The sequence below is a fragment of the Mycolicibacterium neworleansense genome (assembly GCF_001245615.1).
Lineage (GTDB): Bacteria > Actinomycetota > Actinomycetes > Mycobacteriales > Mycobacteriaceae > Mycobacterium > Mycobacterium neworleansense.
In genome coordinates, this window is sequence record NZ_CWKH01000001.1 from 113,543 (window position 1) to 226,932 (window position 113,390).

Annotated in this window: 104 protein-coding genes and 2 tRNA genes (2 of these 106 running past the window's edge); 62 read left to right on the plus strand and 44 right to left on the minus strand. The window is 66.2% G+C overall.

Translation table 11 applies throughout. The features are described 5' to 3' along the window. On the minus strand, window positions 1–466 hold the start of the coding sequence (locus BN2156_RS00555) for a cytochrome P450 (protein ID WP_090509135.1). 749 nt of this gene lie to the left of the window's left edge; 466 of the gene's 1,215 nt are visible here — the first part of the coding sequence; its start codon is at window positions 464–466; the stop codon falls past the left edge of the window. 180 nt (window positions 467–646) lie between these two features. Between BN2156_RS00555 and BN2156_RS00560 the strand changes: the two genes are divergently transcribed. Further along, entirely contained in the window at window positions 647–1,003 is a 357-nt protein-coding gene (locus BN2156_RS00560; RefSeq protein WP_090509137.1) for a limonene-1,2-epoxide hydrolase family protein, read from the plus strand. On the opposite strand, the gene BN2156_RS00565 is transcribed toward BN2156_RS00560, so the two are convergent. The 4 genes from BN2156_RS00565 to BN2156_RS00580 are packed head-to-tail and all read right to left on the minus strand — an operon-like array spanning window position 960 to window position 4,980. Beyond that, window positions 960–1,961, minus strand: a complete 1,002-nt coding sequence (locus BN2156_RS00565; protein ID WP_090509139.1) for an NADPH:quinone oxidoreductase family protein — start codon at window positions 1,959–1,961, stop codon at window positions 960–962. The two genes, BN2156_RS00560 and BN2156_RS00565, sit on opposite strands and share 44 nt — an antisense overlap. Next, window positions 1,958–2,983 carry a phosphotransferase family protein gene (locus BN2156_RS00570; RefSeq protein WP_090509141.1) on the minus strand — a complete coding sequence of 342 codons (1,026 nt, stop codon included), beginning with the start codon at window positions 2,981–2,983 and terminating at the stop codon, window positions 1,958–1,960. The genes BN2156_RS00565 and BN2156_RS00570 overlap by 4 nt, the downstream gene beginning before the upstream one ends. Before the next feature lie 23 nt (window positions 2,984–3,006). Then, a complete protein-coding gene (locus BN2156_RS00575; protein WP_090509143.1) occupies window positions 3,007–4,308 on the minus strand; it encodes an acyl-CoA dehydrogenase family protein in 1,302 nt (433 codons plus the stop codon). A gap of 15 nt (window positions 4,309–4,323) precedes the next feature. Then, window positions 4,324–4,980, minus strand: coding sequence for a TetR/AcrR family transcriptional regulator (locus BN2156_RS00580; protein WP_090515284.1), 657 nt, complete (start codon window positions 4,978–4,980; stop codon window positions 4,324–4,326). A 349-nt stretch (window positions 4,981–5,329) separates the two neighbouring features. Here BN2156_RS00580 and BN2156_RS00585 point away from each other — a divergent pair, with 349 nt between their 5' ends. Genes BN2156_RS00585 through BN2156_RS00600 form a run of 4 tightly spaced genes read left to right on the plus strand, consistent with a single transcriptional unit; the run spans window position 5,330 to window position 8,050 of the window. Continuing rightward, a complete protein-coding gene (locus tag BN2156_RS00585; protein WP_090509145.1) occupies window positions 5,330–6,610 on the plus strand; it encodes a cytochrome P450 in 1,281 nt (426 codons plus the stop codon). Further along, window positions 6,610–6,804, plus strand: a complete 195-nt coding sequence (locus BN2156_RS00590) for a ferredoxin (protein WP_090509147.1) — start codon at window positions 6,610–6,612, stop codon at window positions 6,802–6,804. The genes BN2156_RS00585 and BN2156_RS00590 overlap by 1 nt, the downstream gene beginning before the upstream one ends. Window positions 6,805–6,821: 17 nt before the next feature. Beyond that, on the plus strand, window positions 6,822–7,118 hold the full coding sequence (locus BN2156_RS00595; RefSeq protein ID WP_090509149.1) for a DUF1330 domain-containing protein: 297 nt from the start codon (window positions 6,822–6,824) through the stop codon (window positions 7,116–7,118). Between the two features lie 14 nt (window positions 7,119–7,132). Then, complete coding sequence (locus BN2156_RS00600) at window positions 7,133–8,050, plus strand: LLM class F420-dependent oxidoreductase (protein ID WP_090509150.1); 918 nt, start codon at window positions 7,133–7,135, stop codon at window positions 8,048–8,050. Between the two features lie 23 nt (window positions 8,051–8,073). On the opposite strand, the gene BN2156_RS00605 is transcribed toward BN2156_RS00600, so the two are convergent. The 9 genes from BN2156_RS00605 to BN2156_RS00645 all read right to left on the minus strand — a co-directional run bounded on the left by BN2156_RS00605 (window position 8,074) and on the right by BN2156_RS00645 (window position 16,138). Continuing rightward, entirely contained in the window at window positions 8,074–8,841 is a 768-nt protein-coding gene (locus BN2156_RS00605) for an alpha/beta fold hydrolase (RefSeq protein ID WP_090509152.1), read from the minus strand. 7 nt (window positions 8,842–8,848) lie between these two features. Further along, window positions 8,849–9,049, minus strand: a complete 201-nt coding sequence (locus BN2156_RS00610; protein ID WP_090509154.1) for a ferredoxin — start codon at window positions 9,047–9,049, stop codon at window positions 8,849–8,851. Then, window positions 9,046–10,248, minus strand: a complete 1,203-nt coding sequence (locus tag BN2156_RS00615; RefSeq protein ID WP_090509156.1) for a cytochrome P450 — start codon at window positions 10,246–10,248, stop codon at window positions 9,046–9,048. The genes BN2156_RS00610 and BN2156_RS00615 overlap by 4 nt, the downstream gene beginning before the upstream one ends. A gap of 148 nt (window positions 10,249–10,396) precedes the next feature. Then, window positions 10,397–11,185 (minus strand): NAD(P)-dependent oxidoreductase, encoded by a 789-nt coding sequence (locus BN2156_RS00620; RefSeq protein ID WP_090509158.1) that lies wholly within the window; start codon window positions 11,183–11,185, stop codon window positions 10,397–10,399. Beyond that, entirely contained in the window at window positions 11,185–12,003 is an 819-nt protein-coding gene (locus BN2156_RS00625; RefSeq protein WP_090509160.1) for an NAD(P)-dependent oxidoreductase, read from the minus strand. The genes BN2156_RS00620 and BN2156_RS00625 overlap by 1 nt, the downstream gene beginning before the upstream one ends. Then, entirely contained in the window at window positions 12,003–12,884 is an 882-nt protein-coding gene (locus tag BN2156_RS00630; RefSeq protein WP_090509161.1) for an alpha/beta fold hydrolase, read from the minus strand. The genes BN2156_RS00625 and BN2156_RS00630 overlap by 1 nt, the downstream gene beginning before the upstream one ends. Window positions 12,885–12,886: 2 nt before the next feature. Further along, the gene (locus BN2156_RS00635) at window positions 12,887–14,542 is read right to left on the minus strand and encodes a thiolase C-terminal domain-containing protein (protein ID WP_090509163.1); all 1,656 of its coding nucleotides are present in this window, start codon (window positions 14,540–14,542) and stop codon (window positions 12,887–12,889) included. A gap of 94 nt (window positions 14,543–14,636) precedes the next feature. Continuing rightward, complete coding sequence (locus BN2156_RS00640) at window positions 14,637–14,858, minus strand: ferredoxin (protein ID WP_090509165.1); 222 nt, start codon at window positions 14,856–14,858, stop codon at window positions 14,637–14,639. Then, window positions 14,855–16,138, minus strand: coding sequence for an NADH-ubiquinone oxidoreductase-F iron-sulfur binding region domain-containing protein (locus BN2156_RS00645; RefSeq protein WP_210436557.1), 1,284 nt, complete (start codon window positions 16,136–16,138; stop codon window positions 14,855–14,857). Before BN2156_RS00645 ends, BN2156_RS00640 begins: the two co-directional genes overlap by 4 nt. 33 nt (window positions 16,139–16,171) lie before the next feature. Here BN2156_RS00645 and BN2156_RS00650 point away from each other — a divergent pair, with 33 nt between their 5' ends. Further along, the gene (locus BN2156_RS00650; RefSeq protein ID WP_162490699.1) at window positions 16,172–16,645 is read left to right on the plus strand and encodes a hypothetical protein; all 474 of its coding nucleotides are present in this window, start codon (window positions 16,172–16,174) and stop codon (window positions 16,643–16,645) included. A gap of 20 nt (window positions 16,646–16,665) precedes the next feature. Here BN2156_RS00650 and BN2156_RS00655 read toward each other — a convergent pair whose 3' ends face one another. From BN2156_RS00655 to BN2156_RS00670, 4 genes are read right to left on the minus strand one after another with little or no spacing between them, the layout of a single operon-like run. Beyond that, entirely contained in the window at window positions 16,666–17,595 is a 930-nt protein-coding gene (locus BN2156_RS00655) for an alpha/beta fold hydrolase (RefSeq protein WP_090509169.1), read from the minus strand. Next, window positions 17,592–17,984, minus strand: a complete 393-nt coding sequence (locus tag BN2156_RS00660; RefSeq protein WP_090509171.1) for a Rieske (2Fe-2S) protein — start codon at window positions 17,982–17,984, stop codon at window positions 17,592–17,594. The genes BN2156_RS00655 and BN2156_RS00660 overlap by 4 nt, the downstream gene beginning before the upstream one ends. Window position 17,985: 1 nt before the next feature. Next, window positions 17,986–19,128: an amidohydrolase family protein gene (locus BN2156_RS00665; protein WP_090509172.1), complete on the minus strand. Its 1,143-nt coding sequence runs from the start codon at window positions 19,126–19,128 to the stop codon at window positions 17,986–17,988. A gap of 18 nt (window positions 19,129–19,146) precedes the next feature. Beyond that, window positions 19,147–20,271, minus strand: coding sequence for an amidohydrolase family protein (locus BN2156_RS00670; RefSeq protein ID WP_162490700.1), 1,125 nt, complete (start codon window positions 20,269–20,271; stop codon window positions 19,147–19,149). Between the two features lie 277 nt (window positions 20,272–20,548). Here BN2156_RS00670 and BN2156_RS00675 point away from each other — a divergent pair, with 277 nt between their 5' ends. The 4 genes from BN2156_RS00675 to BN2156_RS00690 are packed head-to-tail and all read left to right on the plus strand — an operon-like array spanning window position 20,549 to window position 24,840. Continuing rightward, window positions 20,549–21,550: an acyl-CoA dehydrogenase family protein gene (locus BN2156_RS00675; protein ID WP_090509174.1), complete on the plus strand. Its 1,002-nt coding sequence runs from the start codon at window positions 20,549–20,551 to the stop codon at window positions 21,548–21,550. Continuing rightward, on the plus strand, window positions 21,551–22,726 hold the full coding sequence (locus BN2156_RS00680) for an acyl-CoA dehydrogenase family protein (RefSeq protein WP_090509176.1): 1,176 nt from the start codon (window positions 21,551–21,553) through the stop codon (window positions 22,724–22,726). 52 nt (window positions 22,727–22,778) lie between these two features. Then, window positions 22,779–23,741, plus strand: a complete 963-nt coding sequence (locus BN2156_RS00685; RefSeq protein WP_090509178.1) for an LLM class flavin-dependent oxidoreductase — start codon at window positions 22,779–22,781, stop codon at window positions 23,739–23,741. A 25-nt stretch (window positions 23,742–23,766) separates the two neighbouring features. Then, window positions 23,767–24,840, plus strand: coding sequence for an NAD(P)H-dependent amine dehydrogenase family protein (locus BN2156_RS00690; RefSeq protein ID WP_090509179.1), 1,074 nt, complete (start codon window positions 23,767–23,769; stop codon window positions 24,838–24,840). Here the strand turns inward: BN2156_RS00690 and BN2156_RS00695 are convergent. Continuing rightward, on the minus strand, window positions 24,837–26,156 hold the full coding sequence (locus BN2156_RS00695) for a TetR/AcrR family transcriptional regulator (RefSeq protein WP_090509180.1): 1,320 nt from the start codon (window positions 26,154–26,156) through the stop codon (window positions 24,837–24,839). The two genes, BN2156_RS00690 and BN2156_RS00695, sit on opposite strands and share 4 nt — an antisense overlap. Before the next feature lie 110 nt (window positions 26,157–26,266). After that, window positions 26,267–27,196: an SDR family NAD(P)-dependent oxidoreductase gene (locus tag BN2156_RS00700; RefSeq protein WP_090509182.1), complete on the minus strand. Its 930-nt coding sequence runs from the start codon at window positions 27,194–27,196 to the stop codon at window positions 26,267–26,269. 156 nt (window positions 27,197–27,352) lie between these two features. On the opposite strand from BN2156_RS00700, the gene BN2156_RS00705 reads away from it, so the two are divergent. The 10 genes from BN2156_RS00705 (at window position 27,353) to BN2156_RS00750 (ending at window position 39,036) form a co-directional block, all read left to right on the plus strand. Further along, the gene (locus BN2156_RS00705; protein ID WP_090509184.1) at window positions 27,353–28,996 is read left to right on the plus strand and encodes a nitric oxide reductase activation protein NorD; all 1,644 of its coding nucleotides are present in this window, start codon (window positions 27,353–27,355) and stop codon (window positions 28,994–28,996) included. Between the two features lie 156 nt (window positions 28,997–29,152). Continuing rightward, entirely contained in the window at window positions 29,153–30,001 is an 849-nt protein-coding gene (locus BN2156_RS00710; RefSeq protein WP_090515288.1) for a CbbQ/NirQ/NorQ/GpvN family protein, read from the plus strand. Between the two features lie 86 nt (window positions 30,002–30,087). Further along, the gene (locus BN2156_RS00715) at window positions 30,088–31,203 is read left to right on the plus strand and encodes an ABC transporter substrate-binding protein (RefSeq protein WP_090509186.1); all 1,116 of its coding nucleotides are present in this window, start codon (window positions 30,088–30,090) and stop codon (window positions 31,201–31,203) included. Window position 31,204: 1 nt separating this feature from the next. Continuing rightward, window positions 31,205–32,341 (plus strand): spirocyclase AveC family protein, encoded by a 1,137-nt coding sequence (locus BN2156_RS00720; protein ID WP_210436558.1) that lies wholly within the window; start codon window positions 31,205–31,207, stop codon window positions 32,339–32,341. Continuing rightward, window positions 32,334–33,221, plus strand: a complete 888-nt coding sequence (locus BN2156_RS00725; protein WP_090509190.1) for an SDR family oxidoreductase — start codon at window positions 32,334–32,336, stop codon at window positions 33,219–33,221. Before BN2156_RS00720 ends, BN2156_RS00725 begins: the two co-directional genes overlap by 8 nt. Further along, window positions 33,214–34,707: an aldehyde dehydrogenase family protein gene (locus BN2156_RS00730; RefSeq protein ID WP_090509192.1), complete on the plus strand. Its 1,494-nt coding sequence runs from the start codon at window positions 33,214–33,216 to the stop codon at window positions 34,705–34,707. The genes BN2156_RS00725 and BN2156_RS00730 overlap by 8 nt, the downstream gene beginning before the upstream one ends. A gap of 12 nt (window positions 34,708–34,719) precedes the next feature. Then, window positions 34,720–35,928, plus strand: a complete 1,209-nt coding sequence (locus tag BN2156_RS00735; RefSeq protein WP_090509194.1) for a cytochrome P450 — start codon at window positions 34,720–34,722, stop codon at window positions 35,926–35,928. 28 nt (window positions 35,929–35,956) lie between these two features. Continuing rightward, window positions 35,957–37,240, plus strand: a complete 1,284-nt coding sequence (locus tag BN2156_RS00740; protein WP_090509197.1) for a cytochrome P450 — start codon at window positions 35,957–35,959, stop codon at window positions 37,238–37,240. 8 nt (window positions 37,241–37,248) lie between these two features. Continuing rightward, window positions 37,249–38,127, plus strand: a complete 879-nt coding sequence (locus BN2156_RS00745) for a mycofactocin-coupled SDR family oxidoreductase (protein WP_090509199.1) — start codon at window positions 37,249–37,251, stop codon at window positions 38,125–38,127. 129 nt (window positions 38,128–38,256) lie between these two features. Then, entirely contained in the window at window positions 38,257–39,036 is a 780-nt protein-coding gene (locus BN2156_RS00750; RefSeq protein ID WP_090509201.1) for a spirocyclase AveC family protein, read from the plus strand. Between the two features lie 89 nt (window positions 39,037–39,125). Here the strand turns inward: BN2156_RS00750 and BN2156_RS00755 are convergent, their stop codons facing one another. The 5 genes from BN2156_RS00755 to BN2156_RS00775 form a co-directional block, all read right to left on the minus strand. Continuing rightward, a complete protein-coding gene (locus tag BN2156_RS00755) occupies window positions 39,126–39,464 on the minus strand; it encodes a hemophore-related protein (protein WP_162490701.1) in 339 nt (112 codons plus the stop codon). A 116-nt stretch (window positions 39,465–39,580) separates the two neighbouring features. Continuing rightward, window positions 39,581–40,942, minus strand: coding sequence for a cytochrome P450 (locus tag BN2156_RS00760; protein WP_090509204.1), 1,362 nt, complete (start codon window positions 40,940–40,942; stop codon window positions 39,581–39,583). Between the two features lie 31 nt (window positions 40,943–40,973). Continuing rightward, on the minus strand, window positions 40,974–41,168 hold the full coding sequence (locus tag BN2156_RS00765) for a ferredoxin (protein WP_003880083.1): 195 nt from the start codon (window positions 41,166–41,168) through the stop codon (window positions 40,974–40,976). 34 nt (window positions 41,169–41,202) lie between these two features. Further along, window positions 41,203–42,075: a mycofactocin-coupled SDR family oxidoreductase gene (locus BN2156_RS00770; protein ID WP_090509206.1), complete on the minus strand. Its 873-nt coding sequence runs from the start codon at window positions 42,073–42,075 to the stop codon at window positions 41,203–41,205. A 48-nt stretch (window positions 42,076–42,123) separates the two neighbouring features. Next, window positions 42,124–42,825, minus strand: a complete 702-nt coding sequence (locus BN2156_RS00775) for an SDR family NAD(P)-dependent oxidoreductase (protein ID WP_090509208.1) — start codon at window positions 42,823–42,825, stop codon at window positions 42,124–42,126. A gap of 266 nt (window positions 42,826–43,091) precedes the next feature. On the opposite strand from BN2156_RS00775, the gene BN2156_RS00780 reads away from it, so the two are divergent. The 10 genes from BN2156_RS00780 to BN2156_RS00825 all read left to right on the plus strand — a co-directional run bounded on the left by BN2156_RS00780 (window position 43,092) and on the right by BN2156_RS00825 (window position 55,951). After that, window positions 43,092–44,567 (plus strand): aldehyde dehydrogenase family protein, encoded by a 1,476-nt coding sequence (locus tag BN2156_RS00780; protein WP_090515289.1) that lies wholly within the window; start codon window positions 43,092–43,094, stop codon window positions 44,565–44,567. Further along, a complete protein-coding gene (locus BN2156_RS00785; protein ID WP_090509210.1) occupies window positions 44,564–45,772 on the plus strand; it encodes a CaiB/BaiF CoA transferase family protein in 1,209 nt (402 codons plus the stop codon). Before BN2156_RS00780 ends, BN2156_RS00785 begins: the two co-directional genes overlap by 4 nt. A gap of 552 nt (window positions 45,773–46,324) precedes the next feature. Beyond that, entirely contained in the window at window positions 46,325–47,119 is a 795-nt protein-coding gene (locus BN2156_RS00790; RefSeq protein ID WP_090515291.1) for an MlaE family ABC transporter permease, read from the plus strand. A 13-nt stretch (window positions 47,120–47,132) separates the two neighbouring features. Beyond that, entirely contained in the window at window positions 47,133–47,990 is an 858-nt protein-coding gene (locus BN2156_RS00795) for an MlaE family ABC transporter permease (RefSeq protein ID WP_003880077.1), read from the plus strand. A gap of 9 nt (window positions 47,991–47,999) precedes the next feature. Further along, the gene (locus tag BN2156_RS00800; RefSeq protein WP_090509212.1) at window positions 48,000–49,277 is read left to right on the plus strand and encodes an MCE family protein; all 1,278 of its coding nucleotides are present in this window, start codon (window positions 48,000–48,002) and stop codon (window positions 49,275–49,277) included. Continuing rightward, window positions 49,274–50,299: an MCE family protein gene (locus BN2156_RS00805; RefSeq protein ID WP_090509214.1), complete on the plus strand. Its 1,026-nt coding sequence runs from the start codon at window positions 49,274–49,276 to the stop codon at window positions 50,297–50,299. The genes BN2156_RS00800 and BN2156_RS00805 overlap by 4 nt, the downstream gene beginning before the upstream one ends. Further along, window positions 50,299–51,381 carry an MCE family protein gene (locus BN2156_RS00810; RefSeq protein WP_090509216.1) on the plus strand — a complete coding sequence of 361 codons (1,083 nt, stop codon included), beginning with the start codon at window positions 50,299–50,301 and terminating at the stop codon, window positions 51,379–51,381. The genes BN2156_RS00805 and BN2156_RS00810 overlap by 1 nt, the downstream gene beginning before the upstream one ends. Next, entirely contained in the window at window positions 51,381–52,841 is a 1,461-nt protein-coding gene (locus tag BN2156_RS00815; RefSeq protein WP_090509218.1) for an MCE family protein, read from the plus strand. The genes BN2156_RS00810 and BN2156_RS00815 overlap by 1 nt, the downstream gene beginning before the upstream one ends. Beyond that, a complete protein-coding gene (locus BN2156_RS00820) occupies window positions 52,838–54,208 on the plus strand; it encodes an MCE family protein (protein WP_090509220.1) in 1,371 nt (456 codons plus the stop codon). The genes BN2156_RS00815 and BN2156_RS00820 overlap by 4 nt, the downstream gene beginning before the upstream one ends. Then, a complete protein-coding gene (locus tag BN2156_RS00825; RefSeq protein ID WP_090509222.1) occupies window positions 54,209–55,951 on the plus strand; it encodes an MCE family protein in 1,743 nt (580 codons plus the stop codon). A gap of 103 nt (window positions 55,952–56,054) precedes the next feature. Here the strand turns inward: BN2156_RS00825 and BN2156_RS00830 are convergent, their stop codons facing one another. Next, the gene (locus BN2156_RS00830) at window positions 56,055–56,564 is read right to left on the minus strand and encodes an Rv2253/PknI dimerization domain-containing protein (RefSeq protein WP_090509224.1); all 510 of its coding nucleotides are present in this window, start codon (window positions 56,562–56,564) and stop codon (window positions 56,055–56,057) included. 215 nt (window positions 56,565–56,779) lie between these two features. Between BN2156_RS00830 and BN2156_RS00835 the strand changes: the two genes are divergently transcribed. After that, window positions 56,780–57,151 (plus strand): hypothetical protein, encoded by a 372-nt coding sequence (locus BN2156_RS00835; RefSeq protein ID WP_038566970.1) that lies wholly within the window; start codon window positions 56,780–56,782, stop codon window positions 57,149–57,151. Window positions 57,152–57,230: 79 nt separating this feature from the next. Here the strand turns inward: BN2156_RS00835 and BN2156_RS00840 are convergent, their stop codons facing one another. From BN2156_RS00840 to BN2156_RS00850, 3 genes are all read right to left on the minus strand, one after another. Then, window positions 57,231–57,677, minus strand: a complete 447-nt coding sequence (locus BN2156_RS00840) for an Rv2576c family protein (RefSeq protein ID WP_090509227.1) — start codon at window positions 57,675–57,677, stop codon at window positions 57,231–57,233. A 3-nt stretch (window positions 57,678–57,680) separates the two neighbouring features. Next, the gene (locus BN2156_RS00845) at window positions 57,681–58,154 is read right to left on the minus strand and encodes a hypothetical protein (protein WP_090509228.1); all 474 of its coding nucleotides are present in this window, start codon (window positions 58,152–58,154) and stop codon (window positions 57,681–57,683) included. A gap of 171 nt (window positions 58,155–58,325) precedes the next feature. Next, window positions 58,326–59,609: a cytochrome P450 gene (locus BN2156_RS00850; RefSeq protein ID WP_090509230.1), complete on the minus strand. Its 1,284-nt coding sequence runs from the start codon at window positions 59,607–59,609 to the stop codon at window positions 58,326–58,328. A 188-nt stretch (window positions 59,610–59,797) separates the two neighbouring features. Here BN2156_RS00850 and BN2156_RS00855 point away from each other — a divergent pair, with 188 nt between their 5' ends. Continuing rightward, on the plus strand, window positions 59,798–60,403 hold the full coding sequence (locus BN2156_RS00855; protein ID WP_090509231.1) for a TetR/AcrR family transcriptional regulator: 606 nt from the start codon (window positions 59,798–59,800) through the stop codon (window positions 60,401–60,403). A gap of 101 nt (window positions 60,404–60,504) precedes the next feature. On the opposite strand, the gene BN2156_RS00860 is transcribed toward BN2156_RS00855, so the two are convergent. Both BN2156_RS00860 and BN2156_RS00865 read right to left on the minus strand, forming a co-directional pair. Next, the gene (locus BN2156_RS00860) at window positions 60,505–61,650 is read right to left on the minus strand and encodes a thiolase family protein (RefSeq protein ID WP_090509232.1); all 1,146 of its coding nucleotides are present in this window, start codon (window positions 61,648–61,650) and stop codon (window positions 60,505–60,507) included. A gap of 13 nt (window positions 61,651–61,663) precedes the next feature. Next, window positions 61,664–62,107, minus strand: coding sequence for a Zn-ribbon domain-containing OB-fold protein (locus tag BN2156_RS00865; RefSeq protein ID WP_162490806.1), 444 nt, complete (start codon window positions 62,105–62,107; stop codon window positions 61,664–61,666). A gap of 233 nt (window positions 62,108–62,340) precedes the next feature. On the opposite strand from BN2156_RS00865, the gene BN2156_RS00875 reads away from it, so the two are divergent. Continuing rightward, a complete protein-coding gene (locus tag BN2156_RS00875) occupies window positions 62,341–62,730 on the plus strand; it encodes a hypothetical protein (protein ID WP_407661581.1) in 390 nt (129 codons plus the stop codon). Between the two features lie 15 nt (window positions 62,731–62,745). On the opposite strand, the gene BN2156_RS00880 is transcribed toward BN2156_RS00875, so the two are convergent. Further along, a complete protein-coding gene (locus tag BN2156_RS00880) occupies window positions 62,746–63,462 on the minus strand; it encodes an enoyl-CoA hydratase/isomerase family protein (RefSeq protein WP_090509238.1) in 717 nt (238 codons plus the stop codon). Between the two features lie 58 nt (window positions 63,463–63,520). On the opposite strand from BN2156_RS00880, the gene BN2156_RS00885 reads away from it, so the two are divergent. From BN2156_RS00885 to BN2156_RS00905, 5 genes are all read left to right on the plus strand, one after another. Next, a complete protein-coding gene (locus BN2156_RS00885; protein WP_090509240.1) occupies window positions 63,521–65,062 on the plus strand; it encodes an AMP-binding protein in 1,542 nt (513 codons plus the stop codon). A gap of 79 nt (window positions 65,063–65,141) precedes the next feature. Next, window positions 65,142–66,332 carry an amidohydrolase family protein gene (locus tag BN2156_RS00890; RefSeq protein WP_090509241.1) on the plus strand — a complete coding sequence of 397 codons (1,191 nt, stop codon included), beginning with the start codon at window positions 65,142–65,144 and terminating at the stop codon, window positions 66,330–66,332. 3 nt (window positions 66,333–66,335) lie between these two features. Then, entirely contained in the window at window positions 66,336–67,814 is a 1,479-nt protein-coding gene (locus BN2156_RS00895; protein ID WP_090509243.1) for a FadD3 family acyl-CoA ligase, read from the plus strand. A gap of 143 nt (window positions 67,815–67,957) precedes the next feature. Next, window positions 67,958–68,785, plus strand: a complete 828-nt coding sequence (locus tag BN2156_RS00900; protein ID WP_090509246.1) for an Rv1363c family protein — start codon at window positions 67,958–67,960, stop codon at window positions 68,783–68,785. Window positions 68,786–68,799: 14 nt separating this feature from the next. Next, entirely contained in the window at window positions 68,800–69,486 is a 687-nt protein-coding gene (locus tag BN2156_RS00905) for a twin-arginine translocation pathway signal (RefSeq protein ID WP_090515295.1), read from the plus strand. 135 nt (window positions 69,487–69,621) lie between these two features. On the opposite strand, the gene BN2156_RS00915 is transcribed toward BN2156_RS00905, so the two are convergent. After that, window positions 69,622–70,206 carry an AfsR/SARP family transcriptional regulator gene (locus tag BN2156_RS00915; RefSeq protein ID WP_090509250.1) on the minus strand — a complete coding sequence of 195 codons (585 nt, stop codon included), beginning with the start codon at window positions 70,204–70,206 and terminating at the stop codon, window positions 69,622–69,624. 203 nt (window positions 70,207–70,409) lie between these two features. Between BN2156_RS00915 and BN2156_RS00920 the strand changes: the two genes are divergently transcribed. Continuing rightward, a complete protein-coding gene (locus BN2156_RS00920; protein WP_090509251.1) occupies window positions 70,410–71,630 on the plus strand; it encodes a low temperature requirement protein A in 1,221 nt (406 codons plus the stop codon). On the opposite strand, the gene BN2156_RS00925 is transcribed toward BN2156_RS00920, so the two are convergent. Then, a complete protein-coding gene (locus BN2156_RS00925; RefSeq protein ID WP_162490702.1) occupies window positions 71,615–72,883 on the minus strand; it encodes an MFS transporter in 1,269 nt (422 codons plus the stop codon). The genes BN2156_RS00920 and BN2156_RS00925 overlap by 16 nt on opposite strands. A 319-nt stretch (window positions 72,884–73,202) precedes the next feature. On the opposite strand from BN2156_RS00925, the gene BN2156_RS00930 reads away from it, so the two are divergent. From BN2156_RS00930 to BN2156_RS00950, 5 genes are all read left to right on the plus strand, one after another. Beyond that, window positions 73,203–73,817, plus strand: coding sequence for a MerR family transcriptional regulator (locus BN2156_RS00930; protein ID WP_090509255.1), 615 nt, complete (start codon window positions 73,203–73,205; stop codon window positions 73,815–73,817). A gap of 596 nt (window positions 73,818–74,413) precedes the next feature. Then, entirely contained in the window at window positions 74,414–83,677 is a 9,264-nt protein-coding gene (locus BN2156_RS00935) for a type I polyketide synthase (protein WP_090509259.1), read from the plus strand. Window positions 83,678–83,712: 35 nt separating this feature from the next. Then, complete coding sequence (gene acpS, locus BN2156_RS00940; RefSeq protein WP_090432005.1) at window positions 83,713–84,105, plus strand: holo-ACP synthase AcpS; 393 nt, start codon at window positions 83,713–83,715, stop codon at window positions 84,103–84,105. Window positions 84,106–84,208: 103 nt separating this feature from the next. Beyond that, window positions 84,209–85,546 (plus strand): dipeptidase, encoded by a 1,338-nt coding sequence (locus tag BN2156_RS00945; RefSeq protein ID WP_090509261.1) that lies wholly within the window; start codon window positions 84,209–84,211, stop codon window positions 85,544–85,546. Beyond that, complete coding sequence (locus tag BN2156_RS00950; protein WP_090509263.1) at window positions 85,543–86,526, plus strand: calcium/sodium antiporter; 984 nt, start codon at window positions 85,543–85,545, stop codon at window positions 86,524–86,526. The genes BN2156_RS00945 and BN2156_RS00950 overlap by 4 nt, the downstream gene beginning before the upstream one ends. Window positions 86,527–86,536: 10 nt before the next feature. On the opposite strand, the gene bcp is transcribed toward BN2156_RS00950, so the two are convergent. Beyond that, window positions 86,537–87,010: a thioredoxin-dependent thiol peroxidase gene (bcp, locus tag BN2156_RS00955; RefSeq protein ID WP_090515297.1), complete on the minus strand. Its 474-nt coding sequence runs from the start codon at window positions 87,008–87,010 to the stop codon at window positions 86,537–86,539. A 105-nt stretch (window positions 87,011–87,115) separates the two neighbouring features. On the opposite strand from bcp, the gene BN2156_RS00960 reads away from it, so the two are divergent. Both BN2156_RS00960 and BN2156_RS00970 read left to right on the plus strand, forming a co-directional pair. Continuing rightward, window positions 87,116–87,343, plus strand: coding sequence for a DUF3618 domain-containing protein (locus tag BN2156_RS00960; RefSeq protein ID WP_090509265.1), 228 nt, complete (start codon window positions 87,116–87,118; stop codon window positions 87,341–87,343). Window positions 87,344–88,359: 1,016 nt separating this feature from the next. After that, window positions 88,360–88,542 (plus strand): hypothetical protein, encoded by a 183-nt coding sequence (locus BN2156_RS00970; protein ID WP_162490691.1) that lies wholly within the window; start codon window positions 88,360–88,362, stop codon window positions 88,540–88,542. 65 nt (window positions 88,543–88,607) lie between these two features. Here the strand turns inward: BN2156_RS00970 and BN2156_RS00975 are convergent. After that, window positions 88,608–88,683 (minus strand) — tRNA-Lys (locus tag BN2156_RS00975). 146 nt (window positions 88,684–88,829) lie between these two features. Between BN2156_RS00975 and BN2156_RS00980 the strand changes: the two genes are divergently transcribed. After that, window positions 88,830–90,050, plus strand: coding sequence for a L,D-transpeptidase (locus BN2156_RS00980; protein WP_162839202.1), 1,221 nt, complete (start codon window positions 88,830–88,832; stop codon window positions 90,048–90,050). 97 nt (window positions 90,051–90,147) lie between these two features. Then, window positions 90,148–90,510 (plus strand): nuclear transport factor 2 family protein, encoded by a 363-nt coding sequence (locus BN2156_RS00985; protein ID WP_090515304.1) that lies wholly within the window; start codon window positions 90,148–90,150, stop codon window positions 90,508–90,510. Here BN2156_RS00985 and BN2156_RS00990 read toward each other — a convergent pair whose 3' ends face one another. Beyond that, window positions 90,511–90,990, minus strand: coding sequence for an SRPBCC family protein (locus tag BN2156_RS00990; protein WP_090509269.1), 480 nt, complete (start codon window positions 90,988–90,990; stop codon window positions 90,511–90,513). It lies immediately after the preceding gene. Next, window positions 90,987–91,673, minus strand: coding sequence for a DUF899 domain-containing protein (locus BN2156_RS00995; RefSeq protein ID WP_090509272.1), 687 nt, complete (start codon window positions 91,671–91,673; stop codon window positions 90,987–90,989). The genes BN2156_RS00990 and BN2156_RS00995 overlap by 4 nt, the downstream gene beginning before the upstream one ends. Window positions 91,674–91,815: 142 nt before the next feature. Here BN2156_RS00995 and BN2156_RS01000 point away from each other — a divergent pair, with 142 nt between their 5' ends. Together BN2156_RS01000 and BN2156_RS01005 are read left to right on the plus strand one after the other, a co-directional pair. Continuing rightward, the gene (locus BN2156_RS01000; protein ID WP_090509274.1) at window positions 91,816–92,586 is read left to right on the plus strand and encodes an SDR family oxidoreductase; all 771 of its coding nucleotides are present in this window, start codon (window positions 91,816–91,818) and stop codon (window positions 92,584–92,586) included. Between the two features lie 232 nt (window positions 92,587–92,818). Beyond that, window positions 92,819–94,312, plus strand: coding sequence for a PPE family protein (locus tag BN2156_RS01005; RefSeq protein ID WP_090509277.1), 1,494 nt, complete (start codon window positions 92,819–92,821; stop codon window positions 94,310–94,312). 61 nt (window positions 94,313–94,373) lie between these two features. On the opposite strand, the gene BN2156_RS01010 is transcribed toward BN2156_RS01005, so the two are convergent. Continuing rightward, window positions 94,374–94,446, minus strand: a tRNA-His gene (locus tag BN2156_RS01010). 40 nt (window positions 94,447–94,486) lie between these two features. Next, complete coding sequence (gene orn / locus BN2156_RS01015; RefSeq protein ID WP_162490703.1) at window positions 94,487–95,134, minus strand: oligoribonuclease; 648 nt, start codon at window positions 95,132–95,134, stop codon at window positions 94,487–94,489. A gap of 117 nt (window positions 95,135–95,251) precedes the next feature. Here orn and BN2156_RS01020 point away from each other — a divergent pair, with 117 nt between their 5' ends. Further along, window positions 95,252–96,823, plus strand: a complete 1,572-nt coding sequence (locus BN2156_RS01020) for a helicase HerA-like domain-containing protein (RefSeq protein WP_090509283.1) — start codon at window positions 95,252–95,254, stop codon at window positions 96,821–96,823. A gap of 80 nt (window positions 96,824–96,903) precedes the next feature. Here the strand turns inward: BN2156_RS01020 and cmrA are convergent, their stop codons facing one another. Continuing rightward, the gene (gene cmrA, locus BN2156_RS01025; RefSeq protein WP_090509284.1) at window positions 96,904–97,710 is read right to left on the minus strand and encodes a mycolate reductase; all 807 of its coding nucleotides are present in this window, start codon (window positions 97,708–97,710) and stop codon (window positions 96,904–96,906) included. A 43-nt stretch (window positions 97,711–97,753) separates the two neighbouring features. On the opposite strand from cmrA, the gene BN2156_RS01030 reads away from it, so the two are divergent. Further along, the gene (locus tag BN2156_RS01030) at window positions 97,754–99,061 is read left to right on the plus strand and encodes an MFS transporter (RefSeq protein ID WP_090509286.1); all 1,308 of its coding nucleotides are present in this window, start codon (window positions 97,754–97,756) and stop codon (window positions 99,059–99,061) included. Window positions 99,062–99,064: 3 nt separating this feature from the next. Here the strand turns inward: BN2156_RS01030 and BN2156_RS01035 are convergent, their stop codons facing one another. Beyond that, window positions 99,065–99,847, minus strand: a complete 783-nt coding sequence (locus tag BN2156_RS01035) for an MmpS family transport accessory protein (RefSeq protein ID WP_090515306.1) — start codon at window positions 99,845–99,847, stop codon at window positions 99,065–99,067. 81 nt (window positions 99,848–99,928) lie between these two features. Between BN2156_RS01035 and BN2156_RS01040 the strand changes: the two genes are divergently transcribed. Further along, entirely contained in the window at window positions 99,929–101,830 is a 1,902-nt protein-coding gene (locus tag BN2156_RS01040; protein ID WP_235625180.1) for an alpha/beta hydrolase family protein, read from the plus strand. Here BN2156_RS01040 and BN2156_RS01045 read toward each other — a convergent pair. Further along, window positions 101,827–102,420 (minus strand): SACE_7040 family transcriptional regulator, encoded by a 594-nt coding sequence (locus BN2156_RS01045; RefSeq protein ID WP_090509288.1) that lies wholly within the window; start codon window positions 102,418–102,420, stop codon window positions 101,827–101,829. The two genes, BN2156_RS01040 and BN2156_RS01045, sit on opposite strands and share 4 nt — an antisense overlap. 71 nt (window positions 102,421–102,491) lie before the next feature. Here BN2156_RS01045 and BN2156_RS01050 point away from each other — a divergent pair, with 71 nt between their 5' ends. From BN2156_RS01050 to BN2156_RS01085, 8 genes are all read left to right on the plus strand, one after another. Then, window positions 102,492–104,045, plus strand: a complete 1,554-nt coding sequence (locus tag BN2156_RS01050; RefSeq protein ID WP_090509291.1) for a carboxyl transferase domain-containing protein — start codon at window positions 102,492–102,494, stop codon at window positions 104,043–104,045. 2 nt (window positions 104,046–104,047) lie between these two features. Further along, window positions 104,048–106,060 (plus strand): acetyl-CoA carboxylase biotin carboxylase subunit, encoded by a 2,013-nt coding sequence (locus BN2156_RS01055; protein WP_162490705.1) that lies wholly within the window; start codon window positions 104,048–104,050, stop codon window positions 106,058–106,060. Beyond that, window positions 106,057–107,220: an acyl-CoA dehydrogenase family protein gene (locus tag BN2156_RS01060; protein WP_077741465.1), complete on the plus strand. Its 1,164-nt coding sequence runs from the start codon at window positions 106,057–106,059 to the stop codon at window positions 107,218–107,220. The genes BN2156_RS01055 and BN2156_RS01060 overlap by 4 nt, the downstream gene beginning before the upstream one ends. Beyond that, window positions 107,217–107,708, plus strand: coding sequence for a MaoC family dehydratase (locus tag BN2156_RS01065; RefSeq protein ID WP_090509296.1), 492 nt, complete (start codon window positions 107,217–107,219; stop codon window positions 107,706–107,708). Before BN2156_RS01060 ends, BN2156_RS01065 begins: the two co-directional genes overlap by 4 nt. Beyond that, entirely contained in the window at window positions 107,705–108,517 is an 813-nt protein-coding gene (locus BN2156_RS01070; protein WP_090509300.1) for an HpcH/HpaI aldolase/citrate lyase family protein, read from the plus strand. The genes BN2156_RS01065 and BN2156_RS01070 overlap by 4 nt, the downstream gene beginning before the upstream one ends. Before the next feature lie 243 nt (window positions 108,518–108,760). Then, the gene (gene pdhA / locus BN2156_RS01075; RefSeq protein WP_090509302.1) at window positions 108,761–109,858 is read left to right on the plus strand and encodes a pyruvate dehydrogenase (acetyl-transferring) E1 component subunit alpha; all 1,098 of its coding nucleotides are present in this window, start codon (window positions 108,761–108,763) and stop codon (window positions 109,856–109,858) included. Window positions 109,859–109,863: 5 nt separating this feature from the next. After that, window positions 109,864–110,928 (plus strand): alpha-ketoacid dehydrogenase subunit beta, encoded by a 1,065-nt coding sequence (locus BN2156_RS01080; protein ID WP_090509304.1) that lies wholly within the window; start codon window positions 109,864–109,866, stop codon window positions 110,926–110,928. Next, the gene (locus tag BN2156_RS01085) at window positions 110,925–112,112 is read left to right on the plus strand and encodes a dihydrolipoamide acetyltransferase family protein (RefSeq protein ID WP_090509305.1); all 1,188 of its coding nucleotides are present in this window, start codon (window positions 110,925–110,927) and stop codon (window positions 112,110–112,112) included. Before BN2156_RS01080 ends, BN2156_RS01085 begins: the two co-directional genes overlap by 4 nt. A 3-nt stretch (window positions 112,113–112,115) precedes the next feature. Here BN2156_RS01085 and BN2156_RS01090 read toward each other — a convergent pair whose 3' ends face one another. Next, window positions 112,116–112,868 carry an enoyl-CoA hydratase gene (locus tag BN2156_RS01090; protein WP_090509306.1) on the minus strand — a complete coding sequence of 251 codons (753 nt, stop codon included), beginning with the start codon at window positions 112,866–112,868 and terminating at the stop codon, window positions 112,116–112,118. A 118-nt stretch (window positions 112,869–112,986) separates the two neighbouring features. Between BN2156_RS01090 and BN2156_RS01095 the strand changes: the two genes are divergently transcribed. Next, on the plus strand, window positions 112,987–113,390 hold the 5' portion of the coding sequence (locus BN2156_RS01095; protein ID WP_090509307.1) for a signal peptidase II. Its footprint extends 151 nt past the window's final position; 404 of the gene's 555 nt are visible here — the first part of the coding sequence; its start codon is at window positions 112,987–112,989; the stop codon falls past the right edge of the window.

Genomic DNA, 113,390 nt, shown 5'->3' on the forward strand with positions numbered 1-113,390 from the left:
TGGGCATCTGCTCGCCGAGGTCCTGGACGAAGTCGAAGCGGTCCGATCCCACCAGTGGATCGAGGCAGCGTGCGGTGAACTCGCGGATCTGCGGTTCGAGCGCGAGCACCTTGCGGGGGGTGAACACCCGGGACAGCAGGTTGCGGTGGATGTTGTGGATCGGCGGGTCCTCGAAGATCAGTGTTCCCGGCGGTATCTCCATGCCGGATTTGATGATCTCGAGCAGGGCTCCGCGCCCGGAGATGAACGTGTCATGGTCGATGACCGCCTTGTTGACGTCGTCGTAGCGGCTGAGCGCGTAGAAGTCGTGCTGTTCGTTGTAGTACAGCGGAGCCTCTTCCCGGATTCGGGCGAACACCGAATAGGGGTCCATGTTGAGCTCGACGCTGTACGGGTCGTAGTACAGGTCAGCTTCGGTCGACGTGGGCACGGCTGGTCTCCTGACCGTATTGGATGGGCTGTGCATCTGCTTAGCAGGCCGGAGGTGGCCCGGTCAAGGATTGGTTGCCGGTGCCCGGCGCCGGGGTGAATTCGATACGGGCTGTTGCGGATTGAAATGCGGAGCGGGTCGGGAAGCGATGTCTATCGGAATTACACTCCGGCGCGCTAGTGTAAATATCTTCCAACAACGGCCGACGGGGGACTGATGACCGCTGAGGAGATCGTGCGCGCCGAGATCGCCGCGTGGGGGAGCAACGACGTCGAGGAGGTCATGAGCCACTTCGCCGACGACGCCACCTTCGACATCGGGCCCGACTGGCCGAAGCTGACCGGGCGCGACGCGATCCACGAGATGATGAAGGTGTTCTTCGCCGGCGGGAAATGCGTGGACCTCGAAATTCTGCATCTCGCCGTGGACGGGGATGTCGTGTTGATGGAACGGCGCGATCACTGGATCGTGGACGGCAAGCAGATGAGCTGGCCGGTCATGGGCGCTTACGAGGTGCGGGACGCGAAGATCACGGCGTGGCGGGAGTACTTCTACCCGCCGAAGGAGTCCTGAGCTCGATCACCACCTTGCCCACGGCCTTCCCCGCCGCCACCTCCTGTAGCGCCGCGGCGGCTTGGTCCAGTGGATAGACCGCACCGATGTGTGGACGGACGGTGCCGGTCGCCAATAAGTCCCGCAGTTCGGCTTCGTTGCGGCTGAACTCGTCCGCGGCGACGTCCTGGAACTGAAAACCAAGGATCTGAATCCCCTTGACCAGAACCAGGTTCAGTGGGATGCGGGGGATGATGCCGGAGGCGTAGCCGATCGTCACGAACCGGCCGCCGCGGCGCAGTGTCCGCAATGCCGGCTCGGACAGGTCGCCGCCGACCGGATCGAGGACCGCATCCGCACCGTCGGGCAGGGCGTCGCGCAGCGCGGCGCGTAGGTCTGCGCGCGCGTGCTTGATGAGCGAGACCGCACCGTATTGCGCTGCAGTGGAGAGCTTTTCGTCCGACGAGGCCACCGCCGTGACCCGCGCGCCGAGGGCGGTTGCGAGCTGTACAGCAGCCAGACCCACGCCGCCGCCGGCGCCCAGCACGATCACGTCGTCGCCCGGTTGGATCCGGGCCACCGAGCGCAACGTGTGATACGCGGTGCGGTGAGCCACCCCGAAGGCCGCCGCGGCGCCGTCGTCCACACCGCCGGGAATCCGGGCCAGCCCGGTCGCCGGAACACACACCTGCTCGGCGAACGCACCGAACAATCCGGTGCCGGTCACCCGGTCGCCGACGGCGAAACCGTCAGTGTCAGCCGCGACCTCGGTGACCACCCCGGCGAACTCACTACCCGGGATGAACGGCACCGGTACGTGGATCTGGTACTTGTCGGCGACCAGCAGCACATCGGGGAAGTTCACCGCGGCCGCGCCGACCTGGACCCGTACCTGGCCGGACTCCAGCGGGGGAGCGGGGACGTCTTCGAGGCGAACGACATCCGGAGGCCCGTGCTGCGGGCAGACCGCGGCCCTCACCGGTAGTCGGTGGATTCGGCGAGTTCGGCGGCAGAGCGCATCAGCTCGGTGACCACCGGTCCGAACGCCAGCAGCTTCTCGTCGTCGCCGGCCCGCTGAAAACCCTGCTCCAGGACGATCGCCAGCTTCCATTTCGCCAGCACCAGGTAGTAGTCCAGATCGTCGACCTGGCGTCCGGAGACCTTCGCGTAGTGCGCGACGACGTCGTCACGCGAAGGCATTCCGCGCATGTCGACATAACCCATCTCCGACGGCTCCGGGTTGTCGGGATCGGAGGGCCAACTCTGCACCATCCAGGCCAGGTCCAACTTCGGGTCGCCGACGGTCCCCATCTCCCAGTCCACGATGGCGGCCATCGTGGCCGGGGCGCCGTGGCGGTACATGACATTGGCGAACTGGTAGTCGCCGTGCATCAGGCCGGGGATGAAGTCGAGTGGCTTGTGCGCGCGCAGCCAGTCGGTGGCGACGTCGAGATCCGGCAGATCACGGTTCTTGATCCGGTCGAGGAACCCGATCCAGCGGTCGACCTGGCGTTCGTGGAAACCGTCGGGCCGACCGAGATCGGCCAGCCCCTTGGCCTGCCAATCCACCTTCGACAGCAGTGCAATACCCTCGGCCAGCTGATAACTCAGCGCCGGGCGGGTACTCATGTCGGTGTTGAAAGGCTCGGGCCAACGGCCGTGGGTGTCCATCGGAGACCAGCCGTCGACGAAACCCATCAGATAGAAGGGCCGGCCCAGCACGTCCGGATCCGCGCACACTCCGATCGCCGCGGTGTGCGGGACATCGGTACCGTCGAGCGCCTCGATGATGCGCCACTCCCGCAGGATGCCCTTGTCCCGGTCCGGCGGCGCCCCGGCCGGAGGCATGCGCAGGACGCAGGTGTGGTCGCCACGGCGGATCTCGTAGATGACATTCTGGGTGCCCCCGGACAGGAAGCGGGCCTCCAGTGGTTCGCCCTTGCCGGGCAGGCCCGCGTTGTCCATCCAATCGGCAAGTCGCGCAGTGTCGAGACCGTGCATGCGAGGAGCAGAATCAGATTGCGTCACAGGTTGCCCACCTCGGCCTCCAGGAACTCGGCGAACTTCGCCTTGGCGGCTTCGCGTTTGCGGGGTATCCACTCGGTCGGCCAGGTGTCGGTGGTCGGCTGGTAATCGCGCAGCACCTGCCGGGCGACCGTGGTCTTGTGTACCTCGGTCGGGCCGTCGGCCAGCCCCATCACCGCGGCGCCGGTGACCATGCCCAAAAACGGCATCTCGTTGGTGACGCCGAGTGCGCCATGGACCTGCATTGCCCGCCAGGCGATGTCGTGCAGCACGGTGGGCATCGCCACCTTGACCGCGGCGATGTCCTTGCGGACCTTCTTGTAGTCGTTGTACTTGTCGATCTCCCACGCCGTGTAGAGCACCATCAACCGGAACTGCAGCAACTGGGCATACGAGTCGGCGATGTAGCCCTGGACGAACTGCTTGTCGGACAGCCTGCTGCCCTGGGTCTCGCGGCTCAGTGCGCGTTCGCACATCATGTCCAGTGCCTTCTGGGCCAGGCCGATCGTGCGCATCGCGTGGTGAATCCGTCCGCCGCCCAACCGGGTCTGGGCGATCACGAACGCCTGCCCCTCGCCGCCAAGCAGGGCCGCGGCGGGTACCCGGACATTGTCGTAGTGGATCAGCGCGTGGCTGCCGTGATTGTCCGCTTCGCCGTACAGGCCCACATTGCGGACGATCTTGACGCCGGGTGTGTCGGTGGGCACCAGGAACATCGACATGCCCTGATAGGCGCTGACCTCGGGGTTGGTGACCACCATGACGATCAGGAACGACGCGGTTGCGGCGTTGGAGGAGAAGAACTTCCAGCCGTTTATCACCCAGTCGTCCCCGTCGCGTACCGCGCTCGTGGTGAACAGCGTCGGGTCCGCTCCGGCGTGCGGCTCGGTCATCGAGTAGCAGGAGAACAGTTCACCCTCGAGCAGCGGATGCAGATATTGCTTCTTCTGCTCCTCGGTGCCGTAATGCGCGATGATCTCGGCGTTGCCGGTGTCGGGGGCCTGACACCCGAACACGATCGGAGCCCACTGTGAGCGCCCGAGGATCTCGTTGAGCAGCGCCAATTTGAGCTGACCGTAGCCCTGCCCGCCCAGTTCCGGACCGAGATGTGTGGCCCACAAACCTTTTTCGCGCACCTGCGCCTTGAGCGGGTCGATCGCTTCCCTGCGCTTGCCCTCCAGCTGGGTGAACTGCAGGTGGGGCCAGGCCAGGTCGAGCGGCTCGACCTGTTCGGTGACGAATTCGTCTGCCCAGTCCAGTAGTTCCTGATACTCGGGGTCAGTCTCGAAATCCCACGCCATCGGGGGCCCTCCGATCTAGTTGTTGGGGTGGTTGAAGCCGGTGATCATCGCACCGATGTCGCGTGCGACGACGTCGGTGAACGAGCGGTCGCCGAAACTGCCGCCGGCCCAGTGCCGGACGCCTTCACTGACCAGGATCTGGGCCAGCCGGGAGAGGTGCTGCACGTCGACGTGGGAACCGAGCCGGCCGTCGGCCTTGGCGCGGGTGAACAACTCGCCGAACATGTCGGCGTCGTGCGCGTCCGGATCGATCTCTCCGGCCAGGATCCGGTGCTCGTGCCGGTATCCCTCCAGGATCGTCTCGACGATCAGGTCGGGTGGGTTACGCGCCATGGACCGCTCGAGGCTGCGTAGCGCCTCGGTGATCACGGTCATCACGTCGTACTCGCCGACCAGTAACGATTTCACTCGCTTCTGCGCGAGTCGGGTAGAGGTCAGGCCCACTTCGAACAGCACGTCTTCTTTGGCCGGGAAATAGAAGTAGAACAGGGCCCGGGATACCCCCGCAGCGCGGCAGATATCGGTGACCGTGGTCTTGGCGTAGCCGTTCGTACGCCAGAGGGCCATCGCGGCCTGAACCAGATCGCGCTTGGTCTGGTGCGAACGGGCACGCTGGAAGGACGCGCGGCGTTGACTGCCGTCAGCAGTGTCTGTCGCGGTTCCCTTGGCCATCTTCCGCACTCTAACAACGGATACGGGTATTGAGAATAGTTGACGTTTGTCTAACTATCTCTGAATCGACACACCGCTGCGCGACCGCCGGTGAGCTGGTTGCCGAGCATTCCGGGCCAGGTCGTGGCCGATGAGATCGACTACCTCGCCGACGCCTGAAGGCCACGATCGGCCGAGACCGTGATGGCCGACCGATGATGCTGGGCGGTTAAGCCCGAGAATCCTATTCTTGCTGCTTGTCGCAGATGAGTCGGGGTCCGACGTTGACGCACAACCGGGCCTGTGGAAATCTACTATTCATAGATGAGAGCCGCATTCTCATACCCTGCGGCTGGAACGGGAGCAGCTGATGGCGATCGACCCAACCGGTATCGATTTTTTCCGCGATGAACGATTGGTCGATGATCCGTACCCATTCTTCGAGGCGCTGCGGAACAAGTGCCCGGTGAGCCGCGAGGACCACTACAACGTCACGATGGTGACCGGCTGGGACGAAGCCGTGCAGGTCTACAACGATGAGGAGACCTTCTCGTCGTGCCTGTCGGTCACGGGTCCGTTCCCAGGGTTCCCGGTACCGCTGGAGGGGCGCAGCGCCGAAGAGGTCACCGCGCTCATCGACAAGCACCGCAATGAACTGCCGTTCAGCGATCAGCTGCCGACCCTGGATCCGCCCACCCATACCGATCACCGCTCGTTGTTGATGCGGCTCATCACGCCCAAGCGCCTCAAGGAGAACGAGGACGCGATGTGGCAGTTGGCCGACGAGGTGCTCGACAGCTACCTGGCGTCCGGCGGGGGCGAGTTCATCAAGGGCTTCGCCGGGCCCTTCACGTTGCTGGTGATCGCTGATCTGCTGGGAATCCCGGCCGAGGACCGCGAGGCGTTCGTCAACGGCATCAAGCAGAACTCCGGTGGCGGCATCGGCAGCACCAGCAAGGAGGCGCTGTCCCACAGCCCGCTGGAGTTCCTCTACGGCCAGTTCTCCGACTACATCTCGGATCGTCGGGCCAACCCGCGCGACGACGTCCTCACCGGACTGGCCGAGGCCACCTTCCCCGACGGCAGCATCCCTGACGTCGGCGATGTCGCCCGGGTGGCGACCAATGTCTTCTCGGCCGGGCAGGAGACGACGGTACGTCTGCTCAGCACCGCATTGAAGGTCCTTGGTGAACAGCCGGAGATCCAGCAGCGCCTGCGTGCCGACCGCAGCCTGATCCCGAACTTCATCGAGGAGGCGCTGCGCATCGAGAGCCCGGTCAAGGGCGACTTCCGGCTGTCGCGCTGCCCGGTGACCATCGGTGACACCGAATTGGACGCCGGCACCACGGTGATGGTGCTCAACGGCGCGGCCAACCGCGATCCGCGGCGCTTCGAGGATCCCGACACCTTCGACCCAGCCCGCAAGAACGCGCGTCAGCATCTGGCGTTCGGTCGCGGTATCCACAGCTGCCCGGGAGCTCCGTTGGCGCGGGCCGAGACCCGGGTCGGTATCGAACGATTGCTCGACCGGACCACCGACATCCGCATCTCCGAGGCCAAGCACGGCTCCGACGGCGACCGGCGCTACAACTACATCCCCACCTTCATCCTGCGCGGCCTGACCGAGCTGCACCTGGAGTTCGACAGCTGATGCGGGTCAGGGTTGACGAAGACCGCTGTGCCGGACACGGCATGTGCCTGACGCTGTGCCCGGAGGTCTTCGAGATGTCGGACGACGGTTGGGCGGTGGCCGACCCCGAAGAGGTCCCGGAGGGCCTGGAGGACGCGGCCCGTGAGGCGATAGACAACTGCCCGGAACGGGCAATCAGCGAAATCAACGAGTAGAGAAGGGTTTTGTGGATATGGCATCTGCCAAGGGCTACGTGATCATCACCGAGGACATCAAGGACCCGGCCGGCATGGGTGAGTACGCCAAGCTCGCGTCGAAAGCCATGGGCGGCGCCACCATCGTGGCCGTGGATCAGAAGCCCGAGGTGATCGAGGGTGCCTGGCACGGCACGCAAACCGTGGTGCTCGAGTTCGAGTCGGTTGACGCCGCACGGGAGTGGTACTACTCCGATGCCTACCAGGCGGCCGCCAGGGTTCGCCAGGGCGCCGCGGAGTGCAACGGCGTCATCCTCTCCGGCTTCCCTTCCTGATCGGGCCGGCCGCAGTGCGCTACAGCATCACGTATCCGATGCATACTCACCCGTACCATCCGGATCTGGTGAGTGGCAGCGGAGTTGCCGCGATGGCCGCTGCGGCCGAGGCCGCGGGGTTCGACGGCTTCGGTTTCACCGATCACCCCGCACCGTCCCAGCGCTGGCTCGATGCCGGCGGACACGACGCCCTGGACCCGTTCGTGGCCATGGCCTTCGCCGCGGCGCACACCACGACCCTGCGTCTGGTGCCCAACATCGTGGTGCTGCCGTATCGAAACCCGTTCGTGGTGGCCAAATCCGGTGCCAGCCTGGACCTGCTGTCCGGTGGCCGGTTCACGCTGGCGGTCGGGGTCGGTTATCTCAAGCGGGAATTCGCCGCGCTGGGAGTCTCCTTCGACGAGCGCGCCGCACTGTTCGACGAGGCACTCGAGGTGATCCGCGGCATCTGGACCACCGATGACTACACCTTCGAGGGCAAGAACTTCAGCGCACGCGGCATCACCGCCCACCCCCGGCCGGCGGCGCGGCCGCATCCACCGATCTGGATCGGCGGCAACACCTCTGCCGCGCGGGCCAGGGTGGCCAAACATGGAGACGGTTGGTGCCCGTTCGCCGCGCCGGCCGGTCTGGCCAAGACGGCGGGAACCGCGGCGATGGATTCACTGGACGCCTTGGCTGCCGGCATCGAGGATCTGCGGGCCCGGCTTTCCGCTGCCGGTCGAGTTCCGGACGGAATCGACATCGTCTTCAACAACTTTGAGGGTGGCAGCCCGGGCGATGACGACTTCGATGCCGACGCATATCTGGCTGGGGTGGAGAAGCTCGCCGCACTGGGGGTGACCTGGCTGCACGTCACCCTGCCCGGCGACAGCCTGGCCCATGCTCTGGAAGCCACCGAGAAGTTCGGGAAGACGGTGATCGCGGCGTAGCCGCTAGTTGACGATCTATGGACCTACGCGGGTGTCAGCGCGGCAATCGGTGTCGTCGTGGTGGCGTGCACCAACAGTTCGGCCAACTCGCGCGGACGGCTCAAGAACGGTGAATGCGACGCGTCGATGGTCAGCTGCTCGACCCCGAGGCGTTGGGTGACCGTGTCGGCCAGCCACCGTGGCATCGAGCGGTCCTGGGTGCAACGGATGAAGCTGCGGGGCAGATCGGCCGCCCAGAACTGCGGCACCGACACCGGGGTGACGGTGGTGTCGCCGAACCGCTCGGGGCCCAGGCGCTCGAAAGCCCAACGGGCCGTTGCCTCATCGCAGTCGTGATAGAAGTAGCGCCACGCACCGTCGAAGTCGGCGAACGTCATCGCGCCATCGTCGTCGAAGTGCAGGTAGCCGAGCATCTCGCCGACATCACCGTCGAACTCGCCGCCCAGCTGGTCATCGGCCGAACGCATGGCCATGGCTTCGGGATAGGTCCGGCCCTCTCTGGGCAGTGCCGCGGCCAGATATGCGATGTGGCCCACCAGTTCCGGGGCGGCATCCGCGGCCAGAGTGGCGTCGAACCCGCCCCCGGAATGCCCGACCAGCACGTCTCCGGCCTGCATCACCTCGACGATCGCGGTCCGCCGGTTGGCCAGGGTGGACTCCTCGGCTACCCGGGCACCGTGGCCGGGCAGGTCGACGGCGATGCCGTCGTGACCCAGTTCCCGCAACTCGTCGATGGTGCGCTCCCAGCACCAGCCCGCATGAAAACCACCGTGTACGAAGACGAACCGCATTCGCGGACTACTCGTCGACGATCGAGATGGCCTGACGCGGGCACTGCCGAACCGCTTCGCGGACCTGCGCCTCGTTCTCCGGCGTCACATCCTCCTGCAGGATGTGCAGGTAATCCTGATCATCGAGGTCGAACACTTCGGGGATGATCCCCATACAGACCGCGTTGCTCTCACAGATCTCGAAATCGACGTGAACCTTCTTGGTCACCGCAACACCCTCACCGGCACATGCGAGTACCCCGCCACGTTCTGCATGTGAACCCGTTGTAGCTCATCCCATTTCACCTCGTATCGAGGCATGAAGTCGAGCAGCTTCTCCAGGGCGACGGCGCTCTCCATGCGGGCCAGCGCAGCGCCCAAACAGCTGTGGATGCCGTAGCCCAGCCCCAGGTTCTGTGCCTCGGTGCGGTCACGCTCGATGTCGAAGGTGTCGGCATCGGTGAACGCATCGGGATCGCGGTTGGCCGCGGCGCTGATCAGGAAGACCGCCTTGCCCGCCGGAATGGTGCCGCTGGGCACGTGGGCTTCCTTGAGGGTGTAGCGGACGTTGTACTGCACCGGGCCCTCGAAACGCAGCAACTCCTCGACGGCGGCAGGGATCTTCTCGCGGTCGTCGAGCAGCTTCTGCCATTGCTCGGGGTTGCGGGCGAACAGCACCATCGCGGTGCCGACGAGCTTGGTGACAGTCTCGGCACCGGCGCCGCCGAGCAGGGTGGCGAAGCCGGTGATCTCGATGTCGTCGAGGCGGCGCATCTGGCCGTCCTCGCCGGGGATCTCTGCCGCGATCAACCGGCTGATCATGTCGTCCTGGGGGTTCTCCCGGCGCTTCTGCACCAGCCCGTAGTAATAGATGCCGGTGTCGATGTTGGCCTGCATGCCGGCCTCGGAGTAGCCGATCTGCCCCGGCTCACGGGAGAGGCTGGTGTCGATCCAGTGCCGGACCTGCTGGCGGTATTCCGGGTCGACGCCGGCCATCCGGGTGATGACCTCGACGGGGAACGGACCCGAGAAGTCTTGGACCACATCGAATTCGTCGGAGTCGATCTTCGCGAGGAAGTGGTCGATCTGCTCGACGACGGTGTCGCGCTGGGACTGGATCATGCGCGGGGTGAACGCCTTGTTCAGCAGGCTGCGCATGTGCCGGTGATCGGGCGGGTCCATGAAGATGATCGACTTCTGTGGAGGCTCGTCGCTCTGGACCATGGCCAGATCGCAGCCACGCGACGAGGAGAACGCCTCGTGGTCCTTCAATGCTGCCGACACGTCCTCGTGCCGCGTCAGGGCATAGAAGTCGGAGTCCTCGTTGTAGTACAGCGGTGCGTCTTGGCGCATCCGGCGGTACATGTCGAACGGGTTGTTGAAGAACTCCTCGGAGAACGGATCGAAGATCACCTGGGCCTTGGTCATTGGCTGGCTCCTCCTTCGCGGCGGGCTGGGCCGGAAGTGCTGTGACACGTTACGGGAAACTGTTGAACTGTAACGCTAACAGTAATCCCTTTGGGAGTGTTTGAAAAGCGCAAAATGCGCGCTGATCAGGCCGTGACGGCAAGTCCGATCACTTGAGCGCGGCGTCGAGCAGGCCCTCGAGGAGACCGAGGTCGCTGTCCAGTTCAGACACCGTTCCGCGCACCACCGCCACGTCCTTGCCGATGAATTCACCGACCCGCGCGATGAACGCATCCGCCGAGCCGGTGGCGGCGATACCGCCGAGCGCACGGCTGGCCGCGCTGCCGTGGGTGAGCGCGGTGAGCAGCGTCGTCTCGTCGATACCAAGCCGGTCGCCCAGCCGCACGCCCTCGGCGACGGCACCGATCTGCGCGGCGAACAACGCGTTGTTCACCAGCTTCACCCGCTGTCCGGCACCGACCGGGCCGACGTGCAGTACCGGATCGGCATAGGCGGTCAGCACCTCACGGGCCCGGGCCACCGCGTCGGCGTCACCACCGGCGAACACCGTGACGGTCCCGGCTGCGATGTCATGCGGTCCGCCGCTGACCGGAGCGTCGATGACGGCGATGCCCCGTGCGGCCCCACGCTCGGCGAGGGCCTCGGCGGTGCGAGGGCTGCCGGTGGTGTGCAGCACGAGCACCGCACCTTCCGGCATCTCTTCGATCAGATCCGGGCAGAGGGCGCGGACCTGTTCGTCGGTGAACACACAGACGATCGTCACGTCGGCATCGGCGACGGCGGCGCCCGGCGAATCCACCGGCTGGGCACCCAGTTCGGCCACCGCGGCGCGCTTTTCCTCGTCACGGCCCAACGCCCGCACCTGATGTCCTGCTTCGGTCAGGCGGCGCACCATCGGAGCGCCCATCCGGCCGGCCCCGATGAAACCGACGCGCATCAGCGGGGATGGTTCATGATGGCCAGCGCATTGTCCGCGGCGTCGAACACCGCCCCCTGCGGGGCCGAGGCGTCGTCGGCCAGGCTGGCGGCATGCCGGCAGTCCTTCTGCAGCAGCGCGCCGGCGATCGGCGCCAGGTTGTCCAGTGTCCCGCCGAACATGGCGATGCTGTTGAGCGCCTTGCTGGTGGCCGAACCGCGCGAGATGACCTCGCACAGCGCCTGACGTGGAACCCCCAGTGCCTCACCGAGTTCCAGGGCGCTCATGGCGGCACCCAGGTTGGCGCTGAACAGCAGGTTGTTCAGGATCTTGGCCACCTGGCCCGCGCCGACACCGCCCAGGTGCACGATCGGATCGGCATAGGTGGCGAACACCGGGCGCACCCGCTCGACGACCTCCTCGTCGCCGCCGACCATCACCAGCAGGGTGCCGGCCGAGGCGGCCGGCTCGCCGCCACTCACCGGGGCGTCGATGACCGAAATACCCTGGGCGGCAGCCTTCTCCGCGATCTCACGACAGGTGTCGGGGTGCACCGTCGAGTGAATGGCGACTACGCCCCCCGGGGCCAGCCCGGCCAGCACACCGGTCTCGCCGTCGAGCACCTGGCGGACGTCGTCGTCACCGACCACGCACAGGCAGACCAGATCACTGGCAGCGGCCAGCTCGGCGGGGGAGCCCGCGGTCTTGGCTCCGGTATCGGCGAAGGGTTCCAGAGAGACCGGCCGCCGTGCCCACAGGGTGGTCTCGAAGCCACCCTCGACGATCCGCCGGGCCATCGGTGCCCCCTGGCTGCCCAGCCCGATAAATCCGACTCGCATCAACCTGCCTCCACTTCCACTTCGGTTTCCACAGCTGCGCGCGCGTGGTCAGCCACGCACTCATCGGCGAACGACAACACCTGCCGGTGGTAGGTCGCGGCGGTCAGCCCCACGCTGAGGTTGTGCCCGCTGTCGGCGAGTTCACCGGTCCGCACGCGCGGTGAGGCGGTGAACATCGCGCCGATCGCGGCCAGTGCCTCGGCATCGGATTCCCAGACGTTCTCGAACTCGCCGGCGAGGAATTGCACCGGCACTTTCGTCTGTGCCGCCAATGCCGGAAAGTCCTGCCGCGACCAGGTTTTGACGACGTCGCCCTCGTACGCCGTGCCACCGGCGGACAATCCGGCGCCGATCACCTCCGGCGGGTACAGCCGGGCCGGCTCCCACAGCAGCTCACGCAGACCGCGCGGCCGGTTCACGGGGGAGGCGTCCTTGAGCAGCTGCTGTGCACCCGGGTGATAGCGGCGGCCGGTGCCGGCCAGCGAAACACCGAGTACCTCGGGCCGCGCCACGGCCAGGTGCAGCGCCAGTTCGCAGCCCATCGAATGGCCCAGCAGGAACAGGTCTGCCGCACCGGCGATGCGCTGGATTGCCCCGAATGCCAGCGCGACCCGCTGATCGGGGTGTGCCATGGCGTCGGGGTAGGCGGCCGATGCACCGTAGCCGGGGCGGTCGAGGGCGATCACGGTGTAGCCCTGATCTACCGCGGCGCGCAACAGCGACAGTTCCGGATGACCGGGGCAGTCGAAGTAGGCGGACGTGGTGGCCCCGCCGTGGAGCGCGACGACGACGGCGCGCGGCTCGGGGGACTCGGCGACCAGCGCCGACATCGGAACTCCGTCGACCATCACCACCCTGGGGTGCGGATCGGCCTTGCTCATGGCTAGTCGTCCCTGCGCATGAGCAGCACGCCGCTGGGGGTCAGGCCGCCGCTGCTGGCCACGGCGACGCGGGCGTTGGCCACCTGGCGCTCGCCGGCCTCGCCGCGCAGCTGGGTGACGGCCTCGTGGATCAGGCCCATCCCGTGGGTGCGCCCATGCGAGAGCTGCCCGCCGTGGGTGTTGAGCGGGATGATGCCGTCACGGGCGATGTTGTGGCCGCTGTCGAGGAAGTCCTTGGCTTCGCCGATACCGCAGAAGCCAAGCCCCTCCAGCCAGGACAGGCAGTTGAAGCTGAATCCGTCATACAGCTCGGCGACGTCGACATCGCTGGGGCGCAACGAGGTTCGCGACCACATGTGCGCACTCTGGCCGAGTACCTGCGGCTCGTGGGTGAGCGTGGTCTGATCCCAGTCGAGCCGTTCGATGATCTGAGTGCCCACCGCCTCGAACAGGATCGGTGGCTTGGGCAGATCGCGCGCGGCGTCCACGGCCGAGACGATGACGGCCACCGCGCCGTCGCACGGCACATCGCAGTCGTAGAGGCCGAAGGGCGTGGTGATCATGCGGGCCGAGAGGTAGTCGTCCATGGTGAGCGGATCACGGTAGATGGCGGTCGGGTTCAGCGCGGCGTTGGCACGCTGGTTGAGCGCGATCCAGCCGAGCGTCTCGCGCGTGGTGCCGTACCGGTCGAAATGGCGACCGGCGTTCTGCGCCAACGTGTGTGCGGCCGAGGTGGCGCCGTACGGGTGTTGCCAGTTGTCACTGCGGCCGCCCATCGGAGGGGACATCTTGCCCTCCTTGACCAGCTGGCCGAATGTCGCCTCCCACAGCGTGCGGAAGCACAGCACGTGGCGCGCCATGCCGGTGGCCACGGCCATCATGGCCGCGATCACCGAGCCGCCCGGGCCGAACGTGTCCATGCCGCCGTTGATCCAGGTCGGCCGAAGCCCGAGTGCGCCTTCCAGAGCGGTCACGCCCCCTTCGCCCATGCCGGCGATCGCCAGGCCCGGGTAGGTGGACAGGCCGTCGATGTCGTCGAACGTCAAACCGGCGTCGGCGACTGCCTTTTCGGCAGCGTCGATGGTCAGTGACAGTGGTGGCACCATCTGGCGTCGACCGATCTTGGACATCCCGATCCCGGTGATGGCCGAGTGGTCTTCGAACTTCTGCTTGGTCAGCATCGGCCGGACGTACTTGGCGATGTCCTGGGGGGCCACCGGCTCGGCGACCGGCGGGGTGGCGGTGGTGTCGGCCGACGGCTTGAACACCGGCAGCCAGACATCCTCGATGTGCTGGAAGTCGACTTCCACCGGCATCCCCAGCTTTAGATCGTCCGGCTCGCAGTCGACGATGTTGGTCGTCAACCGAACCCGCGGATCCTCGGCGATGGCCACCTCGGCCACCACGTACGGCGGCGGCAGATCGGGGAACCCGAACCGGTGGTTGACCGTGAACCCCGCGAGCGAACCGCGCCCGGACACCTCGCGCACACCCATGTTGTGGCTGCGGCAGTAGCGGCAGACCGGCTGTGGCGGATGGATGAGGGCGCTGCAGTCCTGACACTCCTGGATTCGCAGCACCCCGTCGGCGCCCGCGGTCCAGAAATACTCGTTGAGCGTGGTGACCGTCGGGAGCGGACGTCCCGGTATCTCTGACAACTCGACTCCGGTGGTAAGCGGGTTATTCTGTGTGGAGAATCACGTTACCAGTTTCCGGGATGGGTGATCCAGCACCTGCCTGTTCGGGCTGGGTTCATCCCGCCTCGCGCTGCGCCCGGGTGTCCTTCAACTCGATGATCGCGTGCACCGGGCAGTCCAGCAGGGCTCGCCGGACCGCGTCTTCGTCAGCCGCGGGAATGTTGCCGTCACCCTGAAGCGAGGCGTACCCCCAGTCGTCCAGTGGGAAGTACTCCGGTGCGTGTTTGGCGCACAACCCGAAGCCGTCGCACAACGTGCGATCGAGTTTGATCCTCATACCAGCACCTCCCCGGCTTCCACTTCGTATGGCCGCGCGGCAGTGAAGGCACCGGAACGGCAGATCTGACAGCCATTTTCGAGGTGCCGCTGCACCAGATCGGGGAACTGGGCCAGCAGGCTGGCCGCCACGTTGGCCGCGCCGTCGAGCGTTGCGCAGGCGCCGCGGCCGCGCAATACCACCGACCACCGCTTGAGCCGGTCCAGATCCTCCTGGGTGGCGTTGCCATCGCGCAGGCCGACGGCCACCGCGGCCATCGCAGCCGTTCCGTTGAAGCACGAACCGCATTGGCCGGCGTTCTCCCGGTCGAAGTAGGCCAGCACCGACGCGGCGACCGCCACCGGGCAGTCATCGGTGAGGATGCCGATCGCCCCGCAACCCAACCCGCTGCCCAGCGCCCGTACGGACTCGTGATCCAGTGTGGCTCCGACGATGTCGTGATTGACCAGCCCGGCGAAGTACCCGCCCATCAACGCCCCACGGACGTTGTCGGGGGACACCCCGTGCAGGGTCAGTAGATCCGCCATGGCGACTCCGTGCGGCAGCTCGTACAGTGCCGGTGCACGTCCCGCCCCGGTGATCGTGGCCAGGAACGTACCGGGCGAGGATTCGGTGCCCAGCTTGCGGAACGCTTGCGCGCCGTGCTGGTGGAGATAGGCCAGGTGAGCCAGTGTCTCGACGTTGCTGATCAGCGTCGGCTTGCCCGCCACCCCTTCCTCGAACGGGCGCGGGGGCTTGTCGGTGGGTTTGGCCGGACCACCGTTGACCACGTGCACGGCGGCGGTTTCCTCACCCGCGACGTAACCCGGAGTGACGGTGAGCAATTCGACTGCCACCGCGCCCAGCTCACCGGAAAGCCCGGCGATCGCACGCTCGATGCTTTCGGCAGCCCGGGGATCCGACACGTACACCACGGCCCGGTCGGCGCCGACGATCCCGGCAGCCAGCCGAAGGCCGTCGAGGACCGCATGTGGGCGGTTGCGAAGCAACCAGCGGTCCTTGATCGAGGCCGGCTCGCCCTCTTCGCCGTTGGCGATCACCACGGTGCCTGTGCTGTTGCGACCGTTGTCGCGTACCGTGCGCAGCTTCACCGCCAACGGGAAGGCGGCACCGCCGCGGCCCAGCAGCCCGCTGGCCTGAACCTCGGACAACAGGTGGTCCGGATCGCCAAGGGCGCCATAGCCCCCGGCCTGCTGGTAGCCGGCCAGGTCCTCCGCCCCGTCGCGCAGCAGACGCGGGGTGATCCCCGGCCATGCCGCGACCGTCAGTTCGGCTGTCATGGTCACATCCCGTCCCCGGTTAGGCTTACCGGCATGAGAACTGCGGTGGTGCGCGTCGGAGTCGACCCGGCTGGCGAGCTCGGGGCGCAGGAGTTATCCGACGGCATGGCAACGCTCCGTGAGTTGCTGGGTGAGCGCGGGGCCGAGGTGCTGGACAACCAGCTCGCCGGACTGCCCGCGCAACGCCGCGAGGTCGAGGTGCTGATCGCCGGCGACGACGCACCAGAGCTGCAGGCCATCGCGATGGGGTTGTGTGCCAAGGCTTTCGGCACGGTGCCGACCGCAGGTGTGGTCACCTTCGTCAGCCGCGGTACCGACGAGGACGCCCGCGGCGTGCTCGCCGGGTTCGGTCTGTCCGGTGACGTCACCCGGTCGGTCGATGGCGAAGGGTGGGATGTGGTGACGGTGACCCTGGAGAAGGCCGATCTGGCCCGCATCCCCGAAAGTCGCATCCACACCGCCCTGGAGGCTTCGCTGAACTGCGAGGTGCACATCCGGGCGGTGTGACGGTGCGGCGGTCACCGTCGTCACGAGGACCTCAGGAAGTCGATGATCGCCGGGGCGGCCTGCACCCAGGTGTCGAACAGGCAGAACGTCTTCCCGCCGCTCTGGGCGAATCTCTCGCCGGCGCGTTCCCAGGCGTCCTCGGGCCAGGGCGGATCGATCAGTTTGGAACCCTTGATCAGACAACTCACCTCAAGTGAGGTGCGTTTGGGGTGATCCCAGTCGTTCTCGCCGCCACGGATGATCAGGGTGGGAACCGTGATGTTGTCGAACATCTCGTCGGGGACGCCGGGGATGGTCTGGCCGGGTTTCGACACGAACGCATTGAGCCACCGCAGCATGACCTTGAGGAACTCGTCGGCGTCGAGGTCGAGCAGGCGCTCCCGGTTCGCGGGGTTCTCCGCGATCCGTTCCCGCCATTCCGGCACGTTCAGCAACCCCTCGATACCCAGCCCGCGGACTGCCAGGATACTGGGGGTCACATAGTGGCCGCCGAGTACGAACGACCCGTACACCCCGCCGACGATGTTCCACACCACCAGCTTTCGCACGATCTCGGGATAAAGCATGGTGGTCAGCATCGAGTCCCGCGCGCCACCGGAGCCACCGAGGATGAAGCACGGCCCGATGTCGAGGCCGGTGATCAGGTGGTACAGCGTCTCGGCCCGCATGTGAGATTCGCTCTGCCCGTAGAACTGCACGTCCGACCTGCCGCAGTTCGGCCGGTCCCACAGCAGCACCCGGTAGCCGCCCTCGACGAGGGCCTCGGCCAGCGGCCGCAGGCCCGGAATGTCCTTGCTGAACCGGCCGCCGGGAGTCAGCGCGATGAAATCGCCCTTGTCGCCGAGGATTTCGTAGACGACGTTGCCGCCGTTGACCTCCATGGTCTTCTCGCCCGGCTTGAGTGGACGAGTCACCGCCAGATCCGTTGATTCGCTCGCAAGCTCGCTCATGCCATCACCAACACATCATCTCCAACCACACGGACCGGGTAGGTACGGATACTCCATTCCGGCTTCACCGCGGTGGTGCCGGTAGCCAGCTCGAAACCCCATTGGTGCCAGGGGCAGTAGATGTACTCCTTGTCGCGCACCATCACAGCGTCGCCGGGAACGTTGTCGTCGACCACCGTGCGGCCGCGGGCACGGCCCGAGCACAGCGGACCGCCCTCGTGCGGGCAGTAGTTGGCGATGGCGTAGAAGGTGCCGTTGACGTTGTACACACCGACCCCGTGGCGGCCGATCGGCACCAATTTGTGTGTGCCGGGAGGGATTTCGTCGACTGTGGCGACGACGTGCTCGCGTCCCTGCGCGAGCCGGGGGCGCTTGTCGGGTTCGCTCATCTCAGAACACCCGGACCTGTCCCTCGAGGACCGGAACGGTCTCGGGCAGCTTGTAGGTCTCGATGCCGTTGCGGAACATGATCGCCTCGCGCGCATGCTCGGGCAGGTGCTTGACCAGCCAGCGGGGGTCGTCGAAGGTCCAGTGCGGGTAGTCGCTGGAATACAGCAGGATCTTCTCGCACTCCATCCACTCGAAGGCCCGCGACAGTTCGGTCTTGTCCTCGGGGTAGTCCAGCGGCTGGGTGGTGAACTTGATGTGGTCCTTGACGTACTCACTCGGCTTGCGCTTGATGTCCATCCAGTTCTTGCGCTTCTCGTAAATCGCGTCCATCCGCCACATCAGCGGCAGGATCCAGGTGAAGGCGTGCTCGACGAACACGATGCGCAGCGTCGGGAAGCGGTCGAAGACGCCGTCGAAGATCAGGCTCATCACCTGGTTGGCCGCCAGCAGCGAGTAGCTGACCATGAAATCGTGGTTGTAGCTCGGCAGGCCCACCGGAGGCGTCGGGAGCGTCTCGTACTCGCCGCGGGACAGGTGGCAGCTCACAGTGATGTCGTGCTTGGTGGCGGCAGCCCAGATCGGGTAGTACTTCGGGTCGCCCCACGACGGCCGCGGCTCGGCCTTGATCAGAACCTGTGCCATGTAAGGGTGTTGCGCCCACTGCTCGATCTCGGCCACCGCCAGCTGTGGTTCCTCGATCGCCACACAGACCGATCCACGCCAGCGCTCGTGCCAGTTGTTGTGACTGTCCAGCCAATGGTTGGCCAGCCACAGGTTGGTGGCGGTGCAGTAAGCGGCAGTGGCTTCACCGAGTCGGTGCTCGGAATGCGTCGGCTCAAGGATGGCGATGTCGGAACCCGCCTCCATGATCAGCTGGCGCAGTGCCATGTCCGGGTCGCTGCAGGCGAATTCACCGTCGGGCGGGAACGCATCCACCCGCATTGCGTACGCGTGCGCGTAATCCGGGGCGTCGTAGTAGATCTGCTCGCCTACCTTGTGGCTCAGAAAGTACTTGCTGCGCCAAGGTTCCGGGATGTACTCGATCAACTCGCCGCGCCGTGGCATGGGGTGGACGTCGGAGTCGACGCACCGAACCGCGATCCGCTCGGCCGCCGGCACCCGTGGGTTTGTGGTGATGGACATGAAGGTCTCCCTCGATACCTACTGTGCCGCAACCGCGGACGATGAACCTGAACTCGCGAATTCGTCCTCCAGCCCGTAGAGCTTGGCGGCGTTGCGCCACAACAACTTCTCGCGTTGTTCACTGCTGAACGCGCTCGGGATCTCGGGCTCGTTGAGCTGCCAGTGCGGATAGCTGGAGCCGAACATCACCATGTCTTCCTTGCCGGTGAAGCTCAACCACTCACCGGCGAACTCGGTGTCGCCGGGACCGTCGAGCGCGCCCTGGACGAAGTACACGTGCCCGGGCAGGTAGTCGCTGGGCATCTTGGGTGCCCACGGGGTCTGCTCCAGGTGGGGACGCCCGAAGCAGTCCATCCGCCACATGAACGGGGTCAACATATCCGCGGCGCCGTCGGCCCAGACGAACTTGAGATCCGGCGTCCGCTCGAACACGCCCTCGGCGATCATGTTCATCAGGTGATAGATGTAGTTGAGCGCCATGAAGCCCAGGTACTGCTCGTAGGTCCGGGTCTTGCCCGACGGTGTCGGGGCGAACTGGATGCCGGCCCCGCCCTCGATGTGCACGGCCACCGGCAGGCCGGCGTCGGCGGCTGCCTCCCACAGCGGCCAGAACTGCGGCTTGCCATAGAGTTCGCGTGACTGCATCGGGATGCCGATCTGCACCACGCGCGGGTGGTCCTTGTACTTGTCGATCTCGCGCAGGGCACCCACGATGTCGTCCGGATTGACCCGGATGGTGCCGCGGAACCGCTCACCGTGCTCGTCGTGTTCGAGCCAGCGGGTGACCATCATCGCGTTGTGCGCGGCCGCAAGGGCGGTTCCGAGGTGACGGTCGGGCATGATGCCGCGGGTCATCGGGTGCAGGATCGCGAGGTCGACGCCGCGGTCGGCGAACAGGTGCTGTGCGGCGATGTCGGGATCGGAGCCAGGGTACTGGCGGTCGGGCCCCTTGGTGCCCTTCGCGTACTCGCCGCCCGGTGCGCCGTACCAGTTCATCTCGTAGTCGGGAAAGCCGCGGCTCGCGAACGGCTCCTGCAGAAAGTTCTGCCGCAGGTCCTTGTTCGAGCCGAAGAAGACGTGCACGCTCGCGTCGATCACGGGCGTTCCCGCACTGCCGGGTTGCGCGGGGTCGTTGATGGCCAAGGCTGTCCTCCGATGTCCGTCCGGAAACGAGCTGTGCACGCACTGATGACGACGTGCTTGTCACGCCGGACCTTACAGCCAGTCTAGATCCATATTCTTCTATGGCAAGAACATAGTTCTCAGAGCGTTGGGCGCCTTTGTCGCAGGTGAGCGCCGGTGCTGGTCATACGCATAGGGCACTACGTTGGAGAACCGGTACTTGATAGAGGAGAAGGTCACACCATAGAAAGAGAATGTTATTCTCATCGCGACGTGACAGTGCAGCAGGAGGCGGCGGGTGCTACTCGAATTCGATGCCGATCAGCGGCTATGGCAGGAAACCGTGCGCGACGCGGTGACCAAGCAGTGCCCGGCCACGCTGGTCCGTGAAGTGGCCGAGCAGGGTGTCGATCCGGCACCGCTGTGGCAGAGCTATATCGACCAGGGCTGGACGGAGCTCACCGAGCCGAATGCGGTGGAGCTCGCGATCGTGCTCGAGGAACTCGGCCGGGCCACCGATCTGACGCCCTATCTGGCGACGATGACTCAGTACGCACCCCTGGCGGGGGACCGGTTCGACACGGCCAAGGCCGGCGCCGCGGTGTACAGCGGTGTGACGGCCAACCGGGATGCCACCGGCTGGGTGCTGGCGGGAACCGCACACCACGTGCTCGACGGCGACCGCGCGCAGAACCTGGCGGTGGTGACCGACGGCGGTGTCTTCCTGGTCGACGCCACCAAGGCCGTAGTGACGCGCAGCGCGATCTTCGATCCGGTGCTGCACGTGGCGGTGGTGACGTTCGACAACGTACATGTCGATGACACAGACCGCATTCACGTGGACACCGAGAAGGCGCGCCACCTCGCCCTGACGGGCATGGCCATCACGATGGTCGGTGCCTGCCAACGGGTCCTGGACCTGGCACTCGAGCACGTCAAGCAGCGCCAGCAGTTCGGTGTGGCGATCGGATCATTCCAGGCCGTGCAGCACAAAGCGGTCGACATGCACGTCGCCATCGAAAGAGCGCGTGCGCTGGCTTATTTCGCTGCCTTGGCGATCGCCGCCGATGACCCGCGCCGGCGGCTGGCGTCGGCGATGGCCAAGGCCGCAGCAGGGGAGTGCCAGGCGGTGGTGTTCCGCCACGGCCTGCAACTGTTCGGGGCAATGGGCTTCACCTGGGAGAACGACGTCCAGTTCGCGCTCAAGCGGGCCAAGGCCGGCGAGCTGCTGTTGGGCGGCGCGGCCGAGCACCGCGCGTTGATCGCCGCCGAGTACCGCACGAGCTACAGGGGACTGTAAATGCAGCTGACATACGACTCCGACGTCGAGGAGTTCCGCGCCGAGTTCTCCGCATTCCTGGATGCCAACCTGCCGTCGGAGGCTCAGACGCTCGAGCGGCCCCGGTCGGTCTCGCACATGCCGCAATGGGCGCGCGACTGGCAGCGGCTCCTGTTCGACAACGGGTGGCTGCTCCCCGCGCAGCCGCCGGAGTTCGGTGGCCGCAACGCCACCGTGGTGCAGACTTTCGTCCACCTCGATGAGCTGTGCCGTCGCCGGATCTATCACAGCTTCAATCCCCAGGGCGTCAACATCATTGCGGCGTCCCTTCTTTCGTTCGGTTCCGAGGAGCAGAAGCAACGCTGGGCCGTCCCGGTGCTGCGGGGTGAAAAGACCGCGTCGCTGGGCATGAGCGAGCCCAGTGCCGGTTCGGACCTCGCGTCACTACGCACGCGCGCCGTGTTGGACGGCGACCACTTCGTCGTCAACGGCCAGAAGGTGTGGACCTCAGGGGCGCATGACGCTGATTGGCTGCTGACCTTCGTGCGGACCGACCCGGACGCGCCGAAGCACAAGGGAATTAGCGTGCTGATCATCCCGACCGACACTCCCGGCGTGGTGTGCCGGCCCTTCGCCGACATGACTGGCGAGGAGAATCTCGACTTCAACGAAGTGTTCTTCACCGACGCCCGGGTGCCGGCCGAGAACCTCGTCGGTCCGCTCAACGGCGGTTGGGGCGTGGCCAACGGATCGCTGGGTCACGAGCGCACCATGATGTGGCTCGGTTTCGCCGATCGAATCGACAACATGCTGGCCGACTTTCGGCCGAAAACCGAGCTGGAGCGGGACCAGTACGCCACCACCGTGATGGACTACCAGGCGTTGCGCGCCATGGGTTCGGCGGCGCTGGCCAAGGCGTCGCGCGGGGAGGCCGACACCGCCTCGGTGTCGGTGCTCAAGCTGTTCGGCTCCGAGGCCGAGCGCACGGCGTTCGAAAACGCGCTGACCGCGGCCGGGCCCGATGGTTTGATCCACCCGACCACCTCAGGTCCATACGAGCACATGAACCTCGACCACTACTTCGCGAGCTGGTTCGAGCGCTATGCCCGTAGCTTTGGCGGCACCATCGCCGGCGGCACGTCGGAGATCCAGCGCAACATCATCGCCACCCAGGTGCTGGGGTTGCCCCGCCGCTGAGGACCCTGGTGCACCGATGACGCGGAACAAAACTTAGGTTACAGTCAGCGTGATGTTCACGCTGCGATTCGACATGCGTGCGCCGCATACCCCGGCGGCTGACCTCTACGGCGCCGCCGTCGACATGTGTGCCTGGGCCGAGACGCGAGGCGCGGTGATGGCGGTGCTGTCCGAGCACCACGGTACCGCCGACGGACACCTCGCCGCGCCGACCATCTTCGCCTCGGCGATCGCCGCACGCACGAGCCGGCTGGCGATTCTGCTTGCCGCAGTGCCCATTCCGTTCTGGGATCCGGTCCGTCTGGCCGAGGAGATGTGCGCACTCGACCTCATCAGTGGCGGCCGGGTCTCGTACGCCTTCGGTATCGGGCACCGCGCCGAGGAGTACGAGCACTTCGGGGTGGAGATGAGCACGCGGGGCAAGGTGGCCGACGAGCGGCTGGCGCTGCTGATGCGGCTGCTGGCGGGGGAGAGCGTCGACCATGACGGCCGGCGTGTCACGGTGACGCCCAGTTGCACGAGCCCGTCTGGACCGCACGTGCTCATCGCGGGCGGTACCCGGGCTGCTGCCAGACGCGCGGCGCGGCACGGCCTCGGGTTCATCTCACAGACGGCAATGCCGGGCCTCAAGGAGTTCTACGAGGCCGAGTGCCGGGCCAACGGTCACGAACCCGGCGTGGTCCAGTTGCCCGCGCCGGGCACTCCCACCACGGTGTTCGTGGCCGACGACGTGGATCGGGCTTGGGATGAGTTGGGACCCTTCCTACTTCATGATGCGATGACCGCCGCCGGTTATCGCCATGGTGATGACACGGTCGCCAGTATCTCGCGCGCCGATACCGTGGCTGCGCTGCGGCAGACCGGCGGTCCGTATCAGATCCTGACGATCGCCGAGGCCGTCGGCTACCTTCGGGTCGGCCGGCCGCTGCCTCTGCTGCCGCTGTGTGGTGGGGTGCCGCCTGACATCGCGTGGCCGTACCTAGAGCGTGCGGTCATGGCGTCCGAACGCACCTGACGGCGAAGACGATGAAGGGGCAAGTGTGACAAGACCTTTACGCACCGTGGTATGGGGGACCGGAGGCGTCGGATCGATCGCGGTCGACGCGGTCGCCGGCAGGCCCGATCTCGAACTGGTGGGAGTGTGGGTGCACTCGGCGTCGAAGGTGGGGCAAGACGCCGGTGCGTTGGCCGGCCGGCCGGCGCTCGGAGTGCCAGCCACGAATGATGGCGACGCGCTGATCGAACTGGCCCCGGACTGCGTGGTCTACGCGGCGAGCGGACCAAGCCGTGACGCCGGTGCGGTGCCGGACTACCTGCGCCTGCTTGGCGCCGGGATCAACGTGGTGTCGACGACATCGACCGGTCTCATCTACCCGCCGGCCTACTACTCCTCGGAGTGGCGCAATGACCTGGAAGCCGCGGCAACGGCCGGGGGCGCCTCGTTCTACGCGTCGGGCGTGTTCCCCGGCTTCGGCTCGGACCAACTGGCGCTGATGTTGGCGACACAGTCGAAGAAGGTCGATTGTCTCAAGGTCACCGAGGTTTCCCTCAACGACCATTACCCGGTGGCCGACGTGATGATGGACGGGATGGGTTTCGGGCGTCCGCTGGATTTCGAACCGATGCTCAAGACCCCGGGATTCATCGAGATGGCCTGGAAAGCACCGATTTATCTGATGGCTGACGCGCTCGGGGCCGAAGTGTCCGAGATCAGGGGTTCACTCGACCGCCGGACCACCGAGCGTGACGTCGAGGTGGCGTTCGGGACGATCGTGGCGGGAACCTGCGGCGCGGTGTGCACGCGAGCGGCCGGTGTGGTGAATGGTCGCGAGGCCATCGTGATCGAGCACATCATCCGGATGTCGCGCGACGTCGCGCCTGATTGGCCGTCGTCGGAATTCGACGCGACCTACCGGGTCGACATCGCGGGCGAGCCCGACATTCACTGCGCGATGAACCTGGGGGAGGCCGAAGGCCATGGTGCCGGGCGGGCGGCGATGGCGGCCACCGCAATGCGGGTGGTCAACGCGATTCCCTACGTCGTCGAGGCGCCGGCAGGCTTGTTGAGCTCGCTCGACATCCCGAATACGTTGCCGAAGCACGTTTTCGGTTAACGCGCGAGGACACCGCGCAGGCTGGTGTCGCGGACGTGGATCTGCGACGCGCGGGTGCCCAACTCTCGCAGGATGTTCTCAGGGATCCAGCCTACGCAGAGGACTGAACGGGCCAGCATCTCGTTCGACGGGCTGTCGATGCTGATTTGGCTGGTCTTGATCCCTTCGGCGAGAAGCGATTTCACTTGCTTGACGCGCTGGGTGAACAACCAGCCCGGGTTGGGTGTGTCCGGGGGCGACTGGCGCATCCAGGCCAGCTGGATCCGGAACTCGTCGCCGAACTGGTCCAGCGCGTTGGTGTGGATCCAGCTCAGCGCATCGAGCTTCTCGACCGGCCTGCCCTCGGAGCGCAGGACCTCCGTCCAGCCCACCGCGATCTTCTCGCCGAACGACTGCATGATCGCCGCGAGCAGTTCGTCCTTGGACCCGATGAGCCGGTAGACCGTGCCGGTGCCCATCCCCGCCGCCGAAGCGATGTCGCGGACGGTCGTGCTCTCGTAGCCGCGGCGGCCGAACTCCGCTCGCGCCACGGCCCGGATATGCGTCGTCTTGTCGTCGGCAGCGGAGTTGGCTTCCTCGACCCAGCTGCGCACCACGGCATCGGCAGCCAGGAACGGAAGGGATTTATCGAGTTCGGCGTCGGTGGGCTGAGCTGTGGACAAGCCTTCCAGGAGAATTCGGCACAGCAGGGTGGCCACCTTCTCCGGTGCGGCGTTGTGGCGCATGACGTCGAGGCCGACCTGCAGCATGGTCTGGCAGATCCGGTCTGCCAGTACGGCCAGGTCGACGTCGGAGCGGAGGTATCCGGCCCATCGGGCGGCCCGTAGCGTCTGCTGCATGGCGTCGAGCGTGGCCGTCGGACGGCGCTGTGCCAGGGCGACGAGGTCGGGGTTGGAGCTCGGGCTCTCGTAGAACGACATCTGCAGCGCGGCGCGGTGGGCGACCGCGCACCGCGCGATATCGGAGCCGAGCTCGGCGATGCGGTCGAACGGTGACGCCGGGTCGGGGCCGTCCAGCCGGCCCTGTGCGTGCTCGGCAATGCGGTCGAGATCGTGGTGGTACCGCTCGAGCAGTTCGACGAGGATTGCTTCCTTGGACTCGAAATGGTGATAGAGGCTGCCGGGAAGAATGCCGGCCGAATCGGCGATCTCCTGCAAGGAGGTACGTAAGCCTGAGGTGGCGATCAACGATGCGGCGGTCTGGAGGATCTCGGTCCGGCGGGTGCGGTCCGCGGTTGCGGCACCGGCGTCAGCTGCGCGACCTGGGGTGCGCTTGAGCGTCTTGCGCTCCCCAGGCGTTACCTGGGGACGGCCCACAGCGGCTCCACGATGATTGCTGGCTCCCGTCACACGTTTTGGGTGGTCAGACCCAATATTTGGTTAGAGGCTACCAGAACGGTGCTGGTGGCCCGGGGATCCCGCGAGGCTCATGCGGTGACGCCCAGCCGCGCGGTGACCTCGAATACCTCGTCGTAGATCGACCCCGGAATTGCGAACGGCTCGGTCGCAGCGACTTCGGAAAGATGAGCCGCGATGTCGTCGGCGCTGGGGTTGCTGTGCGGCGACGCCATCCAGCCCTCGCCCAAACCGACGAACACGCGGGCGAAGCGACCCGCACAAGCCGAGAAGTTCTGATGACTGAGCGTGCAGTCGCGGCTGGCCAGATACACCACCAGCGGCGCAACCAGTTCCGGCCGGATCGCCTGAAAGAAGCCGTTGTCCTCAAGGACTTTCGGATCACCCAGCGTCTCGGTGACCATCCGGGAAATGCCGAACGGGAGCACGGTGTTGGCCAGGATCCCGTGCGGTGCGCCTTCGAGCGCGATCACGTTGGTCAGCCCGAGAAGCCCGGCTTTGGCGGCGGCATAGTGCGCCTCCAGGTGCTGGCCGAACATTCCTGCCGAGGAGGCGATGAAGACGAACCGGCCGTAGCCCTGGCTCTTCATCACCCGGTAGGCGGGCTGGGCCAGATAGAAGCCGCCGTCGAGGTGGACGCTCAACATGCGGCGCCAGTCCTGCGCAGACAGCTCGTCGAACGGGATGCTGTTGAAAATGCCGGCATTGCTGACGACTGCGTCGAGCCGGCCGAACCGTTCGACGGCCGTGCCTACGATGGCCGCACCGCCCTCGGGACTGTCGACCGAATCGTAAGACGCCACCGCGGTGCCGCCGGCGGCGATGATCTCCTCCACCACCCGGTCGGCCACCACGGCATCCGCGCCCTGGCCCGCCATCGAGCCACCGAGGTCGTTGACCACGACGGCAGCGCCGCGCCGTGCCAGTTCGAGCGCGTACATCCGGCCGAGTCCGCGACCGGCACCGGTCACCACCGCGACCTGGTCGTTGAAGTCGATCATTTTGCTGCCCTTACTGGTTGACGTCCCGGCCCGATGGATTGACTCCGGGTGGGCCGAACCCTACGGTGGAACAGATATTTGGTCAACGTATCGACTGGACCGTGGAGGTATCGGGTGTCTACCGACGGGGACCGCGATCGATTCTCCGGGTTGGGCATGCTGGCGTCGGCGCTCGCCGCCCGCCCGGTCGCGGTGGCCGCAGCGGCTTCCGGTGCCGCACCGTGGACCGACGGCCAGACCGTTTTCGTCGACCCCGCCGCACCGCCGCGCGTACAGCTCGAAACCGCGGCCGTACAGGCGTCGCTGATCGGGGCGGGCAGCCTGGACCCCGATGTCCTCAGCGCTCTGGGACGTCACCGGCGACTGGCCCGGCGTTATCTGGCCGTCGAGGGACATCGTGCGGTGCTGGCCAACGCCGCACTTCTGCCGAATTCCCTTGGCGCATTGGGGGACCGCAATATCGGTGCACGCAGCGACTCGGCGGCGACCTCCCTGGCGATCGCGCGGGGGCGGGATGCGCTCGACGACCCGCCCGCGGCATTCGGTGTGATCCAGGCCAAGAAGGTCCTGGTGACGTGTGCGGCGGCCAGGCCCGGCGGCCAGGACTCGGTCGGACACGTGCCGCGTCGGCAGGGCGAACGGGAGCTGGAGGAACTCGACGAGGGCGATATCGACGACTCCGATGACCCCGACCTGTTCTCCAGTCCGGTCGGCGGCGGCGGGGCGATCGGAAAATGGCTGAAGAAACTGTTGTCCTCGGCGCGCAAGGCGGGCGGCAATGGTGGGGGACCGCCCGGAGCCGACTCGCCGACACACCGCACCAATTCGACGAAACGCGGAGCGCATGCGGTCTCGTCACTGGCCACGGTCTCCTCGGAGGACCTGGCCGACATCAGGACCGAAGGGGTGAAGTACCCCGAGTGGAACGCCGAACGCCGGGTGTATCGGCTCGACTGGTGCACTGTCCGCGAGGCTGACCCGCAGATCAAGCCACACGCCACCCAGCAGATCGAGGATGCGATCAGCGTCCGGCGCCCGCTGGCTCGCCTCGGCATGGGTCTGCATCGGCGTCATCGCCAGTCCCAAGGTGACGACATCGACATCGATGCCGCACTTGAGGCCCGCGTCGAGGTCCGGGCCGGATCGATACCTGACGAGGCCGTCTATCTGGACAGCCTGCGCCGCCGGCGCGACCTGTCGGTGCTGTTGCTGCTTGATGTCTCGGGCTCGACAGCGGAGCCGGGCACGGTCGGGCGCACGGTGCACCAGCAGCAGCGCACGGCGGTGGCCCATCTCATGGCGGCGCTGCACGATCTGGGCGACCGGGTGTCGCTGTACGCCTATTACTCCCAAGGGCGGGAGGCCGTGACCATGGTCCCGGTGAAGCGGTTCGACGACCACCTGGATGCGCAGGTGTTCCGGCGGCTGAACAGCCTTGAGCCGGGCGCTTATTCGCGTCTCGGGGCAGCGATCAGGCACGGCTCGTCGGTCTTGGAGGAACGCGGGGGCACCTCCCGGCGATTGCTGGTCGTGCTGTCCGACGGGCTGGCCTACGACCACGGTTACGAGCGGGCCTACGGCGCCGCTGACGCCCGGCGTGCGCTGACCGAGGCGCGGCGCCGCGGGATCGGTTGTGTGTGCCTGACCATCGGTGCCAGTACCGACGTGGAGTCGCTGCGCCGGGTGTTCGGGAGTGCTGCGCACGCCGCCATCTCTGGTCCCGATCAGCTGGCCGGCGTAGTCGGTCCGATGTTCCGCTCGGCGATTCGGTCCGGCGAGGTCCGCCGACGTGTGTCGTGAAGGCCGCCGTTTATCGTTGATCTCAAGTGCCAGAAGGATATTGGTGACATCGGTGCGTGTGCGCCGCCGTCGCAATCAGTGGTTGAAACAAACATCTGTTCCGGGTTAGGCTCACTTTTGTATCGCAGCGTCGCGGATACGACGAAAGGTGTGTCGATGGCCAACGAGTCCGGACTTGCTCACCAGAACGGTGCCAGTCCGCAGGCCCTGAACCCGCGCCCCTACTACAAGCCGGTCGGCGCCGAGGAGACGGTGTTCAAGGCGGCCTACCGGCAGGGTCTTTCAATGGTCCTCAAGGGCCCGACCGGGTGCGGCAAGACGCGGTTCGTCGAGGCGATGGCATACGACCTCGGCCGGCCGCTGATCACCGTCGCCTGCCACGACGACCTCACCACTGCCGATCTCGTCGGCCGGTTCCTGCTGCGGGGTGACGAGACGGTCTGGGTGGACGGGCCGCTGACGCGCGCGGTCCGAGAAGGCGCGATCTGTTACCTGGACGAGGTGGTCGAGGCCCGTCAGGACACCACGGTGGTGCTGCACCCTCTTGCCGATTACCGGCGTCAGCTGCCGATCGAGCGCCTCGGCATCACGCTGGACGCGGCGCCGGGATTCGGACTGGTCATGTCCTATAACCCTGGCTATCAAAGCGTTCTCAAGGATCTGAAGGATTCGACGCGGCAGCGGATGGTGGCGATCGAGTTCGGTTTCCCCGACCCCGAGGTCGAGGAGGGCATCGTGGCCCACGAGGCGGGGGTGGGTCAGTCCACCGCCGCCGAGCTTGTGCGGTTCGGGCAGGCCATCCGGGGCTTGGAGACCGGTGGCCTGCGTGAAGTCGCATCGACCCGGGTGCTGATCGCGGCCGGGCGCCTGATCGCCGAAGGCCTGCCGTTGGCCGTGGCGGCCAGGGTGGCGATCGCGGGTCCGCTGACCGACGACGTTGCGGTGAGCCGTGGCCTGCACGAGCTGATCGACGTCTACCTGGGCGAATCGGCACCAGGTGATTGACGCGCTGTCCCAGCCCCGGTTAGGTTCAGAACAAATATTAGGTCGACCCCGGCGCTACTTCGATGAACGCCCACCATGGAGGTCACATGTCATACGAGAGCACTGCGGAGCCCATCAAAGTCGGTTACCTGATGGACTTCACGTTGCCGCCGGGTTTTCCGGACGAGCTACGCGCTTCGTTCACCCAGACGTTTGACCTGGTATTCGAGGAGGCGGTCGAGCAGGGGCTGATGGATCGGCCGGTGCGGATGATCTACCGCGAGGTGGAAGGTCTGCCGAAGGGTTCGGTGAAGGCCGTGATCGACGCTTACGGCGAACTCGTCGAGGAGGGTTGCCTTGTGGTGTTCGGTCCGAACATCACCGACAACTGCGTGCCGCTGCGGGAAGCGATCGAGGAACGCTTCAAAGTGCCGGCGATCAGCGTCACGGGCACCGACGACTGGCTCGGCGAGTGGACCTTCGCGTTCCCTCAGGGGTCGATGACGGATGAACCCATCTTTCTGACGGATCTGGTTGCGAAGCGGGGTCTGACCGAGATCGGGGTGCTGGTCGAGCAGAACCTCATCGGTGACAGCTATCTGAAGAATCTTCGAACAGCATGTGCCCGCAAGGGGATTCGGATCGTCGCGGAAGCGGCGATCGCGCAGACCGCTCAGGACATCAACGCCGCGGTCAGCACGCTGCACGAAGCGAAGGCCGAGGCGATCGTGCACCTGGGGTTCGGCTTCGGCATCGTCTTCATCAACCCGGCGCTCGAGGCGGTCAACTGGGATCCGCCCCGCTTCACCACCACTGCATTCCAGAACGCCTGGGTCAACCCGATCATGTGGAACGCGTTTCTGGGCTGGGTCGGGGTCGATCAGTACGACGAGGGCAACGCGGTCGGACAGGCCTGGCTGAACCGGTATGCCGAGCGGTACCAGGGCAGTCGTCCCGAGTACTGCGTCACGGTGGTCAACCACGATGTCGCCGCCACGCTGGTGCGCGCGTTCACCGATGCGCACCCGTTGAGTCCGCGCGGGGTCAAGGAGGCGCTGGAGCGGGTGAAGATGATGCCCGCGGCTTCTGGCGCGCCCGGAACCCGGGTGTCGCTGGGGAAGTGGACACGGCGCGCGTGGATGGGTTCGGGGTATCTGGTCGCCCGGACTCTCGATGAAGACGGCGTCAACTCGCATCTGGTGGATCGCTTCGGGGAGGCGTGACGTGACGACCCGAGAATCACTGCCGCCCGACACACGGGTCGACAGACCGATCCGGGAACGCAAGGGCCCGAACTGGGGTCGGGTGATCGCACTGTTGGCGTGGCTGGGCTTCCTGGGGTTGTTCGCCGCTGTGGGACGGACGGAGGTAGACCCGCGGGTGGCCAACCCGAACGTCGAGGGCCGTCCTCGTCCGGTCGGGTTCCTCACCGGGTTCGATCACTGGCAAGTCATCCCGCAGGTCGGTGCCGGGATCATGGTTCTGGTCTTGACCATCGTCTTCATCCGCGGCTGGCGCAAGAACCCCGGCAGCCCGGTGCTGCTGATGGTCCTGGTGACGACGCTGATCGTGTGGCAGGACCCGATCATGAACTGGTCGCCATACGCGGTGTACAACCCGATCTTGCTGCACTGGCCGGAATCCTGGCCGCTGATCATGATGTCGCCGACCGTCGAGCCGTTCATCGTGTTCGGATACGTCACGTTCTACTTCGGCCCGTACTTCCCCGCCATCTGGATCCTGAGGAAGTGGCAGGCCAAGCGCGGTCCAGAAGCGTTCGTCACCCGGCATCCGCTCATCAGCCTGGGCGCCCTGGTATTGGTGATCGGCTTCATCTTCGATGCCATCCTGGAGGTCAGTCTGGTGCGCACCGGGCTGTACATCTACTCGCAGGCGATCCCGTTCGGCACGTTGTTCCCCGGCACCACTTTCCAGTTTCCGCTGATCTGGGAATCGCTGTCGGTGACCTTCGTGATGGTCCCGGCGGCAATTCTGGTGTACCGCGACGACACCGGAAAATCGGTGGCGGAGAAGCTTGCTGCGAAGGTGAAGCTGTTCCCGACCAAGCCGGTCCTCGGCACGTTCCTGGTGATGTTCGCGATCATCAACGTGTCGTACTTCGCCTACGGAGCCTGGTTCTGGGCCATCAAGGCCAGCGGGCTGGCCACCTCGGTCGCCTGCCCGTGGCCCTACCCCGAAGCCAAGGTCTATGACCCGCAAGGGTTCTATCGCGCAAACGGAGCCGAGGGGCCGTACTCGGTGGGAAAGTGGTCGACCTGGCAGCAGGGTCCGGCCCGCAACCTCGACGTCGAGTTGGGGTCCAAGAGCAACCGGTGCGCGACGGGTGGCCAGGATGGCTGAGCGGACTGTCGTCATCACGGGTGCGTCCCGCGGGCTCGGCTTCGCCTCGGCCACGCGTCTCTACCACGAGGGGTGGCGCGTGGTCGCGGCGATGCGCTCGCCGGATCGGGGAATGCCGCTGCTGCGTGAGGCCGCCGGAGCCGCGCAGGACGACGACAGGCTGATCGGTATCCAACTCGACCTGACCGACGCCGCGTCGATCGCCGCGGCGGCCAAGGGCATCACCGAAGCCGTCGGCGCCCCCTACGCGGTGGTGCACAACGCAGGCATCTCGGCGGCAGGGATGGTCGAGGAGACATCGCCGGATCTGTGGGAGCGCATGTTCGCGACCAACATCTTCGGTCCGGTGGCGCTCACCAAGGCGCTCCTCCCGTCCATGCGGAAGGCCGGCCGGGGCCGCGTCGTGCTGATCTCGAGTGCCGCCGGTGTACGCGGAATGCCCGCAACCGCACCCTATTCGGCTGTGAAAGGCGCGCTGGAGCGGTGGGGCGAGTCGATGGCGGGAGAGGTCGCACCCTTCGGGATCGGCGTCACGATTCTGGTGACCGGCACATACGACACCGAGATCATCACCGACGCGGGAACGACCGACGACCGCGACCTCGACGGTCCCTACGCTCGGCATCACAGCACGATGGACAAGCGCGGGCGAGCCATGATGAAGCGGGCGGCGAGATCACCCGAGAAGTTCGCCGAGGGCCTGGCGAAAGCGCTCGACGGATCAAAGCCATTCGCGAAGTCCGCGGTGGGGCCGGATGCGCGAATGTTGTTGATCGCCAACCGTTTGCTACCCGCGGCGGCGTTGCATCAGCTGACCCGGCTGATGATGGGGATCCCGCGGTTCGGCGCACTCCGAGGAGAGGGATCCGGCCATGGCTGACCCCGTGAAGACGACATTCGAATCAAGAATGCTGATCGACGGCAAGCTCGTCGACGGCGAGGCAGGCACGTTCACCAACATCAACCCGGCGAACGAACAGGCGCTCGGAGAAGTCTCGGATGCCTCGAAAGCCGATATGCGACGCGCCATCGAAGCGGCTCGCCGGTCATTCGACGAGACCAGCTGGTCCACCGACCACCAACTCCGCAAGCGGTGCCTTGAGCAACTGCATCGGGCGATCGAGGGTGAGCTGGAGGAGTTGCGCGAGGAACTCATCTCCGAAGTCGGTGCGCCGCGCGCCGTGACACACGGACCGCAACTCGATGCGCCGCTCGCCGACGGACTCACATATCCGGCCAAGCTCATCGAAACCTTCCCCTGGGAAACCGATCTCGGCGACACCGTGGTGTCGGTCACCGGCGTGAACACCACCCGCAAGGTGTGGCGTGAGCCGATCGGAGTGGTCGGCGCCATCGTGCCGTGGAATTTCCCGTTCGAGGTTGCGGTCAACAAGCTGGGGCAGGCACTGGCGACCGGCAACACCGTGGTGCTCAAACCTGCACCGGACACCCCGTTCAACGCCACACGGCTGGGCCGCCTCATCGCCGAAAAGACCGACATCCCCGCGGGTGTGGTGAACGTCGTGACCGCATCGGATCACCTTGTCGGCGAGGAACTGACCCTGTCACCCATGGTCGACATGATCTCCTTCACCGGCTCGACGGCCGTCGGCAAACGGATCATGGAAAAAGGCGCCGCGACGATGAAGCGGCTGTTCCTCGAACTCGGCGGCAAGTCGGCGACGATCGTGTTGGAGGACTTGGATGACACAGCGTTCAACTCCGCATGTCTAATCGGCATCGGGCCCTTGTTGCACGCCGGGCAGGGCTGCGCCGCACCCACCCGGATGCTGTTGCCGCGTTCGCGCTACGCCGAGGGCGTGGCGATCCTGAAGGCCATCTACGAGAACATTGCGCCGGGGGACCCGCAGGACCCGGCAACCCTGTGCGGTCCGGTCATCTCGGCCAAGCAGCAGTCACGCATCCTCGGCTACATCCGCAAGGGTGTCGACGAAGGCGCCACGATGCTCGTCGGCAGTACCGAGGCACCGAAGGAGTTCGACAAGGGATTTTGGGTCAGCCCAACCCTTTTCGTCGATGTGGACAATTCGATGACCATCGCCCGGGAGGAGATCTTCGGACCCGTTCTCGCCGTCATTCCCTACGAGGACGAAGAAGACGCGATCCGGATCGCCAACGACAGCCCGTACGGGCTCGCCGGCAACGTCATGTCGGGCTCGCTGGAGCGGTCGCTGGCCGTCGCGCGCCGGCTGCGCGCCGGGTTCATCGGGCTCAACGGCACCGCGGGCTACGGCGCCGATACCCCGTTCGGCGGCTACAAGGACAGCGGCGTCGGGCGCCAGAACGGTATTGCCGGATTCGAGCAGTACACCGAAGTGAAATCCGTCGCGTACCCCGCGCAGTAGAGGAGAACGTCTGTGGAACAGCTCTTCGACGATCTAGAGGACTTCGGCTCGTTCGACGACGCCGTCTCCGGTGACGTCCGGGATCCGTTCCCGGAGCTCGCCAGGCTCCGGCGTGAGGAGCCGGTCCAGCGGATCGACATGTCGGCTATGCCGGGGGAGGCCGGTCTACCTGTGTTCATTGTCTACCGCTACGAGGATGCCCAGCAGATGCTGCGCGACAATCTGACGTTCTCATCGTCCGGTGTCATCGCAGCGTTCGGCCCGGTGCTCGGTGAACGAGTGATGCTGGGTATGGATGAACCGGTACACGGCCGGCTGCGTTCGCTGGTGTCGAAGGCATTTTCGCAAAAGGCCCTGGCACGTTGGGAAGACGAGTTGGTCGGTCGCGTCGCCAACGAGCTCATCGACAAATTCGCGGCCGACGGCAAGGTCGACCTGGTCAAGGAATTCACGTTCGACTATCCGAGCCGGATCATCGCCGGACTGCTGGGGCTGCCGGAGGAGGACTATCCGCAATTCCAGCGATGGTCCATCTCGCTGCTGAGCTGGATCATGAACCCCGAGCGTGGGCTGGCGGCGTCGGCCGCGCTGTGCGAGTACTTCGCCCCGATCCTGCTGGCCCGCCGCGCGCAGCCGAAGGACGACATGATCAGCCTGCTCGCCGAGGCCGACATCGACGGCGAAAAGCTCACGGACGAGGAGATCTTCTCCTTCCTGCGGTTACTGTTGCCCGCCGGAGTGGAGACGACGTACCGGTCACTGGGCAACCTGCTCTTCGGGTTGCTCTCGGACACAACTCAACTCGATGCTGTCCGGGCCGACCGGTCGCTGCTGCCGCAGGCGATCGAAGAAGCGGTGCGCTGGAATCCGCCCTTGCTGACCATCACTCGGACCACCACGTGTGACACCGAACTCGGCGGCGTGCACATCCCCGAAGGGTGTTCGGTAATGCCTATGCTGGGCTCCGCGAACCGGCAGGAGGATCGCTGGTCCGATCCGGACGAGTTCGACATCTTCCGCACGTCCAAGGGAAACCTGGGCTGGGGCCACGGGGTGCACGTGTGCCTCGGCATGCACCTGGCGCGCCTCGAAATGCGCACCGCCATCAACCTTCTCCTGGACCGGCTGCCCAACCTTCGGCTCGACCCAGACGGAGACGACCCCCACATACGTGGGCAGGTCTTCCGGTCGCCGACGTCGTTACCGGTTCTGTTCGGATGACAACGAAAAGTGACCAGGAGAGCCTGAGATGACCGACTTCGAGACAGTGGACTTCTTCACCGACCCGGCGCTGGTGCCCGACCCATATCCCTACTTCGACCATCTGAGATCGAAATGTCCTGTCGCCCATGCCACTCCGTTCGACGTGCTGGCCGTCACCGGTTATGACGAGGCGCTGGCGGTCTACAAGGACCCCGCGTTCTCGTCGTGCGTGTCGGTGGCGGGCCCGTTCTCCGGCCTGCCGTTCGGGCCGGGGGACAGTGACGACGTCTCGGAGCTGATCGAGGAACACCGGCTCGCGGTCCCGATGGGCGAGCACATCACCTCGCAGGATCCCCCGCTGCACACCCGCACCCGCGGTCTGATGAACAAGCTGATCACCCCGAAGCGCCTCAAGGAGAACGAGGACTTCATGTGGCGGCTGGCCGACCAGCAGCTCGACACGTTCGTCGACCGCGGATCGGCCGAGTTCCTGGCCGATTACGCCAAGCCGTTCTCGCTGTTGGTCATCGCCGACCTGCTTGGTGTTCCCGGCGAGGACCACGAGGAATTCAAGGCGGCGTTCGCGCTGGAGACCGTGGGCGAGCTAGGGAAGGAGGCGCCGACCACGCACAACCCCCTGCAGTGGCTCAACGACAAGTTCTATGCCTACATCGAGGACCGCAGGCGGGCGCCGCGTGAGGACGTGCTGACCGGGCTGGCGCAGGCCAAGTACGAGGACGGATCGACGCCCGACATCGAGGACGTCATGAACCTGTCGACATTCCTGTTCGCCGCCGGCACCGAGACCACGACCAAGCTGGTCAGTTCGGCGGTCCGGTTCATCGCGGACAACCCGGGATTCGAGACTATGCTGCGCGACGACCGGGCCAGGATTCCGTCCTTTCTCGAAGAGACACTGCGGATGGAGAGCCCGGTCAAATCGCACTTCCGGATGGCGAGCAAGACCACGAGCATCGGTGACGTCGAGGTGCCGGCCGGTACGACGGTCATGGTGCTGCCGGGAGCCTGCAACCGTGACGAACGGAAATTCCCCGACCCCAACACCTTCCAGCCCGATCGCTCCAACGTGCGGGAGCAGATCGCGTTCATCCGGGGAGTGCACTCGTGCCCGGGTGCACCACTGGCGCGCGCGGAGGGCCGGATATCGCTCAACCGGATCTTGGACCGGATGTCCGACATCACGATCTCCACCGAGCACCACGGCCCGGCCGAGGATCGCCGTTACAACTATGAGCCGACGTTCATCATGCGCGGGCTCAGCGAGCTTCACATCGAATTCAAACCGGCCGCTGACCGGCCAGCACACTAGGAGCACAGATGACCGGAAAACTCGATGGCAAGGTCGCTTTCATCACGGGTGCGGCCCGCGGGCAGGGCCGGGCACATGCGATCGCGATGGCGGCCGAAGGCGCCGACATCATCGCGGTCGACATCTGCCGCGACATCCCTTCCAACCCTTACCCGTTGGCCACACCCGACGACCTGGCCGAGACCGAACGTTCCGTCAAGGAACTCGGCCGTCGCATCGTCGCCCGTGTCGCCGATGTGCGCGAGCGCCACGAACTACGTGACGCGGTCGAGGCTGGCATCGCCGATCTCGGCAGGCTCGACATCGTGGTCGCCAATGCCGGCATCCTGCCGATGGCGATGGGCGCCCCGGACCCGATGCAGTTCGTCGACGCCTCCGACGTCGATCTGGTCGGCGTGATGAACACCGTCGCGGTCACCGTCCCGCATCTGCCCGAAGGGTCGTCGATCATCGTCACCGGATCGACCGCGGGCATGATCCGGGGCACCACCGACAACCCCAACATGGGCCCCGGCGGAGCGGGATACGGGTGGAGCAAGCGCGTCGTGATCGAGTACGTCGAGGAAATGAGTTTGCACCTGGCCCCGAAGATGATCCGGGTCAACGCAATTCACCCGACCAACTGCAACACCCACCTGCTGCAGAACGACGGCATGTACTCCATGTTCCGGCCCGATCTCACCCAGCAGGGCAAGAAGGCCACCCGCGAGGATGCCGAACCGCTGTTCACCATCTTCCAGGCCATGCCGATCCCCTACATCGAGCCCGAGGACATGGCGAACCTCGGAGTGTTCCTGGCCGGCGACGACAGCCGCTACATCACCGGGCAGCAGATCAGAGTGGACGCGGGCTCACTGCTCAAGTGGCCCAACGGACCTGGCCGCTGAGAACCGGACATCACACAAGGAGGTGGTAGTGGGCGCCATCATCATGCTGGGCAGCCTGTTCGTCCTGATCGTCCTCATCGTCGGTCTGGTGCTGTATTTCGACCCTGAGGCGCGCAAGGAGACCGGCCGGTGAACGTCGACATCCTCATCAAGGCCGGAGTCGCGTTCGCCTACCTCACCGGCCTGGGCTTCCTGGCGGTCGGGATCTACCTGAGCTATCGACGCGGGCGGCTGCACCCGTTGCTGTTGCTCTGCATCTCGGCGCTCTCGTTCTCCTGGATCGAGGCGCCCTACGACTGGGCGATGTACGCACAGTTTCCGCCCGCGCTGCCGAGGATGCCGTCGTGGTGGCCGCTGAACATGACCTGGGGTGGGCTCCCGTCGGCGGTGCCGGTCGGCTACATGGGGTACTTCGTGTTGCCTGCCATCATCGGTGCGGCCCTGGGGCGTTGGGCGAGCGGCAAGTGGAACTGGCGGCGGCCGCAGACCTTGTTGCTCGTGGGCTTCGCCGTCGGGTTCTGCTGGGCGTTGTTCTTCAACGCGATCATCGGTGCGCGGCTCGGCCTGTTCTACTACGGCTACGTGATCGAGGGACTCGGTCTGTGGGAGGGGACCAGGCACCAGTACCCGATCTATGACGCCATCGCGATGGGCGTGCAGATGATGGTGTTCACGTATCTGCTGGGCCGAACTGATGACGAGGGCCGCAACGTCATCGAGATGTGGGCGGACAAGATCTCGAAGACCAGGCTGCAATCAGCCGTGCTGTCGGTGATCGCAGTCATCGTCGTCGGGCACGCGGTCTATGCCTCGGTCTTCGCGCCGCACCTGGTCACCAAGCTGGGCGGGTGGGTCACCGTGGGCCCCACCGAGCAATTGTTCCCCGGCGTCGCGAATCAGCCGAGATAGGCGGCCCGCGGTTGGTCCCGGCGTGCGATTGTCACGCTGGAGTGGCAGTCAGGATCCAGAGCCACTCCAACGTGACAATGCCGCAGAGATCAGTAGTTGTTGCAGGTACGCGCGATCGAGTTGATCGGCCCGAAGTACTGCGCGGCCATCGGGCTGCCCTGCAGCTGGGTCACCGTCTGCTGGCGCTCGACGGGACCCGAGGCCAGGAAATTGCGCAACGCGCCCTGGGCGAACGGAGACGTGTTGAACTGCTCGGCAAGGTCAGGACGCTGCGCGTTGAGCGCGGCGATGACCTGCTCGTAGGTACACGTGGTGTTGACGACCCCGCTGAAGTCGGGCTGGGCCGATGCCACCCCTGCTGACAGCGGAACCGCAACGGCCAGCCCGCCGAGAGCAGCCGCGATGTACTTGACAGAAGACTTGATCACCTGTTTGGAACCCCCATGTTGTTCGCCCAATAAGGCGACGCCTTGCACGTTTGCCGGACCCGACCTCATTCGAGGTTAACAGGCGGCCGACGTACAAGGCGTCGTCGCGAAACCGCTCAGTCGATGACGGCGGCTTCCTTGCGCTCGGTGATGGGCCGGGCCAACTCCTGCTCATTACAGATGCGCTGCAGCTTCTCCAGGGTCTCGTCGAGTCCCGGTCCCAGCGGCTTGCTCGGCGTGAACGTGGCCGGCAGATTCCGCATGCCCTGGATGACGCCGATGGTGTCGTAGTGCACGGTGCCCTCGGGATCGCACACGTAGTCCGGCATCCGGTCCAGCACCGCGGTGAGCATCGACTTGAACACCGTCCGGGCCACATTCGACCCCACGCAGCGGTGCACTCCGATTCCGAAGCTGAAGTGCCGGTTGCCCTTTCGGTCGAGGATGATCTCGTTGGGCTGGTCGAACACCGACGGGTCGCGGTTGGCCATGGCCCAGGACAACCACAGCCGCTCGTACTGCTTGAACTGCTGCCCCTCGACCTCGACGTCTTCGGAGAACGTGCGTCCATCGCCGGGTGCCGGGGTGAAGAAACGCAGGAACTCCTCGGTGGCCGGGTCGAGGAGGGTCGCGCGCTCGTCGCTCAGCCGGGTGCGCTCATCAGGGTGCTGGCCCAGCCATTCCAGGGCGTGGGCGGTGAGTGCGGTGGTGGTGTCGAATCCGCCGCCGATCACCAGGCCCAGGTTGCCGAGGATCTCCATGTCCGGGGCCGGTTCGCCATCGATGCGTAACTGCAGCATCGCGTTGACCAGCCCGGGCCGGGGGTTCTCCCGGATCTCCATCATGTTGTTGATGATGTCGATGCCCATTTCGCGGTGCTGCTCGTTGATCTTCTCGCGATCGGGAGAGTGCTCGGGCGTGTACACCGATGCATGGGTGGGCTCGCTGTAGACGTTCCACTTCTTGAGCTCGATGCCCATCATGGCCAGGGTGAACACCGCGGGCACCACGTTGGCCAGGTGCTCGACGAAGTCGATCTCGCCGGACTCGATGTGCTCATCGAGTGCCGCGCGGGTGATCTCGTCGACGAACGGCACCCACCGCTTGATCGCCGCGGGTGACAGATAGGGGTTCAGCGCCCCGCGGTAGGCGCTGTGCTCGGGTTCATCCATCTCCAGGATCCCGCCGCGCACCACCGTCGCGCGGCTGGCTTTGGGGATGGTGATGCCCTGGAACGGCGTCTCTCCGCTGATGTCGTGATGGTTCGAGACGACGGGGCAGCGGGCCAGCTCGAAGACATGCTTGCTGTCGGCGGCTACCCAGTGCCCGTTGTAGACGTCGGTCCATGCCATTGGGCAGCGGGACTGCATCTCCTCGGTGATCTTCTCGAACTGCAACCGGTATTCCGGCGTGTGCCGGTCGAAGTGATAGGAGTTCTTCTTACGGTCGTCGTCGGTCGTGACATCATCGATGCTCACGGCGTTGTCTCCCTTTGATATTCGGTCGTCGTCAATCTTCGATGACGATGGCTTGCTCAGGGCAGGAGTGCGCGGCCTCGCGGACCGCATCCTCCTGATCCGCGGGTACCACGTCGGAAACTGGTGACGCGTGACCGTCGACGTCGTCGAGGACGAACGAGTCGGGCGCGATCATCGAGCACAGGGTGTGGCCCTGGCAGCGACTGGCATCGACCGAAACCTTCACTACCGCAACTCCTTTCGGATCATTTGGAACCGCATCACACGTGGTAGTCGTACCACTTGAGGTAACCGCCGGCATCGACGCGCAGCTGCATGCCGGTGACGAACCGTGACTCTTCGGAGGCCAGCCACAGCACCGCATTGCTGATGTCTTCGGGCTCGATGAAGTTGACCTTCATGGCCTGCTGCACACCGAACACCGGCTCGGCGTCGGCCCGGGTGGGGTTCTCCAGGTCCGGCCGGAACGAGCGGTACATCGGCTCGCTCTGCAGCATGTTGGTGTTGCAGTTGGTCGGGTGGATGACGTTGGCGCGGATACCGCGCACCGCCAGTTCGGTGGCCAGCGCATGGACGTACTCGGAGATGAGGCGCTTGGAGATCATGTAGCCCATGCCGCCCGGATCAGCACCGGGATTGGGCTTGTTGTGGGCATCCATCAGCGCGGCGGCCGACGCGGTCGCGATGATCGAGGCGCCCTCCTTGAGGTGCGGCAGTGCGACCTGGATGGCGTTGATGGTGCCGACGAAGTTGGTGTTGATGCCGTCGGTCCAGGCCTGCATCGCGGGCTGGCCCTTCATCGCGGCGATGCCGGCCTGGGCCACCACGATGTCGACCTTGCCGAACTCCGCCAGTCCTGACTCCAGGGCGGCCCGAAGCTCGGCCTCGTTGCGGACATCGGCCTGGGCGGTGACGATGCGCCTGCCGGTCTTCTCGACGTAGTTCTTGGTCTCTTCGAGATCTTCGGCCGTCGCCATCGGGTAGCCGACGGTGTCGTAGTTCTTACAGATGTCGACGGCGATGATGTCGGCGCCCTCTTCGGCCAGCCGGATCGCGTGGCTGCGGCCCTGACCGCGCGCCGCGCCGGTGATGAATGCGACTTTCCCGGCCACCCGGCCTTCTGCATTGCCCACTGCATATGTCCTTTCGCTGATGAATGTTTCGTGCGCGCCGCGTGCGCGTCAGGTGTTGCGGCCGCCGTTGACACCGAGGATCTGGCCGGTGATGTAGCCGGCTTCCTCGGAGACGAAGAAGGCGCAGGCCGCGGCGATGTCCTCGGGCTTGCCCATCCGGCGCACCGGGGTCTGGGCGATCTGCTGGTCGGTGTCGCCGAGGAAGCCCTTGCCTTCGGCCTTGCGCAGCATGGGGGTGTCGATGAAGCCCGGCGGCACGGCATTGACCGTGATGCCGTTGGGTCCGAGTTCCAGCGCGAGGCTCTTGGTCAGACCGTTCACCGCGGACTTCGCCGCGACATAAGGGGACATGAAGGGCTGGCCCGAGTGCGTGCTCGACGACGAGATGTTGACGATGCGGCCCCAGCCGGCTTCGAGCATGTCGGGAAGTGCGGCCTGGATGCAGTGGAAGACGCCGTTGAGGTTGACGTCGATGATCTGCTGCCACTTCTCGAACGAGATGTCGCTGAAGCGCTTGAAGCAGTCCAGGCCGGCGGCATTGACCAGCACCGAGACCGGGCCGAGTTGGGCGCGCACCGCATTGAGTGCGGTGTCGACGGCGGCGCGGTCGGTCACGTCGGCGACGTGGGCGAACTCGTCGTCTGATGGCTGCAGGTCGAGAATCGCGACATTGAGGCCGTCGGCGCGCAACCGGGCGGCGATGGCCGCCCCGATGCCCGAACCTCCTCCGGTGACAACGGCGTTCTTCATGACAGTTCTCCGGTCGCCGGGCGCAGCCGGGCTTTCTCAGGGCTCAAGAATCATCCTTCCGATTATGAGAACCGTACTCTCGGATCGGGCTGCGCCGCAAGATCTGGGCCCAACCTGCGTGCCGCCTGCACAGATGCCGGATCCCCAGCGAATAGGGCATGACTAGCTGATCTAGCTTTCACTTGAGTTCTCATCGAGCGAATGTATGATTCGCCGGTGATGAGAATGCAGTTTCCATCACAGTAGGGAATCGCCTGAGGAGGATGATGCAGCAGGAAGCGCCGACCATCGCGCAAGAACAGCGGGCTGACCGGAAGTTGTTGATCGGCGGAGAGCTGCGCGAGACGCCGCGGACGTTTCCTTCCGTCAATCCAGCTACCGGTGAGGTGTTCGGCTACGCACCCGACGCCACGGTCGCCGATGCGGAGGCCGCGGTCGCCGCGGCCAGGCACGCATTCGACAACACCGACTGGTCCACCAACACCGAACTGCGGATCCACTGCTTGGAGCAGTTGCACCGGGCACTGCTCGAGCACCGCGACGAACTGGCCGCACTGACCACCACCGAGGTGGGCGCCACCGCGGCACTGTGCGCCGGAGCTCAGCTGGACGGTCCGATCGACATCGTCCGGTACTACGCCGAGCTGCTCAAGACCTACCCGCTGACCGAGGACCTCGGAAACATCGAGAGCCGCGGCATGCAGCATCACCGGTGGGTGGAGAAGGAAGCCGCCGGCGTCGTCGCCGCGATCATCGCTTACAACTATCCGAACCAGCTGGCGCTGGCCAAGCTCGCACCGGCCCTGGCCGCCGGGTGCACCGTTGTCCTCAAGTCGGCTCCGGACACCCCGCTGATCACGCTGGCACTCGGCGAGCTGATCGCCAACCACACCGACATCCCGGCCGGCGTCGTCAACGTCCTGTCGGGTGCGGACCCGGAGGTGGGGGCGGTGCTCACCACGAGTGCCGACGTCGACATGGTCACCTTCACCGGCTCCACGCCGACGGGCCGGCGCATCATGGCCGCGGCCAGCGAGACCTTGAAGAAGGTGTTCCTGGAGCTCGGGGGTAAGTCCGCCGCGATCGTCCTCGACGATGCCGACTTCAACAGCGCCGCACTGTTCTCGGCGTTCAGCATGGTCACCCACGCCGGTCAGGGCTGCGCACTGACCTCACGGCTGCTGGTGCCGGCCAAACACCGCGACGAGATCGTCGAGCTGATCAAGAACAACTTTGGGCACGTGCGGTTTGGAAATCCGACCGATCCCAAGACCTACATGGGGCCGTTGATCAGCGAGAAGCAGCGCGACAAGGTCGACGGCATGGTCAAGCGCGCGGTCGAAGCCGGCGCCACGCTGGTCACCGGCGGCGAGAAGGTCGACCCCGGCTACTTCTATACGCCGACCCTGCTGGCCGACGTTGACCCCGACAGTGAGATCGCCCAGGAAGAGGTCTTCGGGCCGGTGCTGGCGGTGATCGCCTACGAGGACGACGACGACGCGGTGCGCATCGCCAACAACTCGATCTACGGGCTGTCCGGCGCGGTGTTCGGCAGTGAGGACCGCGCGCTGGCGGTGGCCCGGCGGATCAGGACCGGGACGTTCTCGATCAACGGCGGCAACTACTTCAGCCCCGACAGTCCGTTCGGCGGGTTCAAGCAGTCAGGCATCGGCCGGGAGATGGGGACCGCAGGACTCGAAGAGTTCATGGAGGCCAAGACGTTCGCGCGGGTGGTGTCATGACCGGCCCGCTGCACGGTATCCGCGTCCTCGAGGTCGCGATGTACGGTTTCGTTCCCTCGGCCGGCGCGGTGCTGGGGGAGTGGGGTGCCGACGTCATCAAGGTCGAGCACGCCGTCACCGGTGACCCGCAACGCGGCCTGCGCCAGACCGGGCCGCTACGCGTCGAAGGCGACCCCAACCCGAACATCGAGCACGCCAACCGCGGCAAGCGCAGCATCGGGCTGGACATGTCGGTGCCCGAAGGCCGGGAGATCCTGCTTGAGCTGGCGAAAAAGGCCGACGTGTTCCTTACGAGCTTCCTGCCCGGACACCGGGAGAAGTTCGGCATCGACGTCGACGACATCCGCGCGGTCAACCCGAACATCATCTACGCGCGCGGCAGCGCACTGGGGCCACGCGGTGAGGAATCGGTAAAAGGTGGCTACGACATGACCGCCTTCTGGTGCCGGGCCGGCACCGCCGCGACGATCACGCCGGCCGGCATGGCGGGGATGATCGCCCCACCGGGGCCGGCCTACGGTGACACCATCTCGGGGACCAACCTCGCCGGTGGAATCGCCGCGGCCCTGCTCAAACGGGAGCGCACCGGTGAGCCGTCGGTCGTCGATGTCTCGCTGCTGGGCAGCGGGCTGTGGTCGATGGGCCACACCGTGGCGCTGACCCAGCATCTGAACCAGCTGATGGTGACACCACCGCCCGGGGTGCACGGTTCGCCGATCAACCCGCTGGTCGGGCTGTACGCGACCGCGGACGACCGATACATCTCGTTCGTGATGATGCAGCCGACGAAGTTCTGGGCCGATGTCTGCCGGCACATGGACCTCGAGCAGTACATCGACGACCCCAGGTTCGCCACTGCCGAATCCTTCGCGGAGAACACGCCCGACGCGGTCGAGATTCTCACCGAAGCGATGAAGAAGCGGACTTTGCCAGAGTGGAGCGAGCGATTCGCGACGCTGGCCGGTCCGTGGGCTCCGGTGCAGGACACCCTGCAGGCCGCCAAGGACGCCCAGATCCGGGCGAACGAGTACCTCGTGCAGGCAGGCGAGCTCGAGTTGGTGGCCAACCCAGTGCAATTCGACGTCACGGCACCGAGCACCGGACCGGCACCGGGCTTCGCCGAGCAGACCGACGACATACTGCAGGAACTGGGTCTGGACTGGGATCGCATCATCGAACTCAAGACCGCCGGCGCCGTCACCTAGTCCGCCGTCGCCATGCCCTTCAACGCTTCCACCGGAACCCGTCTGTCGTGGTCGCTCGCCCTCGGTCGAAGCGTCCGCGCGGTACGGCCGTACGGGTCCGCTGAATCCAATTGTCAACTACCGGAGCAAGTTCTGCGTTATTTGCCCTCGCGACAGATCCCGCGTCCGATAGCATCAGGCACTCGGGGGACGGGCGCGGGGACGAGTTTGTCCGGCGTCACCGGTAGGTCCGGTGAGGTCATCAACATCCGCAGGGAGCAGGAGATGCGTCAAATGTCAGAGCGCACCTCACACTTGCCGGTGACTGGCGAGACGGATTGTTCACGAATGGATCTGCAAATGAAAGGCCCTGCATCCCAAATGATTTCGGTCGAAATCGGGCGCCCGACCAGCCGGTTGGCATATGCCCGGACCGGGGTTGCAAAATGACCGCGCTGGGGCCGCAGGCCGCACCGTACGTAGTAGATCTGTTCGAGCACCGGCGCGATGAAGCACCTGACATCGGCGCACTGACCGCGGTGTCGGCAGCCACCAGCCGGGACAGGAGTGCTCATGGCGGATAAATGGTCGACCGGAGTTTCGCTACGCAATCTCTCGGGTCCGATGCAGGCCGTCGGGGCCCTGTTCGCGATGTCGCTGGATGCCATCCGGTTCATCTTCAAGCGGCCATTCCAGGGACGTGAGTTCCTGGAACAGTGCTGGTTCGTAGCGCGGGTCTCGATGGCGCCGACGCTGTTGGTGGCGATCCCGTTCACCGTCCTGGTGAGCTTCACCCTCAACATCCTGCTTCGGGAACTGGGTGCGGCGGACCTCTCGGGCGCCGGGGCGGCCTTCGGTGCGGTGACCCAGCTGGGTCCGATGGTGACCGTGCTGATCGTGGCCGGTGCCGGGGCCACCGCGATGTGCGCGGATCTGGGCTCACGCACCATCCGCGAGGAGATCGACGCCATGGAGGTGCTCGGCATCAATCCGATCCAGCGCCTGGTGACTCCCAGAATGCTGGCCTCCGGCCTCGTCGCACTACTGCTCAACAGCCTCGTGGTGATCATCGGCATTCTGGGCGGCTACGTGTTCTCGGTCTTCATCCAGGACGTGAACCCGGGCGCCTTCGCCGCCGGGATCACGCTGCTGACCGGCGTGCCCGAGGTGATCATCTCCTGCGTCAAGGCGGCCCTGTTCGGATTGATCGCCGGCCTGGTGGCCTGCTACCGCGGGCTGACGATCAGCGGCGGCGGCGCCAAGGCGGTGGGTAACGCGGTGAACGAGACCGTGGTGTACGCCTTCATGGCGTTGTTCGTGATCAACGTGGTCGTCACGGCCATCGGTATCCGGATGACGGCGAACTGAGGCAGGTGACGCTATGGGAACGATGACGATCCTGCGGTCGACATATCCGCGGGTCACCCGGCAGTTCAACAAGCCGGTTTCGACGCTGAGTCGGATCGGCGATCACACGCTGTTCTATCTCAAGGCACTGGCCGGAACGCCGCATGCCGCCATGCACTACCGCAAGGAACTCGTTCGGCTGATCGCCGAGATCTCCATGGGGGCAGGCACATTGGCAATGATCGGCGGCACGGTGGTGATCGTGGGGTTCTTGACCCTGGCCACCGGCGGCGTGCTCGCCATCCAGGGCTACTCATCGCTGGGCAACATCGGTATCGAGGCTCTGACCGGATTCCTCGCCGCCTTCATCAACGTCCGCATCGCCGCGCCCGTGGTGGCCGGCATCGGCCTGGCCGCCACCTTCGGCGCCGGCGTGACCGCCCAGCTCGGGGCGATGCGGATCAACGAGGAAATCGATGCGCTGGAATCCATGGCCATCCGGCCCGTCGAGTATCTGGTGTCCACCCGCATCGTGGCCGGGATGATCGCGATCACCCCGCTGTACGCGATCGCGGTGATCCTGTCGTTCCTGGCCTCCCAGTTCACCACCGTGGTTCTGCTCGGGCAGTCGGGCGGCCTGTACGACCACTACTTCACGACGTTCCTCAATCCGATCGACCTGCTGTGGTCGTTCCTGCAGGCCGTCCTGATGGCCATCACCATCCTGCTGATCCACACCTACTTCGGCTATTTCGCCTCCGGCGGGCCGTCCGGGGTGGGGGTGGCGGTCGGCAACGCCGTCCGCACGTCACTGATCGTCGTGGTCTCGGTGACCCTTCTGGTGTCACTGTCTGTCTACGGCTCCAACGGCAACTTCAACCTGTCGGGTTAGGGAGAAGACTTGACACGCAACGTTGGTCCGGGTCCAGCCCACCGGTCCGAAACCACAAGTAGCGCCGCGCCGGTGGCAGCCCGCCCCGGACGCAGCTTCGGCGCGCGGAGTTCCGCGCGTCCCCTGGCCGGTCTGGCGACTGTGGTCGTGATCGGCCTGATCGCCGGCCTGGCGATCGCGCTGTTCCGCGGCAGCTTCATCAAGACCGAACCGATCACCCTGATCTCGGACCGGGCCGGCCTGGTGATGAATCCGGACGCCAAGGTGAAGATGCGCGGTGTACAGGTAGGCACCGTCAGTTCGATCGAGACGCGCCCCGACGGCAAGGCCGTGCTGCAGCTGGCGATGAATCCGTCACAGCTGCACCTGATCCCCGGCAACGTGAAGGCCGATATCGCCTCGACCACGGTGTTCGGCGCCAAGTACGTCCAGCTCGTCGCACCGGACAACCCCTCGCCGGACAAGCTGCGGCCCGGCCAGATTCTGCAGGGTGACCATGTCACCGTCGAGATGAACACCGTCTTCCAGCAGCTCACCAATGTCCTCGACAAGATCGACCCGGCGAAGCTCAACGAGACCCTCGGTGCGCTGTCGTCGGCGTTCTCCGGGCGCGGCGAGGCGATGGGGCAGTCCTTGTCCGACTTCAACGCGGTACTGAAGAAGATCGAGCCCAGTCTGCCCAATCTGACCGGCGACATCGAGAGCATGGCAGCGGTGTCACGGGCCTACGGTGATGCCGCCCCTGATCTGCTCAAGACCGTCGACAACACCAACCGGCTCAGTGACAGCATCGTGGCCGAGCAGCAGAACCTCGACACCTTCCTGGTCAGCTCGATCGGTCTGGCTGACGCCGGCAACGAAGTGATCGGCGGCAACCGGCAGGCGCTCAGCACCACGCTGAACCTGTTGGCGCCCACCACCGATCTGCTCAACGAATACGCACCCGGAATCGAGTGCGGCCTCAAGGGGATGCTGTACCTCCACCACCAGCCGCCGCAGATGGAGCCCGGCGTGGTGGTCAACGTGGCCTTCACGCTCGGAATCGAGCGCTATCGCTATCCGGAGAACCTTCCGAAGGTCGCGGCCAAGGGTGGCCCGCACTGCATGGGCTTGCCGTACATCGGATTCGGCAACAAGGCCAAGTACCTCGTCACTGATACCAACGCCAACCCGTGGAAGTACGGAAACCAGGGCATCCTGCTCAACTCCGATGGGCTCAAGCAGATCTTGTTCGGCCCGCTGGACGGCCCGCCACGCAACACCGCACAGATCGGACAACCGGGATGAAACGTGGCAGAAGCACATTCATCAAGTTCGCGTCCTTCGCGGTGGTGATGGCCGTCCTCACGGCCTTCCTGTTCATGACCTTCTCGGAGTACCGCGGGGGTTCTTATTCGGGCTATTCAGCGGTTTTCGGCGACGCGTCGCGGCTCGAGGCCGGTGACTCGGTGCGGGTGGCCGGCGTCCGGGTGGGCACGGTGAAAAGCGTTTCACTGCAACCGGACAAGTCGGTCAAGGTGGACTTCGACACCGACCGCAGCGTTGCGCTGACCACCAGCACCAAGGTTGCGGTTCGCTACCTGAACCTGGTCGGGGACCGTTACCTGGAACTGATCGACAGCCCCGGCTCGACGAAACTGCTCCCGGCCGGATCGCAGATCCCCAAGGACCGCACCGCAAGTGCACTCGACCTCGATCTGCTGCTCGGCGGTCTGCGTCCGGTGATCCAGGGTCTGAACCCCCAGGACGTCAATGCGTTGACGTCCTCGCTCATTCAGATCTTCCAGGGCCAGGGCGACACCCTGGATTCGCTGCTGAGCAAGACCTCGTCGTTCTCGAATACGTTGGCCAACAACGACCAAGTCATCCAGCAGTTGATCGACAACCTGAATTCGGTGGTCGGAACCCTGGCCAAGGACGGCAAGAAGTTCGACGGCACCGTCGACCGCCTCGAACAGTTGATCAGCGGCCTGTCGCAGGACCGTGATCCGCTGGGCACCGCGGTTACGCAGCTGGACAACGGAACAGCTTCGCTGGCAAGTCTTCTCACTGAGGCGCGCCCACCGCTCAAGGGCACTGTCGATCAGATGAACAGACTGGCGCCGCTGCTCGACGACCATCAGATCGTCCTCGATCGTGGGTTGCAGAAGGCCCCCGACAACTTCCGCAAGCTCGCCCGGCTGGGTTCCTACGGCAGCTGGATCATGTACTACATCTGCGGACTTTCCATCCGTGTCACCGATCTGCAGGGGCGCACTGCGCACTTCCCGATGATCAAACAAGAAGGCGGGAGGTGCGCAGAGCCCTGATGCTTAAGTACCGTGAATCAAACCTGATCAAGGCAGGTTTCATCGGCGTCGTGCTGATGATGCTCATCATCGCTGTGGGGCTTCAGCCCGAACGGTTGCAGCAGTGGGCATCCTCGGTGCGCCACCAGGCACTGTTCACCGAAGCCGGCGGGATCACCGCCGGCAACGATGTGACCTTGTCGGGCATCAAGATCGGTTCGGTTACCGACGTATCGCTGCAGAACGGCGATGCGTTGGTCACCTTCACCACCGAGGGCAAGTACCCCCTCGGGTCCCTGACCACCGCGCATATCCGCACAGGTTCACTTCTGGGTGAGCGAGTTCTGACGCTTGAGTCCGACGGTGGCGGCACTTTGCGCACCACAGACGTGATCCCCACGTCGCGCACGTCGTCGCCATATTCGCTGACCGACGCGGTCAGCGACCTGACGACCAATTCGGCCGGCACGGATACAGCTTCGCTGAACCAGTCCCTGGACACGCTGTCGGCGACCATCGACCAAGTCGCACCGAAGCTCGGGCCGACGTTCGACGGTCTGAGCCGGCTGTCGAAATCGATCAACGGCCGGAACGAAAGTCTGGCCAGCCTGCTCGAGAGCGCCAGCGATGTGACCGTGGTGTTGTCGCAGCGCAGCGATCAGCTCAACACGTTGATCCTCAACGCCAATGACCTGCTCGGCGTGCTCAATGACCGGCGCCAGGCGATCGTTGATCTGCTGGCCAACACCGCCGCCGTCTCGCAGCAACTCAGTGGGCTCGTCGCCGACAACGAGGCGCAATTGGCGCCGACGCTGAAGCGGCTCAACTCGGTTACCGCGATGCTCGAACGCAACCGGGACAACATCACCAAGGCGCTGCCCAACATGAACAAGTTCCAGTTGTCCCAGGCCGAAACTTTGGCAAACGGGGCGTACTACAACGCCTATGTCCCTAACCTGCAACCCGCTCAGCTGCTGCAGCCGTTCTTCGACTACGCGTTCGGGTTCCGGCGCGGGACAAATGCCGGTCAGCCGCCGGACAATGCCGGCCCCCGGGCCGAGTTGCCCCTGCCCTACAACGGAATTCCCGGAGGTTCACGCTGATGAACCGCAGTCGTCTCGGTAAGTGGCTCGCGGTGGCGTTGGTGGCCCTGCTGGTTGTTGGCGCAGCGGTGCTGTTGCGTCAGACCTTCTTCGGTCAGACGACCATCTCGGCGCTGTTCACCTCGGCCACCGGCGTCTACCCGGGTGACGATGTCAGGGTGTCCGGGGTGAAGGTCGGCACGATCGAGTCGATCAAGCCGGAGGGCACCCAGACCAGGGTGACCCTCAAGGTCGATCACGGCGTGCCGATCCCCGCGGATGCCAAAGCGGTGATCGTGGCCCAGAACCTGGTCGCCGCACGCTATGTGCAGCTCGCGCCCGCGTACCGGTCGAGTGGCCCCACACTGCCCGACAATGCGGTGATCGGCCTGGACCGCACCGCCGTTCCGGTGGAGTGGGATCAGGTCAAGGAACAGCTGATGCGACTGTCCACTGACCTCGGACCCAAGAGTGGTGTCGACGGGACGTCGGTCTCCCGCTTCATCAACAGCACGGCCGACGCTATGGCCGGCAACGGTGACAAACTGCGCCAGACGATTTCGCAGTTGTCCGGCGTCGCCCGGGTGCTGGCCGAGGGTAGCGGCAACATCGTCGACATCATCAAGAACTTGCAGACATTCGTCACCGCCTTGCGGGACAGCAACCAGCAGGTGGTGCAGTTCCAGGATCGGCTGGCCACTCTGACCAGCGTGGTGGACGGCAGCCGGTCGGACCTTGATGCGGCCCTGACGAACTTGTCGGTGGCGGTCGTCGACGTGCAGCGGTTCGTTGCTGGATCCCGCGATCAGACGTCCGAGCAGGTGCAGCGGCTGGCCAATGTCACCCAGAACCTGGTCGACAACAAGATGCACATCGAGCAGCTGCTTCACGTCGCGCCCAACGCGTTCATGAACGGCTACAACATCTACAACCCGGATGCGGGTAGCGCGGTCGGTCAGTTCGTGATGAACAACTTCTCCAATCCGGTCGAGTTCATCTGTGGCGCAATCGGAGCCGTCGAGAACACCACCGCACCGGAGACCGCGAAACTGTGCTCGCAGTATCTCGGTCCGGCGTTGCGGCTGCTCAACTTCAACTACTTGCCGTTCCCGATCTCGCCGTATTTGATGCCGTCGGCCAGTCCTGAGCAGATCGAATATTCCGAGCCAGGTCTGATGCCCGGCGGTAGTGGGGGTTCTCCCACTCCGCCCGAAGCGCCGCCGGCGATCTCGGCCTACAACCCGGGCCCGGAGCCGCCACCGCCGTTCACCGGCCGGGAACCCGGCGCGCCGCCGCCAGGCGCCCAGCAGCTGCTGCCGGGGGGCGAGTTCTATCCGCCCAACATGCCGAACACGGTGTCGGACATGCTTAATCCAACGGGACAGCCGGGTCCGCCGCCGGGCCCGCCGCCAGGTCCACTGGCCGCCGAAGCTCCTGCGCCTGCGGCACCGCCACCAGCAGAAGGGACGCCACCAGCATGATCACGGGAAAGCCGGTGCGACTGGCGATCGCCGTCGGATCCTGCGTCGCGTTGACCACCAGCGGCTGCGCGTTCCAGGGTGTCAACTCGCTGCCTCTGCCAGGCGCGGTCGGCCGGGGCGCGGATTCCAGCGTCTACCACGTTGAGATCGCGAACGTGGCGACGTTGGAGCCGAATTCACCGGTGATGATGAATGATGTTGTCGTCGGTAGCGTGCGCAGCCTGTCGGTGAAAGACTGGCACGCCGACGTCGAGTTCTCGGTCAAGCCGGGTGTCGTCGTGCCTGCCAACGTGGTCGCCAGCATCGGGCAAACCAGCCTTCTTGGTTCGATGCATCTGGCGATCAACCCACCCTCGGGCCAGGCACCCGAAGGGAAACTCCCGCCGGGAACGACGATTCAGCTCAACAAGTCATCGACTTATCCGACGACCGAACAGACGCTGTCGTCCCTCGCCGCGGTGGTCAACGGCGGTGGTCTCGGCCAGATGGGCGACATCATCCATAACTTCAGTGCTGCCATCAACGGTCGGGAAACCGATTTCCGCGACCTGTTGACCCGACTGGACACCTTCGTGGGCGCTCTGGACGCCCAGCGGGACAACATTGTTGCTTCCATACAAGGCTTGAATCAGCTGGCCTCGACCTTCGCCGGGCAACGCGATGTCATCACCCGTGCGCTGGAGAAGATTCCGCCTGCACTCGACGTGTTGATCAAAGAACGGCCGAGATTCACCACTGCCCTGCAGAAGCTGGGCACCTTCAGCGCGACCGCCAACCAGTTCGTCAACGAGTCTCAGGCCGATCTGGTCAGAAATCTGAGGAACCTGGAGCCGGCGCTGAAGGCCTTGGCCAATATCGGACCAGACCTGACAGCGGTACTCGAGTATGCCCCGCACTTTCCGTTCACCCAGAGCTTCATGGACCGGGTGATTCGGGGCGACTACTACAACCTGTTCGCGTACTTCGACATGACCATCCCGCATCTGAAGCGCAGTCTGATGATGGGAACACGTTGGGAACAGGGTGACGCGCAAAACGCTCCGGTACCGGGTGATCCGAACTATCTCAACTACACCTACGACCCGCTCAAGACAGGAGTGAACCCGCCGCCGCCGGATGCGTTCCCACCGGCTCCGGACGCACCGCCGCCACCGGACCTGCCCGCTCCCACTTATTCGGGTCCGGTGCTTCCGGTGGTGCCGCCGGCGCCGATGACCATGCCCGGCGGGATAACCCAGCCGGTGGCTCCATCCAGCGGCTCGACCGCGATCTTCGCGGGACCGTATGCACCGCAAGGTGGTTCGACTCCGACCGATCAACCGCCGGCACCCGCCGCACCTACTCCACCGACAGGGGGTGGCGGATAGATGCTCACCCGCTTCATCCGGACTCAGTTGATTCTCTTCACCATCGCCTCGGTGGTTGGTGTGGCCGTCATGCTGTTCGCCTATATGCAGGTGCCGACGCTGCTCGGTATCGGCCGCATCACAGTGAAGTTGGAACTGCCGGCCACCGGGGGTCTGTACCAGTTCAGCAATGTCACCTATCGCGGGTCCCAGATCGGCAAGGTGACGTCGGTCGAGCTGACTGAGAAGGGGTCCGAGGCAACTCTGTCCCTGGACCGCTCTCCGAAGGTGCCGGCCGACTTGGCGGCCGAGGTCCGGAGCATGTCGGCGGTCGGGGAGCAGTACGTCGAGCTGTTGCCCCGCACCAACTCTGGGCCCTATCTCGAAAACGGCTCGGTGATCGCGCTGTCGAACACCAAGATCCCGCAACAGGTCGGCCCGATGCTCGATCAGCTCAGTGCACTGGTGGACACGATCCCCAAGGACAAGCTCAGCCAGTTGCTCGACGAGTCGTACAACGCGTTCAACGGAACCGGTTACGACTTCGGATCGCTGCTGGATTCGGCGTCGACGATCACCAGGGACTCCAATGCGGTTTCCGATCAGACGCGTGCGCTGATCGATGATTCGAAGCCGTTCCTGGACGCGCAAGCTCAGACCACCGACTCTATTCGGACCTGGGCCGCCAGCATGGCCGGTATCACCGGGCAGGTAGCTGACAACGATCCCGAGATACGGTCGCTGCTGCGCAATGGTCCGGGATTCGCCCAGGAGACCACCAAGCTGCTCGAGCAGATCAAGCCGACTCTGCCGGTGCTGCTCGCGAATCTGACCACATTCGGCCAGATCGCAGTCACCTACAACCCGTCGATCGAGCAGTTGTTGGTGTTGTTGCCGCCGTATGTCGCTCAGCTGCAGACCTACGCACCGACCAACAACACGAGCGGTCTGCCGATGGCCGACTTCTCCCTGGGCCTCGGTGACCCGCCGACGTGCACGGTGGGATTCCTGCCGCCGTCGGCATGGCGTTCACCGGCCGACACCACCGTGATCGACACGCCGGACGACATCTACTGCAAGTTGCCGCAGGATTCTCCGATCGGCGTCCGCGGTGCCCGCAACTACCCCTGCATGGGCCATCCGGGCAAGCGGGCTCCCACGGTCGAATTGTGCAACGATCCCAAGGGGTTCCAGCCCCTGGCGCAGCGTCAGCACGCGCTGGGCCCGTACCCGCTCGATCCGAACCTCATCGCTCAGGGCGTGCCTCCGGACACCCGGGTGCTTCCGGACGAGAAGATCTTCGGACCGCTCGGGGGCACCCCGCTGCCGCCGGGAGTGACTGCGCCGCCACCTGGCGCAGCACCGGAACCGCAGCCCGCACCGAACTTCGCCGGCACCGGTCCGGGCCCGCTGCTTCCAGGGCAGCCGATGTACCTCGAGCCGCCGGTGCCTGGCGTGCCGCCGCCACCACCAGGTGACCCCAACGCGGTCCCTGTGCCGGCGGTGGACCAGCCGCAGGCCACTGAGGTGCCGCCTGTCCCGCACGGCCAGGGGGTGTTCCCGGATGCCCCGGAGCTTCCCATGCCTACGGCGCCGGGCGCGGCTCCCAGCGCGTTCAACCGCGGGGGTGGGGATGGGCCGTCGGTGGCGATCGCAAAGTACAACCCCCGCACCGGTGAATACATGGGCAGCGACGGCAACCTGTACAAGCAGGCGGATCTGGTATCCACTCCGAAGACGTGGCAGGACCTGTTGCCGACTTAGCGGGCCGTCGCGAAGAACTGGCCACGGGCAAATGCCCGTGGCCAGTTCTTTTGTCCGTCTTTGGTTTTCGCGTTGCTTTTGGACTGCGGCGGTAGTGGCCCGGCTAGGCCGGGCGCATGTAGAACGGCATCCGCACGACCGGCCACTGATTGCGTCCGCACGACCCGCTGGGGCCGGTGGTCACGTCCTCGCCGGCGTATTCGTCTGAGGCCAGGTCCACGTGTCCGTCGAAGCCCACTGGGTAGATCTTGTACACCTGCATGCCCTCGATGGGTGTGCCGTCAGCGCAGAAGCGCCAGCTTGGTACCACGCGCTTGACGTACCAAAGGCCGTTCGTGGTGTAGATCGGTGCGGTCCAGCCCGCGTCGCTGTTCACCGTGCCGTTGCATTCGGTGGGCGAGACGCATTGGGTCGAGATCCTCCACGTGCTCACCACTCGTGGTTGGTTCTCGTATCGGTCGTTGACCTTGGCCCAGTCGCCATTGGACGACGTGGCGAAGGTGCCGTTGATGCCCCACTGCTCGCCGGCGGCCGCGGGGGAGGCGCCGCTCAGGCTGACGGCCGCAGCAGCGGCGATGGCCACCGCGCCGGCACTTACCCGGGAGACTGACATGAACGCTCCTTCTGGCCGACCTGATCGTGCGGTAGCCATGTTCTCAGTTTGGGAGAATATCACTATCGGTGTTCTGTCTACGACGAATTCAGCTGGGCGGCTTCGCAGACCGGTGGACTGCGGAGAAGCTGTGGTGAGATGGTCGTAGTAATATTCTCTAAAACCGAGAGTTTAATTTCCGGCTATGCGAAAGTAGCAATGTGCGTGTGACGGTGATGGCGACCGCTTCAGTGATTGTCGCCGGGATGCTGGCTGCTCCGCAGGCAAACGCGGGACCGCAGACCTGTAATGACGCGTTTTGCACGCCCGGCATCAATCCGAACGCGATCCTCGGTGCCCCGTGCGACAACACCTCCTACTACGTGTTCGGCGTCGATGCCCGCAACGGCTGGGGACGGCTGCTGTTCTGCGGTTCACCGCGTCGCTACGAGCCACGGTGGTTCCGATCGCCACCGATGGTGGGCATCAGGGACGAGAACAGCCTGTGCATCAACGAACAGAACTCGGTGGCACAGGCTCCGGACGGGCTGTTCTTGAGCTGTGTTCCGATGAACGGGGAGACGCGCTGGTTACGTGGCGACGCCTGAGTCATCGCGGCTGAGAAACGTTTGAGGCGACGCACATTGCGTCGCCTCAAACGTTTCTCCGGGTCGGTGTGAAGCCGGGCTACCAGTTGCGGATCGAACACAACGCACCCTTGGGGCCGCTGTCGGTCTTCACCACTACACCGTCGACTGCCAGTTTGCAGTTGAACCCGGGGGTGGGAAAATTCGGTGACTCACCGCTCTGCACCAGGACCATGGCCCACAGGTCGGGGTCGGCAAGCATGGCGTCGAACACCCATGGCTTGTCTGGCGCGATGTCCACATCAGCGCGCGGGCTGAACTGATACGGATTGTGGCTGTAGTCCGAGAAGATCGCGGGCTCCGTGTCGCGGTAGTAGATGCGGGCCCAATATGGGGCGTCGGCGGTCACGGTGTACTGCACGTGGTGCAGCGGCGGCCCCGGGGGCTCGGGATCATCGGCGAATGCCGGTGTGGCCGTGGCGATGGCGCCGGCCGCAAGCGCGGCTGCCGTCGCGAAGATGAGTGCCCGGCTCGTCCGGTGGTGCATCGATCACATCCTCGTCAGGGTGAACGGGTAGGTGAAGGCGCCACCGGGAGCTCCGTCGCAGCCGACATCGAAGCTGGAGACCATCTCGCCTGCGAGTGTGTTCGCGTCCCAGGTGTAGACGTCGTGCGTCGGGATGGTTGGCCCGTAGTAGATGTCCCCGCACCGTAGGCCGTAGAACTCATCGATTGTCAGGGTGTAGCGACCGTCGACCAGCTTCGCGTTCCCGGTGTTGGGAACTGCCTTGGCAACCGGTTGCGGGATCGTCCGGATAGTGATGCAGTCGTGCTGCCGGACGTCGGATCCCGGGTCGCGGCACGGGGTGATGGCCGACCAGATCCAGGTGTGGAAATCCCGGCGATCCGGCATGTTGAGGTTGTAGTTGCCGAAATACATGGCCTGCGATGGCGGCGCCAAGGCGATTGCTGTCCCCAACCCGAGCGCGGCGCTCATCGCCACGCGGATCAAGCTGGACTTCACAGGCACACCTCCACGGATCGGGCACTGGTCGGCTGACTATAGAACGAGAACAGGCTTCACCGTGCCGAAACCGGAATCTCATCTTCGCCAGCGAGATTGTCATTCTCGCGATTGGAGAATAACAAATACGACGAAGATGAGTTCCGCGAAATCGTCCCGCTCGCCGCGCGGTCAGCGCACCGGCGTGAACGTGATGTTCAGGTCGGTCAGACCGCGCAGGATGAACGTCGGCTCGTAGGTGTAGCGGCGATCGTCGGCCGGGCCGTGGAACTCTTCGTCGATGCCGATATCGGTCATCCGGTCCAGGATCCGCTCCAGCGACACACGGCCCTCGACGCGGGCCAGCGGGCCGCCCGGGCAGCTGTGCACACCCCGGCCGAACGCGATGTGCTCACGCACATTCTTACGGTCCAGGCTGAACGTGTGGGGGTCTTCGAAGCGGACCGGATCGCGGTTCACCGCGCCCGGGCACACCATCATGGTGGTGCCGGCCGGTACGTCGATGTCGCCCAGCTTGGTGTTCTTCTTGGCCAACCGGAACTGGCTCTTGACCGGGGCGTCCATCCGCAGTGCCTCCTCGACGAAGGTCGGTATGCGGCTGCGGTCGTCGCGCAGGGCCTGTTGGATGTCCGGTCGGTCGCCGAGCACCCGCAGTGACGCCGAGAGCAACTTGGTGGTGGTCTCCTGGCCGGCGGCGAAGAGGAAGGTTGCCGACCGAACCACCTCGATGATGGGTGGTACGGATCCGTCCGGGTAGTTCGCCGTGGCGAGGGCCGTCAGCACGTCGTCGCGGGGCTCCTTTCGCCGGTCTTCGAGGTAACTTATGAACTTCTCGTCGAGCCACTCCAGCGGATTGCTGGAAACGAGGTCGCCGTCGAGGGAGCCGACCTGCGCCCCGGGCCGGGGGGCGCCGAGTACCGTGCGGAACTCTTCGTGGTCCTCCTCGGGCACCCCGAGCAGGTCGGCGATCACCAGAAGTGAGAACGGCTTGGCATAGGCCGAGAGGAACTCGCACTTGCCGTCTGCGATGAAGTCGTCGAGGCATTCATCGGCCAGCCGCCACATGAAGTCCTCGTTCTCCTTGAGTCGGCGTGGTGTCAGCAGCCGGTTCAGCAGGGAACGCGCATCGGTGTGCTCGGGCGGATCCATCGTGACCATGTGCTCGAACATCGGCATCTGCGGGCGGTGTGCGGCGATCTGCTCGGTGATGTCGTCGCCCTCGGGCGTGAAGGGCAGTGGCGGGAACGGTCCGGCCACCGCGATGCAGGACGAGAACGTGTCGGTGTCCTTGAGGACCGTGGTGGCCTCCTCGAAGCCGGTGATCGCCATGACCCCGTAGTTCGGTTCCTTGACGACCGGACACTTGCTGCGCAGGTGGTCGAAGTACGGGTGCGGGTCGGGCACCAGTGACTGGTCGGTGAAGTAGTCGACGGTGTCGTAGTTGATATCGGTCATGGTGTGCGCTGCCTCCCGAAATCGATATGCGCTGCGGTGGTTTCGCGACGGGCTGCACCGCGCGAAGAATTTGCAAAAAATGCTGAGCACCTGCTTAGCATGGCGGTAGAGTCGTGGTCAAGATCACCGGGCTGGGCGAAAGTTACGATCAGCCATACGTTGTCGTGGACATGTCGTGAGGAGGATCGATGGCATCGGCGCGAAGGATCGGGGCGCCGGACGCGAAGAACCGGATCGTGCTGCTCGACGCTGCCGAAGCGCTGATGATCGAGGAGGGGTACGTCGCGGTCACGTCCCGCCGAGTCGCTGAGCGGGCCGGTCTCAAGCCCCAGCTGGTGCACTACTACTTCCGCACGATGGATGATCTGTTCCTGGCGGTGTTCGTGCGGCGCGCCGAGGAGGGTTTGGCTGCGCAGGCCGAAGCCCTGAACTCGCCGCAGCCGCTGTGGGCGCTGTGGCGCTTCGGCACCGACCCGAGCGCTACGCGCCTGACGATGGAGATGACGGGCCTGGCCAACCATCGACCGGCACTGCGGGCTGAGATCGGCCGCTACGCCGAGATGTTTCGCGAGGCGGAGACCAAGGCGATCGACGGGGCGCTGCGGCGTTACGGCGTCGAAGCCTCCGAGGTGCCGCCGATCGTGTGGACCTTCATCGCGGCCAGCGTGTCGCGGGTGATGGTCATGGAGCAGGCGCTCGGCATGACGGCAGGTCACGCGGAGGTGCTGAAGTTCTGCGAGGACTGGCTGCGGCGCCTGGAGGGCGAGCCGCAGCCGCTCGAGTTGCCCGCCTGAGGCCTGCCGCCGCGGCGCGAACAGACGCGAATGTCCCCCGAACCGTTGGTTGCGGGGGACATTCACTTGGGGCTCCTCCCGCTCGCGGGGGACTGCTCGGGCTACAGCGACAGGATGGTCGCCGAGGCGGTACCGGGCGCTCCGTAGACCTGGGCGAGGCCGACGCGGGGGTTACCCGGCACCTGGCGTTCGCCGGCCTCGCCGCGTAGCTGACGCACCAGCTCGTGCATCTGGCGAAGGCCCGAGGCGCCGATCGGCTCGCCGTTGGCGATCAGGCCGCCATCGGTGTTGACCGGTATCGAGCCGCCGATCTCGGTGGCCCCGTCGGCCAGCAGCTTCTCCTGCTCACCGTCGGCACACAGTCCGGTCTCGGCCATGTGGATCACCTCGGCACCAGCGTCGGTGTCCTGCAGCTGGGCGATGTCCACGTCCTCGGGCCCGATGCCGGCAGCCTCGTAGGCGGCCTTGGCCGCGAACACGGTCGGTGAGGGATCCTCGTCGAGTGGTGCCGAGGTGGCATGCACCTCGTAGGCGCCGAAGGTCCGAGTCCGGATCTCGCTGGCGCGCACATATACCGGCTTGTCGGTGTACTTGTGCGCGATGTCGGCACGGCACATGATCACCGCGGCCGCGCCTTCGTCGGGGGCACAGAACATGTACTGCCGCAGCGGGTAGTTCAGCACCGGCGAGGCCATGATCTCCTCGACGGAAATCTCCTTGCGCCGGAACGCATTCGGGTTCTTCTCGCCGTTGCGGAAGTTCTTGTTGGCCACCCGCGCCAGCGTCTCCTCGGAGATGTTGTGCTTGTGGATGTAGTGATTGGCCTTCATCCCGAAGAACTTGGTGGTGACGAACTGACCGTTCTCGGCGTACCACTGCGGCAGGGCGAGTTTGGCCGGGTCATCGGTGAATGCGCCGCGGGGGTGCTTGTCCAGGCCGATCGCGATCCCGATGTCGTACTTGCCCAACCGGATCGTGTCGGCGGTCTGCTGGATCGCGCTGGCGGCGGTGGCGCAGGCGTTGAACACGTTGGTGAATGTGATGCCGGTCAGCCCGACCAGGCGGGTGACCGCATCGGGGTTCGACACCTCATAGCTGCCGCCGAAGCCGAACTGGATGTCCTTCCACTGCAGGCCGGCATCGTCGAGGGCGAATTGGATTGCCTCGGCACCCATCTGCATCGCGGTTTTGTCGAACCGGCCGAACGGGTGCAGGCCGACGCCGATGATGGCGACGTCATTGGTCATGTGCGCGGCCTTTCTAGACGGGCTGGAAGGCGAAGGTGACAACCTCGTTGCCCTCTTCGTCGGTGGTGAACGGAATCATGGTGAGTTCGACGTCCATGCCGAATTGCAGTTTGGCGGGGTCGTTTTCGGTGAGCCGGCCCTCGACGCGGATCACCGGGCCGGTGTCGTCGGCGAGTTCGACCAGTCCGACACCGAAGGGCACGAAGGCCTTCCCGGTCGGGCCCTTGTAGGGGGCGCCGGGCGGGAAGCCCTGGGTGGTCCAGGCGATGACGGTGCCGCGCCGGGGCAGATGTACCTGTTCGGTGTTGCCGCCGGAGCACTTCGGGCAGCGGGCCTGGGCGGGAAAGGCGGTGGCCGCGCAGTCGGCGCAGCGGCTGCCGATGAGCTGGGGTTCGGCGTCGGGCCACGTCGAGATCTCCGGCGCCAGAGCAATCTGAGTTGACACGTCGCTGACGATAACTGGAAATGCGATTCTCGTCTAGTGAGAACCCGCTCTCGGTACGCTGCCCGGGGCTCGGCGTGGCGGGCCGGCCCCAGCTGGGGTCGGGCGGGGAAAGGGAGGGCGTGCGGTTCGCCTACTTCGAGCCGCCGACTGCGCGGCTGATCCGGTGATTCAAGCCGGCGATCAGCGGGAACCCTTGCATTTCCAAGCGCAAAAATGTGCTCCCGCCTGAAACTGGAGTTCTGACCATGTCAACAAGGCTCACCAGGACCACCCGCAACGGCGCCCCTTGGGTCCGCGTCCGCACGTGGTCCATGACAGTCGGGATCGGCCTGGCGCTCACCGCAGCGCCCCTCGCCGGTTGTGGGTCCAGCGATGACACAGCCCCGACGACGACGTCTGTCACCACGCCCACAACCGCTGTCCCCCCCCCCGCCACTGTGGAGACCACCGCTCCGGCCACCGGCGGCGAAGGCGTCGTTCCGGGCGGTCCCACCGGCGGCGGAGGTCCCGAAGGCGGGGCCGGCTCGATTCCGGGCGGCCCGACGGGCGGTGGCGGCCCCGGCGGCGGCGGTGGCGAGATTCCGGGCGGCGGTGGCGGCTGCGTTCCCGGCGTCGGCTGCGTGCACGTTCCCTGATCGCCCCGGCGGCGCCTACTTGCTCTTGTTCATCACCTTGTCCGCGGCGGCCCAGTGCTCGTCGGAGCACCAGAGCCGGGCGAATGCCGCCACTGCCTCGGTGGTCGAGACCCCGTTGATCACCCGCTTGACCTCACCGGCCTGACGCCGGGCCAGCAGTTGCGCCGTCGATCGCCAGGTCTCGGCGAACTCGCCGCGAGGAACGACTTGGTCGATCAGCCCCACCTGCTCGGCTTCCCGCGCGCTGAGGATGCGGCCGGTTCCGGCCAACAGCAGCGCACGGCTGCGGCCGACCAGGGTGGCCAGCCGCTCGGCTCCGCCCCAGGCCGGCATGATGGCCAACGCGACCTGGTTGAAGCCGATCTTGATGTCGTCGGCGGCGATTCGGATGTCCGCTGCCACCGCGACCTCGGCGCCGCCGCCAAGGGCATGGCCGTTCAGCGCGGCGATGACCGGTCCGTCGAAACCGGCGATGCGGTCACAGATCGTGCGCATCCGCCAGGCCATCTCGGAAGCCTCGAGTTCGGTGCGCAGCGCGGCCAGTTCCTTGAGGTCGCCGCCGGAGACGAAGGCCCGGTCGCCGCCGCCGGTGATCACCAGCGCCGATGCGCCGACGGCGCCGTCCAACGCCTTGTTCAGCGCATCCATGGTGTCCAGCGAGATGGCATTGCGTGCCTGCGGCCGGTCGATCGTGATGACCGCCAGTTCGCCGTCGATTTCGAGGTCGACCATCAAACGTTCTCCAGTTCCGGGATTGGCATTCTCGTTTCATGAGAATAACATCACCGTTGTGCGCGACATCCCCGTTGAGCTGACCAAACGGTACGTCGAAGAAGGTTGGTGGCGGCCTGAAACGTTGGGCCAGATGCTGGCCGACGGGCTGGCCGCCAGTCCCGATGCCGGGTTCTATGTGCATTCCGCGACGCGTCCGTACCAGGGCACATTCGGCGAGGTCGAGCACACCGCCCGGCGCCTGGCCGCCGGGCTTCGGGACCGCGGGGTCGGCCCGGGTGACGTCGTGGCCCTGCAGCTGCCGAACTGGATGGAGGCCGCGGTCGCCTTCTGGGCCTCGGCCTTCCTGGGTGCGGTGACAGTGCCGATCGTGCACTTCTACGGGCGCAAGGAACTCGGCCACATCATGGGCACCGCGAGGCCGAAGGTGTTCATCACCACCGAGCAGTTCGGCCGGATGAAGTTCGAGCCCGATCTGTGTGCCGATGTGCCGATCGTCGGGCTGGTCGGACAAGCCAGTTTCGACGACCTACTCGCCGACGAGCCGATGAGTGGCACGCTGACCGCGGATCCGGCCGCGCCGGCCCTGATCGCCTTCACCTCCGGCACCACCCGCGACCCGAAAGGCGTGATCCACAGCCATCAGACACTGGGTTTCGAGACCCGCCAGTTGCTGGAGAACTATCCGCCGGACCGGGGCCGCCAACTCACCGCCACGCCCGTCGGGCATTTCATCGGCATGCTCGGTGCCTTCCTGATCCCGGTCCTGGAGGGCGCCCCGATCGACCTGTGCGACGTGTGGGACCCGGGCAAGGTGCTGGAGCTGATCGAGCGCGACGAGTTGTCGATCGGCGGCGGGCCGCCGTATTTCGTCACCAGCCTGATGGACCATCCGAAATTCAACGAACGTCATCTGGCCCGGTTCACCACGGTCGGCCTCGGCGGCTCGACGGTGCCCGCGGCGGTCACCAGACGACTGGCCGATCTGGGCCTGTTCGTCTTTCGTTCGTATGGCAGCACCGAGCATCCGTCGATCACCGGATCGGGCGCGTCCGCTCCCGAAGCCAAGCGCCTCTACACGGACGGCAACGTGCGTCCGGGGGTGGAGATCCGGCTCGGGGCGGACGGCGAGATCTTCAGCCGCGGCCCCGACCTGTGCCTGGGTTACACCGACGATGCGCTCACCGCAAAGCACTTCGACGCCGACGGGTGGTATCGCACCGGCGACATCGGCGTGCTCGACGAGGACGGCTACCTCACCATCACCGACCGCACCACCGACCTCATCATCCGCGGCGGCGAGAACATCAGCGCGCTGGAGGTGGAAGAGGTGCTGCTCGGTCTGCCCGACGTGGTCGAGGCGATCGTGGTGGCCGCTCCGGATGCGCGGCTGGGTGAGCGGGTCGCCGCCGTGCTGCGGGTGCGCGACGGCGGAACGATGCCCACCCTCGATCAGGTCCGGGCGCATTTCGAATCCAACGGGGTGGCCCGGCAGAAGTGGCCGGAAGAGCTACATCTGGCCGAAGACTTTCCCCGTACGGCCAGCGGCAAGGTGCAGAAGTTCGTCATCCGTCAGGAGATTGCTGCAATCGCCCGGTGAGCAGCCCTCCGGCCGAGTTGGGCATTGCGGCACGTATCAAGTGAGAATATGATTCTCTCGAATTGCAAAGGAGTTTTCCATGGGGCAACTGTCGCATAGGGTCGACATTCCGTTTCCGCTGTTCGACGCGGACAACCATCTCTACGAGCCGCCGGAGGCGATGACCAAGTACCTCCCCAAGGAGTACAAGGACCTCGTCCAGTACGTCGAGGTCAACGGTCGTACCAAGATCGCGATCGACGGCCACATCAGCAACTACATCCCGAACCCGACGTTCTCGCATGTCGCCAAGCCGGGTGCTTGGGAGGAGTACTTCAAGTTCGGTAACCCGGACGGCAAGAGCAAGCGTGAGCTGTTCGGTGAGCCCATGCGGTCAATCCCGGCATTCTTCGAGCCGGCGCCGCGCTTGGAGCTGATGAACGAGCTCGGTGTCGACCGCTCGCTGATGTTCCCGACGCTGGCCAGCCTCATCGAGGAGCGGTTGCGCGACAATCCGGTCGCCATCCACGTCATCATCCACTCGCTCAACCAGTGGCTCGATGAGGTCTGGGGCTTCAACTACCAGAACCGGATCTTCACCACCCCGGTGATCACCCTGCCGATCGTCGACAAGGCGATCGAGGAGCTGGAGTGGGCGGTCAAGCGCGGTGCCCGCGCCATCCTGGTCCGTCCGGCCCCGGTGCCCGGCTTCCGCGGTCCGCGCTCGTTCGCGCTGCCCGAGTTCGACCCCTTCTGGGAGCGCTGCGTCGAGTACGACGTGTTCGTCGGCATGCACTCCTCAGACAGCGGTTACTCGCGTTACACCTCGGAATGGGACGGCACGGTGCAGGAGATGCTGCCGTTCCAGACCAACGCCATGTCGATCCTCAACGAGTGGCGCCCGATCCAGGATGCCGTGGCCTCCTGGGTCATCCACGGTGCGCTGTTCCGCCACCCGAAGCTCAAGGTGGGCATCGTCGAAGCCGGCTCGAAATGGATGTTCCCGCTGCTGGATTCGATGGCCGAGGTGTACAAGAAGGCGCCCGAGGCCTTCCTCGGCAACCCGATCGAAGAGATCAAGAACCGCATCTACGTCAGCCCGTTCTACGAGGAGGGCATCGACGACCTGATCAACCTGATCGGTGTGGACCAGGTGCTCTACGGTTCCGACTGGCCGCACCCCGAGGGCCTGGCCGAGCCGACGCACTACGTGACCGCGCTCGAGCATCTGGCCGTCGAAGATCAGGCCAAGATCATGGGCGGCAACCTCGGTCGCCTCGTCACCACCTAACAGGTGTCGTCCTGGCAGACCATCCCTGAGATGGTCTTGAGTGCAGCGGACCGCTTCGGCGATGCCGAGGCTGTCGTCGACGGTCCGCTGCGCCTGTCTTTCGTCGAACTCGGTGAACGCGTCCGCAAGGCCTCGGGTGCGTTCGCCGATTTCGGTGTCGAAAAAGGGGACCGGGTCGCGGTCTGGGCCCCCAATTCGGCCGAGTGGATCATCGCCGCATTCGGGATCATGGCCGCCGGTGGCGTCCTGGTCCCGGTCAACACCCGGTTCAAGGCCGAAGAGGCCGCCGACGTGGTGGAGCGCAGTGGCGCCAAGGCGGTCATGGTCCAAAAGGGTTTCCTCGGACAGGATTTCAGCTTCTCCGAGACTAATCTCGATGTACCGGTCATCGAGCTGAAATCGGACTTCTTGAGCAGCGGGTCGCCGTTCGTCCGGGACGTGGAACCCACCGACGTCTCCGACGTCATCTTCACCTCGGGCACCACCGGCAGGCCCAAGGGCGCGATGATGAACCACCGTCAGACGTTGCGGGCCTACGAGGAGTGGGCCACCCTGGCAGATCTGCGCGAGGGTGACCGCTATCTGATGATCAACCCGTATTTCCACACGTTCGGGTTGAAAGCCGGGTTGGTGGCGTCCTTGCTGCGCGGGGCGACGATGCTGCCAGTCGCGGTGTTCGACATCGACAATGTTGTGGAACTGATTGAGCGCGAGCGCATCACGATGCTGCCGGGCCCGCCCACGCTCTACCACTCATTGCTGGCTGTCGCCGACCGTGACCGGCTGGCGACGCTGCGGGCGGGGGTGACCGGCGCCGCCGACATCCCGGTGGAACTGGTACGGCGCATCCGCGAGGAGTTGCCGTTCCAGACGTTGATGACCGGTTACGGCCTCACCGAGGCGGGCAACGTCACGCTGTCGCGGCCCGGTGACTCGGCCGAGGACGTGGCCACCACTGCCGGCGTGCCGTGCGAGGCCGTCGACGTTCGCATCGCCGACGACGGCGAGGTGCTGGTGCACGGATACAACGTGATGCAGGGCTATCTGGATGACCCGGCCGCCACCGCCGAGGCGATCGACGCCGACGGCTGGCTGCACACCGGGGACCTCGGTGAGCTCACCGAGTCGGGCCGGTTACGGATCGTCGGACGCAAGAAGGACATGTTCATCGTCGGCGGCTTCAACGCCTACCCGGCCGAGATCGAGGGATTCCTGCTCAAACATCCGGCGATCGCGCAGGTTGCTGTCATCGGCGTCGCCGACGATCGGATGGGGCAGGTGGGCAAGGCGTTCGTGGTGCGGCGGGAGGACCCGGGTGCTGAGCCGCTCGCCGCCGAGGAATTGATCGCCTGGAGCCGTGAACGGATGGCCGGCTACAAGGTGCCCCGATATGTCGAGTTTCTCGACGAACTACCGCTCAACGCCACCGGCAAGGTGATGAAGAATCAGCTTGAGGCGCGGGTAACTGCCAGTCCGGGCTAGATGTACGCACAGCGCGTAAACATCATTTCCGCAGCTAAATAGGCATTTAAGTGCCTGCTGCCGATGATGTACTCTCGGGTCACTACCGCAAACTGATAACGTAATTCTCGTTAAGCAGGCTGCTGAACGGACAGGAGGTCGGCATGCCGTCCCGCAAGCCTTCGTCGCCGGTACTCGATACTAGCGAAGATGACGCGTCGTCGAGCGACGCACTGGAGTTGGCCGAACAGGCCGAAGCCGAGGCCGCAGAAGCCGAGGCCGTGGCCGCCGCTGCGCGTGCCAGGGCGCGGGCCATCCGGCTGCGTAACCAGGTTGCCGCCGACAACGACGCCGAAGCGGCCGCCCCCGACGAAGCGGCTGATGCCGGCGAAGACGTCGAAACAGAGGCTGTCGAGGCCGAGCCGCTCGACGAAGCTGCACCGGAAGCCGAAGCGGAGGCCGTCGAGGGGAAGTCCACGCGCCGGTTGCCCCGGGTCCGGGTATCTCGCCTGTTCTGGAAGGTGCTGGCCAGCTGCCTGACGCTCATCGTCATTGCCGGACTGCTCGGGTTCAGCGGTTGGATGATCTGGCAGCACCGGCAGGCCGAGCATCGCCAGCAGCTGGCGGCCGAGTACACCGCCGCCGCCCGCCAGACCGTCGTGACGCTGATGTCCCTGGACTTCAATCATGCCCAGGACGCCGTCAAGAACATCCTCGACAACTCGACTGGCGAGTTCCGCGAGGATTTCGAGGCTCAGTCGAAGGACTTCGTCAAGCTGGCCCAGGACGCGAAGGTGGTGACCGAGGCCAGCGTGACCGGCGCAGCCGTGGACACCATGAGCGACACCGACGCCGTCGTCCTGGTTTCGGTGAACACCAAGGTCACCAACACCACCGGGGCCAACAAGCAACCACGGCCGTGGCGGGTGGCCGTTGACATGGTCCGCGAAGGTGACCAGATCAAGCTGTCGAAAGTCGAGTTCGTGCCGTGACCCTGGATCAGGACATCAAAGAGACCGAGAAATCTGACACCGAGTCGACCGACACCGAGACGTCAGTCGAGAAGACCGACACCGAGACGTCAGTCGAGAAGACCGACACCGAGACGTCAGTCGAGAAGACCGACACCGAGACGGCAGTCGACGAGGCCGGTGATCCCGATGGCGACAGCGACGCGGCCGAGGAGCCGACCGGGTGGCAACAGAAGCTGAAGCGGCTCTGGTTCCCGCTGGCGCTTGTGGTGGCGCTGATTGCCTCGGCCGCTCTGGCCGGATGGCTCTACTTCGCGCAGTTCCGCGTCGACCAGCAGACCGGCCCGGCCGCGTCGGCGACGGTCCTCAAGGCTGCCAACGATGGCACGGTGGCGCTGCTGAGCTACGCCCCGGACAGCCTCGACCGGGATTTCTCCGCCGCCAAGTCACACCTGACCGGAGATTTCCTGTCGTACTACACCCAGTTCACTCAGGAGATCGTCGCCCCAGCCGCCAAGCAGAAGGCGGTCAGGACCTCCGCAGCCGTGGTGCGCTCTGCGGTGTCGGAAATCCACCCCGATTCCGCGGTGGTCCTGGTGTTCGTCAACCAGGCCACGACCAGTTCCGAGAACCCCAACGGGAGTTTCGCGGCCAGCGCGGTCAAGGTCGGGATGAGCAAGATCGACGGCAACTGGCTGATCTCGTCGTTCGACCCGGTGTAGCGGCGATTCCTTCGGGGGAGCGTCAGTCCTGGGCGTGACGCTCGTACTCCCATCGCTCCAGCCAGATCTGTAGATCGTGCACGGCGAGCGCCGTGACCAGTGCGCCCACCACCGCGAGGCTGAACAGCAGAGCATTCATGGCAGGCACCCCGCATTGTCGCTCTGGTGACGGCCCCCGCAGCCGGTGAGGTGCGGTGCGCCCGGAGCCGCGTAGTGCGTTACCTGCCTCGGTGCGGCGTCCTCGGGTGTGGCCAGGACGGACCGCCGGATGGCGCGGTAACGGTCGCGCTCGGCCACGCACCAGGGATCGGGCCAGCCTTCGAGGAGATCTCCGCTGCGCATCAGCCGGTGCAGGACGGGTTGGGCCGGCGCAGGCACCGGTCGCCCTTCGGTCACCGTCCTGGCTTCGTGCAGTGCCAGCGCGTCGTGCCAGTCGACCTTCACCTCGGGAGCCAGGCTGACGTATTGGTGTCGCACCACGAGCAAGGAGTCGGCACCCAGCGGGCGCAACCGCCACAGCGCGGAACGCAGTGAGGAGACCGCCTTCTGCGGCGGGCTGCCCGGCCACAGCAAGTCGCACACCCAGCTGCGGTGCAGCTCGCGGCGCTTCACCGCGGCCAACGCCACCAGCCGGCGACACGAAGGCGGCAGCACCAACGGTTCCATGTCTCGGTATACCGCGAACTCTCCGAGGAGGTTCAGCGTGAATTGCTTGGACACACTCTCATCCTCGAGCGTGGCCGCGCCCCTGACATCAGTAGTGCACTACCTGTATTTGGACCACGTTTCTGCCACCACGCCGCACGCAATCCGCGGTCCGGCGCCGAGATGGGGTGGAATTGCGGTGAAATTTTGCAAGGAAGGGGCATACCAGGGTGAACGAGGACAGACCCAGCCCGGTTCAATCCCACCGGCTGAGCCGGATGACCGGTCGTGACCCGCACGAGCCACACCGGGTGGCGACACCCCTGGAACTGCTGTTCGACCTGACTTTCGTGATCGCGTTCGGGGTGGCGGCCTCGCAATTCGCGCATCTGATGGCCGAAGGCCATGTGTCGGCCGGGCTGGTGGGCTTCGGGTTCGCCGCGTTTGCGATCTGGTGGGCGTGGATGAACTTCACCTGGTTCGCGTCCGCCTACGACACCGATGACTGGATCTACCGGGTCATGACGATGCTGCAGATGGTGGGCGTCATCGTCCTGGCACTCGGCCTGCCCCCGATGTTCGCGTCGGTCGATCACGGCGGCCACGTCGACAACGCCGTTATGGTGGCCGGGTACGTGGTGATGCGGATCGCGTTGGTGGGGCAGTGGTTACGAGCCGCGGCCCAGGATCCGCCGCGTCGGTCGGCGTGCCTGACGTACGCGACCGTGGTCGTGATCGCCCAGATCGGGTGGGCGGTGCAGATCTTCGTCCAGACCTCGGTGACGGTCTTCTTCCTCACCGCACTGGTGCTGGTTGTCGTGGAGATCAGCGGACCGGTCCTGGCCGAACGGCGGATGGGCGGCACCCCGTGGCACGCCCATCACGTCGCCGAGCGCTACGGACTGCTCGCGATCATCGCACTGGGCGAAGGTGTGGTCGGTACGGTCGCTTCGCTGACGGCGGCCGTGGGTGAGCACGGGTGGTCCACCGACGCGATCCTGCTCGTGGCCGCCGGCATCGGGCTGACCTTCGGGATGTGGTGGGTGTACTTTCTGATCCCGGCAGGCGACTTGCTCCATGCTCACCGCACCCTCTCGTTCTGGTACGGATATCTGCACCTGGCGGTGTTCGGGTCGATCGTGGCCACCGGCGCCGGACTGCACGTGGCGGCCTACTACGTCGAGGGTCACTCGCACTTGAGTTCTATCGGCACCGTGCTGGCAGTGGCGATACCGGTGGGCATCTATCTGGTGGCGATGTTCGTCATCTACTCATTCCTGGTGGCCGAGGTCGATCTCTTCCATGCGCTGTTGCTGGTGCTGGCCTCGGCGGCGCTGGTGACCGCAGTGGCCCTGGCCGCACATGGCACGTCGATGGCGATATGCCTGCTGATCGTCACCGCGGCGCCCGTGGCGGTCGTCGTCGGCTTCGAGGCGTTCGGGCACCGGCACGCCGCGGCGATCGTCGACCAGCGCGTGGGCATTCAGCGACCGGGGTGAGCCTCGAAGCCTTCCAACAGCATTCGTTCCTGCTCGGCCGCCAACAAGCGTCGGGTCTTGGTGCGGGTGATCAGGATTCCGATCGTCGCCAGGATCCACACCGCGTACTGCACCGACCAGGCCAGGCGGAACGACGCGAAGGAGTAGCTGTCGGTGCCGGACAAGATCAGGCCCATCGCCTGCATCACCAACAGTGCTGCCAGGAAGCCGCCCATGTTCACCATGCCCTGGGCGGTGCCGAGCGTGTGACTCGGATTGAAGGTGTGGGCGAAGTCGAAGCCGACCATGGAACCGGGACCGCCGACCGAGATGACGACGATGAGCACCACCAACAACCACACCGGCGCCGGACCCGGCAGGGCCAGCACCACGGTCCACACCAGGGCATTACTGGCGATGATCCACAGGACCAGGCGTGACCTGCGGTGCGGATGCCGGCCGGTGAAGATGCCGATCATGATGCCGGCCGAGATGGCGGCCACCACCGACACGGTCAACAGGGTGCCCGCTGCGGTCTCCGAAAGTCCCTGCGCCACCGTCAGATAGGGCACTCCCCACATCAGCGCGAAGACCGTGACCGAGAACTGCGTGCCCATGTGGGTGAAGAATCCGAGCCTGGTGCCGGGCCGCAGCCAGACGGTCTTGATACGGGACAGGGTGGCGTGCAATGAGATCGGCTCGGTTGTCAGGGCCGAACCGTGTGGGGTATTGCGGATCAGCGCCAGCGCCAACACGATCACCACGAGCCCGAACGCGGCGACCGACAGATACGCCGGTGTCCACCCTGACCCGGTGAGGATCGCCAGGAACGGGACAGCCGACAGGACCTGGCCGAGTTGGCCGCAGATCCCGGTCAACTGGGCCACCAGTGGGACACGTGCCGGTTCGAACCAGTACGGCACCAGGCGCAGAACCGAGATGAAGGTCAGTGCGTCGCCCAGCCCGACGACGGCGCGTGCGCCGATGGCCGCGGGAAGGGACTCGCTGAGAGCGAGCACGAGTTGGCCGGCGGTCATCAGCGCGGCCCCGCAGACGATGAGCACGCGGGAACCGAAGCGGTCCAACAACAGTCCGGCGGGAACCTGGGCGGCGGCGTAGACGATCACCTGCAGCACGACGAAGGTGGACAGCACACCCGGGCTTGCGGCAAATCTGTCGGCGGCCTGCAGACCCGAGACGCCGAGGGTGGTGCGGTCGAGTACCGCGATGATGTAGGCGAGTAGTCCGGTGGCCCAAACGATCCAGGGACGCACGCGGGCACCTTTCGTCAAATGTCTTTCTCTCCGCAGACGTACATGCTCTCGCATCCCGGGGTGCCGAAGCGACCGGGCTTCTTTCTCGCGGCTGTGAATTTGGTCTCCGGGCCGGCATTGCGGCGTTTCGCCGAGTTGGCTGAAAATGCATGTCTGCGTCTGTCATGTGACTGGTGATGTGGCATATCCGCTGATAGTCGTGGTACAGATGGGGTGGCGGGATGTTGGATTCATTCAGCTGTAAATTCGCTCGCAGCATTAATCGGAGAGTAGGGTGTCGGCATGAATCGCTGTTCAAACCGACGCGGAGGACGTCGGCTTGGTTGAGTATCGCCTCGAAGACCTGGCGCGTATTTCCGGCGTCAGCGCTCGCAATATCCGCGCTTATCGAGAGCGCGGCCTCCTCGATTCGCCGCGGCGCGTCGGGCGTTCGGCGTACTACAGCGAGCGGCATCTGGCTCAGCTCACGGCGATCAGCCAGCTACTGGCCAAGGGTTTCAACTCGGCGCACATCGCCGAGTTCTTCGCGGCCCTGCGCAACGGCACGGATCTCGCCGACGCGCTGGGAATCCAGGGTGCGGACTTGTACCAGCCGAAGGCGTTGACGCTGAACGTGGATCCCGGTGACGACGACGTCCGGACGCTCGTCGAGTTCGGGTTGGTGCACATCGTCGAGGGTGCCGCCGAGGTGGCCGACCCGGCGCTGGTTGCGATAGTCGCGGGTGCCGAGGATCAGCGCCGCTGTATCCGGATCATGGCGCACCTCGCCCGGTCGACGGATGCGGCGATCGATCAGCTGGCCGGGTCGGCCGTCTCGGCGCTCGCCGGATGCCGGGAGGCCGCTTCCGGTCCGGCCGGGCGCGAGCTGGCCCAGGCGGTGGTGTCGGTGGGGCTGGACCGGGCCCTGCGGGCCCGTTTGGCCACCGCCGACTAGCCCCGCCCAGGGGCGACGTCCACCACCTCCCCGAAGTCCCGGATTTTGTCGGCGAGACTGAAATAGTTACCGGCGAGTAAGATAATCCAGCAAACTTTTTGTGCGGCGGGATGGGATTCGCTAGACAGATTTGGCCCGATTGTCTGCTGGTTCACGCCTGCTTCGGGGCCTCGGATGCGGCAGAAAATTTAGATAACGATTCGATAACAATACTGCCTTGATCTGCGCAGTTGTGGCTACTCGACCGTAACCACCCGCCAACAGGACGTTTGTCCCGAATGACTTTGGCTGCCAGTCGGTGCCGCGTTACGTTACCGGCGGTTACCCATGCGTAGAACTCGCCAGTAACCAATCTGAGCGGAAAACGCCCCTCTGCTCTTATGACACTCTTAGTACGGCGGGAATGTGAGTGACACCGTCCGGAGAGTTCCGGCGGCCTGCATTCCAGCCTGATTCGACGCTGAATCGCCGTTGGCCTGTCGCCCGGGCAGCCACACCGCCCCAGACATGCAGACAGACACCGAGTACCGCACGCGACAGCCACACCGCGACACCATTCACCGCAGAACCACAGCAGCACCGAGGAGATAGCGCCAGTGACGATCTATGAACACGACCGGGTGTCCTCCGGTCGCAACGACGACTCAGGATCCGACGGTCGGCAGGCTGACTCCACCCACGCTCTCGTCGACCGGCTGAGCGCCGGAGAGCCCTACGCCGTGGCCTTCGGCGGCCAGGGCAGCGCCTGGCTGGAGACTCTTGAGGAGTTGGTGTCCTCGGCCGGTATCGAGACCGAACTGGCGACCCTGGCCGGCGAGGCCGAGCTGCTGCTCGAGCCCGTCGCCTCCGAGCTCGTGGTGGTGCGACCCATCGGGTTCGAGCCGCTGCAGTGGGTCCGGGCGCTGGCCGCCGAGGAGCCGGTGCCGTCCGACAAGCAGCTCACCTCGGCCGCCGTGTCGGTGCCGGGCGTGCTGCTCACCCAGATCGCCGCCGTGCGCGCGCTGGCCCGTCAGGGCATGGACCTGGCCGCCACCCCGCCGGTGGCCGTCGCCGGGCATTCCCAGGGCGTGCTGGCTGTCGAGGCTCTCGCCGCCAAGGGCGCCAATGATGTGCAGCTGCTGGCACTGGCGCAGCTGATCGGCGCCGCGGGCACCCTGGTCGCCCGCCGTCGCGGGATCACCGTGCTGGGCGACCGCCCGCCGATGGTGTCGGTGACCAACGCCGAGCCCGAGCGCATCTACGAACTGCTCGAAGAATTCAGCCAGGACGTCCGCACCGTGCTGCCGCCGGTGCTGTCCATCCGCAACGGCCGGCGCTCCGTTGTGATCACCGGCACACCCGAGCAGCTGTCGCGCTTCGAGCTGTACTGCAACCAGATCGCTGAGAAGGAAGAAGCCGAGCGCAAGAGCAAAGTCCGCGGTGGCGCGGTCTTCGCTCCGGTCTTCGACCCGGTGCAGGTCGAGGTCGGTTTCCACACGCCGCGCCTGGCCGACGGCGTCGAGATCGTCGGCCGCTGGGCCGAGGCCGTCGGCATCGACGTCAAGCTCGCCCGCGAGATGACCGAGGCGATCCTCGTCAGCCAGGTGGACTGGGTCGACGAGATCACCGAACTGCACGAGGCCGGAGCACGCTGGATTCTCGATCTGGGCCCCGGTGACATCCTGACCCGCCTGACCGCCCCGGTGGTCCGTGGCCTCGGCATCGGCATCGTGCCCGCCGCCACCCGCGGTGGCCAGCGCAACCTGTTCACCATCGGCGCCGTGCCCGAGGTGGCCCGCCCGTGGTCCAGCTATGCCCCGACCGTGGTCAGCCTGCCTGACGGATCGGTCAAGCTTTCGACCAAGTTCACGCGGCTCACCGGACGCTCGCCGATCCTGCTGGCCGGTATGACGCCCACCACAGTGGACGCCAAGATCGTCGCGGCCGCAGCAAACGCCGGTCACTGGGCCGAACTCGCCGGTGGCGGGCAGGTGACCGAGCCGATCTTCAACGACCGCATCGCCGAGCTGGGAGAGCTGCTGGAGCCCGGCCGGGCCATCCAGTTCAACACGTTGTTCCTCGATCCGTACCTGTGGAAGCTGCAGGTCGGCGGCAAGCGGCTCGTGCAGCGCGCCCGTCAGTCCGGCGCCCCGATCGACGGCGTCGTGGTCAGTGCCGGTATCCCGGACCTGGAAGAGGCCGTCGAGCTGATCGGCGAACTCAATGACCTCGGCATCAGCCACGTGGTCTTCAAGCCGGGCACCGTCGAGCAGATCCGTTCGGTCATCCGGATCGCGGCCGAAGTGCCGACCAAGCCGGTGATCGTCCACATCGAGGGCGGCCGCGCCGGTGGCCACCACTCGTGGGAGGACCTCGACGACCTCCTGTTGGCCACCTACTCCGAACTGCGCAGCCGGTCCAACGTCACCATCTGCGTCGGCGGTGGCATCGGCACTCCCGAGCGGTCCGCCGAGTACCTGTCCGGTCGCTGGTCGGCCACCCACGGCTACCCGCTGATGCCGATCGACGGCATCCTGGTCGGCACCGCGGCCATGGCCGCCCTGGAAGCCACCACCAGCCCGCAGGTCAAGCAGTTGCTGGTGGACACCAAGGGCACCGAGGCATGGGTCGGTGCGGGCAAGGCCTCCGGCGGCATGGCCTCGGGCCGCAGTCAGCTCGGCGCCGACATCCACGAGATCGACAACACCGCATCGCGTTGCGGCCGGTTGCTCGACGAGGTCGCCGGTGACGCCGACGCGGTGGCCGCTCGTCGCGACGAGATCATCGCCGCGATGGCCAACACCGCCAAGCCGTACTTCGGCGATGTCGCCGAGATGACCTACCTGCAGTGGCTGCGCCGCTACATCGAGCTGGCCATCGGCGAGGGCAACAGCACCGCAGACACCAAGCGGGACCACTCGCCGTGGCTGGACATCACCTGGCGTGACCGCTTCGAGCAGATGCTCAAGCGCGCCGAAGCCCGTTTGCACGCACAGGATTTCGGTCCGATCGAGACGCTGTTCGATTCCGCCGGCGACGGCGAGCGGCTGTTGGAGGACCCGAAGGCAGCGCTGACCGCATTGGTCTCGGCCTACCCCGACGCCGCGTCGGTGCAGCTGCACCCGGCCGACGTGCCGTTCTTCGTCGAGCTGTGCAAGACGCTGGGCAAGCCGGTCAACTTCGTCCCGGTGATCGACAAGGACGTGCGCCGCTGGTGGCGCAGCGACTCGCTGTGGCAGGCCCACGATGCGCGCTACGACGCCGATCAGGTGTGCGTCATCCCGGGCACCGCCGCGGTGGCCGGCATCACCCGGGTCGACGAGCCCGTCGGTGAGCTGCTGGACCGTTTCGAGCAGGCCGCCGTCGACGAGGTGCTGGCCGCCGGGGCCCAGCCGCAGGCCGTGCTGTCGCGCCGCCAGGGCCGCGACGATGTCACCGGTCCGCTGGCCGTGCTGCTCGATGCCCCCGACGTGTTGTGGGCCGGTCGCACCTCGGTCAACCCGGTGCACCGGATCGCGCCTGCCGCTGAGTGGTTGGTCCGCGAAGGGTCTGCAAAGCGTTCTGCTTCTCATCCGTCCACCGGGGCCCGGCTCGAGGTCGCCGACGAGCAGCACGTGGTGCTGTCGGTGCCGCTGTCGGGAACCTGGATCGACATCCGGTTCACCCTGACCGACGCCGTCCGTAGCGGTGGCGCACCGGTCGTCGAGGTCGCCGACGCCGCGACCGCGATGCGGTCGGTGCTCGCCATCGCCGCCGGGGTCGACGGTCCTGACGCGTTGCCGCCCGTCGTCGATGGAACCGCCACGGTCACCGTCGGCTGGAACCCCGAGCAGGTGGCCGACCACACCGGTGTCACCGCCACCTTCGGCGCCCCGCTGGCGCCGACGCTCACCGTCGTCCCCGACGCGCTGGTCGGCCGCTGCTGGCCCGCGGTGTTCGCCGCGATCGGCTCCGCCGCCACCGACTCCGGCTTCCCGGTCGTCGAGGGTCTGCTGAGCCTGGTCCACCTGGACCACGCCGCGCATCTCCTGGCCGCTTTGCCGACCGAGCCCGCCGAATTGACCGTCACCGCAACGGCTTCGGCCGCCACCGACACCGAGGTCGGCCGCGTTGTGCCGGTTTCGGTGACCGTGCGTAGCGCCGACGGCACAGAGCTCGCCAAGCTCGAAGAGCGGTTCGCCATCCGTGGCCGCACCGGCGAGGCCGAGCTGACCGACCCGGTTCGGGCCGGCGGTGCGATCTCGGACAACGCCACCGACACCCCGCGTCGTCGCCGTCGCGACGTCACGGTCGGCGCGCCCGTGGACATGCGGCCGTTCGCCGTGGTCTCCGGTGACCACAACCCGATCCACACCGACCGGGCGGCCGCACTGCTTGCCGGTCTGGAATCGCCGATCGTGCACGGCATGTGGCTGTCGGCCGCAGCGCAGCACGTCCTCACCGCCACCGACGGCAAGCCGGTTCCGCCGGCCAAGCTGGTCGGCTGGACCGCCCGCTTCCTGGGCATGGTCAAGCCGGGCGACGAGGTCGACTTCCGTGTCGACCGGGTCGGAATCGATGTCGGTGCAGAGGTTGTCGAGGTTCAGGCCCGCATCGGCTCCGAGCTGGTGATGGCTGCGACGGCCCGGCTTGCCGCACCCAAGACCGTCTACGCGTTCCCCGGCCAGGGCATCCAGTCCAAGGGCATGGGCATGGAGGTCCGGGCCCGGTCCAAGGCCGCCCGCAAGATCTGGGACAAGGCCGACAAGTTCACCCGCGAGACGCTGGGCTTCTCGGTGCTGCACGTGGTCCGTGACAACCCGACGTCGCTGATCGCCTCCGGTGTGCACTACGAGCACCCCGAGGGTGTGCTGTACCTGACGCAGTTCACCCAGGTCGCGATGGCCACGACGGCCGCCGCGCAGGTTGCCGAGATGCGTGAGCAGGGTGCGTTCGTCGAAGGCGCGATCGCCTGCGGTCACTCCGTCGGTGAATACACCGCACTGGCTTGTGTTTCCGGCGTGATCGAGCTCGAAGGTCTGCTGGAGGCGGTGTTCCACCGCGGCTCCAAGATGCACGACATCGTTCCGCGCGACGAGCGGGGCCGGTCCAACTACCGGCTGGCCGCGATCCGCCCGTCGCAGATCGACCTCGCCGACGAGGACGTGGAGAGCTTCGTCGCCGAGATCGCCGAGCGCACAGGTGAATTCCTGCAGATCGTGAACTTCAACCTGCGCGGCTCGCAGTACGCGATCGCCGGTACCGTGCGCGGACTGGAGGCGCTGGAGGAAGAGGTCGAGCGTCGTCGCGAGATCAGTGGCGGCAAGCGGTCGTTCATCCTGGTGCCCGGCATCGACGTGCCGTTCCACTCCAGCGTGCTGCGGGTGGGCGTGGACGACTTCCGGCGCAGCCTGGAACGCGTCCTGCCGCGCGACCGCGACCCGGAGCTGGTGGTCGGCCGCTACATCCCGAACCTGGTGCCCCGGCCGTTCACGCTGGACCGCGACTTCATTCAGGAGATCCGCGATCTGGTGCCGGCCGAACCGCTTGACGAAATCCTCGCCGACTACGACACCTGGCGTAACGAGCGGCCGATCGAGTTGTGCCGCAAGATCGTCATCGAGTTGCTGGCCTGGCAGTTCGCCAGCCCGGTGCGCTGGATCGAGACCCAGGACCTGCTGTTCATCGAGGAAGCCGCCGGCGGACTCGGTGTCGAGCGGTTCGTCGAGATCGGTGTGAAGAACGCGCCGACGGTCGCCGGACTGGCCACCAACACGCTGAAGCTGCCCGAATATGCCCACAGCACGGTCGAGGTGCTCAACGCCGAGCGTGACGCCGCGGTGCTGTTCGCCAGTGACACCGATCCCGAGCCGGAGCCCGAGGCCGAGGAAAGCACGGCACCGGTTTCCGCCGAATCTGAAGCCGCTCCGGCTGCCGAGGCGGCCCCGGCACCGGCAGCCGCCCCGGCTGCCCCGTCGGGTGGACCGCGGCCGGACGACATCACGTTCGATGCAGCCGATGCCACTGTCGGCCTGATCGCGCTGAGCGCCAAGATGCGTATCGATCAGATCGAGGCGCTGGACTCGATCGAGTCCATCACCGACGGTGCCTCCTCGCGTCGTAACCAGCTGCTGGTGGACCTGGGTTCCGAGCTGAACCTGGGCGCCATCGACGGTGCCGCCGAGGCGGATCTGGGCGCGCTCAAGGGACAGGTCAGCAAGCTGGCCCGCACCTACAAGCCGTTCGGTCCGGTGCTCTCGGACGCGATCAACGACCAGCTGCGGACCGTGTTCGGTCCGTCGGGCAAGCGCCCGGGCTACATCGCCGAACGCGTCACCAAGACCTGGGAGCTGGGTCCGGGCTGGGCCAAGCACGTCACCGTGGAGGTGGCGCTGGGCACCCGTGAAGGCAGCAGCGTTCGCGGCGGCGACCTGGGTGGCCTGCACCCCGGCGCGCTGGCGACTGTCGCCGACGTCGACAAGGTCATCGATGCCGCGGTGGCCGCGGTGGGCGCCCGCCGGGGCGTGCCGGTGAGCCTGCCCTCGGCCGGCGGTGCCGGTGGTGGCGGCGTGGTGGATTCGGCCGCGCTGAACGAGTTCGCCGAGAAGGTCACGGGCCCCGACGGTGTGCTGGCCTCGGCCGCGCGCACGATCCTGGGGCAGCTCGGTTTGGACACCCCCGTGGGTGCTCCCGAGGCTGCCACGGATGCCGAGCTGATCGACCTGGTCACCACCGAACTCGGTTCGGACTGGCCGCGCTTGGTGGCTCCGGCATTCGACGCCAAGAAGGCCGTCGTGTTCGACGACCGCTGGGCCAGCGCTCGTGAGGACCTGGTCAAGCTGTGGCTGGCCGAAGAAGGCGACATCGACGCCGAATGGCCGCGTCTCTCGGAGCGGTTCGAGGGCGCCGGACATGTCGTTGCCACGCAGGCCAATTGGTGGCAGGGCAAGGCTCTGGCCGCCGGCCGCACCATCCACGCCTCGCTGTTCGGTCGCATCGCGGCCGGTGCGGAAAACCCGGGAACCGGTCGGTATTCCAACGAGGTCGCCGTGGTGACCGGTGCGTCGAAGGGCTCGATCGCCTCCTCGGTCGTCGGGCAGCTGCTCGACGGCGGCGCCACCGTCATCGCCACCACCTCGCGTCTGGACGACGACCGGTTGGCGTTCTACAAGGAGCTCTACCGCGAGAACGCCCGTTTCGGCGCCACCCTGTGGGTGGTCCCTGCCAACATGGCGTCTTACTCGGACATCGACAAGCTGGTCGAGTGGGTCGGTAGCGAGCAGATCGAAAGCCTTGGGCCGCAATCGATCCACCTCAAGGATGCGCAGACCCCGACGCTGCTGTTCCCGTTCGCCGCACCGCGCGTGGCCGGGGACCTGTCGGAGGCGGGTTCACGCTCCGAGATGGAGATGAAGGTCCTGCTGTGGGCCGTGCAGCGGCTCATCGGCGGGCTGTCGACGATCGGTGCCGAGCGTGACATCGCCTCGCGTCTGCACGTGGTGCTGCCGGGCTCGCCCAACCGCGGCATGTTCGGTGGCGACGGTGCCTACGGCGAATCCAAGTCCGCGCTCGACGCGCTGGTGAACCGGTGGAGCGCCGAATCATCGTGGGCCGAGCGGGTCAGCCTGGCGCACGCGCTGATCGGCTGGACCAAGGGGACCGGGCTGATGGGTCACAACGACGCCATCGTCAGCGCGGTCGAGGAGGCCGGTGTCACCACGTACAGCACCGCGGAGATGGCAGCCATGCTGCTGAACCTGTGCACGGTGGAGTCCAAGGTCGCCGCGGCCAACGCGCCGATCAAGGCGGACCTGACCGGTGGTCTCGGTGACATCAAGATCGACATGGCCGAACTGGCTGCCAAGGCCCGTGAGGACATGGCAAGCGCCGCAGCCGAATCCGAGGACGATGAGGACGAGGGTGCTATTTCGGCACTGCCGTCCCCGCCGCGCGGTCACAACCCGGCGCCGGCGCCGGAGTGGGACGACCTGGACGTCGACCCGGCCGACCTGGTGGTCATCGTCGGTGGTGCCGAGCTCGGGCCCTACGGCTCGTCGCGCACCCGCTTCGAGATGGAGGTCTCCGGCGAGCTGTCGGCGGCCGGTGTGCTGGAGCTGGCCTGGACGACCGGCCTGGTCAAGTGGGAAGACGATCCCAAGGCAGGCTGGTACGACACCACGACCGGTGAGCTGGTTCCCGAATCCGAGATCGTGGAGCGTTACCACGACGCCGTGGTGGAACGTTGCGGCATCCGCGAGTTCGTGGACGACGGTGCGATCGATCCCGATCACGCCTCGCCGCTGCTGGTCAGCGTGTTCCTGGATAAGGACTTCAGCTTCGTGGTGTCCAGCGAGGCCGACGCCCGGGCGTTCGTGTCCTTCGATCCTGAGCACACGGTGGCCCGGCCGGTGCCGGACTCCAGCGACTGGCAGGTGATCCGCAAGGCGGGCACCGAGATTCGGGTGCCGCGTAAGACCAAGCTGTCCCGGACCGTCGGCGCGCAGATCCCAACCGGGTTCGACCCGACGGTGTGGGGCATCACCCCGGACATGGCCAACTCGATCGACCGGGTTGCGCTGTGGAACATCGTGGCGACCGTCGATGCGTTCCTGTCCTCGGGCTTCACCCCGACCGAGCTGATGCGCTGGGTGCATCCGAGCCTGGTGGCCTCCACGCAGGGCACCGGCATGGGCGGCATGACCTCGATGCAGACCATGTACCACGGCAACCTGCTGGGCCGGGCCAAGCCGAACGACATCCTGCAGGAGGTGCTGCCGAACGTCGTTGCGGCACATGTCATGCAGAGCTACGTCGGCGGCTATGGCGCGATGGTCCACCCGGTCGGCGCCTGCGCCACCGCGGCCGTCTCGGTCGAGGAGGGTGTGGACAAGATCCGCCTCGGCAAGGCCGACCTGGTGATCGCCGGCGGATTCGACGACCTGACCCTGGAAGCGATCATCGGCTTCGGTGACATGGCGGCCACCGCCGACACCGAGATGATGCGCGCCAAGGGCATCAGCGACTCGAAGTTCTCCCGCGCCAACGACCGTCGTCGCCTGGGCTTCCTGGAAGCCCAGGGCGGTGGCACGATCCTGCTGGCCCGCGGCGACCTCGCCGCCAAGATGGGCTTGCCGGTGCTGGCCGTCGTCGGTTACGCGCAGAGCTTCGCCGACGGTGTGCACACCTCGATCCCGGCTCCGGGCCTTGGCGCCCTGGGCGCCGGGCGTGGCGGCAAGGATTCGCAGCTGGCCCGCTCGCTGGCCAAGCTGGGGGTGGGTGCCGACGACATCGCGGTGATCTCCAAGCACGACACCTCGACGCTGGCCAACGATCCCAACGAGACCGAGCTGCACGAGCGGCTGGCCGACTCGATGGGACGCTCGGCCGGTGCCCCGATGTTCATCGTCAGCCAGAAGACGCTGACCGGGCACGCCAAGGGCGGCGCGGCCGTGTTCCAGATGATGGGTCTGTGCCAGATCCTGCGCGACGGCGTCATCCCGCCGAACCGCAGCCTGGACTGCGTCGACGACGAGCTGGCCACCTCCGGCCACTTCGTCTGGGTGCGCGAAACCCTCGACCTGCGCGGCAAGTTCCCGCTCAAGGCCGGTCTGGTCACCAGCCTCGGGTTCGGTCACGTGTCCGGCCTGGTTGCCCTGGTGCACCCGGAGGCGTTCATCGCGTCGCTGGATCCGGCCGAGCGCGACGACTACCGCAAGCGGGCCGAGCAGCGCACGCTGGCCGGTCAGCGCCGGTTGGCAGGGGCGATCGCCGGTGGGCGGTCGATGTACGAGAAGCCTGCCGATCGCCGGTTCGACCACGACGTGCCGGAGAAGCGTCAGGAAGCGGCGATGTTGCTGAACGCCGACGCCCGCCTCGGTGAGGACGATCTGTATGTGCGGTGAGTGGGTGCACGGAGAGGTGAGCTAGGTTCGCTTCCATGGCGATTGTGGGAGTAGGCATCGATCTGGTTTCCATACCTGATTTCGCTGAGCAGGTGGACCGGCCGGGAACCGTATTCGCCGAGACGTTCACGCCAGGTGAGCGCCGGGACGCCGCGGACAAGAGTTCGTCGGCGGCCCGGCACCTGGCGGCCCGGTGGGCGGCCAAGGAGGCCGTGATCAAGGCGTGGTCGAGCTCACGGTTCTCCAAGCGCCCGGCCCTGCCGGAGGGGATCCACCGCGACATCGAGGTGGTCACCGACATGTGGGGCCGGCCCAAGGTGCGGCTGTCCGGTGAGATCGCCAAGCACCTTGAGACCGTGACCATTCACGTCTCGCTCACGCACGAGGCGGACACCGCCGCCGCGGTGGCGATCATCGAGGAGCCCTAACTCCCTGGCACCGCGAGCGTGCGTGTCTGCCGCCCGACACGCCGCACTCGGGCAGCATTCGTGCACGCTCGCGACATTTGGCTGTGCGGCTAATGTCGTCACCATGAGTGATGTCGTGGCGCGGGTGCAGCAGGTGTTGCCGTCGGTCCGGTCCGATCTGGAGGATCTGGTCCGCATCCAGTCGGTATGGGCCGACCCGGCCCGGCGCGATGAAGTGCACCGCAGCGCCGAGGCAGTCGCAAAGCTGTTGTCGGAAGCCGGTTTCCCCGAGGTCCGGATCGTCAGCGAGGGCGGCGCCCCGGCCGTCATCGCGCATTACCCGCCGCCCGCGGGCGCACCGACGGTGCTGCTGTACGCCCATCACGACGTGCAACCGGAAGGCGATCCGGCCCAGTGGAACTCCGCGCCGTTCGAACCCACCGAGCGTGACGGCCGGCTCTACGGCCGTGGTACCGCCGACGACAAAGCCGGTATCGCAACACATCTGGCCGCGGTACGAGCCTTCGACGGCAAACCTCCGGTCGGCGTGACGGTATTCGTCGAGGGCGAGGAGGAGTCCGGCTCGCCGTCACTGGGGGCACTGCTGGCTGCCCACAAAGATGCCCTGGCCGCCGATGTCATCGTCATCGCCGACTCCGACAACTGGAGCACCGAGACCCCGGCCCTGACCGTGACGCTGCGCGGCCTGGCCGACTGTGCAGTGGAGGTGGCCACCCTGGATCACGGCCTGCATTCGGGCCTGTGGGGTGGCGTGGTCCCCGACGCGTTGAGCGTGTTGGTGCGACTGCTGGCCAGCCTGCACGACGACGAGGGCAACGTCGCCGTCGCCGGCCTCCACGAAGCCACCGCCGCTGACGTGGACCGTGGTCCCGACTGGGTCCGGGAAGAGTCCGGGCTGCTGGACGGGGTCTCCGAAATCGGTTCCGGCTCAGTGGTGCAACGTATGTGGGCCAAGCCGGCCATCACCGTCATCGGCATCGACACGACTCCGATCGACAAGTCGTCGAACACCTTGATCCCACGCGCCCGCGCCAAGATCAGCATGCGGGTCGCGCCCGGTGGTGATGCCCACGCACATCTGGCGGCGTTGACTCGCCACCTGGAGGCCAACGCCCCGTGGGGAGCCCAGGTCACCGTCACTCCGGGCGACGTCGGCCAGCCCTACGCCATCGATGCCTCGGGGGCGGTGTACGACGCGGCCCGTTCGGCGTTCCGCACCGCCTGGGGCACCGATCCGGTGGACATGGGGATGGGCGGATCGATCCCGTTCATCGCCGAATTCGCCGAAGCGTTTCCGGCAGCGACGATTCTGGTGACCGGAGTCGAGGATCCAGCCACCCAGGCACACAGCGTGAATGAAAGCCTGCACCTGGGCGTGCTGCACAAGGCGGCGACGGCCGAGGCGCTCCTGCTCGAAGCGCTGGCCCGCCAGAAGATATGACCGGCAGCGTCGGCTGGTTCGTCGTCGGCCTGATCGCACTCGCGATCGGGGCCGAGGTGATGGTCCGGGGCGGCGCGCAACTGGCGGCACGACTGGGCATCAGCCCGATCCTGATCGGCCTGACCGTCGTGTCGATCGGCACCAGCCTTCCCGAGCTCGCCGTCGGTGTCACCGCGGCCACCGAGGGCAGCGGTGAGCTGGCCGTCGGCAACATCGCCGGCACCAACGTGGTCAACATCCTGTTCATTCTCGGGCTGAGCGCACTGATCCGTCCGCTGGCGATCGAGCAGCGGACATTGCGGTTCGACCTGCCGGTGATGGCGGGGGCGGCGGTGCTGCTGTGGGTGCTGGCGCTCAACGGGGTGCTGTCGCGGGTCGACGGGGTAATCCTGGTCTGCGGCGCCATCGTCTACACCCTCGTGCTGATCCGCATGTCGCACCGTGAGAGCCGGGCGGTGAAGGCCGAGTACATCCAGGCATATGCGGAGGGGCCGGCCAAGGAGCCGAAACATGTTGGGGAGAGCGTATTTCGGCACATCGCGATGACGGTGACCGGCATCGTCGTGGTGATCGTCGGTGCCGAGTGGCTGGTCGACGGGGCGGTCGGAATCGCACGAGGGTTCGGGGTATCGGATGCGCTGATCGGCCTGACCATCGTGGCGATCGGAACCTCGGCACCCGAGTTGGTGACGACGATCGTCTCCACGGTGCGCGGTGAGCGCGACATCGCAGTCGGCAACCTGCTCGGCAGCAGCGTCTACAACATCCTGCTGATCCTGGGCATCACGTGTCTGGTGCCGGCCGACGGCCTGGCCCTCTCACACAACCTGGTGTGGATCGACATCCCGCTGATGGTCGTCGCCGGCCTGGTCTGCATCCCGGTCTTCATCACGGGCCGACGTGTGCACCGCGCCGAAGGGGCCGCGATGGTCGCGGCCTACCTCGGCTACCTGACTTTTCTGTTGACCACCCAGCCTTGAGCGGGCGCGGTCAGACCGACAGGTCGCGGCGGAGCTTGGCGACGTGGCCGGTGGCCCGCACGTTGTACTGCGCGACGGCGATCTTGCCCTTTTCGTCGACGAGGAACGTCGACCGGATGACGCCCTGAACGGTCTTGCCGTACATGGTCTTTTCACCGAAGGCGCCCCAGGCCGTCAGCACGTCGCGGCTCGGGTCGGACAGCAACGGGAAGGTCAGCCCTTCCTTGTCGCGGAACTTGGCGAGTTTCTCCGGCTTGTCGGGGGAGATGCCGATGACGTCGAGTCCGGCGTCGTTGAGTTCGGTGAGGCTGTCCCGGAAATCACATGCCTGCTTGGTGCATCCCGGCGTCGAGGCTGCCGGGTAGAAGTAGACGATGACCTTGCGGCCTTTGTAGTCGGAGAGCTTGACGACGTTGCCGTCGGCGTCGGGCAGGCTGAAAGCCGGGGCGGTGTCTCCCACCTCGAGGCGCGGGGTTGGCGGCATGCGCGGGTATCCCTTCTTGTCGACCGGTTCCGTCGTCACGGAGCCGGCTGATCTAGGGTAGTGCGGCAGGGCAGCACGACATGGAGTGGCTTGGAGGAGCAAACAGTGGCGAACCGGGACCCGGAGAGCATCAAGCGGGACATCGATCACGCTCGCGATCAACTGGCGTTGACTGTCGACTCCCTGGCCGAGCGGGCCAACCCCCAGCGGCTGGCCGACGATTTCAAGTCAGCGGTGATCGGCTTCATCAAGAAGCCTGCCGTGACTGCGTCATTGGCCGGTGCCGGCGTGCTCGTGGTCTTCGTGGTCGTCCGGCGGATCAAGCGGCACTGACCGGTCCGCGGGGCGTATTTTGCCCTGACGCGCTGCTCAGCGGCTCAGACGCGACGCGCCGCTCAGCGGCGGCGAAACAGCAGCCAGTCCGCCAACGAGAAACTCGGGGGGTTGGCGATGCGGCCCAGTCGGTTGCAGCTATACACCATGACGGGCTGATTCGTAGCAACAAATGCCGAGGTTGATGCAGCTGTGGGGTCGACGCCACCTGCGGTAGCCATCAGCTAACACCTCTTATCTTGGCTCAAGCGCCACGCGGACCGAAACGAAATCAACCAGCTAACTCGAGATTAACACGGTTTCCTGCACCTGACCAGCGAAAGTGTCGATTTCGAATACTGGACAGTAACTTACGTAACCGTCAACATTTGGTCCGCTGGGCAACCGGTCATGTTACGACCCAGTTACCAGCACATTATCGACGTGCGTCAATCGCGGTTTTTCCGCCGCGCTCATCCCCGCGCACCGCAAAGTCGAGCGGCCGCTCCGGCCGCGGTCGACGGGCTCCTTGCGGTGCGACCGAAGGCTCGGGGAAGCTTCCTGAATGTTTGCTGTGGCAATGACGCCGAGGGGAGTGCAGTTGGCCTTTGCGTCGCGCTGTGGTGGGGAAAACGATTGGCAAACCTGGGTCGGTTTGGTAGCCCGCAGTGCTCAGCGCAACTCGCCGACGAATCCTCGCCGCAGCTGAAAACCCCTGCATTGCAGGGCTGGAACGGCTCTTTCTCGACGAACCGGTTGCTAGTGCATAGGTGTCCAGCTAAGGTCGAGGTCGGGTCAGGACTGGGGATTCAGACCTAGGTCTCGATCCCGGCCGCAACACGGGACGAACGTGTGACAAGGGGGTATTGCGTTGCAGCTAACTTTTTTTCCGTTTGCCAGGATCGCTGCGTGTGCCTTCGCCGGTACGGCTGATCCCGACGAACTCATCGTCGGGATTCGCTGACAGAACCCGATGGCTCATGTCGAACCTCTATGCGGGGATGTGAGCCGTGGTCACACCGACTGGAGGTAGCCATATGGCGCATGTGAGCGATGAAACCCTCGGCGATCTACGCAGGGAGCTCGACCGCTTCAAAACTGAGCAGTACCGGGACAACGGCTATGCGGCCGCGCATCTGGCCGGTGCAGTGGAGATGTTGTTGGAAGAAGCTGAACCCAGCATCGGCGACAGGCTTGCCGACAGGTACCGAGCCAGATAGATGTACCGCCGCAGTAACTCTCAAACGCTCAAACACAAAAACCCTGCCGAGGCAGGGTTTTTGGTTGGTGCGCCGTCAGGGTTTCGAACCCCGGACCCGCTGATTAAGAGTCAGCTGCTCTACCAACTGAGCTAACGGCGCGCGTGAGAGACAATAACAGGAGTTTCGCTCAACAGTGAAATCCGCTGGTGACGGGCGTGGGGAGACGTTCGAGTCAGCTCCGGGCCGCCGGAGCCCTTAGACTATTGCCAAGATTTGCTATCGACCTTGCGAGGGGTAGGACGAACATGGGGCAGGGCCAGACGGTGACCCGTCCGTATCGGGATGTCTTCCGGCGAGCGGTAGTTGCGATGGTGCCGGCCTTGATGTTGGGTCTGACAGGGTGCGGCGGCCAGGACCCGCAAGGGCCGCCACCGGCGATCGCGGACAAGGGCACTCCATATGGCGACCTACTGGTGCCCAGGGTCAACGCCTCGGTAACCGATGGTGCGGTCGGTGTGACCGTCGACGCGCCGGTCACGGTGAGTGCCGAGAACGGCGTCCTCGGTGGGGTGACGATGACCAACGAAGAAGGCGCCAGCATCGCGGGACAGTTCAGCGCCGACGGGTTGACGTGGTCGACCACCGACCCGCTCGACTACAACGAGCAGTACACCCTCAATGCGCAGTCACTGGGCCTCGGCGGTGTCGCGAACCGTCGGTTGAGGTTCGAGACGCACTCGCCCGCGAACCTGACGATGCCGTACGTCCTGCCCAACGACGGGGAAGTGGTCGGGGTGGGCCAGCCCATCGCCGTCCGCTTCGACGAGAACATCACTGACCGCATGGCTGCCCAGCGGGCTATCACCGTCAAGACCAATCCACCGGTCGAAGGTGCCTTCTACTGGCTCAACAACCGCGAAGTGCGTTGGCGCCCGGCCAAATACTGGAAGCCCGGCACTTCGGTGGATGTGACCGTCAACACCTACGGCGTCGAGTTGGGCGACGGGTTGTTCGGTCAGGGCAACGTCACGACCCACTTCACCATCGGTGACGAGGTGATCGCGGTCGCCGACGACAACTCGAAGACGCTGACCATCCGCCGCAACGGCGAGGTCATCAAGGCGATGCCGATCTCGATGGGCAAGAACAGTTCTCCGACGAACAACGGCGTGTACATCATCGGTGACCGCTTCGACCATATGGTCATGGATTCGTCGACCTACGGAGTACCGGTCAACTCGCCCAACGGTTATCGCACCGAGGTCGACTTCGCGACCCAGATGTCCTACAGCGGTATCTATGTGCACGGGGCCCCGTGGTCGGTAGGTAGCCAGGGCTACAGCAATGTCAGCCACGGGTGCCTGAACGTCAGCACGGCCAATGCCCGCTGGTTCTACGAGAACACCAAACGCGGCGACATTGTCGAGGTGGTCAACACGGTGGGTCCGGTCTTGCCGGGCACCGAGGGTCTGGGGGACTGGAACATTCCCTGGGACCAGTGGCGCACTGGCAACGCCAGTACTTGATACCGGCATCGCTCGATTACCTCGGCGGTAATCGACAACGCGCCTCCGATCGGTGAATCTGACTGAGTCCCAGTTGATTACCGTGAAAGAGGCGAACATGGCCCAGCTTGACGACACCGTCACCGCATACCTCAACACCTGGAACGCCACCGATGCCGCCGATCGGCGGGCGTTGCTGGAGCAGCATTGGGCGCACAGCGTGACCTACACCGATCCGCTGGCCGAGGTGAGTGGGCACGACGGTATCTCCGGCGCCATCGAGGCTGTGCAGGCCCAATTCCCGGGCTACGTGTTCACCCTCGTCAGTGGACCGGACGCCCACCATCGGCAGGCGCGGTTCCAATGGGGCCTCGGTCCGCGCGATACCGAGCCCGTCGTGGTCGGCTTCGATGTGCTCTCCACCGACAACGACGGCCGGATTCAGACTGTCCTCGGATTCCTCGACCGGGTGCCCGGCTGATTACTTCACCGAGCGGTCCAGTGCGGCAAGCGATTCAGCGAGGAAGTCGGCGCCGAACGGAGGCATCCCGCCGATCTGGTCGCGGAAGCTCTGCGGGGTATCGGTCCAGTCGTAGGTGATCGTCACGTCGGTCTGGTCGCCGTTGGGCGTCAGGTCGTAGCGCCAGCTCCAGCCCCCCGGCTCATGGTGGCCGGTCTCGTCGAGCTGGCCGGGCAGCCACGCGATGGTCCGGTCTTTGTCGAAATCGGTCACCAGGTTATGCATGACGTAGTGGCCGCCGGCCGCGGGCAGGAACATGTTGATCGCGAAGATCTGGCCGGTCCCGGTGATGGGCCTGGGGTCGATCGCGTCGCGCACCCAGTCGCCGGGCTCGGTATCGCAGTGCCGCGCCGGGTCGGCGAGGACGGCGAACACCTGGGCCGGGGATGCCGAGATGGTGCGGGTGACGACGTAACGCTCGGTGTCCGTTGATGAGGTCATCGGGAGTCCTTTCCGTACAGGCGGGCAACGTCGGGGCTGTCGAGCCAGCCCGAGTATGTGGGTCGCGACGGCCACCCTGGCGGGGAATCGAGCCATTCCTCCTGGCGGCCGTAGGGCAGCAGATCGATCAGGGCGAACGAATGGCTGAGTTGTTCGGTGCCGCGACCGTTGGTGTGCCAGGTGCGGTAGACGGTGTCTCCGTCGCGGAAGAACACGTTGACCGCGAAACCGTCGTTGGGTGCGGCATCGACGTCGGATCCGAACGCACTCTCCGACGACGAGTACCACTCCATCCGGTTGCCGACCTTGTCGCGGTAGGCCAGCGCCTCGTCGATCGGCCCGTTGGTGACGATGACGAAGCGGGCGTCGTAATTGTCCAGAAAGTCGAGCCGGGTGAACTGCGACGTGAATCCCGTGCAGCCGCCGCACTGCCACTCGGCGCCGTCGGTCCACATGTGGTGGTAGGTGATCAACTGGGTGCGGCCCTCGAAGACGTCGGCCAGTCGCACCGGGCCGTCGGCACCCACGAGCGTGTAGTTCGGCATCTCTACCATCGGTAGCCGCCGTCGTGCGGCGGCGATGGCATCCAATTCCCGGGTGGCGGCCTTCTCTCGACGGCGTAGGTCATCGAGCGCGGTGCGCCAGGTCTGCTGATCGACTACCGGAGGTTTTCCTGTCGTCATGAAGGGCTCCTGATTGCGGTTCGGAGAATCTCGTTCTCTCAAGTGGACCCACCGCGCGCCCGGAATTCATCGCACGCGGTAATGTCCGACGAGCAAAGGGTGACCTAACACCTTGAGACGGACCATGGAGGGTTGATCGAGAATGAGCGGTCAGCGAGCCGATGCAGCCGGACTGCGTCTCCTCGTCGTCGGTGCCTCGTCGGGCATCGGCCACGCTGTTGCGATCAGTGCCACCGAGCGCGGCGCCAAGGTCGCCGTGGCCGCACGGCGCATCGAACTGCTGAATTCCCTCGCGGAGGCGACGGGCGGACACGCCTTCGAACTCGACGTCGAGGATTCCGCGGCGATCAACCGGGTGGTCAATGAGGCGGCGGACACCCTGGGTGGCCTGGACGCGGTGGTGTTCACCAGCACGGTGATCCCATTCGCCTACATCGAGGACACCGATGTGGCCACCTGGCTGCACGCGTTCAGCGTCAACACCGTGGGTGCCAACAACGTGTTGCGTGCCGCTGCGCCGCGGCTGGCCGAGAACGGCGTGGTCCTGGTGGCGTCGAGCTACGACGTCGGTCGTCCCCGTGCCGGGGTGGCGGCATACAGCGCGAGCAAGGCCGCCCTCGACGAGATCTTGAACTCCTGGCGTATCGAGCATCCTGAACTGTCGCTGATCCGGGTCGGCGTCGGGCCCACCGATGACACCGAGATCCTGCGCGGCGCCGACCGTGACCTGTTGGACCAGTTGGTCAAGACGTGGGTGGCCCAGGGCGCTCTGCCCGCCCGGATGTCCGCCCTGCGCGACGTCGCCAACACCCTGGTGTCACTGGTGACCACGGCCTACGAGAATCCGACCGTGGTGCCCGAGATCGTGCAGCTGGCTCCGCGGATCAAGAAGAAGGTGGACGCGGCCAACTAGTCCGCAGTTCATTCCAGCGGCCGGTGACTCCGGCCGCTGCGATACTCCGAGGCCGCGAGGACCGTTCGGTCCCAAATCCTTTGGCTTCATTCGGCGTGCCAGGCTGCGCGCATCTGGCGACGCGTGATGTCCGTGGCCGGCGTTTCTATGAGTTCCAAATGGATTCATTGATAATGACAATCATATTCAATAGCTTGGACGCTTCGGGTAGCCGGTCTACGAGGAGGGTTCTATGGCCGCGGTATGGATGGCCTCGCCACCGGAGGTGCATTCTTCGCTGTTGAGTAGCGGCCCCGGCCCTGGCGCGATGTTGGCTGCCGCGGGCGCATGGTCGTCGTTGAGCGTCGAATATGCCGCGGTGGCTGAAGAACTCGCGGCGGTGCTGGGTGGCGTGCGGGCCGGGGCGTGGCAAGGTCCGAGCGCCGAACAGTATGTCGCCGCCCATGTTCCGTATCTGGCGTGGCTGTATCAGGCCAGTGCCGACAGCGCCGCGGTCGCGGCTCGGCATGAAACCGCGGCCGGCGCATATACCGGCGCGCTGGCGGCGATGCCCACCCTGGCCGAGCTGGCCGCCAACCATGTCAGGAATGCAATCCTGGTGTCCACCAACTTCTTTGGTATCAACACCATCCCGATCGCACTGAACGAGGCTGATTACGTACGGATGTGGATCCTGGCCGCCGTCACGATGGAGGGCTACCAGGGCGTGTCAGAGGCCGCGGTGGCATCCAGTCCCTCCACGCCGGTCGCGCCGAGGATCCTGCATGACCACCACGACCACGAGCATGACCACGAGGACGACCATGACCATGACCATGACCATGACCACGATCACGACGATGACCACGGCCACGGAGACCTGAGCCCACTCGACCCGCGGTGGTGGCTCGAAGTCGGACATGAGCAGATCGAGAACATCGGTCTGCTGATCGACAATCTGCTGAACGATCCGGCCGCCCTGCTGACCAACCTGCCCATGGTGTTGGCCGACATGGCTTTCCACGCGGCACAGCTACTTCAGGTCGTCGTCCAGTTGTCACCGGCCCTGATTCAACCGGCTCTGAGCATCGTGACCGCGAACCTGGGCTGGGCGATCGCCGGCCTGGCAGCCATCCAACCGAGTGTTCCCGTCGTCTCGGAGATTCCGGCCGGGAGCGAGCCTGGGTCCTGGCCGGCCGCCGGGGCCACGCCGACGGTGTCCGGCAGCCCATCGGCCGCGCCCGCCTCCTCGGCCCCCACCGCGCCGTCGGCTGGTGCATCGGCTTCGGCAACCGTCGCCTCCGGCTCGGCGCCCCCGTCCGCTCCCGGTGGTGGGCCGGGATTCTTCCCGCCGTACTTGATCGGCTCACCTGGCCTCGCTGTCCCCGCCGCGGCAAGACCCAGCACCGCGACCGCGAGGAGGAAAGCTCCTGAGTCCGACACCGCCACGGCGGCGACCGGAGAACAAGCTCGCGAGGCTCGGGCGCGCCGTCGGCGAGCCGCGATGCGGGACAGAGGCCGTGGCAACGAGTACATGGACCTGCAGGCCGATGTGCCGCCAGGCGCCGGGCCGCACGCGTCGCCGACCGTGTCGGATCGCGGCGCGGGGCCCTTGGGCTTCTCCGGGGTGCGAGACAAGGCCGATGTGACGACGGCGGGCCTGACGACGTTGGGCAGCGCCGAGTTCGGGGAAGGCCCCACGATTCCGCTGCTGCCGTCGACCTGGGATTCGGACTCCAAGGACTGAGCGAACCAGCCCGGAAAACAGGAACGCCGTCTGCATGCGCAGACGGCGTTCCCGATATCGGGGTGGCTGACGGGACTCGAACCCGCGACAGCCAGGATCACAACCTGGTGCTCTACCAACTGAACTACAGCCACCATCGCCGCGCTGCTCTGGAGCGTATGCGGCTCGTAGATACTAACTGCTCGGGTGTCCTAGCGCCGAATCGGTTTCTGGCGCGTCGTCCTTCGGCGGGCCGAGCTCGGCCGCGACCGCGGCAATATCGCTGGTAGACGGCCCGGGCTGGGCCACGAACGCGGTCGAGCGGTAGTACTTCAATTCGCGGATCGACTCGTGGATGTCAGCCAGGGCGCGGTGGGCCAGCCCTTTCTCGGGCTGGCCGAAGTAGATCCTGGGGTACCAGCGGCGGCACAGTTCCTTGATCGAGCTGACGTCGATCATCCGGTAGTGCAGGTAATCGTCGAGTTTGGGCATGTCGCGGGCGATGAAGCCGCGGTCGGTGGCGATCGAGTTGCCGGCCAGGGGAGCGGCCTTCGCCGTCTTGACGTGCCCGCGGATGTAATCGAGCACCATTTCTTCTGCGGTGGCCACATCGACCGTCGAAGCTCGGACTTCTTCGATCAGCCCGGAGCGGGTGTGCATCTGTTTGACCACGTCGACCATGGACGACAACGCCTCGTCGTCGGTGTGAATGACCACGTCCAGGCCGTCACCGAGGATGTTCAGGTCCGCGTCGGTGACCAGAACCGCAATCTCGATGAGGCGATCGGACTTGAGGTCCAGGCCGGTCATCTCGCAGTCGATCCATACCAGTTCGTCTCGCACGAAGATCCACAGTATTCCCATACCGGGCGTCGAGCTGCCACACCCACCACGCGCGCCGCCCGGCAAGTAGTGTCAAACCCCGATTGGCTCGTTCGCGAACACTGGGAGGACCGCGGCATGACCACCGAATCGACAGCCACCCCCGCGCAGCAGATCGCTGCCGGTTACGCAGTCGAAGGCCAGGCGTTGGAATTGGGAACGGTGGTGGTCGATGGCACCGTGGACCCGACCGCACAGGTCCGCATCCCGTTGGCCACGGTCAACCGGCACGGGCTGATCGCGGGTGCCACCGGTACCGGCAAGACCAAGACGCTGCAGGTGATCGCCGAACAGTTGTCGGCGGCCGGCGTTCCGGTGGTGATGGCCGACGTGAAGGGTGACCTGTCCGGCCTCTCGGCGCCGGGTGCTGCCGACGAGAAGACCGATCAGCGCGCCAAGGACACCGGCGACAGTTGGACGCCGACTGCCTTTCCGGTCGAGTTCCTGTCACTGGGCACCGAGGGTATCGGCGTTCCGGTCCGGGCCACGATCACCAGCTTCGGGCCGATCCTGTTGTCAAAGGTATTGGGGCTCAACACCACCCAGGAGTCAACGCTGGGCCTGATCTTCCACTGGGCCGATCAGAAGGGCCTGCCCCTGCTGGACATCAAGGATCTGCGTTCGGTGATCCAGTTCCTCACCAGCGACGAGGGCAAGCCCGAACTCAAGGCACTGGGTGCGGTGTCGACCACGACGGCGGGCGTCATCCTGCGGGCGTTGGTCAACCTGGAGGCCGAGGGCGCCGACTCGTTCTTCGGCGAACCCGAGCTGGAGCCCAAGGATCTGCTGCGCACCGACGCTCAGGGCCGCGGCATCATCAGCCTGCTCGAGCTGGGTGCGCAGGCGGCGCGGCCGGTGATGTTCTCGACGTTTTTGATGTGGGTGCTGGCCGACCTGTTCACGTCGCTGCCCGAGGTCGGTGACGTCGACAAGCCCAAGTTGGTCTTCATCTTCGACGAGGCGCATCTGCTGTTCGCCGACGCATCCAAGGCGTTCCTCGAACAGGTCGAGCAGACCGTCAAGCTGATCCGGTCGAAAGGCGTCGGCGTGTTCTTCTGCACGCAGCTGCCCACCGACGTGCCCAACGAGGTGCTCTCGCAGCTGGGTGCACGGGTGCAGCACGCGTTGCGCGCCTTCACCCCGGATGACCAGAAGGCCCTGTCGAAGACGGTGCGCACCTATCCGAAGACCGACGTCTACGACCTGGAGAAGGCGCTGACGTCACTGGGTATCGGCGAGGCGGTCGTCACCGTGCTCTCGGAGCGGGGTGCGCCGACGCCGGTGGCCTGGACCCGGATGCGGGCTCCGCGCTCGTTGATGGACACGATCGGCAACGACGCGATCACCGCCGCCGCCAAGGCCAGCCCGCTGCAGGCCACCTACGGCCAGACCGTGGACCGGGATTCGGCCTACGAGCGGTTGGCCGCCAAGCTGGCGCCGCCGCCCTCGCCCGAGGATCCGGGCGGCTTCGCCGGGGTCGAGGCGTCCGGCGACATCGAGCCGATGCCGGCGCCCGCACAGCCCGCGGAGCCCGGGTTCTTCGACAAGATGATGGCCAGCCCGGCGTTCAAGAGCGCCATGCGCTCGGCGGGCACCGTCATCGGCCGTGAGATCACCCGCAGCATCTTCGGGACGGGTCGCCGCCGCTAGTCCGAGCGTTGAGATTGCACTGAGGGCTGTGGTTCGGCAAGAACCACAGCCCTCAGTGCAATGTCGAAACGGCGAATGCTCTAGCCGCCGCCGAGCTTCTTGTAGACGGCGCCGACGATCGGGGTGACGATGGCCCGCGGGGCGTAGCCGCTGGCCATCGACATGGCCTTGGACGTCACGCCGGGCACCACCCGCATCTTGTTCTTGTCCAGGCCGTCCAGCGACAGCTTGGCGGTGTATTCGGTTGAGATCCAGAGGAAGTCGGGGATCAGCCGTTCGACCAGCGACTGCTCGGACTCGTCGGGCAGGTCGGTGCGCACCGGGCCGGGCGCCAACACCGTGACATGCACGCCCGCGCCCTTGAGCTCGCCGCGCAGCGACTCGCTGAATGTGTTGGCGAAGGCCTTGGAGGCCGCGTAGGTGGCGTTGTTCGGGATCGGTGAATTGCCTGCCGCCGAGCCGGAGATGAGGATTCCGCCGGAGCCGCGCTTGACCATGCCGGGCAGCACGGCCAGCACCAGGTCGTGCACACCGAGGACGTTGAGCTGCACCTGGGCCTTCTCACCGGCCGGGTCCAGATCGATGACCGGGCCGAAGGTCGCGGTGCCTGCGTTGGCGCACAGGATGGAGATTTCCCGCTGGGCCAGTTCGTCGCACAGCGCGTCCCTGGCGGCCGGGTCGGTGAGGTCGACGGCGCGCACCTCGACGGTCACCCCGTAGCGCTCGGTGAGCCGCTGCGCCAGCGACGTCAGCACGTCCTCGCGTCGCGCGGTGATGATCAGGTGGTGGCCGCGGGCGGCGAGCTCGGTGGCCAACGCTTCGCCGATGTTCTGCGAGGCGCCGGTGACGACGGCACGGGCATCCGGACTGGGTGCGGGTACGGGCATGGCGCCAATCCTAGAAGGAGCCGAAACCCATAAGGTGGCGGTCATGACTAACCCCGGGCGGGCGAGGGTGCTCGCGTGGGCATTGTGGGACTGCGGTGCGACGGGCCTGAACGCCATCGTCGTCACCTTCGTGTTCTCGGTGTACCTGACCGGAAGTGTCGGTTCGGACCTCCCGGGTGACACCACGCCGGCCAGCTGGCTGGGGCGCGCGATGACGATCGCCGGTCTCGTGGTGGCCCTTCTGGCGCCGGTTACCGGCATCTGGGTCGACGCGCCGGCGCGTCGGCGCCGGGTGCTGGCTGTGATGACCGGTCTGGCCGTCGTGTTCACCTCGGCGATGAGCCTGATCCGCGATGACCACCGTTACCTGATGCCCGGGCTCGTGCTGCTGGCCTGCACGGCCGCCTGTAACGAGCTGGCCACGGTGCCCTACAACGCCATGCTGCGACAGCTGTCCACGCCGGCCACGTCCGGACGGATCTCCGGCCTCGGCCTGGCGCTGGGTTACGGGGGCAGTGTTGTGTTGTTGCTGCTGGCCTACGTCGGGTTCATCGCCGGCGACGGGGACACCCGCGGGCTGCTGGGTATCCCGGCCGCGGACGGGCAGAACGTGCGGGCGGTGATGCTGCTCACCGCGGTCTGGTTCGTGTTGTTCGCGTTGCCGATCTTCGTGATGGTGCCGCGGGTCCCAGATGCGGTCCCGGTCGAACGTGTCGGGTTCTTCGGCGCCTACCGCAAGTTGTGGGCCGAGATCCGCGAGGAGTGGCGGCGTGACCACAACGTGGTCTACTACCTGGTGGCGAGCGCGGTGTTCCGCGACGGGCTGGCCGGAGTATTCGCGTTCGGCGCAGTGCTCGGGGTGAACGTCTACGGCATCTCCGAGGCCGACGTGCTGTTGTTCGGGATCAGTGCCTGCGTGGTTGCGGCGTTCGGGGCTGTCACCGGCGGCCAGCTCGATGACCGGGTGGGTTCCAAGCCCGTCATCGTGGGCTCGCTGGTGAGCCTGATCGTCGTGGGTCTGTCGCTGCTCGTGCTGTCGGGGCCGGTGGCCTTCTGGGTGTGTGGCCTGTTGCTGTGCCTGTTCATCGGGCCGACGCTGTCCTCGGCTCGCACCTTGATGCTGCGGATCACCGCGGACGGCAAGGAGGGCGTCGCCTTCGGGCTCTACACGACCGTGGGACGGGCAGCGTCCTTCCTGGCGCCCTGGCTGTTCTTCACCTTCATCGACTTCTTCGGCACCGACCGCGCCGGGATGGGTGGCCTGGTCCTGGTGCTGGTCGTGGGTCTGGCGGGCATGCTCGCGGTGAAGACGCCGTCGCGGCTGCCGGTCAGCCGCGCGTCGACGAGCTGACCGTCAGGGTGTGCCGACGCAGATCGTGATGCCCGACCCGGTGCGATGTTGGGTCTGCGCGCCGTTGACGGTCACGGTGCACGCCACCTCGGGGCCGAAGTTCACGACACTCACGCTGGCCGTTTCGGTCGCCGGCTGAGCCAGTTCGACCTGCTTGGTCCAGGGGAGCGGGACGTTGAACTCGGTTTGCAGGACGTTGCCGGTGTCCAGGTAGGTGATGTTGATGGCCCGACCCTCACCGGTGACCTCGTAGACCACGGTCTCGGTGGGCCCGGGTGTGGTCTCGGTCGGTGACGTGGCGGTGGGCGGCGGAAGCGGCCGCGGTGCGCGGGTGGTCGTCGTGGGCGCCGTCGGAGACGTGGTGAAGCCGGGTTGCGGCGTCACCGGTTGCGGTGCGACGACCGTTTCCTGGCTTGACCCGTTGGCGATCACCAGCGCGATGACCAGGCCCAGGACCACCAGGATCGCGACGGCGGCCAGGATCCACAGCCACAGCCGGGGCTCGCGGTTGCCGGGTTCGGGCGGAGTGGGTGCCCCCGGTGGCGGGGAACCGGCCCCGTACTGGCCGGTTGCGCCGGCGTCGTATCCGTAGGGAGAGTAGGGCGGTAGCTGTTGGGTGGGATTCGGCACCGCGGATCCGACCGGCGGCGCCGGTTGGGGCACGGCCGGGTACGAGCCCTGATACGGCGGCTGGTTCGAGTACGCCGGATCTGGATAGTCGACGGGGTAGCCGCTACCGAAAGATTGGCCCGGCTCGGACCCGTCGCGGCGTGGTGAATCGGTCATGCCCACCTCATGGCTGCGAGGGTACCTGTGCGGATGCTCAGTCCGCTGCGGCCGAGGTCGCGGCGGGCGAGCGCCGGGGACATGCTGGAAAGGACCGCGGAAGTGACGGGAGGACGCGAGGTGGCCGTAGATCGGCATGTGCGGGTGAACTACGGCGCGTCCCTGTCACCGGATGCGACGGCATTTGCCCACTTGGTCGACGACGGCGGCTATCCGCGGGCGGTACAGCGCTTCCTGCGCGGATGGCGGGCGAGCTCCTCCCGTGACGTCGAACTGCCCGTTGTCGGACCGGTGACGAAGGTCATTCATTCCGCAGACGGCCACTGGCTGGCCTGCCAGGTGGCCCCGGAAGGCGGGACGCGCAGCCAGATCTGGGTGGTGACCACCGATCCCGACGACCGTGACGCGCGCCGCATCGACTACTGGCCGGTTGAGGCCGGGGAGGGCACCGCGGAACTGATCGGGTGGGACGGCACCCAGGTCGCGGCGATCCTCACCGGAGAGGACGGGGTCGGCAGCTCGTGCCTGATCGATCCGGCGACCGGTTACACCCTGGTGCTCGACCGGCGCTCGGGTGGCCGGCTGGTCGACGCGTGGGCGGGCGCCTCGCTGGTGCGGGTCGGCCCGCGCGGGTACCAGGAGCTCATCATGTTGTGGGGGCTCACCGAAATCGCGTTGCTGCCATCGGATCCCGGTTCGGTCACTGATTTCGGCGTGATCCTCGACGATCACACGCCGCGCCGGCTCCGCAGCGGTTTGGACGGTGAGACCACGCTCTACTACCCGGCCAGTACCTATGACCTGGGCAGCACCGAGGGGTTTGTGCGGGCCCTGATCCGCAGCGACAACGGCGCCGCGCACGCCCGCCTGCTGGAGGTCACGGTCACCGCCGAGGGCGTGGGCTATCACGTGGTGGCGGAGCGGCCCGGGTATGACCTCGACGAGTTCGTGGTCAGTGACGACCTGTCCACCGTGGCGTTGTTGTGGAACATCGACGGGCGCAGCGAGCTGCAGATCCTGGAGTATGCCGACGAGACGCTGTCGGTCCCGATTCCGTTGCCCGGCCCGGTTGCCGGTGAGCTGAGCATCAGCGCGGGTGGGTCGATGGTCGCGGTCACCGTGCAGGGACCGTCGCTGCCGCGCACCGTCGAACTGGTCGACCCGCGGTCGCTGGAATGGGAGCGGATCGACCGGGAGCCGAGCAGCGGGCCACTGACCTCGGCGCCGACGCTGGAGCGGATCACCGCGCGCGACGGGTTGGAGCTCACCGGGTGGCTGTACCGGCCGCAGGGCGAAGTGGTGGGCGCGGTGATGTTCCTGCACGGCGGCCCCGAGGGGCAGGCGCGGCCCGAATACAACGAGATCTTCCCGGCGCTGCTGGATGCGGGTTTCGCGGTGCTGACGCCGAATGTGCGTGGCTCGGGCGGGTTCGGCCGGGCATTCGTGCACGCCGACGACAAGGAGCTGAGGTTCGCCGCGATCGACGATGTCGCCGATTGCGCGCAGTATCTCCTCGACCGCGGCATCGCCCCGGCCGGGCGGCTGGCCTGTACGGGATGGTCGTACGGCGGCTATCTGACCCAGGCGGCGCTCGCCTTTCATCCGCAGCTTTTCGTCGCGGGCATCAGCATCTGCGGGATGAGTGACCTGAACACCTTCTACCGCACCACCGAGCCGTGGATCGCGGCGGCGTCCTACCCGGAATACGGCCATCCCGTGGCGGATCGCGATCTGCTGGAACGGCTTTCACCGCTGCCGAGGGCGCATCAGGTGATCGCGCCGCTATTGCTGGTGCACGGCGGCAACGACACGAACGTGCTGCCCGACGAATCGCGTCAGATGTTCGAGGCGCTCACCGAGCTCGACCGCACGGTCGAGCTGCTGATCTTCGAAGACGACGGGCATGAGATCACCAAGCGTGAGAACCGCGCGGCGCTGGTTGACGCCGCGACCCGTTGGCTGGCCAAGGCGTTCGGCGTCTAGTCGGCGGTGAGCGCCGCCAGTGTCATCCGGCGCAGCACTGCCCGTGAATGTGTCTTGGGGACAGCGGGTCTGACGATGTGTGGGGTGGAGTTGAGCAGGCCGAACGCGGCATGGGCCATCACCCGGGCGTCGTCCTCGGCCAGGTCCGGGTCGAGCCGCGTCAGGACCGTCACCCAGATCTCCACGTACTGACGCTGGGCGCGGCGCACCTGTCGTCTGGCGGTGTCGGGCAGGTGGGCCAGGTCGCGGTCCTGGATGCGGATCAGATCCGACTCACCGAAGACGAAGTCGAGGTGGAAGTCCACCAGGCCGTCCAGTGATGCGGCGGGGTCGTCGGTCCGCGCGATGACTTCCTGTGCTCCCGCCAGCAGGCGGGTACTGATCCCGACGAGAAGCTCGACCAGCAGGGCTTCCTTGTTGGGGAAGTGCCGGTAGATGGCCGGACCGCTGATCCCGACCGCCGAGCCGATGTCCTCCAGGCGCACTGCGAGGTAACCGCGTTCGGCCACAAGCCGTTCGGCGGCCGCGACCAATTGGCTGCGGCGATCGGATTTGGCCTGACTGCGTCGCGTGACGGCGCTGTCGGACATGGCGCCTCCGGAGGGTAGACAACTCAGTTAATGAAAACTAACCTAGCACGAGTTAGTTGTCATTAACTCAAATGGGAGCCGCCTTGTCATCGCACCGCGACGAGCACCTGGCGCTGGTCGAGCAGTTGCGCGCCAAGCTCGCCACCGCCGCCCTCGGCGGCCCTGAGCGGGCCCGTCAACGCCACGTCGACCGGGGTAAATTGCTGCCCCGCGACCGGGTCGACGGCCTGCTGGACCCGGGCAGTCCGTTCCTGGAGATCGCCGCGCTGGCCGCCGACGGCATGTACGACGACGAATGTCCCGGCGCCGGGATGATCGCCGGCATCGGCCGGGTGTCAGGGCGGGAATGCCTGATTGTCGCCAACGACGCCACTGTGAAGGGCGGCACGTACTACCCGGTCACGGTCAAGAAACACCTGCGCGCGCAAGAGATCGCGCTGCAGAACAAGCTGCCGTGTATCTACCTGGTGGACTCCGGCGGCGCGTTCCTGCCGCGCCAGGACGAGGTGTTCCCCGACCGCGAGCACTTCGGCCGCATCTTCTACAACCAGGCCACCATGAGCGCGCAGGGCATCGCCCAGATCGCCGCGGTTCTGGGCTCGTGCACCGCGGGCGGGGCCTACGTGCCCGCGATGAGCGACGAGGCCGTCATCGTGCGCAACCAGGGCACGATCTTCCTGGGCGGGCCGCCGCTGGTGAAGGCCGCCACCGGTGAGGTGGTCACCGCCGAGGACCTCGGCGGCGGCGACCTGCACTCCAAGACCTCTGGTGTCACCGACCACCTGGCCCACGACGACCGCGACGCACTGCGGATCGTGCGCAACATCGTGGCCACGCTCGGGCCGGCCGAGGCCCCGCCGTGGGCGGTGACGCCCACCGTGGACGCCGTGGCCGACCAGACCGAGCTCTACGACGTGGTTCCGGTCGACGCCCGCGTGCCCTATGACGTGCACGAGGTGATCACCCGCATCGTCGACGGCGGCGAGTTCAACGAATTCAAGGCCGAGTACGGCACCACCCTGGTCACGGGATTCGCCCGCATCCACGGTCACCCGGTCGGCATCGTCGCGAACAACGGTGTGTTGTTCGGTGAATCCGCGCTCAAAGGAGCACATTTCATCGAGCTGTGCGACAAGCGCAAGATCCCGCTGCTCTTCCTGCAGAACATCGCCGGGTTCATGGTGGGCCGCGACTACGAGGCCTCGGGCATCGCCAAGCACGGCGCCAAGATGGTCACCGCGGTGGCCTGCGCCCGGGTTCCGAAGCTGACCGTGGTGATCGGCGGCTCCTACGGGGCGGGTAACTACTCGATGTGTGGGCGCGCGTATTCGCCGCGGTTCCTGTGGATGTGGCCCAATGCGCGCATCTCGGTGATGGGCGGTGAGCAGGCGGCATCGGTGCTGGCCACCGTGCGCGGCGACATGAGCGCCGTGGAAGAAGAACAGTTCAAGGCACCGATCCGGGCCCAGTACGAGCACCAGGGCAACCCGTACTACTCGACCGCCCGGCTCTGGGACGACGGTGTGATCGACCCTGCTGACACCAGAACGGTGCTCGGCCTTGCTCTTTCGGTTGTCGGCCAGGCTCCGCTGGAGCCGGTCTCCTACGGCGTGTTTCGGATGTGATGATGACCTCAAGCGCAATGTTCGATACCGTCCTCGTCGCCAACCGCGGCGAGATCGCGGTGCGGGTCATCCGCACCCTGCGGACCATGGGCATCCGGTCGGTTGCGGTGTTCAGCGACGCCGACGCCGAGGCGCGTCATGTCTTGGAAGCAGATGTCGCCGTACACATCGGACCCGCCGCGGCCCGGCAAAGCTACCTCGACATCGACACCGTCGTCTCCGCCGCACAGCGAACCGGCGCGCAGGCGGTCCACCCCGGCTACGGATTCCTCTCCGAGAACGCAGAATTCGCCGCTGCTCTGCAGGCCGCGGGCATCGTGTTCATCGGCCCGCCCGCCTCTGCCATCGCCACCATGGGCGACAAGATCGCCGCCAAGGCCGCCGTATCGGCATTCGGTGTCCCCGTCGTCCCGGGGATCTCGCGGCCGGGTCTGACGGATGACGAGTTGATCGCGGGTGCACCCGAGGTCGGCTTTCCTGTGCTCGTCAAGCCGTCGGCCGGCGGCGGCGGCAAGGGCATGCGCGTGGTCGAGCAGGCCGCCGATCTTCCGGCCGCACTGATCAGCGCTCGCCGCGAGGCCGCCGCGGCGTTCGGCGACGACACCCTGTTCCTGGAACGGTTTGTGTTGCGGCCCCGCCATATCGAGGTGCAGGTACTGGCCGACGGTCACGGCAACGTGATCCACCTCGGAGAGCGGGAATGCAGCCTGCAGCGCCGGCATCAGAAGGTCATCGAGGAGGCACCCTCGCCGCTGCTGGACCCGGCCACCCGGGCGCGCATCGGTGCGGCTGCGTGCGACACCGCGCGTAGTGTCGATTACACGGGCGCCGGCACGGTGGAGTTCATCGTGTCCGCCGATGCGCCCGACGAGTTCTTCTTCATGGAGATGAACACCCGGCTGCAGGTCGAACACCCGGTCACCGAGATGGTCACCGGAGTCGACCTGGTGGAACAGCAGGTCCAGATCGCCGCCGGCGAGAAGCTCGCACTCGGCCAGGACGACATCGTCATGACCGGGCATGCCATCGAGGCCAGGGTGTACGCCGAGGACCCGGCCAACGGCTTCCTTCCCACCGGCGGGCCGGTACTGGGATTGCGCGAGCCGACCGGACCCGGTGTGCGGGTGGATTCCGGTCTGGCCGCGGGCACCGTGGTCGGCAGCGACTACGACCCGATGCTGTCGAAGGTCATCGCCCACGGCGCCGACCGGACCGCGGCATTGCACAAGCTGGACCGGGCGCTGGCCGACACCGCGGTGCTCGGCCTGACCACCAACACCGAGTTCCTGCGCTTCCTGCTGGCCGATGCCGATGTGGCCGTGGGCCGGCTGGACACCGGACTGCTCGACCGTCGCGCACCGGATTTCGCGCCCCAGGAGATCGGTGACGCCGAGCTGATCGCGGCGGCGGCCTACCAGTGGATCAGCAACTGGGCGCAGGCCGGCGACAATTTGTGGGCCCGGCCGACCGGCTGGCGGGTGGGGGAGCGTGCTCCGGCTGCATTCCGGCTGCGCGCCGCCGGCCGCACCGACCACGTCTACCTCACCGGTATCCCGAGTCAGGCCACCGCGACCGTCGAGAACGGCGAAACCCACACCCTGAGTGCCGCTTTCGCCGGTGACCAGTTCATCGTCACCCTCGACGGCATGCGTACCGAGTATCTGGTCGCCACGCAGCTGAGCGGGGGCGTCGGCCAACTCTGGCTCTCGGGCGCGGGTCGCAGCTATGTCGTCGAAGAGGTTCGCGAGGCGCCGGTGCGACCCGACGCTGAGCACAGCGGCGATGCCGAACTCGTCAGCCCCATGCCGGGATCGGTTGTCGCCGTGGGTGTTGCCAGCGGCAGCGAGGTGACTGCAGGCACCATGGTGGTCACCGTGGAGGCGATGAAGATGGAGCATGCCCTGACCGCACCGACCGACGGTGTGGCCGAACTACTCGTCGCCGTCGGCGACCAGGTCAAGGTGGGTCAGCCGCTGGCCCGAATCACCGCTGCAACACAGGAGAACGAGCAATGAGCGACTTTCTTTCCACCGGCACGCTGCCGGATCACTACGAGCAACTGGCCAAGACAGTCCGCGACTTCGCCCAGAGCGTGGTCGCCCCGGTGGCCGCCAAACACGATGAGGAACACTCGTTCCCGTACGAGGTCGTCGCCGGCATGGCTGACATGGGACTGTTCGGCCTTCCGTTCCCCGAGGAGTACGGCGGCATGGGCGGCGACTACTTCGCGCTGTGCCTGGCTCTGGAGGAACTCGGCAAGGTCGATCAGAGCGTGGCCATCACGCTGGAGGCCGGAGTTTCGCTGGGCGCCATGCCCGTCTACCGGTTCGGCAACGAAGCTCAGAAGCAGGAGTGGCTGCCGCTGCTGGCCAGCGGCAAGGCGCTGGGTGCGTTCGGCCTGACCGAGGCCGGTGGTGGCAGTGACGCCGGCGCCACCAAGACCACGGCGAAGATGGATGACGGTCACTGGATAATCAACGGCTCCAAGCAGTTCATCACCAACTCCGGCACCGACATCACCAAGCTGGTGACCGTCACCGCCGTGACCGGGGAACGCGAAGGTGGCAAGAAGGAGATCTCCTCGATCCTGGTGCCGGTGCCCATCGAGGGCTTCACCGCCGAACCGGCCTACAACAAGGTGGGCTGGAACGCCTCGGACACCCACCCGCTGAGCTTCGACGACGTCCGGGTGCCTGCGGAGAACCTGCTCGGCGAGCGGGGCCGCGGCTACGCCAACTTCCTGCGCATCCTCGACGAGGGCCGCATCGCCATCGCGGCGCTGTCGGTCGGTGTCGCGCAGGGCTGTGTGGACGAATGCGTCAAGTACGCCAAGGAACGTCAGGCCTTCGGCGCGGCCATCGGCACGTACCAGGCCATCGCCTTCAAGATCGCCCGGATGGAGGCCCGTGCCCACACCGCCCGCGCCGCCTACTACGACGCCGCCGCCCTGATGCTGTCCGGCAAGCCGTTCAAGAAGGCGGCGTCGGTGGCCAAGCTGGTGTCCAGCGAGGCCGCGATGGACAACGCCCGCGACGCCACCCAGATCTTCGGTGGCTACGGATTCATGAACGAATACCCGGTGGCGCGTCACTACCGGGACAGCAAGATCCTCGAAATCGGCGAGGGGACAACCGAAGTTCAGCTGATGCTGATCGCGCGGGAGGCGGGTCTGTGACCGCTGAGAAGAAAGTGATCGAGCAGCGCGGGTTGTGGTTCGAGGAGTTCGAGATCGGGGTGCGCTACCTGCACCGGCCCGGGCGGACCATCACCGAGGCCGACAACGTGCTGTTCACCACGCTCACGATGAACACCCAGGCGCTGCACCTGGATGCCGCGTTCTCCGATGCCCTCCCGCCGTTCAACGCCCGGCTGGTGAACTCGATGTTCACCCTGTCGACGCTCGTCGGCCTTTCGGTGGCGCAGCTGACCCAGGGCACCATCGTCGGCAACCTCGGATTCTCCGAGATCGCCTTTCCCAAGCCGCTTTTCCACGGTGACACGCTGTATGCCGAAACCGAGATCACCGAGAAGCGGGTGTCCAAGAGCCGGCCCGGCGAGGGCATCGTGACCTTCGCCCACACCGGGCGCAACCAGCACGGTGACATCGTGGCCACGGCTTCACGCAAGACCATGGTGCGGATGCGGCCGGAGGAGCAGGAATGACATTGGGGAACAACGGTCCGGGCTGGCTGTTCTGCCCCGCCGACCGGCCTGAGCGGTTCGAAAAGGCGGCGGCGGCAGCTGATGTGGTGATTCTCGACCTTGAGGACGGGTGTGCGGCCAAGGATCGCCCCGCCGCCCGTCAGTCCCTGATCGACACTCCGCTCGATCCGGCCCGCACGGTAGTACGGGTCAACCCGACGAGCACCGCCGACCACGAGCTGGACCTCAAGGCTGTGGCCGCCACGGACTACACCACCGTGATGCTGGCCAAGACCGAGCATGCCGATCAGGTGCGGGCTCTGGCGCCGTTGGATGTCGTCGTGCTGATCGAGACCCCCCTGGCCGCGCTCAACGTGGTCGAGCTGGTACAGCCCGACAACGCCTTCGCGGTGATGTGGGGAGCCGAGGATCTGTTCGCGGTCACCGGCGGCACCGCCAATCGCCGGTCCGACGGCAGCTACCGCGACGTCGCCCAGCACGTGCGGTCACAGACCCTGCTGGCGGCCAAGGCGTACGGCAAGCTGGCGCTGGATTCGGTCTACCTCGACATCAAGGACCTCGACGGCTTGCGGGCGGAGTCGGACGACGCCGTTGCGGTCGGTTTCGACGCCAAGGTGGCGATCCACCCCACGCAGGTCGCCGTGATCCGGTCGGCCTATGCGCCGACCGAGGAGCAGGTGGTCTGGGCGCGCGCGGTGCTCGACCGGGTGGCCACGGAGCGGGGCGTCTTCCAGCACGAGGGGCTGATGGTCGATGCCCCGGTGTTGCGGCGCGCCGAGCGGATCGTCGCGCTGGCTCCGCAAGGCTGAGCCCGGCGGACGCTTCCGACACGCCTCCAATCCGTTATCCGCGATGAACACGGCTGTTTTCGGTTCGAGCGCATAATGGCGATATGCCCCAGTGCTGCGACGGGCCGAGCGGATCGTCCAGCTAGCGCCACACCCAGGCATCTAGCCGGCGGCCTCTCACCAGGGGTTTTGCGCGTTCCGCCGCTGCCCTGAGCACCTCATGGACTGGCGGCGCAACATGCCGTCACCCGAGAAGGAGGCGGTATGGCTGGGTTCTCTGCAGAGCCGGTGCATTCGAGCGTCGATCTGGATCCGGTGCGTCTGGTGGACGTCGACGGGTCACCCACCGAGGAGACGCGGTACCGCGGCGATCTACCGCCAGAAACTTTGGGTTGGCTCTACGAGTCCATGGTGGTCACCCGCGATCTGGACGCCGAATTCGTCAATCTGCAGCGCCAGGGTGAGCTGGCGCTGTACGCATCGTGCCGCGGTCAGGAGGCCGCGCAGGTCGGCGCGGCAGCCTGCCTCCGGAAAACCGATTGGCTGTTTCCGCAGTATCGCGAGATCGGTGCCTTCCTGCTGCGTGGCATCACCCCCCGTCAGATGGGAGCGGTGTGGCGGGGCCAGTGGCACGGCGGCCTGGAGTTCACCAGCCGTTGCGTCGCCCCGATCGCGATTCCGATCGCCACCCACGGACTGCACGCCGTCGGCGCGGCGATGGCCGCCCAGCGTCTCGCCGAGGACTCGGTGACGGTCGCGTTCCTCGGCGACGGTGCCACCAGTGAGGGCGATGCGCACGAGGCACTGAACCTGGCATCGGTGTTCAAGGCGCCATGTGTGTTCTTCGTGCAGAACAATCAGTGGGCGATCTCGGTGCCGGTGAGTAAGCAGCAGGCCGGGCCGTCGATCGCACACCGGGCCATCGGGTACGGCATGCCGGGCATCCGTGTCGACGGTAACGACGTCCTGGCCTGTTATGCGGTGATGGCCGAGGCCGCCGAACGCGCCCGTGCGGGGGAGGGTCCCACGCTCATCGAGGCGATCACCTATCGGATGGGGCCACACACCACCTCTGACGATCCCACCCGTTACCGGTCCACCGATGAGGTCGACGAGTGGCTGGCCCGCGATCCGATCGCGAGGTACCGAACCTATCTGCAGAACGCGGGCCTGCTCGACGACCGGCTGGAGCAACGCGTCGGCGCGCGGTCCCGGCGGCTGTGCGCAGAGGTGCGCGAAGCCCTTGTCGGCGCGGCCGACGTCGATCCGACCGAGCTTTTCGACTCCGTCTACGCCGAGATCACCCCGGATCTGGCGCATCAACGCGATCAGTTGTCGGCCGAACTGGCGAAGGAGGCGTGAGGGAGATGACCCAGATCATCGATCGTCCTGCCGCTCAAGGTGACTCGCCGGAGCCGTGGGAACCGAAACTCATTTCGCTCGGGTCACCGGCCGCCACCGAGTTGACCATGGTCGCCGCGATCAACCGGGCATTGCACGATACGATGGCCGCCGACGAGCATGTGCTGGTGTTCGGCGAGGACGTCGCCACCCTCGGCGGCGTCTTCCGGGTCACCGAAGGGCTGGCCGAGACTTTCGGCGCCGAACGGTGTTTCGATACGCCGCTGGCCGAATCGGCGATCATCGGGGTGGCGATCGGTCTTGCGATCCGCGGGTTCACCCCGGTGCCGGAGATCCAGTTCGACGGGTTCAGCTATCCGGCCTTCGACCAGATCGTCAGTCACCTGGCCAAATACCGGATGCGCACCCACGGGGACGTCAACATGGGTGTGACGGTGCGGATTCCGTCATTCGGCGGCATCGGTGCGGTTGAGCATCACTCGGAGTCCACCGAGTCGTACTGGCTGCACACGGCCGGACTGAAGGTGGTCGTACCGTCCACTCCGTCGGATGCGTACTGGCTGCTGCGGTATTCGATCGGCAGTCCCGACCCGGTGATGTTCCTGGAGCCCAAACGGCGTTATTGGGCGCGTGAGCTCGTCGACACCGGCACATCAGCTCCGCCGATCGGCCGGGCGATGGTGCGGTGCGCCGGAACCGACGTCACCGTCATCACCTACGGCGGGTTGGTGGCCACGGCGCTCAACGCGGCGGACCTGGCCGCCGAGCGCGGTTGGAGCCTGGAGGTTGTCGATCTTCGCTCCCTCAACCCCCTCGATTTCGACACCGTCGCAGCGTCGGTGCAGCGCACCGGCCGGGCCGTCGTCATGCACGAGGGACCCCGCACCCTGGGGTTCGGAGCCGAGTTGGCGGCCCGGATCTCCGAGGAGTGCTTCTACGACCTTGAGGCACCGGTGTTGCGTGCCACCGGTTTTGACACGCCCTATCCACCGGCCCGGCTGGAGAAGGTGTGGTTGCCCGGGGTCGATCGCCTGCTCGATTGTGTCGAGCGTGCGATGGGGCAGCCGTGAACCGGGAGTTCCTGGTCCCCGATCTCGGCGAGGGGTTGCAGGACGCCACGATCACGAGCTGGAGCGTTGCGGTGGGCGACACCGTCGAGCTTAATCAGACCCTGTGCACCGTCGAGACCAACAAGGCCGAGGTGGAGATCCCCAGCCCGTTCGCCGGCCAGGTGCTCGAGCTCGGCGGCAAGGCAGGCGACACCTTGACCGTCGGTTCGGTGTTGGTCCGGTTCGACACCCACGAGCCGGCCGAAGCTCCAACCGGCACGGTGAAAAACGGTGCGGCGCCTCGTAAATCGGTACTCGTCGGCTACGGTGCCGACGACACCATGGATACCAGCAGGCGCACACCGGGGCCCGAGGGCCCGAAGGCCCGCGCCAAGCCGCCGGTCCGCAAACTGGCGGCCGAACTGCACGTGGACATTGCAAAGTTGGCGCCGGGCTCCGGGCCGGAGGGGATCGTCACCCGCGACGACGTCCTGGCCGCGGCGGGTAGTTCGGACATCGTCGACGTCACCGGTGTGCAGGCCGCCATGGCGCGACGGATGTCGTTGTCACGTAAGGAAATCCCCGATGCTCACGCGCGGGTGGACGTGGACTGCTCCGCGTTGGTGCGGTTGCGTGAGCGCATCAAGGCTGCCGATGCCGACCTGCCTGTCACACCGTTCGTGCTGACCTTGAGGCTGCTGGTGGTGGCGCTCGGACGGCATCAGCTGCTGAACTCCACCTGGCTGGAAACCGCCGAAGGTCCTCAGATTCACCGGCACCCGGCAGTACATCTGGGTTTCGGGGTGGCCGCGCCGCGCGGACTGCTGGTCCCCGTGGTCCGTGACGCGCAGTCGATGACGACCCGTGAGCTGGCCGCAGCGGTGGTCCGGCTTATCGAGCGGGCAAGAGCTGGAACCCTTGGCCCCGCCGAGTTGAGCGGGTCGACGTTCACTGTGTCCAATTTCGGTGCACTCGGTCTGGACGACGGTGTGCCGGTGATCAACTATCCGGAGGCCGCCATCCTGGGTATGGGCTCGATGAAACCGCGGCCGGTGGTGTTCGACGGCGCGGTGGTACCCCGCCCCACGATGTCACTGACCTGTGCCTTCGATCATCGCGTCGTCGACGGCGCCCAGGCCGCCGCGTTCCTGTGTGACCTGCGGTCTTTGATCGAGGCGCCCGAGCTGGCCCTCGTGGACCTATAGCGGCTACTTGCGCTTGGCGGCGGCCAAACGCGCAGCGAATTCCGGGGATTCGATGGAGCGGGCCTGCGGGCCGAGTTCGATGTCGACGGCGGTCCCATGCTGATCGGTGTCGACCGTTCCCGGATTCGCGGTGGCGCGCATCGAGGCCTTCGTGGCGATCACCACGTCACGTGGAGCGCCGGCCGGGCCGGCGGCGAGCATGCGTGCGGCGCCCACCGGATCCTCGGCGATCGACAACGCCAAACCATGGCGCACTGCGGATTCGGCGTCGAAGCGCATGCCGAACAACAGCGCCGCCCGAGCCACCTGCGGGCCGACACCGCGCTGCAGCATCCAGGTGGCGCCGCCGCCGGGGTGGATGCCGAGCTTCTGGAACCGCGGATCGAACAGTGCGGCGGGGCCGGCGATACGCACGTCGGCCGCCAGGGCCAGGTTCAGGCCCGCGCCGACGGCAGCGCCGTTGACCGCGGCGATGGTCGGGAGAGTGCAGTTCGCCACAGCGAGGAACCCGTCGTAGATCTTGCGCAGGCCGTCCTCGGTGGCTTCGCCGAGCGCGGTGAGGTCGGCACCGGCACAGAATGCCTTGCCCGCACCGGTGACGATCACGGCGTGCACATCGGGATTGGCCTCGGCGGCCTCGACCGCGGCGCGCAGGGCCGCCGACATCTCGAAGGTCACCGCGTTGCGGCGATCGGGATCGTTGACGGTGATGACTGCGATGTGATCGTCGACGCTGACCAACACGGAATCCGGCACGAGGCCACCCTAGCGTCCGGGTCGTCGGCGTGACAGTGCGCTCGGTGACCACAAATGTTCATCGAAACGTCAGCCGCCGCACCCGGCGGTCCGGCGCGGGTGAGCGGACAATGATTCGGTGACGGCTGACATTGCCGGTATTTCTGGCGCCCCGGGCGCCGGGTCGGTGCAGCCGACGCGGCGTCGGCTGCTGTTGTTGGCCGCGGGGGCGATCTTCCTGATCGACGTGGGAACCAAGGCTCTGGCCGTGGGCATGCTCGAGCCCGGCCGCACGGTCCCGCTGCTCGGTGACTGGCTGGCGTGCGAACTCACCCGCAACTCCGGTGCGGCGCTGTCGATGGCCGCCGACCGTACCGTGATGCTGACCATCGTTGTTCTGTCGGTGGCCGCGGCCATCGGCTGGATCGGTGTGTATGTCCGCTCGCCGTGGTGGGCCCTGGGCCTCGGGACGATTCTGGGCGGGGCCGCGGGCAACCTCGTCGACCGGTTCTTCCGGGCTCCCGGGCCGCTGCGAGGACATGT

What these genes read in the sequence shown, in the direction of transcription:
- BN2156_RS00660 (WP_090509171.1), bottom strand. Translation starts at nt 17,984, where the DNA reads ATGAGCGAACCCGACAAGCGCCCCCGGCTCGCGCAGGGACGCGAGCAC.
- BN2156_RS00575 (WP_090509143.1), bottom strand. Translation starts at nt 4,308, where the DNA reads ATGGCGTGGGATTTCGAGACTGACCCCGAGTATCAGGAACTACTGGAC.
- BN2156_RS00835 (WP_038566970.1), top strand. Translation starts at nt 56,780, where the DNA reads ATGGCGACCGCTTCAGTGATTGTCGCCGGGATGCTGGCTGCTCCGCAG.
- BN2156_RS00945 (WP_090509261.1), top strand. Translation starts at nt 84,209, where the DNA reads ATGAGTGATGTCGTGGCGCGGGTGCAGCAGGTGTTGCCGTCGGTCCGG.
- BN2156_RS01030 (WP_090509286.1), top strand. Translation starts at nt 97,754, where the DNA reads ATGACTAACCCCGGGCGGGCGAGGGTGCTCGCGTGGGCATTGTGGGAC.
- BN2156_RS00810 (WP_090509216.1), top strand. Translation starts at nt 50,299, where the DNA reads ATGCTTAAGTACCGTGAATCAAACCTGATCAAGGCAGGTTTCATCGGC.
- acpS (WP_090432005.1), top strand. Translation starts at nt 83,713, where the DNA reads ATGGCGATTGTGGGAGTAGGCATCGATCTGGTTTCCATACCTGATTTC.
- pdhA (WP_090509302.1), top strand. Translation starts at nt 108,761, where the DNA reads ATGGCTGGGTTCTCTGCAGAGCCGGTGCATTCGAGCGTCGATCTGGAT.
- bcp (WP_090515297.1), bottom strand. Translation starts at nt 87,010, where the DNA reads ATGCCGCCAACCCCGCGCCTCGAGGTGGGAGACACCGCCCCGGCTTTC.
- BN2156_RS00620 (WP_090509158.1), bottom strand. Translation starts at nt 11,185, where the DNA reads ATGCGCGTCGGTTTCATCGGGGCCGGCCGGATGGGCGCTCCGATGGTG.
- BN2156_RS00560 (WP_090509137.1), top strand. Translation starts at nt 647, where the DNA reads ATGACCGCTGAGGAGATCGTGCGCGCCGAGATCGCCGCGTGGGGGAGC.
- BN2156_RS00860 (WP_090509232.1), bottom strand. Translation starts at nt 61,650, where the DNA reads ATGACCAATGACGTCGCCATCATCGGCGTCGGCCTGCACCCGTTCGGC.
- BN2156_RS00645 (WP_210436557.1), bottom strand. Translation starts at nt 16,138, where the DNA reads ATGACAGCCGAACTGACGGTCGCGGCATGGCCGGGGATCACCCCGCGT.
- BN2156_RS00990 (WP_090509269.1), bottom strand. Translation starts at nt 90,990, where the DNA reads ATGACCTCATCAACGGACACCGAGCGTTACGTCGTCACCCGCACCATC.
- BN2156_RS01045 (WP_090509288.1), bottom strand. Translation starts at nt 102,420, where the DNA reads ATGTCCGACAGCGCCGTCACGCGACGCAGTCAGGCCAAATCCGATCGC.
- BN2156_RS00710 (WP_090515288.1), top strand. Translation starts at nt 29,153, where the DNA reads ATGGCCAACGAGTCCGGACTTGCTCACCAGAACGGTGCCAGTCCGCAG.
- BN2156_RS01000 (WP_090509274.1), top strand. Translation starts at nt 91,816, where the DNA reads ATGAGCGGTCAGCGAGCCGATGCAGCCGGACTGCGTCTCCTCGTCGTC.
- BN2156_RS01020 (WP_090509283.1), top strand. Translation starts at nt 95,252, where the DNA reads ATGACCACCGAATCGACAGCCACCCCCGCGCAGCAGATCGCTGCCGGT.
- BN2156_RS00775 (WP_090509208.1), bottom strand. Translation starts at nt 42,825, where the DNA reads ATGAAGAACGCCGTTGTCACCGGAGGAGGTTCGGGCATCGGGGCGGCC.
- BN2156_RS01080 (WP_090509304.1), top strand. Translation starts at nt 109,864, where the DNA reads ATGACCCAGATCATCGATCGTCCTGCCGCTCAAGGTGACTCGCCGGAG.
- BN2156_RS00640 (WP_090509165.1), bottom strand. Translation starts at nt 14,858, where the DNA reads ATGAGGATCAAACTCGATCGCACGTTGTGCGACGGCTTCGGGTTGTGC.
- BN2156_RS00665 (WP_090509172.1), bottom strand. Translation starts at nt 19,128, where the DNA reads ATGTCCATCACCACAAACCCACGGGTGCCGGCGGCCGAGCGGATCGCG.
- BN2156_RS00855 (WP_090509231.1), top strand. Translation starts at nt 59,798, where the DNA reads ATGGCATCGGCGCGAAGGATCGGGGCGCCGGACGCGAAGAACCGGATC.
- BN2156_RS00815 (WP_090509218.1), top strand. Translation starts at nt 51,381, where the DNA reads ATGAACCGCAGTCGTCTCGGTAAGTGGCTCGCGGTGGCGTTGGTGGCC.
- BN2156_RS00850 (WP_090509230.1), bottom strand. Translation starts at nt 59,609, where the DNA reads ATGACCGATATCAACTACGACACCGTCGACTACTTCACCGACCAGTCA.
- BN2156_RS00995 (WP_090509272.1), bottom strand. Translation starts at nt 91,673, where the DNA reads ATGACGACAGGAAAACCTCCGGTAGTCGATCAGCAGACCTGGCGCACC.
- BN2156_RS00880 (WP_090509238.1), bottom strand. Translation starts at nt 63,462, where the DNA reads ATGGTCGACCTCGAAATCGACGGCGAACTGGCGGTCATCACGATCGAC.
- BN2156_RS00630 (WP_090509161.1), bottom strand. Translation starts at nt 12,884, where the DNA reads ATGAGCAAGGCCGATCCGCACCCCAGGGTGGTGATGGTCGACGGAGTT.
- BN2156_RS01055 (WP_162490705.1), top strand. Translation starts at nt 104,048, where the DNA reads ATGACCTCAAGCGCAATGTTCGATACCGTCCTCGTCGCCAACCGCGGC.
- BN2156_RS00875 (WP_407661581.1), top strand. Translation starts at nt 62,341, where the DNA reads ATGTCAACAAGGCTCACCAGGACCACCCGCAACGGCGCCCCTTGGGTC.
- BN2156_RS00830 (WP_090509224.1), bottom strand. Translation starts at nt 56,564, where the DNA reads ATGTCAGTCTCCCGGGTAAGTGCCGGCGCGGTGGCCATCGCCGCTGCT.
- BN2156_RS01060 (WP_077741465.1), top strand. Translation starts at nt 106,057, where the DNA reads ATGAGCGACTTTCTTTCCACCGGCACGCTGCCGGATCACTACGAGCAA.
- BN2156_RS00570 (WP_090509141.1), bottom strand. Translation starts at nt 2,983, where the DNA reads ATGCACGGTCTCGACACTGCGCGACTTGCCGATTGGATGGACAACGCG.
- BN2156_RS00745 (WP_090509199.1), top strand. Translation starts at nt 37,249, where the DNA reads ATGACCGGAAAACTCGATGGCAAGGTCGCTTTCATCACGGGTGCGGCC.
- BN2156_RS00685 (WP_090509178.1), top strand. Translation starts at nt 22,779, where the DNA reads ATGTTCACGCTGCGATTCGACATGCGTGCGCCGCATACCCCGGCGGCT.
- BN2156_RS01035 (WP_090515306.1), bottom strand. Translation starts at nt 99,847, where the DNA reads ATGACCGATTCACCACGCCGCGACGGGTCCGAGCCGGGCCAATCTTTC.
- BN2156_RS00950 (WP_090509263.1), top strand. Translation starts at nt 85,543, where the DNA reads ATGACCGGCAGCGTCGGCTGGTTCGTCGTCGGCCTGATCGCACTCGCG.
- BN2156_RS00650 (WP_162490699.1), top strand. Translation starts at nt 16,172, where the DNA reads ATGAGAACTGCGGTGGTGCGCGTCGGAGTCGACCCGGCTGGCGAGCTC.
- BN2156_RS00795 (WP_003880077.1), top strand. Translation starts at nt 47,133, where the DNA reads ATGGGAACGATGACGATCCTGCGGTCGACATATCCGCGGGTCACCCGG.
- BN2156_RS00970 (WP_162490691.1), top strand. Translation starts at nt 88,360, where the DNA reads ATGGCGCATGTGAGCGATGAAACCCTCGGCGATCTACGCAGGGAGCTC.
- BN2156_RS00890 (WP_090509241.1), top strand. Translation starts at nt 65,142, where the DNA reads ATGGGGCAACTGTCGCATAGGGTCGACATTCCGTTTCCGCTGTTCGAC.
- BN2156_RS00920 (WP_090509251.1), top strand. Translation starts at nt 70,410, where the DNA reads ATGACCGGTCGTGACCCGCACGAGCCACACCGGGTGGCGACACCCCTG.
- BN2156_RS00705 (WP_090509184.1), top strand. Translation starts at nt 27,353, where the DNA reads ATGCTGGCGTCGGCGCTCGCCGCCCGCCCGGTCGCGGTGGCCGCAGCG.
- BN2156_RS01070 (WP_090509300.1), top strand. Translation starts at nt 107,705, where the DNA reads ATGACATTGGGGAACAACGGTCCGGGCTGGCTGTTCTGCCCCGCCGAC.
- BN2156_RS00840 (WP_090509227.1), bottom strand. Translation starts at nt 57,677, where the DNA reads ATGCACCACCGGACGAGCCGGGCACTCATCTTCGCGACGGCAGCCGCG.
- BN2156_RS00985 (WP_090515304.1), top strand. Translation starts at nt 90,148, where the DNA reads ATGGCCCAGCTTGACGACACCGTCACCGCATACCTCAACACCTGGAAC.
- BN2156_RS00590 (WP_090509147.1), top strand. Translation starts at nt 6,610, where the DNA reads ATGCGGGTCAGGGTTGACGAAGACCGCTGTGCCGGACACGGCATGTGC.
- BN2156_RS00785 (WP_090509210.1), top strand. Translation starts at nt 44,564, where the DNA reads ATGACCGGCCCGCTGCACGGTATCCGCGTCCTCGAGGTCGCGATGTAC.
- BN2156_RS00730 (WP_090509192.1), top strand. Translation starts at nt 33,214, where the DNA reads ATGGCTGACCCCGTGAAGACGACATTCGAATCAAGAATGCTGATCGAC.
- BN2156_RS00900 (WP_090509246.1), top strand. Translation starts at nt 67,958, where the DNA reads ATGCCGTCCCGCAAGCCTTCGTCGCCGGTACTCGATACTAGCGAAGAT.
- BN2156_RS00725 (WP_090509190.1), top strand. Translation starts at nt 32,334, where the DNA reads ATGGCTGAGCGGACTGTCGTCATCACGGGTGCGTCCCGCGGGCTCGGC.
- BN2156_RS00595 (WP_090509149.1), top strand. Translation starts at nt 6,822, where the DNA reads ATGGCATCTGCCAAGGGCTACGTGATCATCACCGAGGACATCAAGGAC.
- BN2156_RS00790 (WP_090515291.1), top strand. Translation starts at nt 46,325, where the DNA reads ATGGCGGATAAATGGTCGACCGGAGTTTCGCTACGCAATCTCTCGGGT.
- BN2156_RS00580 (WP_090515284.1), bottom strand. Translation starts at nt 4,980, where the DNA reads ATGGCCAAGGGAACCGCGACAGACACTGCTGACGGCAGTCAACGCCGC.
- BN2156_RS00780 (WP_090515289.1), top strand. Translation starts at nt 43,092, where the DNA reads ATGCAGCAGGAAGCGCCGACCATCGCGCAAGAACAGCGGGCTGACCGG.
- BN2156_RS01050 (WP_090509291.1), top strand. Translation starts at nt 102,492, where the DNA reads ATGGGAGCCGCCTTGTCATCGCACCGCGACGAGCACCTGGCGCTGGTC.
- BN2156_RS00700 (WP_090509182.1), bottom strand. Translation starts at nt 27,196, where the DNA reads ATGATCGACTTCAACGACCAGGTCGCGGTGGTGACCGGTGCCGGTCGC.
- BN2156_RS01040 (WP_235625180.1), top strand. Translation starts at nt 99,929, where the DNA reads ATGCTGGAAAGGACCGCGGAAGTGACGGGAGGACGCGAGGTGGCCGTA.
- BN2156_RS00585 (WP_090509145.1), top strand. Translation starts at nt 5,330, where the DNA reads ATGGCGATCGACCCAACCGGTATCGATTTTTTCCGCGATGAACGATTG.
- BN2156_RS00715 (WP_090509186.1), top strand. Translation starts at nt 30,088, where the DNA reads ATGTCATACGAGAGCACTGCGGAGCCCATCAAAGTCGGTTACCTGATG.
- BN2156_RS00655 (WP_090509169.1), bottom strand. Translation starts at nt 17,595, where the DNA reads ATGAGCGAGCTTGCGAGCGAATCAACGGATCTGGCGGTGACTCGTCCA.
- BN2156_RS00680 (WP_090509176.1), top strand. Translation starts at nt 21,551, where the DNA reads ATGCAGCTGACATACGACTCCGACGTCGAGGAGTTCCGCGCCGAGTTC.
- cmrA (WP_090509284.1), bottom strand. Translation starts at nt 97,710, where the DNA reads ATGCCCGTACCCGCACCCAGTCCGGATGCCCGTGCCGTCGTCACCGGC.
- BN2156_RS00605 (WP_090509152.1), bottom strand. Translation starts at nt 8,841, where the DNA reads ATGCGGTTCGTCTTCGTACACGGTGGTTTTCATGCGGGCTGGTGCTGG.
- BN2156_RS00805 (WP_090509214.1), top strand. Translation starts at nt 49,274, where the DNA reads ATGAAACGTGGCAGAAGCACATTCATCAAGTTCGCGTCCTTCGCGGTG.
- BN2156_RS01005 (WP_090509277.1), top strand. Translation starts at nt 92,819, where the DNA reads ATGGCCGCGGTATGGATGGCCTCGCCACCGGAGGTGCATTCTTCGCTG.
- BN2156_RS00740 (WP_090509197.1), top strand. Translation starts at nt 35,957, where the DNA reads ATGACCGACTTCGAGACAGTGGACTTCTTCACCGACCCGGCGCTGGTG.
- BN2156_RS00825 (WP_090509222.1), top strand. Translation starts at nt 54,209, where the DNA reads ATGCTCACCCGCTTCATCCGGACTCAGTTGATTCTCTTCACCATCGCC.
- BN2156_RS00615 (WP_090509156.1), bottom strand. Translation starts at nt 10,248, where the DNA reads ATGACCAAGGCCCAGGTGATCTTCGATCCGTTCTCCGAGGAGTTCTTC.
- BN2156_RS00625 (WP_090509160.1), bottom strand. Translation starts at nt 12,003, where the DNA reads ATGCGAGTCGGATTTATCGGGCTGGGCAGCCAGGGGGCACCGATGGCC.
- BN2156_RS00820 (WP_090509220.1), top strand. Translation starts at nt 52,838, where the DNA reads ATGATCACGGGAAAGCCGGTGCGACTGGCGATCGCCGTCGGATCCTGC.
- BN2156_RS00980 (WP_162839202.1), top strand. Translation starts at nt 88,830, where the DNA reads ATGGGGCAGGGCCAGACGGTGACCCGTCCGTATCGGGATGTCTTCCGG.